At 71.7% G+C, this 112,892-nt stretch carries 112 protein-coding genes and 4 tRNA genes (2 of these 116 cut by a window edge); 72 read left to right on the plus strand and 44 right to left on the minus strand.

What is annotated here, in order from left to right; all coding sequences use genetic code 11:
• The 7 genes from DJ010_RS17845 to DJ010_RS17875 all read left to right on the plus strand — a co-directional run.
• Positions 1-170, plus strand: the 3' end of a protein-coding gene (locus tag DJ010_RS17845) for an energy-coupling factor ABC transporter ATP-binding protein (RefSeq protein ID WP_109696277.1). It extends 619 nt beyond the left edge of the window; the window shows 170 of its 789 coding nt (coding positions 620-789); its start codon lies off the left edge, out of view; the stop codon is at positions 168-170.
• Complete coding sequence (locus DJ010_RS17850) at positions 167-415, plus strand: DUF3618 domain-containing protein (protein ID WP_109696279.1); 249 nt, start codon at positions 167-169, stop codon at positions 413-415. Before DJ010_RS17845 ends, DJ010_RS17850 begins: the two co-directional genes overlap by 4 nt.
• Before the next feature lie 40 nt (positions 416-455).
• Entirely contained in the window at positions 456-761 is a 306-nt protein-coding gene (locus DJ010_RS17855; RefSeq protein WP_109696613.1) for a GroES family chaperonin, read from the plus strand.
• A gap of 51 nt (positions 762-812) precedes the next feature.
• Entirely contained in the window at positions 813-3,233 is a 2,421-nt protein-coding gene (locus tag DJ010_RS17860; protein ID WP_245927666.1) for a penicillin acylase family protein, read from the plus strand.
• Between the two features lie 116 nt (positions 3,234-3,349).
• Positions 3,350-4,315 carry a helix-turn-helix transcriptional regulator gene (locus DJ010_RS17865; protein WP_158283057.1) on the plus strand — a complete coding sequence of 322 codons (966 nt, stop codon included), beginning with the start codon at positions 3,350-3,352 and terminating at the stop codon, positions 4,313-4,315.
• Positions 4,316-4,361: 46 nt separating this feature from the next.
• Entirely contained in the window at positions 4,362-5,309 is a 948-nt protein-coding gene (locus DJ010_RS17870; protein WP_109696283.1) for a helix-turn-helix transcriptional regulator, read from the plus strand.
• A 654-nt stretch (positions 5,310-5,963) separates the two neighbouring features.
• The gene (locus DJ010_RS17875; protein WP_109696285.1) at positions 5,964-6,386 is read left to right on the plus strand and encodes a limonene-1,2-epoxide hydrolase family protein; all 423 of its coding nucleotides are present in this window, start codon (positions 5,964-5,966) and stop codon (positions 6,384-6,386) included.
• 6 nt (positions 6,387-6,392) lie between these two features.
• Here the strand turns inward: DJ010_RS17875 and DJ010_RS17880 are convergent, their stop codons facing one another.
• Both DJ010_RS17880 and DJ010_RS17885 read right to left on the minus strand, forming a co-directional pair.
• Positions 6,393-7,706, minus strand: coding sequence for a DUF2786 domain-containing protein (locus tag DJ010_RS17880; protein WP_109696287.1), 1,314 nt, complete (start codon positions 7,704-7,706; stop codon positions 6,393-6,395).
• Positions 7,707-7,769: 63 nt separating this feature from the next.
• A complete protein-coding gene (locus DJ010_RS17885; protein WP_109696289.1) occupies positions 7,770-10,439 on the minus strand; it encodes a DEAD/DEAH box helicase in 2,670 nt (889 codons plus the stop codon).
• 152 nt (positions 10,440-10,591) lie between these two features.
• Here DJ010_RS17885 and DJ010_RS17890 point away from each other — a divergent pair, with 152 nt between their 5' ends.
• The gene (locus tag DJ010_RS17890; RefSeq protein WP_109696291.1) at positions 10,592-11,299 is read left to right on the plus strand and encodes a hypothetical protein; all 708 of its coding nucleotides are present in this window, start codon (positions 10,592-10,594) and stop codon (positions 11,297-11,299) included.
• A 213-nt stretch (positions 11,300-11,512) separates the two neighbouring features.
• Here the strand turns inward: DJ010_RS17890 and DJ010_RS17895 are convergent.
• Both DJ010_RS17895 and DJ010_RS17900 read right to left on the minus strand, forming a co-directional pair.
• Positions 11,513-11,585: transfer RNA gene (locus DJ010_RS17895), tRNA-Lys, on the minus strand.
• A gap of 86 nt (positions 11,586-11,671) precedes the next feature.
• Positions 11,672-13,252, minus strand: a complete 1,581-nt coding sequence (locus DJ010_RS17900) for a phytoene desaturase family protein (RefSeq protein ID WP_109696293.1) — start codon at positions 13,250-13,252, stop codon at positions 11,672-11,674.
• A gap of 91 nt (positions 13,253-13,343) precedes the next feature.
• Here DJ010_RS17900 and DJ010_RS17905 point away from each other — a divergent pair, with 91 nt between their 5' ends.
• Both DJ010_RS17905 and DJ010_RS17910 read left to right on the plus strand, forming a co-directional pair.
• A complete protein-coding gene (locus DJ010_RS17905; protein WP_109696295.1) occupies positions 13,344-14,291 on the plus strand; it encodes a pirin family protein in 948 nt (315 codons plus the stop codon).
• 16 nt (positions 14,292-14,307) lie between these two features.
• Entirely contained in the window at positions 14,308-16,269 is a 1,962-nt protein-coding gene (locus DJ010_RS17910; protein WP_109696297.1) for a penicillin acylase family protein, read from the plus strand.
• Between the two features lie 9 nt (positions 16,270-16,278).
• On the opposite strand, the gene DJ010_RS17915 is transcribed toward DJ010_RS17910, so the two are convergent.
• The 3 genes from DJ010_RS17915 to orn all read right to left on the minus strand — a co-directional run bounded on the left by DJ010_RS17915 (position 16,279) and on the right by orn (position 18,072).
• A complete protein-coding gene (locus tag DJ010_RS17915) occupies positions 16,279-17,163 on the minus strand; it encodes a helix-turn-helix domain-containing GNAT family N-acetyltransferase (protein WP_109696299.1) in 885 nt (294 codons plus the stop codon).
• 129 nt (positions 17,164-17,292) lie between these two features.
• A tRNA-His gene (locus DJ010_RS17920) sits at positions 17,293-17,368 on the minus strand.
• Between the two features lie 44 nt (positions 17,369-17,412).
• Positions 17,413-18,072, minus strand: a complete 660-nt coding sequence (gene orn / locus DJ010_RS17925; protein WP_109696301.1) for an oligoribonuclease — start codon at positions 18,070-18,072, stop codon at positions 17,413-17,415.
• A 72-nt stretch (positions 18,073-18,144) separates the two neighbouring features.
• On the opposite strand from orn, the gene DJ010_RS17930 reads away from it, so the two are divergent.
• The 4 genes from DJ010_RS17930 to DJ010_RS17945 are packed head-to-tail and all read left to right on the plus strand — an operon-like array spanning position 18,145 to position 21,116.
• A complete protein-coding gene (locus DJ010_RS17930) occupies positions 18,145-18,675 on the plus strand; it encodes a MauE/DoxX family redox-associated membrane protein (RefSeq protein WP_109696303.1) in 531 nt (176 codons plus the stop codon).
• Positions 18,676-19,422, plus strand: coding sequence for a DsbA family protein (locus DJ010_RS17935; RefSeq protein WP_109696305.1), 747 nt, complete (start codon positions 18,676-18,678; stop codon positions 19,420-19,422).
• Positions 19,419-20,453, plus strand: coding sequence for an adenosine deaminase (locus DJ010_RS17940; protein WP_109696307.1), 1,035 nt, complete (start codon positions 19,419-19,421; stop codon positions 20,451-20,453). Before DJ010_RS17935 ends, DJ010_RS17940 begins: the two co-directional genes overlap by 4 nt.
• Before the next feature lie 36 nt (positions 20,454-20,489).
• Positions 20,490-21,116, plus strand: a complete 627-nt coding sequence (locus tag DJ010_RS17945) for a hypothetical protein (protein WP_109696309.1) — start codon at positions 20,490-20,492, stop codon at positions 21,114-21,116.
• Between the two features lie 110 nt (positions 21,117-21,226).
• Here the strand turns inward: DJ010_RS17945 and DJ010_RS17950 are convergent.
• Positions 21,227-21,299: transfer RNA gene (locus tag DJ010_RS17950), tRNA-Arg, on the minus strand.
• A 140-nt stretch (positions 21,300-21,439) separates the two neighbouring features.
• Between DJ010_RS17950 and DJ010_RS17955 the strand changes: the two genes are divergently transcribed.
• Positions 21,440-21,877, plus strand: a complete 438-nt coding sequence (locus DJ010_RS17955; RefSeq protein ID WP_109696311.1) for a group I intron-associated PD-(D/E)XK endonuclease — start codon at positions 21,440-21,442, stop codon at positions 21,875-21,877.
• On the opposite strand, the gene DJ010_RS17960 is transcribed toward DJ010_RS17955, so the two are convergent.
• A complete protein-coding gene (locus tag DJ010_RS17960) occupies positions 21,878-23,290 on the minus strand; it encodes an aminopeptidase P family protein (RefSeq protein ID WP_245927668.1) in 1,413 nt (470 codons plus the stop codon).
• Between the two features lie 71 nt (positions 23,291-23,361).
• Between DJ010_RS17960 and DJ010_RS17965 the strand changes: the two genes are divergently transcribed.
• From DJ010_RS17965 to ettA, 5 genes are all read left to right on the plus strand, one after another.
• Positions 23,362-24,483, plus strand: coding sequence for a PrsW family intramembrane metalloprotease (locus tag DJ010_RS17965; RefSeq protein WP_109696313.1), 1,122 nt, complete (start codon positions 23,362-23,364; stop codon positions 24,481-24,483).
• Complete coding sequence (locus DJ010_RS17970) at positions 24,480-26,237, plus strand: dynamin family protein (protein ID WP_245927670.1); 1,758 nt, start codon at positions 24,480-24,482, stop codon at positions 26,235-26,237. The genes DJ010_RS17965 and DJ010_RS17970 overlap by 4 nt, the downstream gene beginning before the upstream one ends.
• Positions 26,234-27,853, plus strand: coding sequence for a GTPase (locus DJ010_RS17975; RefSeq protein ID WP_245927676.1), 1,620 nt, complete (start codon positions 26,234-26,236; stop codon positions 27,851-27,853). Before DJ010_RS17970 ends, DJ010_RS17975 begins: the two co-directional genes overlap by 4 nt.
• A gap of 169 nt (positions 27,854-28,022) precedes the next feature.
• Positions 28,023-28,508, plus strand: coding sequence for a single-stranded DNA-binding protein (locus tag DJ010_RS17980; protein ID WP_109696317.1), 486 nt, complete (start codon positions 28,023-28,025; stop codon positions 28,506-28,508).
• Positions 28,509-28,589: 81 nt separating this feature from the next.
• Entirely contained in the window at positions 28,590-30,272 is a 1,683-nt protein-coding gene (ettA, locus tag DJ010_RS17985) for an energy-dependent translational throttle protein EttA (protein WP_109696319.1), read from the plus strand.
• A 3-nt stretch (positions 30,273-30,275) separates the two neighbouring features.
• On the opposite strand, the gene DJ010_RS17990 is transcribed toward ettA, so the two are convergent.
• From DJ010_RS17990 to DJ010_RS18000, 3 genes are read right to left on the minus strand one after another with little or no spacing between them, the layout of a single operon-like run.
• Complete coding sequence (locus DJ010_RS17990) at positions 30,276-30,806, minus strand: MarR family winged helix-turn-helix transcriptional regulator (RefSeq protein WP_109696321.1); 531 nt, start codon at positions 30,804-30,806, stop codon at positions 30,276-30,278.
• Between the two features lie 37 nt (positions 30,807-30,843).
• Positions 30,844-31,416 (minus strand): GNAT family N-acetyltransferase, encoded by a 573-nt coding sequence (locus DJ010_RS17995; protein ID WP_109696323.1) that lies wholly within the window; start codon positions 31,414-31,416, stop codon positions 30,844-30,846.
• A gap of 31 nt (positions 31,417-31,447) precedes the next feature.
• Complete coding sequence (locus tag DJ010_RS18000; protein ID WP_109696324.1) at positions 31,448-32,662, minus strand: acetyl-CoA C-acetyltransferase; 1,215 nt, start codon at positions 32,660-32,662, stop codon at positions 31,448-31,450.
• 71 nt (positions 32,663-32,733) lie between these two features.
• Here DJ010_RS18000 and DJ010_RS18005 point away from each other — a divergent pair, with 71 nt between their 5' ends.
• Positions 32,734-33,663: an acyl-CoA thioesterase gene (locus tag DJ010_RS18005; protein WP_245927678.1), complete on the plus strand. Its 930-nt coding sequence runs from the start codon at positions 32,734-32,736 to the stop codon at positions 33,661-33,663.
• Here DJ010_RS18005 and DJ010_RS18010 read toward each other — a convergent pair.
• On the minus strand, positions 33,647-34,030 hold the full coding sequence (locus DJ010_RS18010) for a globin (RefSeq protein WP_342769511.1): 384 nt from the start codon (positions 34,028-34,030) through the stop codon (positions 33,647-33,649). The two genes, DJ010_RS18005 and DJ010_RS18010, sit on opposite strands and share 17 nt — an antisense overlap.
• Positions 34,031-34,038: 8 nt before the next feature.
• The gene (locus DJ010_RS18015; RefSeq protein ID WP_109696329.1) at positions 34,039-35,016 is read right to left on the minus strand and encodes a mechanosensitive ion channel family protein; all 978 of its coding nucleotides are present in this window, start codon (positions 35,014-35,016) and stop codon (positions 34,039-34,041) included.
• Between the two features lie 110 nt (positions 35,017-35,126).
• Between DJ010_RS18015 and DJ010_RS18020 the strand changes: the two genes are divergently transcribed.
• Both DJ010_RS18020 and DJ010_RS18025 read left to right on the plus strand, forming a co-directional pair.
• Positions 35,127-35,483, plus strand: a complete 357-nt coding sequence (locus DJ010_RS18020) for a hypothetical protein (protein WP_109696331.1) — start codon at positions 35,127-35,129, stop codon at positions 35,481-35,483.
• 6 nt (positions 35,484-35,489) lie between these two features.
• Complete coding sequence (locus DJ010_RS18025; protein ID WP_109696333.1) at positions 35,490-35,852, plus strand: DUF5130 family protein; 363 nt, start codon at positions 35,490-35,492, stop codon at positions 35,850-35,852.
• Positions 35,853-35,969: 117 nt separating this feature from the next.
• Here DJ010_RS18025 and pepN read toward each other — a convergent pair whose 3' ends face one another.
• A complete protein-coding gene (pepN, locus tag DJ010_RS18030) occupies positions 35,970-38,549 on the minus strand; it encodes an aminopeptidase N (RefSeq protein ID WP_109696622.1) in 2,580 nt (859 codons plus the stop codon).
• A 190-nt stretch (positions 38,550-38,739) separates the two neighbouring features.
• On the opposite strand from pepN, the gene DJ010_RS18035 reads away from it, so the two are divergent.
• From DJ010_RS18035 to metG, 5 genes are read left to right on the plus strand one after another with little or no spacing between them, the layout of a single operon-like run.
• On the plus strand, positions 38,740-40,395 hold the full coding sequence (locus tag DJ010_RS18035; protein ID WP_109696335.1) for a CHAP domain-containing protein: 1,656 nt from the start codon (positions 38,740-38,742) through the stop codon (positions 40,393-40,395).
• A gap of 49 nt (positions 40,396-40,444) precedes the next feature.
• Positions 40,445-41,086 carry a mycothiol-dependent nitroreductase Rv2466c family protein gene (locus DJ010_RS18040; protein ID WP_109696337.1) on the plus strand — a complete coding sequence of 214 codons (642 nt, stop codon included), beginning with the start codon at positions 40,445-40,447 and terminating at the stop codon, positions 41,084-41,086.
• A 39-nt stretch (positions 41,087-41,125) separates the two neighbouring features.
• Positions 41,126-41,293 (plus strand): hypothetical protein, encoded by a 168-nt coding sequence (locus DJ010_RS22140; protein ID WP_158283058.1) that lies wholly within the window; start codon positions 41,126-41,128, stop codon positions 41,291-41,293.
• A gap of 16 nt (positions 41,294-41,309) precedes the next feature.
• Positions 41,310-42,488 carry an N-acetylmuramoyl-L-alanine amidase gene (locus DJ010_RS18050; protein ID WP_109696340.1) on the plus strand — a complete coding sequence of 393 codons (1,179 nt, stop codon included), beginning with the start codon at positions 41,310-41,312 and terminating at the stop codon, positions 42,486-42,488.
• Positions 42,489-42,529: 41 nt separating this feature from the next.
• Entirely contained in the window at positions 42,530-44,323 is a 1,794-nt protein-coding gene (gene metG, locus DJ010_RS18055) for a methionine--tRNA ligase (RefSeq protein WP_109696342.1), read from the plus strand.
• A 19-nt stretch (positions 44,324-44,342) separates the two neighbouring features.
• Here metG and DJ010_RS18060 read toward each other — a convergent pair whose 3' ends face one another.
• Positions 44,343-44,786 (minus strand): DUF2000 domain-containing protein, encoded by a 444-nt coding sequence (locus tag DJ010_RS18060; protein ID WP_245927680.1) that lies wholly within the window; start codon positions 44,784-44,786, stop codon positions 44,343-44,345.
• 49 nt (positions 44,787-44,835) lie between these two features.
• On the opposite strand from DJ010_RS18060, the gene DJ010_RS18065 reads away from it, so the two are divergent.
• Positions 44,836-45,636, plus strand: coding sequence for a helix-turn-helix transcriptional regulator (locus DJ010_RS18065; RefSeq protein ID WP_109696346.1), 801 nt, complete (start codon positions 44,836-44,838; stop codon positions 45,634-45,636).
• A gap of 15 nt (positions 45,637-45,651) precedes the next feature.
• Here the strand turns inward: DJ010_RS18065 and DJ010_RS18070 are convergent, their stop codons facing one another.
• Positions 45,652-45,879, minus strand: coding sequence for a type II toxin-antitoxin system antitoxin (locus DJ010_RS18070; protein ID WP_109696348.1), 228 nt, complete (start codon positions 45,877-45,879; stop codon positions 45,652-45,654).
• A gap of 8 nt (positions 45,880-45,887) precedes the next feature.
• Complete coding sequence (locus DJ010_RS18075; protein ID WP_109696351.1) at positions 45,888-46,766, minus strand: SPFH domain-containing protein; 879 nt, start codon at positions 46,764-46,766, stop codon at positions 45,888-45,890.
• A 107-nt stretch (positions 46,767-46,873) separates the two neighbouring features.
• Here DJ010_RS18075 and DJ010_RS18080 point away from each other — a divergent pair, with 107 nt between their 5' ends.
• Positions 46,874-47,488, plus strand: coding sequence for a LysE family translocator (locus tag DJ010_RS18080; protein ID WP_109696353.1), 615 nt, complete (start codon positions 46,874-46,876; stop codon positions 47,486-47,488).
• An 8-nt stretch (positions 47,489-47,496) separates the two neighbouring features.
• Here DJ010_RS18080 and DJ010_RS18085 read toward each other — a convergent pair whose 3' ends face one another.
• Complete coding sequence (locus tag DJ010_RS18085) at positions 47,497-49,602, minus strand: AfsR/SARP family transcriptional regulator (protein WP_109696355.1); 2,106 nt, start codon at positions 49,600-49,602, stop codon at positions 47,497-47,499.
• Between the two features lie 113 nt (positions 49,603-49,715).
• On the opposite strand from DJ010_RS18085, the gene DJ010_RS18090 reads away from it, so the two are divergent.
• From DJ010_RS18090 to secA, 4 genes are read left to right on the plus strand one after another with little or no spacing between them, the layout of a single operon-like run.
• Positions 49,716-50,618: a GNAT family N-acetyltransferase gene (locus tag DJ010_RS18090; protein WP_109696623.1), complete on the plus strand. Its 903-nt coding sequence runs from the start codon at positions 49,716-49,718 to the stop codon at positions 50,616-50,618.
• A gap of 13 nt (positions 50,619-50,631) precedes the next feature.
• Entirely contained in the window at positions 50,632-51,984 is a 1,353-nt protein-coding gene (locus DJ010_RS18095; protein ID WP_109696356.1) for a bifunctional folylpolyglutamate synthase/dihydrofolate synthase, read from the plus strand.
• Positions 51,981-52,358: a DUF4233 domain-containing protein gene (locus tag DJ010_RS18100; RefSeq protein WP_245927682.1), complete on the plus strand. Its 378-nt coding sequence runs from the start codon at positions 51,981-51,983 to the stop codon at positions 52,356-52,358. Before DJ010_RS18095 ends, DJ010_RS18100 begins: the two co-directional genes overlap by 4 nt.
• 24 nt (positions 52,359-52,382) lie before the next feature.
• On the plus strand, positions 52,383-55,313 hold the full coding sequence (secA, locus tag DJ010_RS18105) for a preprotein translocase subunit SecA (protein WP_109696358.1): 2,931 nt from the start codon (positions 52,383-52,385) through the stop codon (positions 55,311-55,313).
• 528 nt (positions 55,314-55,841) lie between these two features.
• Here the strand turns inward: secA and DJ010_RS18110 are convergent.
• Both DJ010_RS18110 and DJ010_RS22515 read right to left on the minus strand, forming a co-directional pair.
• The gene (locus DJ010_RS18110) at positions 55,842-56,351 is read right to left on the minus strand and encodes an Rv3235 family protein (protein ID WP_109696360.1); all 510 of its coding nucleotides are present in this window, start codon (positions 56,349-56,351) and stop codon (positions 55,842-55,844) included.
• Between the two features lie 30 nt (positions 56,352-56,381).
• On the minus strand, positions 56,382-56,996 hold the full coding sequence (locus tag DJ010_RS22515; RefSeq protein WP_146207393.1) for a LysM peptidoglycan-binding domain-containing protein: 615 nt from the start codon (positions 56,994-56,996) through the stop codon (positions 56,382-56,384).
• A gap of 103 nt (positions 56,997-57,099) precedes the next feature.
• Between DJ010_RS22515 and DJ010_RS18120 the strand changes: the two genes are divergently transcribed.
• Together DJ010_RS18120 and DJ010_RS18125 are read left to right on the plus strand one after the other, a co-directional pair.
• Complete coding sequence (locus tag DJ010_RS18120) at positions 57,100-57,642, plus strand: hypothetical protein (protein ID WP_109696364.1); 543 nt, start codon at positions 57,100-57,102, stop codon at positions 57,640-57,642.
• A 7-nt stretch (positions 57,643-57,649) separates the two neighbouring features.
• Positions 57,650-58,528, plus strand: a complete 879-nt coding sequence (locus tag DJ010_RS18125) for a phosphotransferase enzyme family protein (protein ID WP_109696366.1) — start codon at positions 57,650-57,652, stop codon at positions 58,526-58,528.
• A gap of 23 nt (positions 58,529-58,551) precedes the next feature.
• On the opposite strand, the gene DJ010_RS18130 is transcribed toward DJ010_RS18125, so the two are convergent.
• From DJ010_RS18130 to DJ010_RS18155, 6 genes are all read right to left on the minus strand, one after another.
• Positions 58,552-58,893 (minus strand): sec-independent translocase, encoded by a 342-nt coding sequence (locus tag DJ010_RS18130; RefSeq protein ID WP_109696368.1) that lies wholly within the window; start codon positions 58,891-58,893, stop codon positions 58,552-58,554.
• 31 nt (positions 58,894-58,924) lie between these two features.
• Complete coding sequence (locus DJ010_RS18135; protein ID WP_211318866.1) at positions 58,925-60,100, minus strand: Mrp/NBP35 family ATP-binding protein; 1,176 nt, start codon at positions 60,098-60,100, stop codon at positions 58,925-58,927.
• 34 nt (positions 60,101-60,134) lie between these two features.
• Positions 60,135-60,671 carry a DUF1003 domain-containing protein gene (locus DJ010_RS18140; RefSeq protein WP_109696372.1) on the minus strand — a complete coding sequence of 179 codons (537 nt, stop codon included), beginning with the start codon at positions 60,669-60,671 and terminating at the stop codon, positions 60,135-60,137.
• A complete protein-coding gene (locus tag DJ010_RS18145; RefSeq protein ID WP_109696373.1) occupies positions 60,664-61,920 on the minus strand; it encodes a magnesium transporter MgtE N-terminal domain-containing protein in 1,257 nt (418 codons plus the stop codon). Before DJ010_RS18145 ends, DJ010_RS18140 begins: the two co-directional genes overlap by 8 nt.
• 76 nt (positions 61,921-61,996) lie before the next feature.
• A complete protein-coding gene (locus tag DJ010_RS18150) occupies positions 61,997-63,196 on the minus strand; it encodes an acyl-CoA dehydrogenase family protein (protein WP_109696375.1) in 1,200 nt (399 codons plus the stop codon).
• Between the two features lie 105 nt (positions 63,197-63,301).
• Positions 63,302-64,348 carry a hypothetical protein gene (locus DJ010_RS18155; RefSeq protein ID WP_109696377.1) on the minus strand — a complete coding sequence of 349 codons (1,047 nt, stop codon included), beginning with the start codon at positions 64,346-64,348 and terminating at the stop codon, positions 63,302-63,304.
• Between the two features lie 62 nt (positions 64,349-64,410).
• Here DJ010_RS18155 and DJ010_RS18160 point away from each other — a divergent pair, with 62 nt between their 5' ends.
• The 4 genes from DJ010_RS18160 to DJ010_RS18175 all read left to right on the plus strand — a co-directional run bounded on the left by DJ010_RS18160 (position 64,411) and on the right by DJ010_RS18175 (position 67,466).
• A complete protein-coding gene (locus DJ010_RS18160) occupies positions 64,411-65,310 on the plus strand; it encodes a glycosyltransferase family protein (RefSeq protein WP_109696379.1) in 900 nt (299 codons plus the stop codon).
• Positions 65,311-65,377: 67 nt separating this feature from the next.
• A complete protein-coding gene (locus DJ010_RS18165; RefSeq protein WP_109696381.1) occupies positions 65,378-66,100 on the plus strand; it encodes a sulfotransferase in 723 nt (240 codons plus the stop codon).
• A 71-nt stretch (positions 66,101-66,171) separates the two neighbouring features.
• Positions 66,172-66,363 carry a DUF5302 domain-containing protein gene (locus DJ010_RS18170; RefSeq protein ID WP_109696383.1) on the plus strand — a complete coding sequence of 64 codons (192 nt, stop codon included), beginning with the start codon at positions 66,172-66,174 and terminating at the stop codon, positions 66,361-66,363.
• A 35-nt stretch (positions 66,364-66,398) separates the two neighbouring features.
• Positions 66,399-67,466, plus strand: coding sequence for a MaoC family dehydratase (locus DJ010_RS18175; RefSeq protein ID WP_109696385.1), 1,068 nt, complete (start codon positions 66,399-66,401; stop codon positions 67,464-67,466).
• Between the two features lie 9 nt (positions 67,467-67,475).
• Here the strand turns inward: DJ010_RS18175 and DJ010_RS18180 are convergent, their stop codons facing one another.
• Positions 67,476-67,982 carry a DUF6174 domain-containing protein gene (locus tag DJ010_RS18180; RefSeq protein ID WP_109696387.1) on the minus strand — a complete coding sequence of 169 codons (507 nt, stop codon included), beginning with the start codon at positions 67,980-67,982 and terminating at the stop codon, positions 67,476-67,478.
• Between the two features lie 52 nt (positions 67,983-68,034).
• Here DJ010_RS18180 and DJ010_RS18185 point away from each other — a divergent pair, with 52 nt between their 5' ends.
• Complete coding sequence (locus DJ010_RS18185) at positions 68,035-68,595, plus strand: histidine phosphatase family protein (protein WP_109696389.1); 561 nt, start codon at positions 68,035-68,037, stop codon at positions 68,593-68,595.
• A gap of 42 nt (positions 68,596-68,637) precedes the next feature.
• Entirely contained in the window at positions 68,638-69,285 is a 648-nt protein-coding gene (locus tag DJ010_RS18190; protein ID WP_109696391.1) for a DUF6758 family protein, read from the plus strand.
• Here DJ010_RS18190 and DJ010_RS18195 read toward each other — a convergent pair whose 3' ends face one another.
• Positions 69,286-70,347 (minus strand): NAD(P)H-dependent amine dehydrogenase family protein, encoded by a 1,062-nt coding sequence (locus DJ010_RS18195; protein WP_109696393.1) that lies wholly within the window; start codon positions 70,345-70,347, stop codon positions 69,286-69,288.
• Between the two features lie 86 nt (positions 70,348-70,433).
• Between DJ010_RS18195 and DJ010_RS18200 the strand changes: the two genes are divergently transcribed.
• Both DJ010_RS18200 and DJ010_RS18205 read left to right on the plus strand, forming a co-directional pair.
• Positions 70,434-71,312 (plus strand): PHP domain-containing protein, encoded by an 879-nt coding sequence (locus DJ010_RS18200; RefSeq protein ID WP_109696395.1) that lies wholly within the window; start codon positions 70,434-70,436, stop codon positions 71,310-71,312.
• Positions 71,309-71,926, plus strand: coding sequence for a MarC family protein (locus tag DJ010_RS18205; protein WP_109696397.1), 618 nt, complete (start codon positions 71,309-71,311; stop codon positions 71,924-71,926). The genes DJ010_RS18200 and DJ010_RS18205 overlap by 4 nt, the downstream gene beginning before the upstream one ends.
• An 11-nt stretch (positions 71,927-71,937) precedes the next feature.
• Here DJ010_RS18205 and DJ010_RS18210 read toward each other — a convergent pair whose 3' ends face one another.
• On the minus strand, positions 71,938-72,699 hold the full coding sequence (locus DJ010_RS18210; RefSeq protein ID WP_109696398.1) for an SDR family NAD(P)-dependent oxidoreductase: 762 nt from the start codon (positions 72,697-72,699) through the stop codon (positions 71,938-71,940).
• Between the two features lie 62 nt (positions 72,700-72,761).
• Between DJ010_RS18210 and DJ010_RS18215 the strand changes: the two genes are divergently transcribed.
• The 5 genes from DJ010_RS18215 (at position 72,762) to DJ010_RS18235 (ending at position 77,601) form a co-directional block, all read left to right on the plus strand.
• Positions 72,762-73,553: a ParA family protein gene (locus tag DJ010_RS18215; protein WP_109696400.1), complete on the plus strand. Its 792-nt coding sequence runs from the start codon at positions 72,762-72,764 to the stop codon at positions 73,551-73,553.
• 2 nt (positions 73,554-73,555) lie between these two features.
• A complete protein-coding gene (locus tag DJ010_RS18220) occupies positions 73,556-74,341 on the plus strand; it encodes a L,D-transpeptidase (RefSeq protein WP_109696402.1) in 786 nt (261 codons plus the stop codon).
• Between the two features lie 72 nt (positions 74,342-74,413).
• Positions 74,414-75,703, plus strand: a complete 1,290-nt coding sequence (locus DJ010_RS18225) for an MFS transporter (protein ID WP_109696404.1) — start codon at positions 74,414-74,416, stop codon at positions 75,701-75,703.
• A 2-nt stretch (positions 75,704-75,705) separates the two neighbouring features.
• Positions 75,706-76,629, plus strand: coding sequence for a phosphotransferase family protein (locus tag DJ010_RS18230; protein WP_109696406.1), 924 nt, complete (start codon positions 75,706-75,708; stop codon positions 76,627-76,629).
• Between the two features lie 105 nt (positions 76,630-76,734).
• A complete protein-coding gene (locus tag DJ010_RS18235) occupies positions 76,735-77,601 on the plus strand; it encodes a hypothetical protein (protein ID WP_109696408.1) in 867 nt (288 codons plus the stop codon).
• A gap of 27 nt (positions 77,602-77,628) precedes the next feature.
• On the opposite strand, the gene DJ010_RS18240 is transcribed toward DJ010_RS18235, so the two are convergent.
• Positions 77,629-79,272, minus strand: a complete 1,644-nt coding sequence (locus tag DJ010_RS18240) for a DEAD/DEAH box helicase (protein ID WP_439331699.1) — start codon at positions 79,270-79,272, stop codon at positions 77,629-77,631.
• Between the two features lie 113 nt (positions 79,273-79,385).
• Here DJ010_RS18240 and DJ010_RS18245 point away from each other — a divergent pair, with 113 nt between their 5' ends.
• Together DJ010_RS18245 and DJ010_RS18250 are read left to right on the plus strand one after the other, a co-directional pair.
• Entirely contained in the window at positions 79,386-80,096 is a 711-nt protein-coding gene (locus DJ010_RS18245; protein ID WP_109696412.1) for a ferritin-like fold-containing protein, read from the plus strand.
• A 4-nt stretch (positions 80,097-80,100) separates the two neighbouring features.
• Positions 80,101-80,550, plus strand: a complete 450-nt coding sequence (locus DJ010_RS18250) for a nuclear transport factor 2 family protein (protein WP_109696414.1) — start codon at positions 80,101-80,103, stop codon at positions 80,548-80,550.
• On the opposite strand, the gene DJ010_RS18255 is transcribed toward DJ010_RS18250, so the two are convergent.
• The gene (locus tag DJ010_RS18255) at positions 80,528-81,421 is read right to left on the minus strand and encodes a sterol desaturase family protein (protein WP_109696416.1); all 894 of its coding nucleotides are present in this window, start codon (positions 81,419-81,421) and stop codon (positions 80,528-80,530) included. The genes DJ010_RS18250 and DJ010_RS18255 overlap by 23 nt on opposite strands.
• Positions 81,422-81,500: 79 nt before the next feature.
• Here DJ010_RS18255 and DJ010_RS18260 point away from each other — a divergent pair, with 79 nt between their 5' ends.
• The 9 genes from DJ010_RS18260 (at position 81,501) to DJ010_RS18300 (ending at position 88,971) form a co-directional block, all read left to right on the plus strand.
• Positions 81,501-82,154, plus strand: a complete 654-nt coding sequence (locus tag DJ010_RS18260) for a TetR/AcrR family transcriptional regulator (RefSeq protein WP_109696418.1) — start codon at positions 81,501-81,503, stop codon at positions 82,152-82,154.
• A 124-nt stretch (positions 82,155-82,278) separates the two neighbouring features.
• Entirely contained in the window at positions 82,279-83,556 is a 1,278-nt protein-coding gene (gene eno, locus DJ010_RS18265; RefSeq protein ID WP_109696420.1) for a phosphopyruvate hydratase, read from the plus strand.
• Positions 83,557-83,615: 59 nt separating this feature from the next.
• Positions 83,616-84,200 (plus strand): FtsB family cell division protein, encoded by a 585-nt coding sequence (locus DJ010_RS18270; RefSeq protein WP_245927684.1) that lies wholly within the window; start codon positions 83,616-83,618, stop codon positions 84,198-84,200.
• 9 nt (positions 84,201-84,209) lie between these two features.
• Positions 84,210-84,707 (plus strand): DUF501 domain-containing protein, encoded by a 498-nt coding sequence (locus DJ010_RS18275; protein ID WP_109696422.1) that lies wholly within the window; start codon positions 84,210-84,212, stop codon positions 84,705-84,707.
• On the plus strand, positions 84,704-85,612 hold the full coding sequence (locus DJ010_RS18280; RefSeq protein WP_109696424.1) for a Ppx/GppA phosphatase family protein: 909 nt from the start codon (positions 84,704-84,706) through the stop codon (positions 85,610-85,612). The genes DJ010_RS18275 and DJ010_RS18280 overlap by 4 nt, the downstream gene beginning before the upstream one ends.
• A gap of 39 nt (positions 85,613-85,651) precedes the next feature.
• Positions 85,652-85,725: transfer RNA gene (locus DJ010_RS18285), tRNA-Leu, on the plus strand.
• Positions 85,726-85,767: 42 nt separating this feature from the next.
• Positions 85,768-86,481 (plus strand): SAM-dependent methyltransferase, encoded by a 714-nt coding sequence (locus DJ010_RS18290; protein ID WP_211318867.1) that lies wholly within the window; start codon positions 85,768-85,770, stop codon positions 86,479-86,481.
• Positions 86,482-86,513: 32 nt separating this feature from the next.
• Positions 86,514-88,034, plus strand: coding sequence for a cellulase family glycosylhydrolase (locus tag DJ010_RS18295; RefSeq protein WP_109696426.1), 1,521 nt, complete (start codon positions 86,514-86,516; stop codon positions 88,032-88,034).
• Positions 88,035-88,125: 91 nt separating this feature from the next.
• Complete coding sequence (locus DJ010_RS18300) at positions 88,126-88,971, plus strand: Bax inhibitor-1/YccA family protein (protein WP_109696428.1); 846 nt, start codon at positions 88,126-88,128, stop codon at positions 88,969-88,971.
• 72 nt (positions 88,972-89,043) lie between these two features.
• Here DJ010_RS18300 and DJ010_RS18305 read toward each other — a convergent pair whose 3' ends face one another.
• The 5 genes from DJ010_RS18305 to DJ010_RS18325 all read right to left on the minus strand — a co-directional run bounded on the left by DJ010_RS18305 (position 89,044) and on the right by DJ010_RS18325 (position 94,177).
• Positions 89,044-89,691 (minus strand): LuxR C-terminal-related transcriptional regulator, encoded by a 648-nt coding sequence (locus DJ010_RS18305; RefSeq protein ID WP_109696630.1) that lies wholly within the window; start codon positions 89,689-89,691, stop codon positions 89,044-89,046.
• Between the two features lie 11 nt (positions 89,692-89,702).
• Entirely contained in the window at positions 89,703-90,938 is a 1,236-nt protein-coding gene (locus tag DJ010_RS18310; RefSeq protein ID WP_109696429.1) for a sensor histidine kinase, read from the minus strand.
• Positions 90,939-90,952: 14 nt separating this feature from the next.
• The gene (locus DJ010_RS18315) at positions 90,953-92,308 is read right to left on the minus strand and encodes an ABC transporter permease (RefSeq protein ID WP_109696431.1); all 1,356 of its coding nucleotides are present in this window, start codon (positions 92,306-92,308) and stop codon (positions 90,953-90,955) included.
• A complete protein-coding gene (locus DJ010_RS18320; protein WP_109696433.1) occupies positions 92,305-93,075 on the minus strand; it encodes an ABC transporter ATP-binding protein in 771 nt (256 codons plus the stop codon). Before DJ010_RS18320 ends, DJ010_RS18315 begins: the two co-directional genes overlap by 4 nt.
• Before the next feature lie 64 nt (positions 93,076-93,139).
• Entirely contained in the window at positions 93,140-94,177 is a 1,038-nt protein-coding gene (locus DJ010_RS18325) for an SGNH/GDSL hydrolase family protein (protein WP_109696435.1), read from the minus strand.
• Between the two features lie 37 nt (positions 94,178-94,214).
• On the opposite strand from DJ010_RS18325, the gene DJ010_RS18330 reads away from it, so the two are divergent.
• From DJ010_RS18330 to DJ010_RS18355, 6 genes are all read left to right on the plus strand, one after another.
• Positions 94,215-95,615: a cystathionine beta-synthase gene (locus DJ010_RS18330; protein ID WP_109696437.1), complete on the plus strand. Its 1,401-nt coding sequence runs from the start codon at positions 94,215-94,217 to the stop codon at positions 95,613-95,615.
• Positions 95,616-95,619: 4 nt separating this feature from the next.
• A complete protein-coding gene (locus tag DJ010_RS18335) occupies positions 95,620-96,099 on the plus strand; it encodes a GNAT family N-acetyltransferase (protein WP_109696439.1) in 480 nt (159 codons plus the stop codon).
• A 100-nt stretch (positions 96,100-96,199) separates the two neighbouring features.
• Entirely contained in the window at positions 96,200-96,853 is a 654-nt protein-coding gene (locus DJ010_RS18340; protein ID WP_245927686.1) for an ABC transporter permease, read from the plus strand.
• On the plus strand, positions 96,850-98,016 hold the full coding sequence (locus DJ010_RS18345; RefSeq protein ID WP_109696442.1) for an ABC transporter ATP-binding protein: 1,167 nt from the start codon (positions 96,850-96,852) through the stop codon (positions 98,014-98,016). The genes DJ010_RS18340 and DJ010_RS18345 overlap by 4 nt, the downstream gene beginning before the upstream one ends.
• Positions 98,009-98,815 (plus strand): ABC transporter permease, encoded by an 807-nt coding sequence (locus DJ010_RS18350; RefSeq protein WP_245927687.1) that lies wholly within the window; start codon positions 98,009-98,011, stop codon positions 98,813-98,815. The genes DJ010_RS18345 and DJ010_RS18350 overlap by 8 nt, the downstream gene beginning before the upstream one ends.
• A 1-nt stretch (position 98,816) precedes the next feature.
• Positions 98,817-99,812: a glycine betaine ABC transporter substrate-binding protein gene (locus DJ010_RS18355; protein WP_245927689.1), complete on the plus strand. Its 996-nt coding sequence runs from the start codon at positions 98,817-98,819 to the stop codon at positions 99,810-99,812.
• A gap of 15 nt (positions 99,813-99,827) precedes the next feature.
• Here DJ010_RS18355 and DJ010_RS18360 read toward each other — a convergent pair whose 3' ends face one another.
• A complete protein-coding gene (locus tag DJ010_RS18360; RefSeq protein ID WP_146207395.1) occupies positions 99,828-100,751 on the minus strand; it encodes a GNAT family N-acetyltransferase in 924 nt (307 codons plus the stop codon).
• Between the two features lie 75 nt (positions 100,752-100,826).
• On the opposite strand from DJ010_RS18360, the gene fdxA reads away from it, so the two are divergent.
• The 3 genes from fdxA to DJ010_RS18375 are packed head-to-tail and all read left to right on the plus strand — an operon-like array spanning position 100,827 to position 103,110.
• Positions 100,827-101,153: a ferredoxin gene (gene fdxA, locus DJ010_RS18365; RefSeq protein WP_109696445.1), complete on the plus strand. Its 327-nt coding sequence runs from the start codon at positions 100,827-100,829 to the stop codon at positions 101,151-101,153.
• 8 nt (positions 101,154-101,161) lie between these two features.
• On the plus strand, positions 101,162-102,277 hold the full coding sequence (dapC, locus tag DJ010_RS18370; protein WP_211318869.1) for a succinyldiaminopimelate transaminase: 1,116 nt from the start codon (positions 101,162-101,164) through the stop codon (positions 102,275-102,277).
• A gap of 17 nt (positions 102,278-102,294) precedes the next feature.
• The gene (locus tag DJ010_RS18375; protein ID WP_109696453.1) at positions 102,295-103,110 is read left to right on the plus strand and encodes a CE1 family esterase; all 816 of its coding nucleotides are present in this window, start codon (positions 102,295-102,297) and stop codon (positions 103,108-103,110) included.
• A gap of 8 nt (positions 103,111-103,118) precedes the next feature.
• On the opposite strand, the gene DJ010_RS18380 is transcribed toward DJ010_RS18375, so the two are convergent.
• Positions 103,119-103,931, minus strand: a complete 813-nt coding sequence (locus DJ010_RS18380; protein ID WP_109696454.1) for an ABC-2 transporter permease — start codon at positions 103,929-103,931, stop codon at positions 103,119-103,121.
• Positions 103,932-104,055: 124 nt separating this feature from the next.
• Here DJ010_RS18380 and DJ010_RS18385 point away from each other — a divergent pair, with 124 nt between their 5' ends.
• Together DJ010_RS18385 and DJ010_RS18390 are read left to right on the plus strand one after the other, a co-directional pair.
• Positions 104,056-104,610, plus strand: a complete 555-nt coding sequence (locus DJ010_RS18385) for a GNAT family N-acetyltransferase (protein WP_109696456.1) — start codon at positions 104,056-104,058, stop codon at positions 104,608-104,610.
• Positions 104,611-104,754: 144 nt separating this feature from the next.
• Positions 104,755-105,111 carry a hypothetical protein gene (locus DJ010_RS18390; protein ID WP_146207396.1) on the plus strand — a complete coding sequence of 119 codons (357 nt, stop codon included), beginning with the start codon at positions 104,755-104,757 and terminating at the stop codon, positions 105,109-105,111.
• Here DJ010_RS18390 and DJ010_RS18395 read toward each other — a convergent pair.
• The 5 genes from DJ010_RS18395 to dapD form a co-directional block, all read right to left on the minus strand.
• Positions 105,108-106,565 (minus strand): HNH endonuclease signature motif containing protein, encoded by a 1,458-nt coding sequence (locus DJ010_RS18395; RefSeq protein WP_109696460.1) that lies wholly within the window; start codon positions 106,563-106,565, stop codon positions 105,108-105,110. The genes DJ010_RS18390 and DJ010_RS18395 overlap by 4 nt on opposite strands.
• A 610-nt stretch (positions 106,566-107,175) precedes the next feature.
• A complete protein-coding gene (locus DJ010_RS18400; RefSeq protein ID WP_146207397.1) occupies positions 107,176-107,547 on the minus strand; it encodes a hypothetical protein in 372 nt (123 codons plus the stop codon).
• Between the two features lie 144 nt (positions 107,548-107,691).
• Complete coding sequence (locus DJ010_RS18405) at positions 107,692-108,069, minus strand: hypothetical protein (protein WP_109696464.1); 378 nt, start codon at positions 108,067-108,069, stop codon at positions 107,692-107,694.
• Positions 108,070-108,180: 111 nt separating this feature from the next.
• Positions 108,181-109,137 carry a VldE C-terminal domain-containing protein gene (locus DJ010_RS18410; protein ID WP_109696465.1) on the minus strand — a complete coding sequence of 319 codons (957 nt, stop codon included), beginning with the start codon at positions 109,135-109,137 and terminating at the stop codon, positions 108,181-108,183.
• Between the two features lie 54 nt (positions 109,138-109,191).
• The gene (gene dapD, locus DJ010_RS18415) at positions 109,192-110,130 is read right to left on the minus strand and encodes a 2,3,4,5-tetrahydropyridine-2,6-dicarboxylate N-succinyltransferase (RefSeq protein WP_109696467.1); all 939 of its coding nucleotides are present in this window, start codon (positions 110,128-110,130) and stop codon (positions 109,192-109,194) included.
• A 283-nt stretch (positions 110,131-110,413) separates the two neighbouring features.
• Between dapD and ileS the strand changes: the two genes are divergently transcribed.
• Positions 110,414-112,892: the 5' portion of an isoleucine--tRNA ligase gene (gene ileS / locus DJ010_RS18420; protein ID WP_109696636.1), read on the plus strand. It continues 755 nt past the right edge of the window; the window shows 2,479 of its 3,234 coding nt (coding positions 1-2,479); the start codon lies at positions 110,414-110,416; its stop codon lies beyond the right edge, outside the window.

Raw genomic sequence — 112,892 nt, forward strand, 5'->3', positions numbered from 1 at the left:
GCCCCCGCGCGCTCGTGCTCAGCGGCGGCCGGGTGGCCGAGGACGGCCCGACCCACGCGCTGCTGACCGACGACGCGCTGATGCGGGCGCACCGGCTCGAGCTGCCCTTCGGCTTCGACCCCCGGACGGTCGCACCGCCCACGAACCCCATTGATAACCTGCCACGGTGAGCCAGCACCCGTCTGACATCGAGCGCGAGATCGAAGAGGCGCGCGAGCGACTCGCCACCACGATCGACCAGCTCCTGTACCGCTCGAGCCCGAAGACGATCGTCGGCCGCGAGATCGCCCAGGTGAAGGCGCACTACGTCGACGCCACGACGGGCGAGCCGCGCACCGACAACATCCTGAAGACGGCCGGGGCGGTCGTCGGCGTGATCGCGCTGATGGTCGTGATCCGCAAGATCACCCGATGACGCTGCGGTGAGCACAGGGTCCGACAAGACCCCGATCAAGATGCTCCACGACCGCATCCTGTGCGAGTCGGACACGGATGCGGGGGAGCGGCGCTCGTCGGGCGGCATCGTCATCCCGGCGACGGCCGCGATGGGAGCCCGCCGGCTGGCCTGGTCGCGGGTCGTCGCCGTCGGTCCGCACGCCCGCGCCATCGAGGCCGGTGACCGGGTCCTCTACGACCCCGAGGACAAGGCCGAGGTCGAGGTCTCGGGCGAGGTCTACGTGGTGATGCGGGAGCGCGACGTGCACGCGGTCGCCGCCGGGCGGCTGGGCGACGACGGCGCGGCTGCGGGTCTCTACCTGTAGCGGTACCTGTAGGTCGCGTGACCCACCCGGGCGCGGCGCGTTACACCCTTCGTGAGACGCGTCACACCGGTCGTTGCTGCCCTCCTGCTCCTGCCGTTCGCGGCCGCCGCGCAAGCCGAGGCCGGCCCGCCGGCGAGCGGCGCGGTGAGCGACCGGGCCGCGCCGTCGTCGTACGACGCGACCGTGCGCATCACCGAGCACGGCATCCCGCACGTCGTGGCCGACGACTGGGGCTCGCTCGGCTACGGCAGCGGTTACGCGGCGGCCGCGGCGTCGGTCTGCACGCTGGCCGACACCCTGCTGACCGCGCGGGGCGAGCGGTCGAAGTACCTCGGTCCGGACGGGCGCTACGACGACCGGGTCAGCCTCGACGCCACCAACCTCGAGGTGGACGCGTTCGTCACCGACCTCCGCAACCGCCAGGTGGTCGAGAAGCTGCTGGACTCTCCGGCCGGTCCGTCCGACCGCGCGAAGGAGATGGTCGAGGGCTACGTCTCCGGCATCAACAAGTGGCTCACCGACAACACGATCACCGACCCCGCCTGTGCCGACGCCCCGTGGATCGCCCCGACCGCGACGCCGCTCGACCTCTGGTACGGCGTCTACCTCGCGAACCTGCTGGCATCCTCCGCGGTCTTCCTCAGCGACATCGTCGGTGCCGACCCCGCCACCCTCGACGACCCCGGCCTGCCGCTGAGCCTGCCGGGGCTCCCGACCACGCGCTCGGAGGCCCGGACCTATGCGAAGAAGGTCGACCGGGACGCACTGCTGAGGGCGCTGGGCCGCGACACCGACTTCGGCTCCAACGCCACCGCGATCGGCGCCACCGACAGCTCGACCGGCCGCGGTCTGCTGCTGGGCAACCCGCACTTCCCGTGGGTGGGGCGCTACAAGTTCACCCAGCAGCACCTCACCATCCCCGGTGAGTACGACGTCGCCGGTGCCTCCCTGATCGGCTCGCCGGCCGTGAACATCGGCTGGAACAAGGACGTCGCCTGGAGCCACACCGTGTCGACGGCGTACCGGTTCACGCCGTACGAGTACTTCACCCCCGGCCCCGGCACGAAGTACCTCACCGCCAGCGGTCTGGTGAAGCAGGCCGAGCGCCGCGTGGTCGAGGTCGAGGTGCGGGAGGACGACGGCTCGATCGGCGTGGTGGAGGAGGACCTCTACCGGACCCCGCAGGGCTACGTGACCGACTCCCCGTCGATGTTCATGGGCTGGACCGCCGCGAGCTTCTGGGCGATCCGCGACGCCAACGCCGAGCACCTGCGCACGATCGACACCTTCCTCGCCATGGGCGAGGCGACCGACGTGCGCGACCTGCTGCGACGCCAGGACGCCGGCGGCGGCATGCCCTGGGTCAACACCACCGCTGCCGACCGCAACGGCGACGCGCTCTACGCCGACCACAGCGTCGTGCCGCACGTGACCAACCAGATGGCGCTGAAGTGCGCGACGCCGGTCGGCCTGGTGCTGCGGCTGGTCGCCGGCCTGCCCGGCCTCAACGGCACCCTCGCCGACGGCCCGTGCAAGTGGGGGACCGACCCCGACGCGCAGCGGCCGGGCATCCTCGGCGACCGCAACCTGCCCGACGTCGTCACCCGCACCTGGGTGATGAACGCCAACGACTCGTTCTGGACCCCGAACGACAAGATCCGGCTCGAGGGCTACCCGGACATCATCGGGTGCGAGAAGTGCGCGCGGACGATGCGCACCCGGATGGTGCAGCAGTACGTCGTCGACCGGCTGAAGGTCGGGAAGGAGACGCCGGAGACGCTGCGCGGTCACCAGCACGAGAACCGGTTGCGCGCCGCCGAGGTGATGCGCGACCGCGGCAAGCTCAACCAGGTCTGCAACAAGACCGGTGAGACCGCGGCCTGCGCCGTGCTCCGGGCCTGGGACGGGCGCTCCGAGGTCGAATCGGTGGGCACACACCTGTTCGAGGCCTTCGTGACCCGCGCCCCGACCGGCACCGGGCTGTGGTCGATCCCGTTCCAGCCGCGCGACCCGCTCAACACGCCGCGCCTGATGAAGACCGGCCCGAAGGTGGTGGCCGCGATGCAGGCCGCCATCGACGCCGTGCGCGCCAGGGGCGTGCGGTTCGATGCGACCTGGGGGAGCCTCCAGGTGGCCGGGGACAGAGGTGCGCCCTCGCTGCCGCTCGGCGGCGGCGAGGGCGACCTCGCCGGCAACGCCAACGCGCTGGCGTCGCGCTCCCCGCAGGACAACTCCGACCGCTACAAGCCGATCACCTACGGGTCCTCGCACATCCAGGCCGTGTCCTACCTCGCCGACGGCACCGTGCAGCCGCACACGATCCTCACCTACAGCCAGTACGAGGACCCCGCCTCGCCGTGGTCGTCCGACCAGACCGCCCTGTTCTCCCAGGAGCAGTGGGTCGAGTTCCCGTGGACGCCGGCTCAGGTCCAGCAGCAGCTGGTGGAGGAGATCAGCCTGAGCGCTCCCTGATCGGGTAGCGCGGTACGGTTTCGCCGGAAGCGGCTCCGGCGATTCCCACGCGAGCCGGATCGCCGCGAGGGAGAATATGCGTGACAGGCGTCGGCGCACTCGGGGAGGTGATGACCGTGGCCAGCACACCGGGGCGGGACCAGCGTGCCCCGATGGAGCGGCTGGTCCGGATAGCCGCCGTCCTCCGCGAGCGCGGCGTCGTCGGGGAGACCGGTGAGCGGCTCGCCGAGATCGCCGGCTTCGACGGCGACCGGTCGATGGACCAGCTGAAGCGCGACATCCGCTCGCTGACCGACCAGGGCTGGCAGATCGACAACCTCGCCGGCCCCGGCGAGCCGGCCCGCTACCGGATGCGCACCGTCGACAACCGGCTCCGCGTGCGGCTCACGCCCCCGCAGCAGCGCGCGTTGCAGCGCGCCGTGCTCCTCGCCGACCGGGACGACCTCGTCGTCCGGCTCGGCCTCGGCGACCCGGGCGGCCCCGCTGGCGACGCCCGCGCCACCCACCGGACCGGCGTCGTGGCCGGCGTCCCCACCACCGGCCACGACGCCCTGCTCGCCACCGTGCTCCGCGCGGTGCGGATGGGCAGCCTGCTGCGGTTCACCTACAAGGGTGTGCCGCGGGTCGTGCACCCGGAGTCGGTGCGCTCGCAGAACGGCACCTGGTACCTGCGCGGCCAGGAGGAGCACGACGACACAGCCGGTGACACCGAACCCGCGCCCGTCAAGGCGTTCGTCGTCGCCCGGATGAGCGACGTCTCGGCCGACCCGCCGCGCACCGCCCGGCCGGTGCGACCGACCCGGCACCCCGAGCTGCACCCGATGAGCTGGGAGATCGACCCGCCGACGGAGGTCACGCTCCGCACCTCGATCGACCACCAGCCCGACGTACGCCGCTGGCTGGGGGAGCCGGCCTCCGAGGAGGTCGTCGACGGGCAGGTCACCATGCGCTACGTCGTGACCAACCGCGCCGCGCTGCGGCAGCGCCTCTACGAGCTCGGCCGACGGGTGGTGCTCCTCGGGCCGGAGGAGATCCGGGCCGAGCTGCTCGCCGAGCTGCGCGAGCTGAAGGGGGGCGACTGACATCGCCACCCCGAAGTACGCCGCCCGGTTCGCGCGGTTGCCGGCCGTGTTCGAGCTCCTGCTCGCCCACCCCGACGGCGTCCCCCTGGCGGTGCTCGCCGAGGAGGTCGGCGTGCCGATCGACGAGCTGCGCGAGGACCTGCTGGCCTTCTACACCGCCGACCCGCTGGAGAGCGACCGGATGCTCGGCCTCTGGCGGCCGCCGGTGATCGAGTTCCTGGGCTCCGACGGTGATCCCGAGGTGGAGCCGGGGGAGGCCGAGATCGTGCGCGCGGTCAACGAGCGCCCGACCGAGGAGCTGGGCGTGGAGTACGTCGACGCCTCCGAGCTCGCGCTCGTCCACACCGCCGCCGTCGCCCTGCACGACGTCGAGCGCGACCCCGACCTGGCCGCCGCCATCGACGTGCTGACCGAGACGATGGTCGGTGCTCCCGCCGGGCAGCCCGAGCCGCCCGCGTGGAACGAGCCGCTCCGCCCGCTCCAGGTGGCGCAGCGCGACCGGCACGCGGTGAAGATCGTCTACTCCCGTACCTGGCAGCACGGTGTCTCGGCGCGCGTCATCCACCCCTACCGGCTGGTGCAGACCCGTCGCGGCTGGGAGGTCGACGCCGGCCCGCCGGACTCCGCGGGCCGCCTCCGCACCTACCTGCTCTCCGGGATCCGCGAGGTCGAGAGCCTCGAGCAGCCCTTCGAGCTCCCCGACGACCTGCCCGCGATGCTCGACGCCCAGCGCGCCACCACCACCGTCCGGATGGTCGTCCCGCACGGCTCTCGCTGGGCCGCCGACATGTACGCCGAGACCGTCACCGTCCTCCGGGCCGACGAGGACGACGCCGAGCTCGAGCTCGAGCTGCTGCCACCGCTCGCCGACCGGGTCGGCATGCTCCTCCTCGCCGCCGGCTCCGGCGCCTTCGTCCTCGAGCCCGCCGACCTCGCCGACGCCGGCGCCGTCCTCGCCGAGGAGCTCCTCATGCACCATTCCGTGTCCCACTGACCGCGAAAAGTGTTCGGTGATGGCGCTGCGCGGGGCTTGGTGGGTTGCGCCGGTCGGTGTGTGTCGGGCGTGGCCTGCCTGGGCTGGGGCCGGAGCGGATCGTGGGCCCCGGTCGGCTTCAAAGCCGGGCCTTTTCCGCCGGCCAGATCCAACAGGGCTCGGTCGCCCGAGTCACACGCAACGCCGGCCGGGCACGCCGAGGCCGACGAGACCGCCTTCGGAGCCGGCGGGGCCCGGACTCGCCCACCGGGGCCCACGCCCCGCACCGGCCAGGGTGGGCAGGCCACGCCCGCGCCACACCCGGCTCCACGACGGGGTGGATGTGGTTGGTCATGTGCCACGTGGCCGGTCACCGGCGAACACGACAGGTGGGAACCCACCCACCCCGAGGGGTCGGTCGTGCTCGCCGGGCGGTGGGGCCGGGAGGTCCAGGTCAAGCGGGAGGGTCGCGCCGGCGGGGCGTGGATGGGTCTGGCTGCGGCGCCCAGCACCGCGGGAGCGAAGCGACCGCGCTGCTGGGGGACGGATGTGGTTGCCCCGCCGGCGCGAGCCCTCCCGCGCAGGCCGACGGCCTCCCGGCACCACCGCCCCACCGACCACGACCCACACATCAAGCCGCGCAGCGCCAACCCCCCGGCGGGCTAAAGTCTGAGCATGACCGCGCCCTCGGAGATCATCACGACCGATCCGGCCACGACGGTGCGAGCGTTCTTCGCGGCGATGGAGGACCGCGCGGTGCGCCAGGCGCTCGAGCTGACCGACCCTGGCATCGTGTGGCGCAACACCTCGCTGCCGACGGTGAAGGGGAAGATGGTCGGGCGGATCCTCAAGGGTCTCGAGAAGGGCGCCTTCGGGATCCGGGCGGACTTCCACGACGTCGTGGCGACGGGCAACGTCGTGCTCACCCGGCGGACCGACTACCTGCGGATGGGTCCGCTGGAGATCGACTTCTGGGTGTGCGGGACGTTCCACCTGAGCCCCGAGGGGCGGATCGTGCTGTGGCACGACTACTTCAGCTGGACCAACGTCCTGGGCGGCACCGTGCGCGGCGCGTTCCGCATGGTGCGCGGGCGCTGACGTCCGTCAGCCCGCCTCGCCGAGCGCCTTCTCGTCGCTGAGGCGTGCCCGGTCGGCGGCGCGGAGGCCCTCCTCCGCCGCCATCGGCGCGTCGTTGACCTTCGTGCGACGGTCCGCCGCCCAGGTGCCGCGGATGTTGTTGCGCCGTAGCGCCTCGGCGAAGAAGTCGTGGACGTCGATCTCCTTCTGCCGCAACGCCAGCGCGGTCTCGCTCGACTGCTCGGGCTCGACCCGGACCGCGGCCAGAGTGGCCTCGCGGGCCTCGTCGAGCCGCTCGCCGATCCGCCAGGCGTAGGCCTCGTAGAACGCCAACCGGGCGGTGATCGTGGCCACCGGTCGGGCGACGTAGCGCCGGCGCCGGGAGTCCCAGACCGTCTGCTCGTCGCGCAGCCCGGACCGGAGGTGGCGCTCGCAGTCGGCCACCATCTGGACGAGCAGCGACTCGTAGATCGCCTTCGTGACCGCGATGTCGGACGGGAAGCCGTGCAGCGTCACCGCGGTCGAGTCGTGGCTGATCGTGCAGCGGATGTCGTTGGCGTGGGCGATGTTGAGCAGCAGCCGGACGTAGCGGGCCAGCCCCTTCTTGCCGCGCTGACCGATCCGGTAGCTCTCCGCCACCGGCTGCTCGCGCCCCTCCTCCTTGGCCGTGTGGGCGCGGGCGACGGCGAGGGCGACGGAGTGCCGGGTGGCCAGCGCCTGCGCCTTGGCGAGGTAGGCCGCCCGCTCGTGCTCGTTGCTCGCGCGCTCGGCCTGCCGCAACAGCTTGGCCAGCCGGGCCAGCGCCCCGTCGTCGACCGAGTGGCCGACCTGCTCGAGCCCCTCCGCGGCGTAGGCGAGCTGCAGCAGCTGGGCGGTCACCGGCAGGCCGGCATCCTCGAGCAGCCGCAGGAAGGTCGCGCGCCACTCCGCGCCGTGCGCGTGCTCCCCGGACAGGTGGTGGGTGAGCTCGTGGAGCACGACCGTCGCCCGCAGCGCCCAGCGTCCGCCCACCTCGAACGGCGGCAGCGCGATCGTGCGCGTCTCCGGCTCGTAGACGGCCATCCGCGCCCCGGCACGGGAACGGACGACGACCTCCTGCTGCTCGCGTCCGTCGTAGTCCTTGCCGGAATCGCGCAGCCGCGCGAGCACCGCGTCGAGGTACGTCGCCGCCGCGGCGGGCTCGGTGAACCGCAGGTCGGGTCCCGGCTCGTAGGTCTGCCCGTCGACCGTCACCGAAGGTCGCTCCGCGGTCGTGGAGTCGAGCCAGGCGGCGAGCCGGTCCTCGGCGGCGTAGACCGCCCGCCGGTCGGGGTCGGCGCTCCTCGGCCTCGCTGTCGTCATGCCGTCGAGTCTGCCCGACGGCCCCGACAGATCCGCGGTGGCCGCGCTGTCCTGTGGAGAGACCTACGCGTCGTCGGGCGCCGGGGCGGCGGGCGGCTGGTAGAGCAACCGCTCCTGCTCCACGGCGACCACCTGGCGCGCGATCTCGGCGTCGGTCGCCTCCGGCGACGCGTCGGCGGTGACGCTCGTCGCGGCGTACTCCTCGAAGAGCTGCCGCTTGTGCGAGAGCAGCTCGGTGATCCGCTCGTCCACGGCGTCCTCCGACAGCAGCCGGTGCACCTGCACCGAGTGCAGCTGCCCCATCCGGTGGGCGCGGGCGACGGCCTGCGCCTCGAGCGCCGGGTTCAGCTGGGGCTCGCAGAGCACGACCACCGACGCGGCCTGGATGTTGAGCCCCACGCCGCCGGTCGTGACCTGCGCGAGCAGCACGGCTCCGCCCTCGGCGGCCGAGAAGTCGTCGATCAGCGACTGCCGCGCCGCCGCCGGCACCGACCCGTCCAGCGGGCCGAAGACGGGCCCCGGGAGCAGCTCCGGCAGCGACCCCAACACGTCGCGGAAGAACGAGTAGACGATCACCCGGCGGCCGTTGTCCTCGGCCTCCTCGACGATCTCGACCAGCCGCCCGACCTTGGGGGACTCGGCCCCGTGGAGCATCGCGACCCGTCGCATCTGCATCAGGTTCCCGGCCGCGACCGCCGCGCGGTAGGCGTCGAGGTCACGCGGGCCGAGCGGCAGCCACTCCTCGACCTCCACCAGCTCGGGCAGCTCGGTGAGCACGTCCTCCTGGCTGCGCCGGAGGTACGCCGGGGCCACCGCCCGCCGGAACGCCCGCGGCGCGACGTCGTCGAGACCGGCGAGCAGCCCGGGCTGGAGGTAGGCGACCAGCGTCCGGAACTCGCCGACGTGGTTCTGCATCGGCGTCCCCGTCAGCAGGATGGCGTGGTCGACCGCCGCCACCAACCGCGCCACCCGCTGGGAGCGCTGGGCCTCCGGGTTCTTCACGTACTGCGCCTCGTCGACCACCACGCACGCGATCCGCGGTCCCTCGGCCCAGGCCTCGGACTCCATCCACGTCGTGTCGTACGTCGTCACCGCGATCCCGCCGTCCGCGACCCACGCCGCGGCGGCCTCCCGCCACTCCTCGCCGTGGACGCGGTGGGCGGTGAGGGTCGACCGCGCCGCTACCTCGCGCAGCCAGTTCACGAGCACCCCCGGCGGGCAGACGACGAGGAAGTGGGTGGCGCCGGTCGCCCACAGGTGGGCGAGCACCGCCAGCGCCTCGATGGTCTTGCCGAGCCCCATCTCGTCGCCGAGCACGACCTTGCGCTGCACGAGCGCGAACCGCGCGCCGAAGCTCTGGTAGCCGCGCAGCGCCACCGTCAGCGCCTCGGTGCGCAGCGCCTGCTCGCGCACCGCCTCGACCAGGCCGGCAGGCAGATCGCCGTGGCCGGCCCGCTGGTCCTCGGTCAGGTAGCCCGCCTCGCCCAGCAGGGCGTAGTAGTCCGCCGGCCGGGCCGTGAAGTCCGCCCACGGGTCGGCGACCGGCCCGCGGCCCGTCGTCACGGCCACCAGGTCGGCCCGCCGGACGACGGTGGCGATCGCGTCGGCGAGCCCGGACGCCGGCAGCTCGCGCTCGGGCCGGACGAGCAACAGCTCGGTGGTGTCGTCGACGACGGCGGCCAGCGGCGCGAGGTCGTCGGCGATCGCGAGGTCCGCTCCGGCCCCCTGCGTACGACGCACGCCGTCCCACCGCGCGAGGGCGGCGACCACCGCACCGGCCGCCGGGTCGGGCGTGCCCGGCAGTCGGACCGGCTGCTCGTCCGCGGTCACCCGGGCGAGGGTCCGTGCGGCGCCGACCAGGTTGTCGCGGAAGACGTTGCCGATGCCGGGCAGCGAGGTGAGCTCGGCCCGCCGGTCGAGGACGGCCTGCACGGTGGTGATCCCGGCCCGCCTCAGCGGCGCGAGCTGGAGCAGCGCAGTGGTGACGTCGGCCAACGCGTCGAGCGGCATCGCCGACAGTGCGGCTCGGACGGCCGGCGCGCGGTAGCCGGCGACGGCCTCGTCGAGGGCGGCGCGGGCCGGCGCCTCCTCGGCCGCGGCGGCGCGCAGGTCGGCCACCGCCCGCGGCAGCTCGCCGAACCAGGCGCCGTCCAGCGTCGCCGGCCGCCCGCCCACCAGCGCCGCGAGGCCGAGCCGCGGGTCGAGCAGGTCGGCCGCCGACAACCCGGTGGGGTCGAGCTCGCCGGTCGGCGCCGCGAGCCGCTCCAGGGTCGACGCCACCCGGGTCCGGGCGCCCCAGGCCGCCAGCTCCACCAGGTAGGTCGCGTGGGGGACGGCGCGCGCACGCCGACCCGGGGTGTTGAACGCCCAGCGCACCGGCGAGAGCACCCGCGCTCCGGCGAGCGCGGCCGGAGCCCGCGTGGTCAGGTCGGTGAGGGCGGCCGACTCCTCCGCGCCGGTCCGGGGGAGGTTGGCGCGCGCCACCAGCGCGTGGACCAGCCCGTCGGCCTCGGCCCGCGACAGCACCGCGACCCGCCAGGTCGGCGCGCCGCGGTGGGGGACCGACACCGACCGGGCGTCGAGGTCGGCGAGGCGTCGTCGTACGTCCTCGTGGACGGCGTCGGTCCACCCGCGCACCCGCGCCGCCTCCTCGGCCCAGACGGCCACGACGCGGGCAGCGTCGCGCGCCTCGCGACGCGCCTGCTTGTCGAGCTTCCCCGGGCCCCGCGGCACGTCGGAACCGTATCCCGGAGGGGGTCCCAACCCGGATGGCCCGTTCTGACTAGCCCGGTGAAACATCCGGCCGGACCCTCCCTTCGACGCGCCACGGGTCGGTCCGGAACGGCTACTTTCATCGACAACAGCGGCGATGGAGGGCACGGCAAGTGGGGACCTGGGGAGAGGCGTACCTCACCCGGCTGCGCGGGTGCGCGGCCCGGATGGGGAGTGAGCTGGCGGAGATCACCGATCGCGATCGGGCGGTGCGGCTGGTCGAACCGGACGCACGGACGGTGGAGGAGGGCTTCGGCGACGGGACGCTGTCGATGCTGTCGGCGGGACGGTTCCGGACCCTGGACCCCCGGCAGTCCACGGTCACGCTCGTGTCGAGCGACCCGGTCCGGCCGCGGTGGGAGGCCCTCCCGCACCTCGCGGCGTACGTCGAGCTCATCCGCGCCGGCTTCCCCGACGAAGCCGTGCGGTTCGCGACCCCCGACAGCGAGCTCGGGCTCGACCTCGCAGCCGTGAACGACGAGGGCCAGGTGCTGCTGCTCGGCGCCGCCCGGGCCGAGCCGCTCGAGCTGGCCAAGCTCGAGGCGCTGGTGCCGACCTTCGAGGGCGACCGGGTGCAGGCCGGACGGCTGGTCCCGGGCCGGGAGGCACAGCTGCTCGCGCACCAGCTCTGGGTCACCCGAGCGCCGTACCTGTGGCTGGTCGCCGCCGGCGCCCGCCGGCTGTTTCGCGTGCGGTACGGCCGGACCATCAAGCTGGCACAGGTGCGGGTGCTGCCCATGCCGGAGGACCTGTGGCCGTTCGGCTTCGGCGGACCGACGCCGCGGATCGCGCTGGCCGAGCCGGAGGCCGTCGCGGGCTAGGCCGGCGGATGTTGACGTCGATCGGTCCGTTGGCAAAATCTTTCCGGAAGAGGGCGACAACGGGCGGACCGTCGGTGCATACTTCTGCCAACGCCCGCAGGTGACCCGAGACGCCTGCGGGCGTTCTCAGTTTTTCGGGCGGAGGTCCTGGGTCGCAGTCGGCGTCCGAAATGACGAGAAGCCCGGGGGTGGACCACCCGGGCTTCCGATCTGTACGCCATCAGGGACTCGAACCCCGAACCCGCTGATTAAGAGTCAGCTGCTCTGCCAATTGAGCTAATGGCGCTCGGCTCTGCAGACTGCGTGAGCGCTGCGAAGCGACACCAAGACTATCGCGTCCGGCCGCCGCCGTGAAATCGCGGCCGGTGCCGGTCAGCGGGACTCGAGCACGGCCTGCGCGGCGTTGTGCCCGGCGATGCCGGAGATGGCGCCGCCGCGACGGGCGCCGGAGCCGCAGAGCAGCACCGACGCGTGGTTGGTCTGCACGCCCCAGCGCTCGGCGGGGGCCTCCAGCCGAGCCCGGTCGGGGGCCCACGGCCATTCCAGGTCGCCGTGGAACATGTGCCCACCGGGCATCGCGAGGTCCCGCTCGACGTCCTGGGGCGTCTTCGCCTCGATGCACGGTCGGCCGTGCTCGTCGCGAGCCAGGCAGGACTCCAGCGGCTCGACCAGGTGGGCGTCCAGGGACGCGATCGCCCGCCGGACCGCCTCCTGCGTGGCGCCCTCCGGGTCGGCCTCGAACAGTGAGCCCGGCGTGTGGAAGCCGAGGTAGGTCAGCGTGTGGGTGCCCGGTGGCTCGTCGTCACCAAGGATGCTCGGGTCGGTGAGCGAGTGGCAGTGGACGTCGCCCGGGAGCGGGTCGGGGAGCGAGCCGGCGGCCGCTGCGCCGTAGGCCGACAGCAGCTCGCCGTAGCCCTGGGCGAGGTGCATCGTCCCGGCGAACGCGACCTCCGGGTCGACGCCGGACCTCAACCGCGGCAGCCGGTCGAGGAGGAAGCTGATCCGCAGCTGCGCGCCGACCGGCTTGGTGGACTCGTCGTGGGCCTCGCCGAGCAGCAGCCCGAGCACCCACGGGGCGACGTTGGCCAGCACCACGTCGGCCTGCAGCCCGTGGTCGGTGTGGCCGTCGTGCCAGCGCACCTCGACGCCGCCGTCGGCGCCCTCCCCGGGACGGATCGCGCTCACGCCGGCACCGGTCACGATCTCCGCGCCGGCGCCGAGCGCTGCCTTGGTCAGCGCGTCGGTGACCGCGCCCATGCCGCCGACCGGCACCCGCCACTCGCCGGTGCCGTTGCCGATGAGGTGGTAGAAGAAGCAGCGGTTCTGGACCAGCGAGGGGTCGTGCAGCGAGGCGAACGTGCCGATGAGCGCGTCGCTCGCGACCACGCCGCGCACGGTGTCGTCGGAGAAGCGGCGCTCGATGGTCTCGCCGAGGGGTGACTCGACGACGTCGCGCCAGGTGGTCGGGTCGACCTGGCTGCGGAGCCGGCCGGCCCGGGGGAGGGGCTGGAGCAGCGTCGGCGCGACGGTCCAGCCCATCCGGGCGACGTCGGTGTAGAAGCGCCGCCACGCGTCGTACTCGTCGTCGGAGCCGGTCAGCCGCCGGAACGAGGTGCGGGTCGCCTCGCCCTCCAGCCGCTCGACGAGCAGGCCGTCGTGGTGACCGTCGCGGGCGACCGGCGTGTAGGACGCGGTGGGCCGCGAGACCAGCTCGACCTCGAGGCCGAGGTCGCGCACGATCCGGTCGGGCATCAGCGAGACCAGCGAGGAGTAGCGCGACAGCCGGGTGGGACGCCCCGCGAACACCTCGGCCGACACAGCGGCGCCGCCGACGTGACCGAGCCGCTCGAGGACGACGACCGACAGGCCTGCCTGCGCCAGGTAGGCCGCCGCGGTGAGGCCGTTGTGGCCGGCGCCGACGACGGCGACGTCGTACGTCGTCCGGGTGGTCACCCGTCGACAGTATCGCCCCCTGCGGGAATGCCTGCGGGCGCGATATAGTTGACTTGGCAACTATCCGTTGCTCAGCCCCTGGGAGGCAGACATGCCCGCGATCACCGTCGACGACCTCACCCTCTTGGAGCGGTTGAAGGAACCCGGCCTCGGCGACCAGCCCCGCCCGGTCTGGGAGGTCACCACCGCACCGACCGGCTACGAGGGGGAGGGCTTCCCGGTCCGCCGCGCGTTCGCGGGCATCGACCTGCGCCGGCTCGACCCGTTCATCATGATGGACCAGATGGGCGAGGTGGAGTACGCGCCCGGCGAGCCCAAGGGCACTCCCTGGCACCCGCACCGCGGCTTCGAGACCGTCACCTACATCATCGACGGCGTCTTCGACCACCAGGACTCCCACGGCGGCGGCGGGACGATCACCAACGGCGACACCCAGTGGATGACGGCCGGCTCCGGGCTGCTCCACATCGAGGCTCCGCCGGAGTGGCTGGTGCAGAAGGGCGGCCTCTTCCACGGCATCCAGCTCTGGGTGAACCTGCCGCGCGACGCCAAGATGAACGACCCTCGCTACCAGGACATCCGGTCCGGCCAGGTCGCGCTGTTGACCACGACCGACGCCGGCGCGCTGGTGCGCGTCATCGCCGGGACGGTCGACGGCCACGCCGGCCCCGGGGCCACCCACACGCCGATGTCGCTGGTGCACGCCACGGTCGAGCCCGGCGCGCGGCTCGACCTGCCGTGGCAGGTCGACTACAACGCACTGGTCTACGTGCTCAACGGGCGCGGCACGGTCGGCGTCGACGGCAGGCCGATCCAGACCGGCCAGTCGGCGGTCCTCGGCGCCGGCGACTACGTCACGATCACCGCGGAGGGCCGGCAGGAGAGCCGCTCGCCGAAGCTGGACGTGATCGTCGTCGGCGGCCTTCCCATCAACGAGCCGATCGCCTGGGCCGGGCCGTTCGTGATGAACACCCGCTCCGAGGTCGTCGAGGCCTACGAGGACTTCCAGAAGGGCCGGTTCGGGCACCTCCCCGCCTGAGACCTAGAGTCCGGGCATGGCCCGTCTCTACCGCGACGCGTTCGGCATCCCGCACCTGAGGGCGGGCTCGGTCCTCGACCTGGCCCACGCCCAGGGACGGGTGACGGTGGCCGACCGCGTGTGGCAGCTGGAGTGGCTGCGCCGCCGCGCGACCGGGACCTCCGCCGAGGTCGTCGGCGAGGCCGCCGTCTCCTGGGACCGGTTCTCCCGCAGGATGCGCACCGTCGAGACAGCGCAGCGGGCGTTCGCGGCGTGCACCGAGGAGACGCAGCGGTTCGTCACGTCGTACGTCGACGGGGTCAACGAAGCGCTCGCCGAGCTGCCGTCAGGAGCGGTGCCGGAGCTCGCCGACCTCGACATCGAGCCAGGCGAGTGGGAGCCGTGGACGCCGCTGGCGACGTTCCTCGCCCAGCACCTGCTCTTCGCCAACCTCGGCGGGGTGCTGTGGAAGCGGCTCGCCTCCGACGTGCTGGGTGATGACGTCCGCTACCTGTCGCACCAGGACCCGACGGCGTCGGGCAGCAACGCGTGGGCGGCCGCCGGCGGCCGGACGGCGAGCGGCCTGCCGCTCATCGGCGGCGACCCGCACCGGATCATCGAGCAGCCCGGCGTCTACCAGCAGGTGCGGCTGGCTTGCGAGGACCCCGAGGACTCCTTCGACGTGCTCGGCTACACGTTCGTCGGGGTCCCGGGGGTGCAGCACTTCGCGCACGCGGGCGAGGTGGCGTGGGCGATCACCAACGCGTGCGCCGACTACCAGGACGTCGTCGACGACGACGGCTCCGACGTGGTCGAGCAGCACACCGAGACCATCGGGGTCCTCGGCGCCGACCCGGTCGAGGTCGACGTCGTGCAGACCTCGCGCGGGTTGGTCTTCGAGGACGGGCTCGCCGTGCGCACCACCTCTTGGGAGCTCGGCGAGCTCGGGTTCGACGCGATCCTCGGGCTGCTCCGCGCCCGGAGCGTCGACGACGTCGACCGCGCGCTGGACGCCTGGGTCGAGCCGGTCAACAACGCGGTGATCGCGGACCGGGCCGGCGCCGTGCGCTACCGGATCGCCGGCCGGGTGCCGGTCCGCGACGAGACCGGAGCCTGGGTCGGTTGGCTCGCCGAGCCGAACCGCGCCGACGTCCCGGCCGACGGCCACGTCGTGACGGCCAACGAGTGGCGGGGGCCGGAGTCCGACGCCATCGGCAGCGTCTTCGCGGCGCCGTACCGCGCCGACCGGCTGCACGCCCTCCTCGACGGACGGACCGACCTGACGTGCGACGACTTCGTCGCGTTCCACAACGACGCGCTGCTGCAGACGGTGCCGATGGTGACCGCGCTGGTGCCGGGTGCCTTCGACGACTTCGACGGCGTCATGGACGCCGGCTCCGAGGAGGCGGCTCGCTACGCGGCGTTTCGCTCCGCGCTCGTGCGCCGGCTCTGCGAGGAGCCGGTCTTCGCCGACCTCTTCGAGCCGCCCGCGGAGCACCGGCACGAGGAGGTCTTCGCGCCGTGGCTCGGGGCGACGTACCGCATCGGCCTGGCCCTGCCCCGCCTCGCCAACGAGACGGTGGCGGGCCACCGGCCCTTCGGCATCGACGTCGCCGCGCACGCGAGGGCGGCGCTCGCCGAGGTCGACGCCGAGGGAGCATCGGCGACCTGGGGCGACACCCACGTGACCGACCCGGTGCACTGGTTCGGGCTGCTGACCGACCGCGACTACGACGAGCTCCCGCGGCTGCCGGTCTCGGGCGACGCCGACTGCGTGCGGTGCTGTGTCTCCTACCCGGCGATGACCGACGAGTGCAGCCGCGGCTCGGTCGCGCGCTACGTGTGGGACCTCGCCGACCGCACCGCCGGCGGCTGGGTGGTGCCGGTCGGCGCCTCCGCGCTCCCGGGCGACCCGCACCACCACGACCAGCTCCCGCTGTGGGCGGCCGGTGAGCTCGCGCCGATCGTCACCGACTGGGACCGGCTCACCGAGGTCTAGTCGATCGGCTCAGCCGACCTGCTTCGCGAAGAAGTGGGTCGCGTGCGGGTCGCTGCCGGGGTAGCGCTCGACCGATCGGTAGCCGGTCCGCTCGTACATCGCGATCGCCTCGGTCAGCACCTCGTTGGTGTCGAGCACGATGCTCGTCGCGCCGCGCTCGGCCGCCAGCTGCTCGAGGTGCCGCAGCATCCGCGACCCGAGGCCGGCGCCGCGCCAGTCGCCGTGCACCCACATCCGCTTGATCTCGAACGCGGCGCCGGGGAGCGCCGGAGCCGGCCGGATGCCGCCGTACGCCACCGGCTCGCCGTCGCTCGTCGCGAGGACGTACGTCGACCCCTGCTCCGCCGCGACCGGGCCGCTGGTCCGGTAGCCGGTGCTGAACCGCTCGTCGATCTCGCGCAGGTAGTTGCCCAGCGCCTCGCGTCCCAGCGGGTCCTCGGGCGGCACCTCACGCAGGTGGATCGTTGCCGCCCGCACCAACAGGTCCGCCGTCGCCAGCGCCTCGGTGAGCCGTTCCCGCTGCCGGTCGGTCAGCGGCGCCACGATCCGCGCGGCCAGCTCCTCGGACCGGTCATCGAGGTCCTGCCGGGCGGCGCGCCCCGCCTCCGTCAGCCGTACGACGCGGCGACGCTGGTCGGCCGGGTCGGCGGCCGTGGCCACCAGCCCGTCGGCCTCCAGCCGCCGCAGCATCCGCGAGAGGTGGCCGCTGTCGAGGTCGAGCCGCTCGCGCAGGTCGCGCACGGTCACCCCGTGCTCCCCGCCCGCCGCGCCGATCTCGAACAGCAGCCGGCTCACCGCGAGCGGCCGCCCGGTGCCGAGGAACGACTCCTCGAGCACCCCGATCCGCTGGGTGTAGGTCCGGTTGAAGCGCCGCAGCACCGCCGTCGTGCTCACAATGTCTGACTCTAGTCAGACATCCGCCGACCCGTCGCAAACTCGCACGGAAAACCCGCCGACCCGTCGCAAACTCGCGCGGAAATGCACGAGAGCCGGACCCTTGCGGATCCGGCTCTCGTGACTGCCTGGGGTGAGTAACGGGACTTGAACCCGCGACATCCGCGACCACAACGCGGCGCTCTACCAGCTGAGCTATACCCACCATGGACCCCGCCGTCGGCCGGGCCGGGGACGAGTGTAGTGGCCTCAGGCCTCCGGCACAGAATCGGTATCGGCCTGCTCCTCGGGCCGCTCCGCGCCGAGACCCGTGATCGAGCCGCCGTGCCGCCCGGCCGCCATCTTCGCCGCCTCGCTGTCGGGGCCGGGGAGCGGCACGAAGACGGTGTCGCGGTAGTAGCGCAGCTCCTCGATGCTCTCCTGGATGTCGGCGAGCGCGCGGTGGTTGCCGCGCTTGGTGGGAGCGGCGAAGTAGGCCCGGGGGTACCACCGGCGGGCCAGCTCCTTGATCGAGCTCACGTCGACGATCCGGTAGTGCAGGAAGGCATCGAGGGCAGGCATGTCCCGTGCTAGGAAGCCGCGGTCGGTGGCGACCGAGTTGCCCGCGAGCGGTGGCCGGCTGTCGCGCGGGCACTGCTCGGCGAGGTAGGCCATCACCTGCTCCTCGGCCTCGGCGAGCGTCACCCCGCCCTCGAGCTCGTCGAGGAGGCCCGACGTTTCGTGCATGGTGCGGACGAAGTCGATCATCTGGTCGAGGGCCTCGGCGGGCGGCTTGATGATGATGTCGATGCCTTCGCCGAGCACGTTGAGGTCGAAGTCGGTGACCAGGGCCGCGACCTCGATCAGCGCGTCGGCGCCCAGGTCGAGCCCGGTCATCTCGCAGTCGATCCAGACCAGTCGATCGTTCACGAGGGGCACCCTACGCCGTACCGACGCCACTCCTCAGGCTCGGTTCAGGACCGTGGCCTACGCTCACGAGACATGGGTGGCAGGGTGCACGCGTGGCTGGGGCTGATCGCCCGTCTGGTCACCGGGGGTGTCTGGATCGTCGCCGGTGCCCTCAAGGTCACCGAGCCCGCGGCCAGCATCGACGCGATCCGCGCCTACGAGCTGCTGCCGTGGCAGGTCGTCGAGCCCTTGGGCTACAGCCTGCCCGCGATCGAGATCGTCGTCGGGCTCGCGCTCGTCCTCGGCGCGTTCACCCGCGGCGCGGCGGTCGTCTCCGCGCTGCTCTTCGTCGCGTTCATCATCGGCATCGCCTCGGTGTGGGCGCGCGGCATCGAGATCGACTGCGGCTGCTTCGGCGGCGGCGGCCCGAAGGAGGACGCCGCGTCGGCGTACCCCTGGGAGATCGCGCGCGACGCCGCCCTGCTGGCTGCCTCGTGCTACCTCGTCGTCGTACGACGCACGCGGCTCGCCTTCGACAACCTGTTGTTCCCGTCCCGGGAGATCGAGCCCCACCCCCACGTCGAACCAGTCGAACCAGTCGAACCAGTCGAGCAAGGAAGCTGAATGTCCTCGAAGTCCTCCAACCCGTCCAAGGCAGCTGCCCGCGCCCAGAAGGCCGCGGAGCTGCGCGCCGAGCAGGAGCGCGCCGAGAAGCGCCGTCGGCTGCTGATGATCGTCGGCGTGGCCACGATCTTCGTGCTCATCGTCGGTGGCGCGATCCTCGTGACGGTGCTGAACCAGGAGAACGTCGAGGCGCCCGACGCCGGCCAGGGCGACTACGGCGTCTCGATCGGCGACGAGGACGCCGACCACACGGTGATCATCTACGAGGACTTCCTGTGCCCGATCTGCGGGCAGCTTGAAAGCGCCAGCAACGAGGGCCTGACCGAGGCGGCCGAGGACGGCAAGGTGTTCGTGGAGTACCGCCCGATCGCGATCCTCACCCGCTTCGGCTCCTACTCCGTCAGGTCGGCCAACGCGTTCAAGGCGGTGCTGGAGGCGAGCGGCCCGGAGGAGGCGAAGAAGTTCCACGACCTGCTCTTCGAGGACCAGCCGGCCGAGGACGACCCCGACTCCCACTACAGCGACGACGAGCTGGTGGAGCTCGCGGTCGAGGCGGGTGCGTCGGAGGACGACGTCCGCGAGGACATCGAGAACCTGACCTACGAGGACTGGGTCGACGACGCCACCCAGGCGGCCATCGACGCCAACGTCCAGGGCACCCCGACGATCGTGCTCGACGGCGAGCAGTTCGCCGAGGGCAGCTCCTACGCCGAGATCGGGGAGAACCTCGTCGAGGCGGTCCAGTGAGCCGGCTGCGCGAGGGGTTCGTGGCAGGCCTGCCCAAGGCCGAGCTGCATGTCCACCACGTCGGGTCCGCCTCGCCGCGGATGGTGAGCGAGCTCGCCGCCCGCCACCCGGGCACCGTGCCGTCGGACCTGGAGGAGCTGCGGAGGTTCTTCGAGTTCCGCGACTTCGCCCACTTCATCGAGGTCTACCTCGCGGTGGTCGACCTGGTGCGGACCCCGGAGGACATCCGCTACCTCACCTACGAGGTCGCCCGGGAGCTCGCCGAGGGCCAGTCGGTGCGGTACGCCGAGCTCACGTGCACGCCGTACACCTCGGTGATGCCGCACGACCCCGACAAGGGGATGGCGATCGAGGCCTACACCGAGGCGATCGAGGACGCGCGGGTCGCGGCCGAGCGCGAATTCGGGCTGGTGCTGCGCTGGATCTACGACATCCCGGGGGAGTTCGGGCTGCCGTCGGCGGAGGCGACCCTCGACTACGCGCTCAACCACCGGCCCGAGGGCCTGGTGGCCTTCGGCCTGGGCGGGCCGGAGGTCGGTGTGGGGCGCCCGCAGTTCAAGGAGGTCTTCGACGCCGCCCGCGCTTCCGGCCTGCACTCGGTGCCGCACGCGGGGGAGACCACCGGCCCCGAGACCATCTGGTCCGCGCTGCGCGACCTCGGCGCGGAGCGGATCGGCCACGGCACCTCCGCGGCGCAGGACCCGGCACTGCTCGCGCACCTGGCCGCCGAGGGCATCCCGCTGGAGGTCTGCCCGTCGTCCAACGTCGCCACCCGTGCCGTCGCCTCGCTGGAGGAGCACCCGCTGCCGGCGTTCGTCGAGGCCGGCGTCGTCGTCACCATCAACTCCGACGACCCGCCGATGTTCGGCACCACCCTCAACCAGGAGTACGACGTCGCCGCCGACCTGCTGGGTCTCGACGAGGCGGGCGTGGCCGACCTCGCGCGGGCTGCCGTCCGCGCCTCGTGGGCCCCGGACGACGTACGCGCCCGCATCCTCGAGGAGATCGACTCCTACACTTCCTCCGTCTAGTCCGGCGCCGGTTCGGGCGACGAGGAGGCTCCCCGGATGCGCACGAACCGTTGGTCCCTGTGGACCCGCTGGACCAGGACGTCGGCGCTGGTCGCCGTCTCGGCACTGCTGCTCGTCACGGCCGGGTGCTCCGACGACTCATCCGGTGACGACGACGCAGACGCTCCCGAGTCGTCCTCGGCGACCACCGACGCGACCGAGGAGTCGGACGCGACCGCCACCGAGGGCCTCACCCTCGGCACCGAGGAGCCGTCCGACGACGAAACCGACGAGACCGACGAGACCGACGAGCTCGAGACCGCGACCGTCTCGGACGACTTCTGCACCAACATCGAGACGATGCTCGCCTCGCTCGACGGCCTCTTCGGCACGTTCGAGGAGGGCGACTACGAGGCGTACGTCGCCTGGGCCCGGTCCTTCGAGGAGCTCGGAGGGGCCATCGTCGAGACCGCGCCCGCCGACCAGGCGGCCAACGTCGACGCCGCGGTGACGCCGCTCGTCGAGCTCGCCGAGGAGGTCGCTGCGCTCGACCCGAGCGACACCGAGGCCATCGACGAGGCCTTCAACAAGGGGTTCACCCAGTCCGGGAAGAAGGCCGACCGCGCCGGCAACCAGATCCTTGAGCACTGCGGGATCGACCCCGAGACGCTCGAGTCGGAGTAGCCCCGAAAAGTCTCTTGGCCCCGGGAGCTCATACCTCCCGGGGCCACCTCAATCCTGACCCGCGGAGAGGCTTCATCCACGGAGGCGCGCCCATGGGCGTGTCGACTCGGTGCCCCCGGCAGGAGTCGAACCCGCAACCATCGGAGTAGAAATCCGCTGCGCTATCCATTGCGCCACGGGGGCTTCTTGCGGTGATGAGTATTCCATCCGACGCCCGAATCGATGGACTCGGAAGACCGTGACAAGCCCTCCGAGATTGATCAGTCGGACGTTGCGGGCACCGTAGACAAACCTAGAATCCGCGGCGCCATACGGGAGGCCCGTTGCATTACCACCACACGAAGGACAAGGGCGACCTCGGCGTTGCCAAGGCCTACGCCGACCTCGTCTCAAAAGGCTACGTTGTCTTGTTCCCTGCCACGGAGCACGCCCCTTTCGACCTGGTCACCTATCGCGGCGGCACATTCCGCCGGGTGCAGGTGAAGTACCGGGCGGCCCGTGACGGCACCGTCACGGTGCCCTTCAAGTCGTTCTGGGCGGATCGTCACGGAACGCACGAACGGAAGATCGACAAGTCTGCGATCGACCTTGTCTGCATCTATTGCCCCGACACCGATGAGTGCTACTACCTCCGCCCACAGGATCACGGGCTGACGGTGACGCTTCGCATCACCCCGAGCCGCAACAACCAGGTGGTCAGGGTGTTGCACGCAGCGGACTTCCGCCTCGTCCCTGAACTCGGGGCGTCGGATCCCGGCTGATCAGCCGCGCAGCCGTGCCATCCACTCCTCGACGGCGTCGGGGTCGCGGGGGAGAGCCGCGGAGAGGTTGCGGACGCCGTCGGCGGTGACGACGACGTCGTCCTCGATCCGGATGCCGATGCCGCGCAGCTCTTCGGGGACGAGCAGGTCGTCCTCCTGGAAGTAGAGGCCGGGCTCGACGGTGAGCACCATGCCCTCGGCGAGGATGCCGTCGCGGTAGGACTCCGGAGCGGCGCGGCCGCAGTCGTGGACGTCCATGCCGAGCATGTGGCTGGTGCCGTGGAGGGTCCACCGGGCGTAGACGCGCGAGTCGGGGTCGAGCGCCTCCTCGACGGAGACCGGCAGCAGGCCCAGGTCGCCGAGGCCGTGCGCGAGCACCGACATCGCGGCGTCGTGGCCGGCGAGGAACGGCACGCCGGGACGGAGCGCGGCGATGCCGGCCTCCTGGGCGCGCAGGACCAGCGTGTAGAGGTCGCGCTGGAGCGGGGTGTAGGTGCCACTCACCGGCAGGGTGCGCGTGACGTCGGCGGTGTAGAGGTTGTGACCCTCCACGCCCATGTCGAGGAGCGCCAGGGTGCCGGGCACGATCGGCCCGGTGTTCTCGATCCAGTGCAGCGTGGTCGCGTGGGGACCTCCGGCGACGATCGAGTCGTAGCCGATGTCGTTGCCCATCGTGCGCGCGCGGCGGAAGAAGGTGCCCTCGAGCCAACGCTCGCCGTACTCGATCACGCGGTCCCACTCGGCGACGGAGTCCTCGAAACCGAGCGTGGTGGCGTCGCAAGCGGCCTGCAGCTCGCCGAGCTCCCACTCGTCCTTGACCAGCCGCATCTCCGAGACAACGCGGGCCAGGTCGTCGTCGAGCGACTCGTCCGCCGGCACCAGCGCGTCGACCTCGGCCGACAGGCCACGGTGGACACGGGTCTTCGCCGACGTCGCCAGCGCGTCCGGGAGCTCGTCGACGTGCCGCACGGGCAGGCCGAGGGAGGCCTCGAGCTCGCCCAGCGACGGCCGCCGACCGGCCCAGAGCGCGCCGTACTGCCGGTCGCGGAAGAACTCGTCGCTGTCCCGACCCGAGCGCGGGCGAGCGTAGAGCGCCGAGGAGCCGTCCGGCTCGACGACGAGGACCGCGTCGGTGGTCTGGTTGCCGGAGAAGTAGGCGTGCGCGGTGTCGGCCCGGAACCGGTAGTCGGTGTCGGCTGCGCGGACCTTGTAGGTCCCGCCGGGCAGCACCAGCCGCTCGCCCGGGAACGCCGCGGCGAGCCGGGCCCGCCGGGCGGCGGCGTACGGCGCGATCGAGTGCGGCCGCACGTCCTGCTCGCGGTCGTCCCAACCGGTCCGCATGAAGGCCGCGTAGGCCTCGGGCACCGACGGGTCGTGGGACTCGGTCTTGGGCTCCTTCTCCGCGTGATTCACGTCTCCACTGTAACTTCCACGGGGAAGCGCGAGATCGGCCGCAGGAGTGCCACCCCGATAGGCTTCCGGTCATGCCCGGAGCCCGCCGCGACAGCCTTGCGTTCACGATCGTCGTGACCGCGGCCGTCGTCGTCGGCGCGCTGCTGATGCTGCTGATCCTCGCCCTCTCGGGCGCGCCCGGCATCATGCTGCTGGCCACCGCGTTGGCCGCGCTACCGGTCGGGCCGGTCGTCGCGGTCTACCTGTGGCTCGACCGCTACGAGCCCGAGCCCAAGCTCTTGCTGGTCCTCGCGCTGCTGTGGGGCGCGTTCGTCGCGACGGTGGCCGCGCTCGTCGTCCAGGGCGTCGGCGGCTTCGTCGTCGGACTCACCGACACCGTGTCGCTGGCCGTCGTGGCGCCGCTCACGGAGGAGGCGAGCAAGGGCCTGTTCCTGCTCCTCCTGCTGTGGTGGCGCCGCGCCGAGCTCGACGGCCTCCTCGACGGCCTCGTCTACGCCGGCCTGGTCGGTGTGGGCTTCGCGTTCACCGAGAACATCCTCTACCTCGCGGCGGCGTACGGCGGCACCGACGGCACCGGTCCCGGCGGCGTCGCCGGCGTGACGACCCTGTTCGTGATCCGCTGCGTGTTCAGCCCGTTCGCGCACCCGCTGTTCACGGCGTTCACCGGTGTCGGCCTCGGCATCGCGGTGATGTCGCGCTCCCGGGGCGTGAGGTTCCTGGCGCCGGTCGGTGGGTACCTCTGCGCCGTGCTCGCCCACGGCCTCTGGAACGGCTCGACCGTGTTCGGGTTCGGCAGCTTCGTGCTCGCTTACGTCGTGCTCATGGTCCCCGCCTTCGTCGGCATGATCTGCCTCGCGGTGTGGGCCCGCTCCCGCGAGCGGCAGATGCTCGCGTTGGCCCTCGACGACGCGGCGACCCGGGGCCTGGTCCCCGCCACCGACATCGGGTGGCTGGTCGACCTCCGGGCCCGTCGGCTGGCCCGCCGACACGCTCGCGCCGAGGGCGGTGACCGCGCCGTGAAGGCGATGCGGGACTATCAGCAGGCCGCGATCGAGCTCGGGTTCCTGCACCACCGCCTGCTGCGCGGCACGGCACCCAAGGACTGGCAGGCGCGTGGTCAGGAGTTCCTGGAGCGCATCGAGGCGACCCGTCCGGGTATCGCCTTCCCCGGACAGGTGGTACCCCAACGATGAGCACGTCCCCGCTGGACGCGACCAACGACGGGATCACCGGCAACCAGATGTTGACCGGCATGATCCGCCTCCGTGGTGCCCTGCAGGCCGCCGCGCTGCCGCTCGACCTCTCGGGCGTGGCCTCCCTGCGCGAGCACCGCCAGGAGGTGATCGACCAGCTCGAGGACTACGTGATCCCGCGGCTGATGTCGCTCGACGCTCCGCTGCTGACGGTGGTCGGCGGCTCGACCGGCGCCGGGAAGTCGACGCTCGTCAACACCATCGTCGGTCACCGAGTGACCGCCTCCGGTGTCCTCCGGCCCACGACCCGCTCGCCCGTGCTCGCGCACCACCCCGACGACGGCCAGTGGTTCGGCCAGGACCGGCTGCTGCCGGACCTCAAGCGGGTCGACCACCCGACCAACGACCACGACTGCATCCAGCTGGTCCCCACGCCCGCGGTGCCCAAGGGCATCGCGATCCTCGACGCGCCCGACGTGGACTCCGTGGAGGAGCGCAACCGCATCCTCGCCGGCCAGCTGCTGTCGGCCGCCGACCTGTGGCTGTTCGTCACCTCGGCCGCGCGCTACAGCGACCAGGTGCCGTGGGAGTACCTCAAGCAGGCCGCCGAGCGCTCCACCGCCGTGGCGATGGTCCTCGACCGCACCCCGCCGGACACCTTCGACACCGTCGCCGGCCACCTGGCCCGGATGATGGCCTCCCGCGGCCTCAAGGACTCCCCGCTGTTCGGCGTCCCTGAGGGCTCGGTCAGCGAGGAGGGGCTGCTGCCGGCCGGTCACGCCGCCGAGATCCGGTCGTGGCTCGAGGCGCTCGCCGCCGACCAGGTGGCCCGCAACGCGATCGTGCACCAGACCGTGGGCGGCTCGATCCGGATCCTGACCAGGCGGGTCTACCCGATCGCCGACGCGGCCGAGGAGCAGGTGCGCGCGATCGCCGACCTCGGCACGCTGGTGAAGCGGCAGTACGACATCGTCGGCACCCAGCTGCTGACCAGCGCCGTCGACGGCACCCTGCTGCGTGGAGACCTGCTCACGCGCTGGCAGGAGTTCGTCGGCAGCGGCGAGCTGATCCGCTCGCTCGAGGCCAAGGTCGGCTTCGTCCGCGAGCGCCTGGTCAACGCGATCAAGGGCAAGCCCCAGCAGGCCGAGCGCGTCGGCGTCGCGATCGAGAGCGCTCTCGAGGCGCTGGTCGTCGAGCACGGCGAGCAGGCAGCAGCGCGGGCAGCCGCAGCCTGGCGGGCGACGCCGTACGGCGCCCAGCTGGTCGACGCCGCGAGCGAGGACCTCGCGCGGGCGACCCGCGACCTGCGTCGTCGTACCGTCGCCGCGACCCAGGCCTGGCAGTCCGACCTCCAGGAGATGGTCCGCAACGAGAGCGGCGACGTCCGCACCTCCGCCCGGTTCCTCGCCGTCGGCGTGCGCGGCCTCGCCGTGACGCTGGCCGTCACCGTCCTCGGCGGCGACCAGCCGCCGGCCGCGGCCACGGAGTCGCTCCGTCTCGGCAACCGGCTGCTCGAGACGGTGGTCGGTCCCGGCACCGCCGGGCTGCTCCGTCACCAGGCCCGGGCGTCGCTCGAGGACCGGATCGGCGCTTTGCTCGCCGGTGAACAGAACCGTTACCTTGCACCGGCGGGTCAGTGGCAGCTGGCCGAGGACGCTGGCGAGCAGCTGCGGGCGGCCGCACGCCGGGTCGACGACCTGCGCTACGCCGCCACGATGCAGAAGGGCTCTGCCCACAACGGAGGACACCTGTGACTCAACCGGATGGGGAGTTGCGCGCGCTGCGCGACCTCGCCACCCGCGGCACCACCATCGGCACGCGTCTGCAGGGACTCGAGCAGGCCGTGGCTGCGGGGCGCGGGGTCCTCGACGACGCGCTGCTCGACGACACGGTCGCGACCGTGGACCGGGCCACCGCGCGGCTGCGGTTGTCGGCCCACCACACCGTGGTGGCGATCGCCGGCGCGACCGGGTCCGGCAAGTCGTCGACCTACAACGCGCTGACCGGGCTCGAGCTCTCCTCCACAGGCGTCCGCCGCCCCACGACCTCCTGGGCGACCGCCTGCGTCTGGGGCAGCGAGGGCGCCGAGGAGGTGCTCGACTGGCTCGGCATCCCGCCGCGTCACCAGACGATGCGCGACTCGATGCTCGACACCCGGCAGGGTGACGAGGCGCTCGCCGGCGTCGTGCTGATGGACCTGCCCGACCACGACTCGACCGAGGTGTCGCACCACCTGGAGGTCAACCGCCTGGTCGACCTCGCCGACCTGCTGGTGTGGGTCGTCGACCCGCAGAAGTACGCCGACGCCGCGCTCCACGACCGCTACCTCGCGCCGTACAAGACGCACGCCGGCATCATGCTCGTCGTCCTCAACCACATCGACACCATCGCGCCGGAGAAGCGCCAGGCGATGGTCGACGACGTGAAGCGCCTGCTCGCCAACGACGGCCTCGGGTCGGTGAAGGTGATCCCGATCAGCGCCCGCGAGGGCATCGGTGTCGACGAGCTGCGCCAGGAGATCGCCTCCCGGGTCGAGCAGAAGCGCAGCACCACCCTCCGCGTCGAGGCCGACGTCGCCGCGGCTGCGGGCCGGCTGGAGCAGGCCGGCGGCATCGTCCCCGCCAGCGAGATCACCCCGCAGCGCACCGAGGCGCTCGTCGACCGGGTCGCCGAGGCGGCCGGCGTGCCGACCGTCGCCGGCGCCGTCGAGCGCTCCGTGCGCAGCCGTGCCACCCGTGCCGTCGCGTGGCCGCCGGTCGCGCTGCTCGGCGCGTTGGGGCGACGCGACCCGGACGAGCTGGCCCAGTTCCGGGCCGGCTCCCGGCCGCAGGCCGTCGCGGTGCAGCGGGCCGCCGTCGACAACGCCGTGCGCGAGCTCGCCGACGAGACGGCAGCACCGCTGGCCGGACCGTGGGCGAGCGCGGTGCACGACGCCGCGACCGGCCGCCTCCAGGAGACCGACGACGCCCTCGACCGCGGGCTGGCCTCGGTGGACCTCCGTGCCGACCGGGTCCCCGGCTGGGTCGGCCTGGTCCGGGTGCTGCAGTGGCTGCTGTTCCTCGCGGCGATCGGCAGCGGGGCCTGGTGGGCGCTCCTCGCCGTCCAGGGCACGCTCGACGACGCCCCCGAGGTCTCCGGCCTCGCCGTGCCGATGCTCGGTCTGGCCGCCGGCCTGGTGCTCGGCGTGCTGCTGTGGCTGGTGGTGCGGCCGATGGCCGGCCGCTCCGCCCGGGAGCGCGGCGACGATGCCGATCACGCGATGCGCGAGGTCGTGGCCGGCGTGCTCTCGCACCAGGTCGTCGAGCCGACCAACCGCGTGCTGGCGTCGTACGCCTCGTTCCGCAGCGGGATCGGCTCGGCCCTCCAGTAACGCTCCCTGAGCGCGGCACCCGGCCGGAGGAGCCACCAACCGTCCACAGGCCGCCGCCCCGCCCGCCCTCTCCACAGGCGCGACACCGGGCGCGGCCCGACCGTCGGCGGTCCCGCGTGGACTCCGAGCCGTCCGGTCGCGAGCGCGGCCGGGGATATCGGAGGCAGAGATGACGAACGACACGATGGTGACCGTGCAGGGCTGGCTGGGGAGCGAGCCGCAGCTGCGGGACGTGGCGGGCACGAGCGTGGCCAACTTCCGCGTCGGCTGCACCCCGCGGCGGTTCCACCGCGGGCGACAGGAGTGGGTCGACGGCCCGACGCAGTGGTACGGCGTGAGCGCGTGGCGGGTGCTGGGGGAGCACTGCAAGCGGTCGCTGCACATGGGCGACCCGGTGATCGTGCACGGCCGGCTCAACCAGCGCAGCTACGACCGGAACGGTGTCGAGGTGACGGCGCTCGAGATCGAAGCGGTGACCGTCGGGCACGACCTCAGCCGCGGGATCGCGGTGTTCACCAAGACCGTCGGCTCGGCCCGTCGCGACGAGCGGCCGCAGGTGAGCGACGCGTCGCCGGCGACCGAGAAGGACCCGTGGGCCGTCTCGACCACAGGGTCGTCGTCCTCGTCCGCCGAGGCGGTGGCCGGCGCCGCCTGACCGTGCGCCGGCGGGCGTCCCGGGACCGGTCGGCGACCCCGCACCGGTCCCGGTCGCCCCGAGCCCGTAGGCTCGGTCAACGTGGCTGAGTACGTCTTCACCCTGCGCAACGTCCGTAAGGCTCACGGCGACAAGGTCGTCCTCGACAACGTGACCCTGTCGTTCCTCCACGGCGCCAAGATCGGCGTCGTCGGACCCAACGGCGCGGGCAAGTCGTCCCTGCTCAAGATCATGGCCGGGCTCGACCGCCCCAACAACGGCGACGCCATCCTCGACCCCGAGGCGACCGTCGGCATGCTCCAGCAGGAGCCGCCGCTGACGGAGGGCAGGACCGTCCTCGAGAACGTCGAGGAGGCCGTCGGCGAGATCAAGGGCAAGCTCGACCGCTTCAACCAGATCTCCGAGGAGCTCGGCGACCCCGACGCCGACTACGACGCGCTGCTGGCCGAGATGGGCGACCTCCAGACCGACCTCGACCACGCCGGCGCGTGGGACCTCGACAGCCGGCTCGACCAGGCGATGGACGCCCTGCGCTGCCCGCCGCCCGACGCGCTCGTCGACAACCTGTCCGGAGGTGAGCGCCGCCGGGTCGCGCTCTGCAAGCTGCTGCTCCAGCAGCCCGACCTGCTCCTCCTCGACGAGCCCACCAACCACCTCGACGCCGAGTCGGTGCAGTGGCTCGAGGGCCACCTCAAGAGCTACCCGGGCGCGGTGCTGGCCGTCACCCACGACCGGTACTTCCTCGACAACGTCGCCGAGTGGATCGCCGAGGTCGACCGCGGCCAGATCCACGGCTACGAGGGCAACTACTCGACCTACCTCGAGACGAAGAAGGAACGGCTCAAGATCGAGGGCCAGAAGGACGCCAAGCGGGCCAAGATGCTCGAGAAGGAGCTGGAGTGGGTCCGCTCCAACCCGAAGGCCCGCCAGGCGAAGAGCAAGTCCCGTCTCGCGCGCTACGAGGAGCTGGCGGCCGAGGCCGACCGCGCCCGCAAGATCGACACCTCCGAGATCAACATCCCGCCGGGCCCGCGCCTCGGTGACGTGGTGCTCGAGGTCAAGGGCCTGACCAAGGGCTTCGAGGGCCGCACCCTGTGGGACGACGTCTCGTTCACGCTCCCGCGCGCCGGCATCGTCGGCATCATCGGCCCGAACGGCGTCGGCAAGACCACGCTGTTCCGGATGATCACCGGCCAGGAGCAGCCCGACGCCGGCGAGCTCAACGTCGGCCAGACCGTGAAGATCTCCTACGTCGACCAGAGCCGCGGCGGGATCGACCCGAACAAGAACGTCTGGGAGGTCGTCTCCGACGGCCTGGACTTCATCAAGGTCGCGAACTTCGAGATGAACTCCCGCGCCTACGTGGCGTCGTTCGGCTTCAAGGGCCCGGACCAGCAGAAGAAGGCCGGCGTGCTCTCCGGTGGCGAGCGCAACCGCCTCAACCTCGCGCTCACGCTCAAGATGGGCGGCAACATGCTGATCCTCGACGAGCCCACCAACGACCTCGACGTCGAGACCCTGTCCTCGCTCGAGGACGCCCTGCTCGACTTCCCCGGCTGCGCCGTGGTGACCTCCCACGACCGCTGGTTCCTCGACCGGGTCGCCACCCACATCCTCGCCTGGGAGGGCGACGCCGAGAACCCGGCCTCGTGGTTCTGGTTCGAGGGCAACTTCGCCGCCTACGAGGAGAACAAGGTCGAGCGTCTCGGCGTCGAGGCGGCCCGCCCGCACCGGGTCACCCACCGCCGCCTCACGCGGGACTGAGACCTATCGGTCGTCGCGGATCTCGCGTTCGGGGTGGTCGGAGATGAGGCGGTCGGCGACGGCGTCCATGACCCGGCCGACCGCCTCGAAGTCGTCGGCGTCGATGAGGTCGACGAGGTAGTCGCGCACGCCGGCGACGTGCGTGGGGGCGACGTTGCGCAGCAGCAGGTCGCCGCGGTCGGTGAGCTGGCAGACGACACCGCGACCGTCCTCCTTGGAGCCGCACCGCTCCACCAGGCCGGCGGCCTCCATCCGCTTGACCGTGTGGGTGACCCGGCTGCGACTGTGGGCGAGCGACTCGGCCAGCCGGGCCATCCGCAGCGAGCGGTCCTCGGCCTCCGAGAGACGAACCAGGATCTCGTACTCCACGAGGGAGAGGTTGTGCTGTTGGCGCAGGTCGTCGTCGAGCCGGTCGAACAGCAGGGTGGTGCCGAGGACCAGGGCGCGCCAGGCGTGCTGCTGGCGGTCGTCGAGCCAACGGGGCTCGCGCCGGCGCCAGGCCTCGCGCTTCGATTCGAGGTCGGACTCGGTCACGTCTGCAGTTTATGTCCGCGACGCCCCGGGCCGCCTCTCACGAGAGGGCGCGCCGCATCAGCAGTCGCGGATGGCGGGCCAGCACCGAGGTCGTCCTCGCTGCCACCTCGAACCCGGCGGCCTCGAAGTTCTTGCGCAACCCTGCGTAGGCCATCGTCAGGTCGACCTTCGCCCCGCGGTTGTCGAGCGGGTAGGCCTCGACGGCAGGCGCTCCACGGCTGCGGGCGAAGTCGACCGCGCCCTCGATGAGCGCGTGCGAGATGCCCTGGCCGCGGTGGCCGGGCCGCACCCGGATGCACCACAGCGACCACACCGCAAGGTCGTCGACGTGCGGGATCTTGCGGTTGCGGGCGAACGAGGTGTCCGCGCGGGGCGCGACCGCCGCCCAGCCCACCGGCTCGTCGCCGTCATAGGCCAGCACACCCGGGGGCGGGTCGGCCCGGACCAGCCCGGCGACGTACTCGCCCCGGGCCGGTCCGCGCAGCTCGTTGTTGAGCTTCGAGGGGATGCGGTAGCTCAGGCACCAGCACACATTGGCGTCGGGCCGCTTCGGTCCCACCAGCGTCCGGACGTCGTCGAAGACCGTCGCCGGTCGGACCTCGATGGTCATCGCACCGACCCGAGCAGCAGGCGGGGTGGCGTCAGCTCATCCGCTCGAGGATCATCGCCATGCCCTGGCCGCCGCCGACGCACATGGTGATGAGACCGGTGGACTTGTCGTGCCAGTCGAGCGAGTTGAGCATCGTGTTCTGGAGGCGGGCGCCGGTCATGCCGAACGGGTGGCCGACCGCGATGGCGCCGCCGTTGACGTTGAGCCGGTCGATGTCGATGCCGAGGTCCTGGTACGACGGCACGACCTGCGCCGCGAACGCCTCGTTGATCTCGACGAGGTCGATGTCACCGATCGACATGCCCGCGTTGGCCAGCGCCTTCTTGGTGGCCTCGACCGGGCCGAGGCCCATGATCTCCGGCGAGAGCCCGCTCACGCCCGTCGAGACGATGCGCGCGAGCGGGGTGAGGCCGAGCTCGGCGGCCTTGGTGTCGGACATGATGACGACCGCCGCCGCGCCGTCGTTGAGCGGGCAGCAGTTGGCCGCGGTGACGACGCCGTCGGGGCGGAAGACCGGGTCGAGCTGCGAGACGGCCTCGTAGGTCACGCCGGCGCGCGGGCCGTCGTCCTTGGTGACGACCGTGCCGTCGGCCAGGGTCACCGGGGTGATCTCGCGCTCCCAGAAGCCGTCGGCGATCGCCTTCTCGGCGAGGTTCTGCGACCGGACACCGAACTCGTCGAGCTCCTTGCGGTCGAGACCGCGGAGCCGGGCGACGTTCTCGGCTGTCTGGCCCATGGCGATGTAGATGTCGGGCAGCTGGCCGTCCTCGCGTGGGTCGTGCCAGTCCTTGCCGCCGGCGGCGTACTCCTCGGTGCGCTGCTGGGCGTCGCCGAAGAGCGGGTTCTTGGTGTTCGGGATGTGGTCGGAGGTGCCGAACTGGTACCGCGAGACGGCCTCGACGCCGGCGGAGACGAACACGTCGCCCTCACCGGCCTTGATGGCGTGGAACGCCATCCGGGAGGTCTGCACCGAGGAGGAGCAGTAGCGGGTGATGGTGGCGCCGGGGATCTCGTAGCCGAGCAGGGTCGTCACGACCCGCGCCATGTTGTTGCCGGCCTCGCCGCCGGGCAGTCCGCAGCCGAGGTAGAAGTCGTCGATGTCGTTGGGGTCGAGGGCCGGGATCTTGTCGAGCGCGGCCCTCGTGATGAGCGCGGTCAGGTCGTCGGGCCGGAAGTCCTTCAACGAGCCCTTGTTGGCGCGGCCGATCGGCGTACGAGCGGCAGAGACGATGACGGCCTCGGGCATGGGTGACTCCTCGGTGAGCGGTGGACGAACCCGTCCAGCCTAGTGGGGGCGGACTGGAACAGGTTGCAGAGGTGACGCGTGACACGATCGCCCCTGTGCGGCACCGCTACGCCTGCCCGATCCGCTGGGCCGACCTCGACCTGCTCGGGCACGTCAACAACGTGCGTTACGTCGACTACCTTCAGGAGGCGCGGGTCGACCTGCTGCGCGCGCACCGCTGGTCGGGTTCGAGCGACGCCGACGCGACCGAGGACCTCGTCGACGCGATCATCGTCAGCCGCCACGAGGTCACCTACCGCGCGCCGCTCCTCTTCGGCCCTCGGCCCGTGCTCATCGAGTGCTGGGTCACCGAGCTGCGGGTCGGCTCGTTCACCCTCGCCTACGAGCTCTTCCACGAGGACGAGGCAGGGGAGCGCACCGTGTACCTCGAGGCCAGCACCGTGCTGGCGCCGTACCGCTTCGACATCGAGAGCCCGCGCCGGCTGACGCCGGAGGAGCGGGCGGCGCTGGAGGTCTACCTCGAGCCCGTCGAGAGGGAGCGCGCGAAGCGGGTGGTCGTCGACCGCGAGCGCGCCGGCCACTACCCGGTCCAGGTCCGCTTCAGCGACGTCGACGTCTACCGTCACGTCAACAACGTCGTCTACTTCGAGTACTTCCAGGAAGCGCGGATCCGGTACTTCACCGAGCTCGGGTACGGCGCGCAGGCCGGCCGTCCGCTCCAGATCGTCGTCGCGCGCTGCGACGTCGACTACCTCGCGCCGATCCTGCTCCGTCAGGACCCCTACGACTGCTGGTCGCAGGTCGCGCACGTCGGCCGGACGTCGCTGGTCATCGAGTCCGAGATCGCCGACCCTTCGACAGGCTCCGGAGGGACCCGCGACCGGGCGTTGGCGAGGGCACGCGTCGTGATCGTCTTCATCGACCCCGAGACGCAGCGGCCGACGGAGCCGCCGGCGGACTACCGGGAACGACTGACGGCGGCGCTCAACCGGGCGTGTTGATCATGAACGTCGCCGCATGGGTGACGTAGGCCCAGAACTGCGCGTCCTGCTCGGGCGTGAGGCCGGCGGCGTCGAGGCCGGCGCGGAAGTGCTTCAGCCAGCGGTCGCGGGCCTCGCTGTCGACCGGGAACGGCGCGTGCCGCATCCGCAGCCGAGGATGGCCGCGGGTCTCGGAGTAGGTCGTCGGGCCGCCCCAGTACTGGACCAGGAACAGCAGGAAGCGCTCCTCGGCCGGACCGAGGTCCTCTTCGGGGTAGAGCGGCCGGAGCACCTCGTCCTCGGCCACGCCCTCGTAGAACGTCGCGACGATCTTGCGGAAGGTCTCGAACCCGCCGATCTCCTCGTAGAACGTCTGCGCTTCGCTCACGCCTCCCATCATCCCGCGTCGGTGGTAGGACCGGCGTCGGGGCCCTGCCCCTCGGCCGCAGTACGACGGTCCTCCCGGTGCCAGACGACCCGCTGGGCGAACGGGATCTCGATGCCCTCGTGGTCGAACCGGGCCTTGATCCGCTGCCGGAGCGCACGGGCGACCCCCCACTGCTCGAGCGGTGCGGTCTTGACCATCACCCGGATCGTCACCGAGTCGGCGGCGAGCATCTCCACACCGGTGACCTCGGGCTCCTCGATGATGATGCCTTGGTAGTCCTCGTCCTCCCACAGGTCATGGGCGATCTCGCGGAGCACCTGCTGCACCCGGGCCAGGTCCTCGCCGTACCCGACGCCGACGTCGACGACCGCGCGCGACCAGTTCTTGCTCATGTTGCCGACGCGCATGATCTCGCCGTTCGGCACGAACCACACCGCGCCGTTGACGTCGCGCAGCCGGGTCATCCGCAGGGTCACGGCCTCGACCGAGCCGGTCGCCTCGCCGAGGTCGACGACGTCGCCGACGCCGTACTGGTCCTCCATGAAGATGAAGATGCCGGCGAGGAAGTCGCGGACCAGCGACTGCGCGCCGAAGCCGAGCGCGATGCCGATGATGCCGGCGCTGGCGATGATCGGTGCGATGTCCACCCCGAGCTCGCTGAGGATCATCGTGCCGACGACGGCGACCACGATGACGGTGATGATGCTCTGGAAGATCCCGGCCATCGTCTCGGCCCGCTGCGCTCGTCGCGCCGCGGTGGCGGCGTCGAGCCGCTCGGGGAGCACCCCCTTCTCGGCGCGCCGGGCGATCCGCTCGACCACCTTGTGCAGGACCCACCGCACGACGAAGCCGAGCAGGAGCAGTCCGAGGACCGCCAACGGCTTGCCGATGAGCACGTCGGCCCAGTCGGCGAAACGTTTGCTACCGGTCCAGTCGTAGACCAGGTCGCACACCTGCTCGCCGTCGGCGCAGGGAGCGGCGGCCATCGGTACAGACAGGGCTGGGGAGACCATTCCCCGAGTGTTCCAGGGTCCGCTGCGTGGATCGAACCGGCGCGGCTGTCAGGTCGAGCACACGAGCCGATATCCTCACGCACGTGACCAGCACAGTCGTACGTCGCCTGCTCCTCGCCGCGGCCCCGCTCGGGATCGCGACGGCCGCCGTCCTCCTCGCCGCCGGGCCCGCCTCGGCCGACACCCCGGAGGGGTGGCCCGAGGAGGAGTCGGTCGACATCGTCGAGGTGCTGCTGCTGTTCGGCGGCATCCCGGTGCTGGTGTTCCTGGTGATCCTCGCCTTCGTCCTCGGGCCGCCGCTGGCCCGCGGCGAGTCGATCCGCCCCGGCGGCACGCCGCTGGAGTCCCAGTGGCTCGGCGGTCCGCGCAAGGCCGCGGGCGAGCTGGCCGCGCCCGACTCGGACGAGTCGAAGGCCGGCGGCGCCGGCGGCAGCTGGTAGCCGCCGATGCCCTCCGCGTCCCTCACCAGCGCCGAGCAGGCCGCCCTCGACGCGACGATCCGGGCGGCCGAGCAGTCCTGCCGCGCCGAGTTCTCGGTGTTCGTCGGCCCGATCGAGGGCGACGACCCGCACGCGTTCGCGACCAGCCTGCACAACACGCTCGTGCTGCCCTCGCGGAGCATCCTGATCATGGTCGACCCGACGATCCGCGCGGTCGAGGTCGTCACCGGCGGGCACGTCCGCCGTACCCTCACCGACGCGGAGGCCGCGCTGGCGGTCGAGGAGATGACCCGCTCGTTCGCCGACGGCGACCTCGCCGGCGGGCTCACGCGCGGGATCCGGCTCCTCGCCGAGCACGCCCGAGCCTAGGTCGTCGAGTAGTCCGAGCCGCTAGGCGAGGGCGTATCGAGACGCCCCCACCCGAGCGCCGACCTTGCGGCCGTGGGTATCTCGCAGCCTCTCGATACGTCGCTCGCTGCGCTCGCTCTACTCCTCGACGACCGGCGCGTCCTTCGCCTGGGCGGCGAGGGCACGCGCCATGTCGGCGCGACCCTCCTTCACGAAGCGCAGCGCACCCGGGTTGACGCCGTCGGCCTCGGTGGCGAGCCACTCGTCGATCGTGGCGAGGGCGGTGTCGGAGGCGAGCACGCGCGGGAAGATGTACTCCAGCGACACCGCGGCGCGGTGCGGCCCGAGCCGGTCCCAGGCGAGCGGGGCGTCGGCGAGGTAGCGCTCGACGTACGGCGCCAGCAGCTCCTCCTGACCCGCGCGCATGAACGACAGCACGACCTGCTTGGCGGTCTCGTTCGGCACCGAACCGTCGACCATCGCCTGTTCCCAGGCGCGCTCCTTGGCCTCTGCCGTCGGCATCGCCGCGCGGGCGGCGGCCGCGTGCTCCTGGCCGGAGATGGTGTTGTCCTCGGCGAGCTCGGCGTCGATCCGTGCCTCGTCGACACGGCCGACCCGGGCCAGGTTGTTGAGCAGCGTCCAGCGCAGGTCCTGGTCGACCTCGAGACCCTCGAAGGTCAGCGACCCGTCGAGCAGCGCCTCGAGGTCGGCGATCGCCTCGTCGCTGTGGGCGGCGCCCGCGAAGCCGCGGGCGAAGGTCAGCTGGTGATCGGTGCCCGGCTCGGCGGCCTCGAGCAGCGCCCGCAGGCCCTGCTCCCACTGCGCGCGCAGCGCCGGCCGGTGGGCCGGGGCGGAGAACTGGTTGACGGCCTGGGCGGCGAAGCCCGGGAACGCGGTGAGGCCCCACGAGTCGGACTCGGCGCCGATGTTGCCGAGCACGAGCGAGACGAAGTCGCGAGCCGTCATCTCCGCGTCGCGGGTCATGTCCCAGGCGGCGCTCCAGATCAGTGCGCGGGTGAGCGAGTCGTCGCAGGCCGAGAGGCTCTCGACCGCGGTGGCGAGCGAGCGCTCGTCGAGGCGCACCTTCGCGAACGTCAGGTCGCCGTCGTTGAGGAGGAGCAGGTCGGGCTGGGTCTTGCCGACCAGCTCGGGGAGCTCGGTCTCGGCGCCCGCGATGTCGACCTCGACGTAGTCGCTGCGGACCAGCGACCCGTCGGCACCGGGGTTGTAGAAGCCGACGCCGATCCGGTGCCGGCGCAGCGTGGGCTGCTCGTCGATCGCTGTCTGGCGCACGGCGAACGTGGCGTAGGTGCCGTCGTCGGCGAGCTCGAAGACGGGGGAGATGGTGTTGACGCCGGCGGTCTGCAGCCATTCCTGCGCCCACCCGGACAGCTCACGCCCCGACGACTTCTCCAGCGCAGTCAGCAGGTCCACGAACTCGGTGTTGCTGTAGGCGTGGTCGCGGAAGTACTCCCGCAGGCCCGACAGGAACGGCTCCAGCCCGACCCAGGCCACCAGCTGCTTCAGCACCGCCGCGCCCTTGGCGTAGGTGATCATGTCGAAATTCACCTCGACCGCGTGCAGGTCGACCATGTCGGTGGCGATCGGGTGGGTGCTGGGCAGCTGGTCGGCGCGGTAGCCGCGCTGCTTGCGCATGTTGGCGAAGCCGGTCCAGGCATCGGTGTACGACGTCGCCTGGGCCTCGGCGTGGTAGCAGGCCCACTCGGCGAACGACTCGTTGAGCCAGAGGTCGTCCCACCAGCGCATCGTCACCAGGTTGCCGAACCACATGTGCGCCATCTCGTGGAGGATCACCGAGGCGCGGAACTCGTAGAAGGAGCGCGGCTGCCGCGACCGCGGGATGTACTCGTCGCGCAGGGTCACGCAGCCGGCGTTCTCCATCGCGCCCATGTTGTACTCGGGAACGTAGAGCTGGTCGTACTTCTCGAACGGGTAGGGGAAGCCGAAGGCCTCCTCGAAGAACTCGAAGCCCTGCCGGGTCAGCAGCACGAGCTCCTCGCGGTCGCGGTCGAGCTCGGCCTTGAGCGACTGGCGCGAGTAGTGGCCCATCGGGATGACGCCGTTCGGGCCCTCGTAGACGTCGTGCACCTCGTAGTAGTCACCGGCCACGACGGCGGTGATGTAGGTCGACATCCGCTTCGTGGTCGGGAACGTCCACAGTGCGACGCCGTCGGTGACCGGCGTCGGCTCGGGGGTCGGGGCGTTGGAGACGACCTTCCAGTGCGAGGGGGCGGTCACCCGGAAGTCGAAGACCGACTTGAGGTCGGGCTGCTCGAAGCACGCGAACACACGGCGGGCGTCCGGGACCTCGAACTGCGAGTAGAGGTAGACCCGGCCGTCGGCCGGGTCGACGAAGTGGTGGAGCCCCTCACCGGTGTGGGAGTAGGTGCAGTCCGCCCGCACCACCAGCGTGTTGTCGGCCTCGAGCCCGGTCAGCGGGATCCGGCTGTCGACGTGCGACGCGGGGTCGATCGCCTTCCCGTTGAGGACGATCTCGTGCACGGTCGCGTCCACCAGGTCGACCCACGTCTCGGCGCCGGGCTCGCGACAGGTGAACGCGATCGTGGAGGTCGACCCGAAGGTCTGGATGCCGCTCTGCTCGGCCTGGGTGAGGTCGAGCTCGACGGTGTACGACGTGACGTCGATCAGCGCTGCACGGGCGGTGGCCTCGTCGCGCGTGAGGTTGGTTCCGGGCATGCCCGCCATCTTCGCACCGGACGACGGATTGTCAGACATCGGGCTCGGCGCCGTACGACCCTGGCGACGGGGAGCGGCGCGAAACAACAAACATGTAATTCAGGAAAGTCAAGCGTGACACGCCTGTGGCTTATGTGTTTTTGCGGGTTTTTGTTGCGTTCTGAGGTTCGAGTGAACGAGAGTGGTCCGCATGCGCCACGGACGATCGCTCTGGCGCGGGGGGACCGCGCTGCTCACGAGCACACTGCTGGCATCCCTGATGTTCGCCGTGGGCGTCCAGCAACGGGCGGCCGACCCGGCCGCCGCCGACGAGCGCGAGCTGGCGTCGGGGTCGACGTACCTCTGCACCGGTTACAGCGGTTGCCGCAACGCCGGCTACTCCGACGCCGGCTACGGCGCCGTCAACAACCGGATGTACTGGCGCATGTACAGCGGCCACAACTGCACCAACTACGCGGCCTACCGGATGATCCAGGCCGGCATGTCGACCGAGCGCCCGTGGAGCGGGTCCGGCATGGCCTACAACTGGGGCCACGCGATGGCGCACCTGACCAACGCACGTCCGTCTGTGGGGGCTGTGGCGTGGTGGGACCGGTACGACCAGGGTGTCGGCTCGAGCGGCCACGTGGCGTACGTCGAGAAGGTGGTCTCGGCCGACGAGATCATCATCAGCGAGGACTCCTGGAGCGGCGACTTCCACTGGCGCCGGATCACCCGCGACAGCGGGCGGTGGCCGACCGGCTTCATCCACTTCGTCGACAAGGCCGTCCAGAACACCGAGCCGCCGGCGATCACCGGCACCCCGCAAGTCGGCGTCGAGCTGACCGCCACCCGCGGCAGCTGGGCCGACGGGAGCAAGCTCACGATCAGCTGGCAGTGGCTCGCCGACGGTGCGCCGGTCGCCGGGGCGACGGAGAAGAGGTTCACCCCGACCGCCGCCGAGAAGGGCAAGCAGATCACGGTCGAGGTCACCGCGAAGCGGGACGGCTACACCTCGAGCACGGTGGGCAGCCAGCCCACGGCCGCCGTCGCCCGCGGTGAGTTCACCATGGTGACGCCGCCCACCATCAGCGGCGACCCGACGGTGGACGAGGTGCTGACCGCCACGCCGGCGACCTGGTCGCCGGAGTCGGAGGACACCCTCTACCGCTGGAAGGCCGACGGGGTCCTCATCGAGGGCGCCACCAGCCCGACGCTCACGCTGACCCGCGACCTGCTCGGCAAGAAGATCGTCGTGGCCACGCACGCCCGGGCGGCCGGCTACAAGAACATGCCGGTCCGCTCGGCCACGGTCGGGCCGGTGGTCAGCGGCCAGATCGTCGCGAGCACGCCGACCACCATCAGCGGCCGGCCGCGGCTGGGCCAGGTCCTGACCGCCCAGCCGGGCACCGTCCAGCCCGCCGACGCCACCGTCGCCTACCAGTGGCTGCGCAACGCTGAGCCGGTCGAGGGCGCCACCGCGGCCACGTACGCCCTCACCTCCGCCGACCTCGGAGCGACGCTGGCGGTGCAGGTGACGCGCTCGCGGAGGAACTATGCCGACCTGGTCGAGACGGCGCGGGTCGACGGCAAGGTCGTCGCGAAGCCGACCGTCACCGTGACGCCCACGGGCAGGTCCCGCAAGGCCGTCGTGCGGGTGCAGGTCACCGTCCCCGACGTCGGCGTCCCCGGCGACGTCACCGTGAAGGTGGGTGGGAGGACGGTCACCGCCACCCTCGTGAGCGGGCAGGCGAAGGCCGTCGTGAAGGGCCTGGAACCCGGCAGCCGCACGGTCCGGGTGCAGTACGCCGGCAGCGGCTCGATCCTGCCCGCCAAGGGCAGCGCGAGCGTCCGCATCCTGCGCTGAGGTCGCGAGACGCGGAATACGGACCGTGGTCCGGGTTATTGAACCCGGTATGACCACGACCTCGGGAACCGTCCGTGACCGCGCCGACTTCTGGTTCGACCCGCTGTGTCCGTTCGCGTGGATCACCTCGCGCTGGATGCTCGAGGTCGAGAAGCTTCGTGACATCGAGGTCGAGTGGCACGTCATGTCGCTGGCCCACCTCAACGAGGACCGCGACATCCCCGACTCCTACCGCGAGATGCTGGCTCCGGCGTGGGGTCCGGTGCGGGTGCTGGTCGCCGCCGAGGAGCGGCACGGCAACGCGGCGCTGCTCCCGCTCTACACCGCGCTGGGCAACCGGATCCACCTCGAGGGCCGCGCGCTGCACGAGCAGGACGACGACGGCCGGGCGCTGGTGACCGAGGCGCTCGCCGAGGCCGGGCTCGACGCCGACCTGATCGAGGCGCTCGACGACGCGTCCTACGACCACGCGGTCGTCAAGTCCCACCACGAGGGCATGGACCAGGTCGGCGACGACGTCGGGACGCCGACCATCGCCTTCAACGGCTCGGCGTTCTTCGGCCCGGTGCTGTCGAAGGTCCCGCGGGGCGAGGACGCCGTCCGGCTCTGGGACGGCTGCGTCGCCGTCGCGTCGTTCCCGTACTTCTACGAGCTCAAGCGTTCCCGCACCGGCGACCTCGACTTCTCCTAGCGGTCCGCCGAGGTCGGCCACGGCTTCATGCGCGCGAACATGACGGCCGACAAGCGCGGCGGCGCGTTCGGCCCCGAGGTCGAGTTCCCCGCCGACGCGGCGCCGTACGACGCGCTCGCGGCCTTCGCCGGTCGTCGGGTCCCTCATCCTGACGGCCTCCCTGACACTCCCGGCCGGGCCGGTTCCGCGGGTTCGGCCGCGGGATGACCCATGCTGAATTGTCATGCGGATCTCGGACCTGGCTCTCCGGCGCCGTGACGTGGCGCGCCTCGCGACCGGACTGACAGCAGCGGCGGGGGTCGTCGCCGCGACCCGCACGGGTCCGGCCGGTGCCGTCGTCGACGGCCGGCACCGGCTGCGCCGGCACCCGGACGGCGTCGACGCGCTCGACCTGCCGCTCGGCACGCTGCCCGGCCTGGCCCGCCGGGCCGACGGCTTCCGGACTCCTGTGGTCGAGACCGACCGGTTCACCGCCCTCGGCGTCACCTGGCGCCGCGGCCGCGGCCGGGTCCGCGCCCGGTGGCGGCTGGAGTCCGGCGGCTGGACCGAGTGGCGCACGCTGCCCCGGCTCACGCACGGCCCGGACCCGCGGTCGCGCGAGGGCGTCCGCGCCCGGGCGGCGACCGACCTGGTGTGGACCGGGCCGAGCACCGCCATCCAGGTCGAGATGAGCGGCGACCAGCGGGGCCCGGTCCTCGCGCTGTTGCGGCCACGACGCCGGGCCGCCGACCGCTCGGTCGGGCAGCACCGATCCGCTGCCCCGGACCTGGTGGTCGCGCGCGAGCGCGGCGAGGTCCCGATGCCGGGGCTGCTCTTCCGCAAGGCATGGAGCCCGAACCCGCGGCTGCGCAACGGCCGCCCCCGCTACAACGAGCGGATCCGGCAGGTGCACGTGCACCACACGGTCAACAGCAACGACTACGGCCGGGCCGACGTGCCGGCGATGATCCGGGCGATGTACCGCTACCACACGGTCAACCTGGGCTGGTCCGACATCGGCTACAACTTCCTCGTCGACAGGTTCGGCCGGCTGTGGGAGGGCCGTGCCGGCGGACCGAGGCGGGCGGTGCGCGGCGCACACACGCTGGGCTTCAACCACGCGTCGGTCGGCGTCGCCGCGATCGGCAACTTCGAGTCGGGCCGGGTGCGCAAGCCGATGATCCGCGCACTGGTCCGGGTCGCCGCCTGGAAGCTCGACGGCGCCGGGGACCCGCGGCGCACGGTCTGGGTCCGGTCCGAGGGCAGCGACCGGTTCCGCGACGGCCGGCTGGTCGAGCTGCCGACGATCGACGGCCACCGCGACACCAACGAGACCGCCTGCCCGGGCGGCGCTCTCTACCGGGCGCTGCCGATGGTGCGGCGTCGCACGGCGAGGAGGATCCGCGAGTTCCGTCGCGGGTAACCGGTTCGTCGGAGCGCCGTCCGCGTCCCTAGGATTCGACCATGAGTCGAGTCCTGTCCTTCACCGCCTGGCCGTACGCCAACGGCCCGCGGCACATCGGTCACGTGGCCGGTGTGTACGTGCCTGCCGACATCTTCAGCCGGTACAACCGGATGGTCGGGCACGACGTGGTGATGGCCTCCGGCTCCGACGAGCACGGCACCCCGATCCTCATCGCGGCCGACGAGGCGGGGCTGAGCCCGCAGGAGCTCGCGGACCAGAACCACCGGCTCATCGTCGAGGACTTCACCGCGCTCGGCATCACCTACGACCTCTACACGCGGACCACCACCCGCAACCACGAGGCCGTCGTCCAGGAGCTGTTCCTCGGCGTCTTCGAGAACGGCTACTTCCTCGAGCAGACCACCTTCGGCGCGATCTCGCCGTCGACCGGTCGCACCCTGCCGGATCGCTACATCGAGGGCACCTGCCCGATCTGCGGCTACGAGGGCGCGCGCGGCGACCAGTGCGACAACTGCGGCAACCAGCTCGACCCGCAGGACCTGAAGAACCCGCGCAGCCGCATCAACGGCGAGACGCCGGAGTTCGTCGAGACCCAGCACTTCTTCCTCGACCTGCCTGCTCTCGCCGAGGCGCTGGGCGAGTGGCTGGACGGACGGGAGGCGAGCGGGCTCTGGCGGACGAACGTGATCCGCTTCTCTAAGAACATCCTGGAGGAGATCCGCCCGCGGGCGATGACGCGCGACATCGACTGGGGCATCACCATCCCGCTCGACGGCTGGCGCGACAACCCGACGAAGAAGCTCTACGTCTGGTTCGACGCCGTCATCGGCTACCTGTCCGCGACCATCGAGTGGGCGCGCCGCACCGGCGATCCCGAGCGCTGGCGGGAGTGGTGGACCGACCCGGAGGCGCTGTCCTACTACTTCATGGGCAAGGACAACATCACCTTCCACTCCCAGATCTGGCCGGCCGAGCTGCTCGCCTACAACGGCAAGGGCGACCGGGGCGGGAGCCCGCGGCAGTACGGCGAGCTCAACCTCCCGACCGAGGTGGTCAGCTCGGAGTACCTCACGATGGAGGGAAGGAAGTTCTCCTCCTCCAAGAAGGTCGTCATCTACGTCCGCGACCTGGTGAGCCGCTACCAGGTCGACGCGTTCCGGTACTTCGTCGCCGCTGCCGGCCCGGAGAACCAGGACAGCGACTTCACCTGGGCCGAGTTCGTGCGGCGCACCAACGACGAGCTGGTCGCGGGCTGGGGCAACCTGGTCAACCGCACCGCGAACCTGATCCACAAGAACTTCGGGGAGATCCCGGCCGCCGGCAAGCTCACCGACGCCGACCGCGCACTGCTGGACGCCACCCAGGACACCTTCACCACCGTCGGCGACCTCATCGGCCGCAACCGGATGCGGCAGGCGATCAACGAGGCGATGCGGGCGGTCGGCGAGGTCAACAAGTACGTCTCCGACCACGAGCCTTGGAAGCTCAAGGGTGAGGACGAGCGCGAACGCCTCGGGACGATCCTGCACGTCGCCGCACAGTGCGTGTCCGACCTCAACCTGGTGCTGTCGCCGTTCCTCCCGTTCTCCGCGAACGAGGTCGACAAGGCGCTGGGCGGGTCGGGCGCGGTCGCCCCGATGCCGCGGATCGAGGAGGTCGACGACCTCGACGGCGGTGCGCCGTACCCGATCATCACGGGCGAGTACTCCGACTTCCCCGCCTGGCGGCGCCACCCGGTCGAGCCGGGGTCCGCCGTCGCCAAGCCGACCCCGATCTTCACCAAGCTCGATCCGTCGGTGGTCGACGAGGAGCTCGCACGCCTCGGAGGTTGAGCCGGCCGAGGCGGGGCGGTCAGGGGTGGAGGGTGGACCCCTTCACGATCTTGTCCACGGCGTTCTTCGGTCCGTGCACGGCGATGCCGACCAGGTCCAGGTCGGCGCCGGGCACGGCGGCCACCGTCGCCCGGTTGGCTGCGTCGTGGCCGGTGCGGAACATGTCGGAGGTGTAGACGGCGAGCGCGAGCTCGCGCCGTACTGCCCGCTCCCGCGCCGCGGTGAGGCTCTCCTTCGTCCCCTGGAACACCAGCACCGGCATCCCGAGCAGGGCGAGGTACGGCGTCCCGTCGGCGTCCGCGTAGGGCTCACCGACGAGCAACGGGTTGCCCGCCGCGATGCCGCTGGCGAGGAACGCGGTCACGTTGAGCCGCTGCCAGGTCTCGAGGTCGTCGCGGACCACGATCGCGATCTTGGTGTCGAACGGCGGCGTGAGTCGGTCGTCGAGGTCGGGGTGCGTCACCTCCCCAGCATCGGGCTCGCGACCCGGTCCGGTCTTGTACGTTCCTGACATGGAGCCGGCAGCGCGGATCCGCGCGTGGCGGCCCGGTGTGCCGGGTGTCGCCGAGGTGCTCCACGCCCGGTTCTCCGAGCACGCCTACCCGAAGCACACCCACGACACCTGGACGGTGCTCGTCGTGGAGTCGGGGACCATCCGCTACGAGCTCGACCACCACGAGCACGGCGTACGACGCCCGCTGGTGACCGTGCTGCCGCCGCACGTCGCGCACGACGGGCGCGCGGCGACGCCGGACGGGTTCGTGAAACGGGTGCTCTACCTCGAGCAGGGCCGGCTCGACGTCGACCTCGTCGGCCGCGCCGTCGACCACCCCGGCTGGGCGGACCCGGCCCTGCGCTCGGAGGTGGACCTGGTGCACCGCGCGCTCGCGCACCCCGGCGACGAGCTCGAGGCGGAGTCCCGCCTGGCGCTGGTGACCGAGCGGCTGGCGCGTCACCTCGCGCGCGACGCGGTCCACGTCGAGACGCCCCGGGCCCCGGCCCTGGTCGCCCGGCTCCGCGAGCTGCTCGACGCGCATGCCGTCGAGGGGATCACGCTCGAGCAGGCCGCGGGGGTGCTCGACGCCAGCCCCACCCACCTGGTGCGGGCGTTCCGCCGCGAGACCGGGATCCCGCCGCACCGCTACCTGGTCGGTCGCCGTCTCGACGCGGCCCGCCGCCGGTTGCTCCGGGGGGACCGGCCGGTCGACGTCGCGGCCGCGACGGGCTTCTACGACCAGGCTCACCTGACCCGGCACTTCCGCCAGCTGCTGGGCGTGACGCCCGGGGAGTACGTCGCCTCGGCCCGCGCCTGACGCCGCACCGGTCCGTCAGGCCTCGTTGCCCTCCTCGTCGTCCGCGGACCGCGCCGGCCGCCCGGGCCGCCGCATGGTCTGCACGACGGCGGGCAGCCGGCCGGCGTCCGCGAGCGCGGCGCGCAGCAGGAACTCGACCTGCGCGTTGGTGCTGCGCAGCTCGTCGGCCGCCCAGCGGGCGAGCGCGTCGTGCACCGCCGGGTCGAGGCGGAGCAGCACCTGCTTGCGTTCGGGTCGGGTCATGACGGGGCTCAGGTGTAGAGCGACCCCGTGTTGACGACCGGTTGGGTGTCGCGGTCGCCGCAGAGCACGACGAGCAGGTTGCTGACCATCGCGGCCTTGCGCTCCTCGTCGAGGTCGACGACGTCCTGCTCGGCGAGGCGCTGCAGCGCCAGCTGCACCATGCCGACGGCGCCCTCGACGATGCGCTGGCGGGCGGCGACGACGGCGCTGGCCTGCTGGCGGCGCAGCATCGCCTGGGCGATCTCGGGGGCGTAGGCCAGGTTGGTCAGCCGCGACTCGATGACCCGGACGCCGGCTGAGGCGACCCGGTTGCCGATCTCGGTCGCGAGCCGCTCGGTGATCTCGTCGGCGTTGTCGCGCAGCGAGAGCTGGTCCTCGCCGTGGGCGTCGTAGGGATAGCTGCTCGCGATGTGGCGGACGGCGGTGTCGGTCTGGATCGACACGAACTCCTCGAAGTCGTCGACCTCGAAGACCGCGGCAGCGGTGTCCTCCACCTGCCACACGACGACCGCGGCCAGGTGGATCGGGTTGCCGTCGGCGTCGTTGACCTTGGTGCCGCCGGTCTCGTGGTTGCGGATCCGGGTGGAGATCCTGCGTCGGGTGGTGAACGGGTTGACCCACTGCAGGCCCGGTTCGCGGATGGTGCCGGTGTAGCGACCGAGGAACTGAAGGACGCGTGCCTGGTTGGGTGCGACGACCGTCAGGCCGCCGAGGCACAGAGCAGCCAGGACGAGGCACGCCACGAGGGCCGGGACGATCAGCCCCGCCTCGGCCTCGTCAGCGGCGCCGAGCACGAGCAGGCCCACGGCGGCGAGTCCTGGGATGAGCGCGAGCCCGAGCATCGTCAGGCCGGGCAGGGTGCGGGCGGGGCGCTCGGTGAGGGGCATGGGGACTCCTTCGTCGGATCTCGGCTCCGCTTGTTCGGGCCTGGTCGGACTCTATCAAAGTGATATCAGTTTTGCGTCACCTCCTTCCGCCCGTAGTCTCCGCAGGCATGACCCTCGCGTTCCTGCTCACCTCGCTGGTGATCGTCGCGACGCCGGGCACGGGCGCGCTCTACACGATCGCGGCCGGTCTCACCCGTGGCACGAGGGCGAGCGTCCTGGCGGCGTTCGCCTGCACGCTCGGCACGGTGCCGCACCTGGTGGCGGCCGTGACCGGCCTCGCCGCCCTGCTGCACGCGAGCGGTGTCGCCTTCGCCCTCCTCAAGTACGCCGGGGTCGCCTACCTGCTCTACATGGCCTGGGCCACCTGGCAGGACCGCGGTGCGCTGACGGTCGACGACGACGCGACAGCCGATCGACGATCGTTCTGGAGCGTGCTCGGTGCCGGCATCACCCTCAACCTGCTCAACCCGAAGCTCACGATCTTCTTCTTCGCCTTCCTCCCGCAGTTCGTCCCGGCCGGTGGCGGCGCGGTGCCCGCCATGCTCGGCCTGAGCGCGGTCTTCATGGCGATGACGTTCGTCGTGTTCGCGGCGTACGGCGTCTTCGCGGCGGCCGTCCGCGACCACGTGCTCCGCCGGCCGCGGGTGGTCGCGGGCATGCGCAAGGTCTTCGCCGTCACCTTCGCCGCACTCGCGGGCCGGCTGGCGGTCGAGTCCCGCTGAGGTCCGGGTCAGCCCACGATCGCGTCGTAGGTCGCCGGCTCGACCTCGAGCTCGGCCATCCGCGCGGTGTAGGCGCGGTAGGCGCGGCGGGCCTCGCCGTGCCGCCGGGCACCGGCGAGCACGCGGACCAGGCCGTGGTGGGACGGCTCGTCGTAGGGGTCGTCGGCGATGACCGACATCAGCCAGCCGACGGCCGGCTCCGTGCTGCCGGCCGCAACCAGCCGGTCCGCGAGCGTGCGCTTCACCTCGACGGCGAGCCGGAGCAGGTCGTCGCGGATCTCGTCGGCCCACTCGTCGGCGGTCTCGTCGGCGAGGAACGGCGCGGGGTGCAGCGAGGCCGCCGCCTGCAGGAGGGGTACGGCGTCCGCCGATCTCTCGCGGGCCGCTTCGAGCGCGGCCTTGGCGAGCCGCTCGAACTCGACGATGTCGATGCTGACGGTCGCCGGGTCGAGGCGCGCGTTGCTCCGGTCCGAGGCCAGGTAGCGGTCGGCGTCGTGCTGGCGGCCGGGGTCGAGCACCGCCCGGGCCGTCGACAGCGCGACCGACAGCCGGCCCGAGGTGTCGCGCACGCCCGGCCACAGCAGCTCGGCGAGGGCTGCCCGGCTCATCGCACGGCCCCGCCGCCCGGCCAGCACCTGCACCAGCTGCCGGCTCTTGCGTGACGGCCACTCCGACGCCGGCACCGGGGACCCGCCGACGGAGACCGCGAACGTCCCGAACGTGCGGATCGCGACCTCGGGCGCGGCGGCCGCGCCCAGCACGTGCAGCGGGCCGGCGATCCGGTCGGCGTCGGCCCGTACCCCGAGCGCCTGGAGCGCCTGCCGCCCGGCTTCCTCCGCCCCTCGGTCCCCGGACAGACGGGCGGTGACGATCCGGTTGACGGCGGTGCGGATCGCGCTGCCGACCTCGCGCCACGCGTCCGCCGCCTCGGCCAGCTGGCCGAGCGGGTCGCGGGTCTCGCCGGTGGCGGCCCAGCGGGTCAACGCACGGAGCTCGATGGCGTCGGCAAGCTCGGCCAGCTGGTCGCGGCGCCCGGCCTCGGACAGCGCCCGCGCCGCCCACATCTCGGCCGCCTCGAGGTCTCCCTGGCCGAGCGCGATCCAGCCGGCCGCGCGCAGGGGGATGACGTCGCCGACCGTGTGCGGCTGGTCGAGCGCCCGCTTGGCATGGGCGTGCGAGGCAGTCGGGTCGTCGGCGACGACGGTCTCGGCGAGGCCGGCCAGCGCCGGACCCAGGACCTGGGCATTGCCCGCGGACTCGGCCCGCTCGAGAGCCTCGAGGTACTTCGCGTGCGCCCGGGTCGCGTTGCCGCGCACCCGGTGGGCGTCGGCCTCCAGCAGCAGGGCGAACGCCAGCAGGTGGGTCGCCTCGGCGGACCGGAACTGGTCGGTCGCGATCGTGATCTCGCCGACCGCCTCCTCGAGCCGGCCCAGCCCGAGCAGCGCCTCGGCCCGGTTGACGCTGACCATCGCGCCGGCCAGGCCGACGGCATGGTCCTCGGCGACCGCGACGGCGTGGTCGAGCTCGTCGAGCGCTTGCTGGAACCGCCCGGCCTCCACGTGCCGCGAGCCGAGGTTGTTGCGCACCCGCACGACGGTGACCACGTCGCCGGCCCGCTCGGCATGTGCGAGCGCGCGCTCGTAGGCGAGCAGGTTCGCCGTACGGTCGCCGGCGTGGGCCTGGACCAGCCCGTTGGCCACCCAGGCCGCGCCGATCGCGCCGTCGTCGCCGCACTCCTGGGCGGCGATCATGGCCTCGTCCGCCACCCGCCGGCCGTCCTCGGCGTTCCCCTGTGCCCACAGCACCGAGGCGTAGCCGCCGAGGAACCGCGCCCGGTCGACCGGGTCGGGGCCTGGATCGGCGAGAGCGGCCTGGAACCACGCCATCGCGTTCGGGTACTCCCCGCGGTAGTGGTGCGCCGCACCGAACCGCCACGCGGCCGCCATCGACAACACGCCACCGCCGGAGAGGACGTCAGCGAGCAAGGCCGCCCCGCGGTCCAACAGGTCGCGCCGGGTCCCGCCCACCAGCTCGTCCCCGTGGGCGTGCGCCAGGGCGACGGCAGCCGCCGCGGCCGCCGCCGAGATCTCGACGCTGGAGCGCTTCTCGGGCACGACAACCCGTCCCGTTCTTCCTGGGGTATCGCCTCGGAGACTAGACCGGTGCGCGGGCCCCTGGGGGCGGAATTGGGTTGCTTCCGTGATCCGGCGCTGTGACGCTCCGGGGCATGGCGAACGGGTACCAGGTCGGCTTCGAGGAGGATCCTGCCCGGTTCCTGGAGCGGGCGGGCGCCCACCTGGCGGCCGACCCGGTGGTCTCCACCGTGGTCGCGAGCATCGCCCAGCGGATGGCGAGGGCCTCCCCGAACATGCTCGCGGCGCCGTACTCGTGGTTCGCGGTCGTGACCGGCCCGGACGGCGCGATCGCGGGTGCGGCGATGCGCACCGCACCGTTCGTGCCTTACCCGCCCTACCTGCTGGCGATGCCGGACGGCGCCGCACGCGCGCTCGCCGACGCGGTGCTCGACCGCGAGGAGGAGGTCCGCGGGGTCAACGGCGCGCTGCCGGCGTCCCGGGTGTTCGCCGACCGGGTCGCGGAGCGGTGCGGGGGATCGGTCGAGGTCACCATGCACACCCGTCTCTTCGAGCTCGGCACGCTCGTCGACCCCCGACCGGTGCGCGGCCGGCTGCGTCCGGCGTACGACGACGAGGCGCCGCTCGCGCTCGAGTGGTTCCGCCGGTTCCACCAGGACGCCGACGAGCAGGCCGGGCACACCGATCATCCCGACCGCGGCGAGACCACCTCGATGGACGACGTCCGCGACCGGATCCGCCGCGGACGGCTCTGGATGTGGGTCGACGAGAGCGACACCCCGCGGCACCTCACCGGCGCCAACCCGCCCGCCTTCGGCGTTGCTCGGATCGGGCCGGTGTTCACGCCCAAGGAGGAACGCGGCCGGGGCTACGCGAGCGCCGCCGTCGCCGAGGTCTCGCGGCTGCTGCAGGCCGAAGGTGCCAGGGTCACGCTGTTCACCGACCAGGCCAACCCGACCTCGAACCGGATCTACACCGCGCTCGGCTTCGAGCCGGTGGTCGACATGGTGGAGCTCTCCATCAGCGCCGGGCCGTAGAGTCGGCCTCGCCATGAGTGAGTCCGACGCCCGCCCAGCCGAGACCTTCGCCGAGGCCGAGGACGCCCTCCTCAGTCGCTGGCCCGAGACCCGCCTCGAACCGTCCCTCGACCGGATCCGGGCGTTCACCGAGCTGTTGGGCGACCCGCAGCGCAGCTACCGCTCGGTCCACCTGACCGGCACCAACGGCAAGACGTCGACGGCGCGGATGGTCGACGCGCTGCTGCGCGCCCACGAGCTGCGGACCGGCCGGTTCACCAGCCCGCACGTCGAGAAGATGAGCGAGCGGATCAGCATCGACGGGGAGCCGCTCGACGACGAGGCGTTCGTGCGGGCGTTCAACGACGTCGCGCCGTACACGCACCTGGTCGACACGGCGGAGCCCTACCCGCTGTCGTTCTTCGAGACGGTCGTCGGCATGGCGTACGCCGCGTTCGCCGACGCCCCGGTCGACGTCGCCGTGGTCGAGGTCGGGATGGGCGGTGCATGGGACGCCACCAACGTGATCGACGCCGACGTCGCGGTCGTCACGCCGATCGCGATCGACCACACCTCCTACCTCGGCACCACTGCCGTCGCGATCGCGCAGGAGAAGGCCGGGATCATCAAGGAGGGCGCGACCGCGGTGCTCGCCGAGCAGACCGTGGAGGTCGCCGAGGTGCTGCTGCGCCGCGCGGCCGAGGTCGGCGCGACGGTGGTCCGCGAGGGCATCGAGTTCGGTGTCCTCAACCGGGTCCCGGCGGTCGGTGGCCAGTCGGTGTCGTTCCGGGGGCTGCGCGGGCAGTACGACGAGGTCTTCCTGCCGCTCTACGGCGCGCACCAGGCGCAGAACGCCGCGACCGCGCTGGCTGCGGTCGAGGCACTCATCGGCGGCGACGGGCCGTTGGCCGACGAGGTGGTCCGCGAGGCGTTCGCCGCTGCCACCTCACCCGGCCGGCTCGAGATCATCCGCCGCAGCCCGACCATCGTGCTCGACGCCGCCCACAACCCGGCCGGCGCCGAGGCCACCGCGGCCGCCCTCGACGACTCCTTCCGTTTCGACCCGCTCATCGGGGTCATCGGCGTGATGGGGGACAAGGACGCGGAGGGGCTGCTCGCGGCCTTCGAGCCGCACCTGGCCCACGTCGTCATCACCCAGAACTCCACCGCGCGCTCGATGTCCGCCGACGAGCTCGCCGCGACCGCGGCCGAGATCTACGGCGAGGAGCGGGTCACCGTCGCACCCCGCCTCGCCGACGCGATCGACATCGCCGCGGGCCTGGCCGAGGCCGACTCCGGCGACGCGCTGTCGTCCGGCGCCGTGATCGTCACCGGCTCGGTCGTCACGGTCGGCGAGGCCCGGCTGCTGCTGGGCGGCCGCAAGTGACCTCCGCCCGCCGGTCGCTGTGCGCGACCGTCCTCCTCTGCGAGGCCATCACCCTCGGGCTGACGACCCCGGTGATGATCACGCTCGGCGACGTGCCCCGGGGCACCGCGCTCGCAGTGGGCCTCGGCCTCGCGCTGGCCTGCCTGCTGACCGCCGGCCTGCTTCGTGCGGCGTGGGCCTACTGGATCGGTCACGCGATCCAGGTCGCCGCGATCGGGCTCGGTTTCGTCGTCGGCTTCATGTTCGTGCTCGGCCCGGTCTTCGCCCTGCTCTGGGGGGTCGCCTTCCGCGTCGGCGGACGGATCGAGCGCGAGCGGGCGGAGGCGTACGCCACGCAGGCGGAGGGGGAGCCTGAGCGCGAATCGGACTCCTGAGGTTCGCTGGGTAGAGTTGCGGCCGTGCCTGTGATCATCGACAAGCTCCTCCGCATCGGCGAGGGCAAGATCCTTCGCCAGCTCGAGACGGTTGCGAAGGCTGTCAACGCCATCGAGGACGACTTCGTGGCGATGTCCGACGACGAGCTCCGCGGGATGACCGACGAGTTCAAGAAGCGGCTCGCGGACGGCGAGACGCTCGACGACATCATGCCGGAGGCGTTCGCCACCGTGCGTGAGGCCGCCAAGCGGGTCATCGGCCAGCGGCACTTCGACGTGCAGATCATGGGTGGCGCCGCGCTCCACATGGGCAACATCGCCGAGATGAAGACCGGTGAGGGCAAGACGCTGGTCGCCACGCTGCCGTCGTACCTCAACGCCCTCGAGGGCAAGGGCGTCCACGTCGTCACGGTCAACGACTACCTGGCCAAGTACCACGCGGAGTGGATGGGCCGTGTCCACCACTTCCTCGGCCTGACGACCGGCGTGATCCTTCCGCAGATGCGGCCCGCGCAGCGGCGCGAGGCCTACGCCTGCGACATCACCTACGGCACCAACAACGAGCTGGGCTTCGACTACCTGCGCGACAACATGGCCGGTTCGATCGAGGACTGCGTCCAGCGCGGCCACAACTTCGCCGTCGTCGACGAGGTCGACTCGATCCTCATCGACGAGGCGCGCACGCCGCTCATCATCAGCGGTCCGACCCAGGACGAGGTGAAGTGGTACGGCGAGTTCGCCAAGATCGCCCAGAAGCTCACTCGTGACGTCGACTACGAGGTCGACGAGAAGAAGCGCACCATCTCCGTCCTCGAGCCGGGCATCACCCGGGTCGAGGACCACCTCGGCATCGAGAACCTCTACGAGGCGGCCAACACCCCGCTGATCTCGTTCCTGCACAACTCCATCAAGGCCAAGGAGCTGTTCCGGAACGACAAGGAGTACGTCGTCATGAACGGCGAGGTGCTCATCGTCGACGAGCACACCGGCCGCATGCTCGCCGGCCGCCGCTACAACGACGGTCTGCACCAGGCGATCGAGGCCAAGGAGGGCGTCAAGGTCCGCGAGGAGTACCAGACCCTCGCCACCGTCACCCTGCAGAACTACTTCCGCCTCTACGAGAAGCTCTCCGGGATGACCGGTACGGCGCTCACCGAGGCGTCCGAGTTCGACAAGATCTACGGCCTGGGCGTGGTGCCGATCCCGACCAACCGGCCGATGCAGCGCATCGACCAGCCCGACCTCGTCTACCGGACCGAGGAGGCCAAGTACGACGCCGTCGTCGACGACATCGTCGAGCGCAACGAGAAGGGCCAGCCGGTCCTCGTCGGCACCGTGTCGGTCGAGAAGTCGGAGTACCTCCACCAGCAGCTGACCAAGCGCGGCGTCCCGCACTCGGTCCTCAACGCGAAGGTGCACGACGAGGAGGCGAAGATCGTCGCTCTCGCCGGTCACAAGGGTGCGGTCACCGTCGCGACCAACATGGCCGGTCGAGGCACCGACATCATGCTCGGTGGCTCGGTGGAGTTCCTCGCCGACCAGGAGCTGCGCAAGCAGGGCCTGGAGCCGACCGGCGACACCGCCGACGAGTACGACGCCGCCTGGCCCGCCATGATCGAGAAGATCAAGGAGCAGGTGGCGGCCGAGCACGACGAGGTCCGCGAGCTCGGCGGCCTCTACGTCATCGGCACCGAGCGCCACGAGTCCCGCCGCATCGACAACCAGCTCCGTGGTCGTTCCGGCCGCCAGGGCGACCCGGGCGAGTCGCGCTTCTACCTGTCGCTGCAGGACGAGCTGATGCGGCTCTTCAAGTCCGACTGGGTCGACCGCGTGCTCCTCATGCTCAAGATCCCGGACGACGTCCCGATCGAGAACAAGCGGGTCACCAACGCGATCGCCAACGCCCAGGGCCAGGTCGAGTCGCAGAACTTCGAGTCCCGCAAGAACGTCCTCAAGTACGACGACGTCATGGACCGGCAGCGCAAGGTCATCTACGCCGAGCGCCGCGAGGTGCTCGAGGGCGTCAACCTCGAGGACCAGATCCGCACGTTCATCGACGACGTGGTCTCCGGCTTCGTCAACGGCTCGGTCGACCAGGCCTCGGAGGCGTGGGACCTCGACCAGCTGTGGACCGACCTCAAGCAGTTCTGGCCGGTCTCGCTGGACGTCGAGGAGGTCAAGGCGGAGGTCGGTGATCACGCCGCGCTGCACCGTGACGACCTCATCGAGCGGCTCAAGGCCGACGCGCACGCCGCCTACGACGCCCGCGAGGAGGAGGTCGGCGAGGAGGTCATGCGCGAGCTCGAGCGCCGCGTGCTCCTCTCCGTGCTCGACCGCAAGTGGCGCGAGCACCTCTACGAGATGGACTACCTCCGCGAGGGCATCTACCTGCGGGCCTACTCGCAGCGCGACCCGCTGGTCGAGTACCAGCGCGAGGGCTACGACATGTTCGCGGCGATGATGGACGGCATCAAGGAGGAGACCGTCGGCTTCCTGTTCAACCTGGAGGTCCAGGTCGACGAGGAGCCGGAGTACCACTACCACGCCGACGGCTCCCGCCACGAGGGTCCGATGCACGAGGGTGCGTTCGCCGAGCCCCCGATCGGTGCCGGCGCCCAGGGTCCTGACCTCGGCCAGATCTCCGCGGCCCTCAAGGCCTCCGGTGGTGGCGAGGACGAGGAGGAGCCGATGCGTCGTACCCTCCCGTCCCAGTCGGCCCCGCAGATCAAGGCGAAGGGTCTCGACGCCCCGAAGCAGCCGCAGTTCCTCTCCTACACCGCGCCGAGCGACGTCACCGGTGAGCCCGAGGTCCGGGGCGCCACCGCGACCAACGCCGACGACGAGTACGCCGAGGTCGGCCGCAACCAGCTCTGCCCCTGTGGCTCCGGCAAGAAGTTCAAGCGCTGCCACGGCGCCCCCGGCGGACCCAGCGGCCTCACCGCCCGGGTCTCGTAGACGCTCGTCGATTGGTCGTCGAGTAGCCCGAGCCGTTCGGTCGTCGAGTAGCCCGAGCGCGCTAGCGCGAGGGCGTATCGAGACGCGGTGAGGTGCCTGCTCGCCGTTGGGCGTTCGTCTTGCGGCGTCTCGTTACGTCGCTCGCTGCGCTCGCTCTACTCCTCGACGACCGGCTGCGGCGTCTCGATACGTCGCTCGCCGGGAGGCCGGGTCGTTCGGTCGTCGATTGGTCGTCGAGTAGCCCGAGCGCGCTAGCGCGAGGGCGTATCGAGACGCGGTGAGGTGCCTGCCCACCGTGGGGCGTTCGTCTTGCGGCGTCTCGATACGTCGCTCGCTGCGCTCGCTCTACTCCTCGACGACCGGGAGTCCGGGGCGTTCGGTCGTCGATTGGTCGTCGAGTAGCCCGAGCGCGCTAGCGCGAGGGCGTATCGAGACGCGGTGAGGTGCCTGCTCGCCGTTGGGCGTTCGTCGTGCGGCGTCTCGATACGTCGCTCGCTGCGCTCGCTCTACTCCTCGACGACCGGCGTGTCAGGAGAAGTCGAGGGCAGCGCACACCCAGCGCTGCTCGATCCGTTCGAACCGGGCGGCGAGGGCGCGGGAGCGCTCGCCGTACTTCACGTGGGCGGACGCCTCGACCGCATCGGGGCGGATGAAGCAGGTGTGGACGCTGAGGACCCGCGGCCGCACCGGCTGCACCCGCGCGAGACCGGGCTGGTGGCCGCCGGCGCGGGCGACGAGCATGGTGCGGCGACGGAGGTCGTCGTAGACGTCGGGCAGCGTCCACCGCAGCAGCTGCGACATCGGACGGTCGCCGCCGACGATCTCGACGGCGGCCTGGACGAAGCGGCGGGTCCACTCCTCGACGACGGCGCGCTGGCGGCGGTCGATCGCGACGACGGTGGCGCCGGCGTGGGCGTCGCCGGTCGGGACGGGCGGCTCGCTGCGGGGCAGCAGCGCGAGCGCGAGGGTGCCCTGGGTCGAGGCGACCGGGACGGGCAGGCGGACGCCCATGAGCGGGTGCAGGGTGGTGGCGGTCATGCTGTCCTCCTCGAGCGGACATCGGACGGGTCAATCGACGGGCGGCAGCTCCAGCAGCTGGCCGGGCAGGATCAGGTCGGGGTCGGGCCCGATGGCGGAGCGGTTGCGGGCGTGGATGCGCTGCCAGTAGGCGGCGACCTCGACGACCGTCGCCCGAGGCCCCAGCCGCTCCTCGGCGATCGCCCAGAGCGAGTCACCGGGGCGGACCCGCACGGACGTCGACGGGGCGGGCGCCGGGACGCTCCGCGGGGCCGGCGCGCCGGTGGCCCGGTCGGGAAGCGGCAGCCCCGACAGCGACGCCGGCACGGACGGGCGGCGGTCGTCGGCGCCGGCCGGCGTCGCGGACGCGCCGATCACGACCGCACCGCAGGCGGCCAGCACGAGCAGCCGCACTGCTCCGGCACGTCGTACGACGGGGGAGCGGCCGCGGAGCAGGCGCACCGCCACGTCCGTGGTGACCACCCAAAGCCAGCCGGCGGCGACGAGCGTGCCTGCCGCCGATCCGGCAACCAGCAGTCCGGTGAATCCCAAGGCGCGGGGGTCCAGTGCCGGGATCGCGGCCAGCGCGAACCCGCCCGTGGCGACGGTCACCGCGCACCACAGCGCCGCAGCCCGGAGCCGGACACACCCATCAGCAGCACCCATGACCCGAGACCTTTGCGTTTGCTTCTGTTTGCTCAAGTCTGCTTCCGTTCAGCGGATGGCGTCAACGTGCTATCCACAGGCCGCTTGTGGTGGGGTGGAACCCATGGGTTGGGAGGACGAGCTCTTCGCGCTCTTCGACGATCTCGAGGGTCAGGCGGGTGCGCTCGCGGCTGCCGAACGCGGTGCCGAGCACGCCGACCGGAGCCGGGCGGAGTACCAGGCGGTCACCCTCGCCAGTCGGATGATGGCGTCGGCCGGGACCGAGGTGACGCTCGGGATCCTGGGCGTCGGCACGGTGACGGGCACCGTCGACCGGGTCGCCGCCGACTGGCTGCTCCTCGGGTCGGGCCAGCACGACTGGGTCGTCAACGCCGACGCCGTGACGACGGTCGAGGGGGCCTCTGTCCGGTCCATCCCCGAGGTCGCCTGGTCGCCGCTGACCCGGCTCGGCCTCGGCTCCGCGCTGCGCCGGATCGCCGAGGCCGGCGAGCGCTGCCTGCTCCACCTCCGCGACGGCGCCCGCCACGAGGGCACGGTGCGCCGCGTGGGTGGCGACTTCTGCGAGCTGGTCGTCGGCGAGGACCGGCGGATGATCCTGGTGCCGTTCTCGGCGCTGGCGGCTGCGCAGTCGCGCGCAGAAGCCTGAGGGTCCGATGCTGCCGATCGAGGAGCTGGTGCGGTTCGGCCAGGGCCTCGACAAGGACTACCGGCACCCGGTCGCGAACGCCCTCGGGGAGCAGTGGGCCACCAGCCCACCACTGTTCGTGAGGTCGAGCGCGACTCACGTGTTCGTGGCCGGCCGCGAGGGGGACCGGGTCGTGCTGCGGATCCGCCCGGACGACCACGCCGCAGCGCTCGAGCGGGCCGCCTCAGCCGCTTCGGCGTGGAGCGCGGCGGGCGCACCGATGGTCGCGGCCGCCCCGTCGCTCGAGGGCCGGCACGTCGAGCTGGGGGACGGGTACGCCGCCATGGCGCTCGAGGTCGTGGAGGGGCCCACGCTCGACGAGCTCGGCGACGACCTCGTCGACCACGCCGCCGACTGGGGCGAGGCGCTCGCCGGGCTGCACGCCGTCGGACCCGCGGGCCGAGAGCTGCCCGTCATCGCAGATCTGCCGCTGCCGCGGACCCCGGACGTCTTCGGGGTCGTGCACGGCGACCCCGAGTCCGACAACGTCGTGCTCGGCGACCGTGGGCTGTGCTTCGTCGACCCCGACGAGGTCCATCAGGGCTGGTTCGCCGCGGACATCGCCTTCGCCCTCCGCGACTGGGCACCGCCGGGAGGCCCGCCCGACCTGTCGGCCGAGGTTCCGCGCCGGTTCGTGGAGGGCTACCGCCGGGTGCGGTCCCTCACCGAGGACGAGCTGTCCTGGATGCCGCAGCTGGCGCGTTCCTCGGCACGCCGCGAGCTGGCAGCGCATGAACGGCACCTCGCTCCGGGGACGAGCGAGGACTGGCCGGAGTGGGCGGTCCGGCTCCAGCGGCGGATCGCCGAGCGCGCCGACGCGCTGCGCGCCAACCTCGCCGAGCGCTGACCGCGTCAGGGCAGTCGGACCGGTCAGGTCGCCTCGAGGTCGTACGGCGGCCGCTCGCCCGCCCCGAGGCGGGGCCGGGTCGGCATCGTGCCGGCGCCGGGGCCGGGCACCTCGTCCTCGTCGGCGAGCGCCTCGGCGATGTGCTTGCGCACGATCGTGCGCGGGTCGAGGTCGCGCAGCTCGAGGTCGGCGTACTCCGGGCCGAGCTCGGAGCGCAGCTCGTCGCGAGCGTTGTTGGCGAAGGTGCGGATTTTGCGGACGAACTGGCCGGCCTGCTTCGCCAGCTCGGGGAGCTTGTCGGGGCCGAAGACGAGGATGGCCAGGAACGCGATCACGACGAGCTCGCCGAACCCGATCCCGAACATGGCGTCCTCGTCCCGGTCCCGCGCTACCCGGTCAGAACTTGTTGCTCGGGGTGAGGCCCAGCTGCATCCCCGCGAGCCCGCGACCGCGGCCGTCGAGCCGCTCCGCGATCGCCGTCAGCGCCGCCGCGGCGGGCGACGTCGGGTCGGCCTCCACGACCGGCTTGCCGGTGTCGCCGCCCTCGCGGAGCGAGGTGTCGAGCGGGATGCTGCCCAGCACGGGCACGTCGTAGCCGAACCGCTGGGAGAGCGTGGCTGCGACTCGTTCACCGCCGCCCGAGCCGAAGATGTCGAGCCGGTGATCCTTGCCCTCGGCGGTGCAGTGCGGGCAGGGAAGGTAGCTCATGTTCTCGATGACGCCCACGACCCGCTGGTGCATCATCGAGGCCATCGTCCCGGCCCGCTCGGCGACCTCGGCCGCCGCCTCCTGCGGCGTGGTCACGACGACCACCTCCGCGTTGGGCAGGTGCTGGCCGAGCGAGATCGCGACGTCGCCGGTGCCCGGCGGCAGGTCGAGGAGCAGCACGTCGAGGTCGCCCCAGTAGACGTCGGAGAGCATCTGCACCAGCGCCCGGTCGAGCATCGGGCCGCGCCACGCGACGACCTGGTCGCGCTTGGGCTTGAGCATGCCGATCGAGATCGCCGAGACGCCGCTGGGCGTCGGGACCGGCATGATCAGGTCCTCGACCTGGGTCGGCCGGGCGTCGGCCGCACCGAGCATGGCCGGCACCGAGTGGCCGTAGATGTCGGCGTCGACGATGCCGACCTTGCGGCCGGTCTTGGCGAGGGCGATCGCGAGGTTGACGGTCACCGAGGACTTGCCGACACCGCCCTTGCCGCTGGCGATCGCGTAGACCTTGGTCAGCGAGCCGGGCTTCGCGAACGGGATCTCGCGCTGGGCCTGGCCGCCGCGGAGCGTCTCGTGCAGGTTGCCGCGCTGCTCGGAGGTCATCACGCCGAGGTCGAGGTCGACCCGGCTGACGCCGTCGAGCGCGCTGACGGCCGCGGTCACGTCACGGTTGATGGTGTCCTTGAGCGGGCAGCCGGCAACGGTCAACAGCACCCGCACCTTGACCACGCCGTCCGCTTCGACGGAGACGCTGTCGACCATGCCCAGGTCGGTGATCGGGCGCTTGATCTCGGGGTCGTTGACGGTCGCCAGGGCGGCGTTCACCTGGTCGAGGCTGGGAAGGGTCGGCGTCGTACTCATCATCACGAGTCTACGGAGCGGGGCGCGCCGTCCGTTACTCGCGGCCCCCGTGAGACGCCCCACCCTTCGCGTCGTCGGCATCGCTGTCGCGCTCCTCGAGGTCGGACAGCAGCGCGCGCAGCTCCGAGCGCAGGTAGTCGCGGGTGGCGACCTCGCCCATCGCCATCCGCAGCGAGGCGACCTCGCGGGCGAGGAACTCCATGTCGGCGTGCGCCCGGGTGGCCGCCTCCCGGTCCTGGGTGGCGATCACCCGGTCGCGGTCCTCCTGCCGGTTCTGCGCGAGCAGGATCAGCGGCGCGGCGTACGACGCCTGCAGGCTCAACATCAAGGTCAGGAAGATCAGCGGGTACTCGTCGAACGTCAGCTCCTCGGGGCCGACCGTGTTCCAGAGGACCCAGGCGATGACGAAGACCGTCATCCACATCAGGAACTTCGCGGTGCCCATGAACCGCGCGAAGCGCTCGGCGAAGACGCCGAACGCGTCGGTGTCGTAGGACGGGCGCCAGCTGATCTGGCGCCGGACCGACCGCGGCGTGTCGAGCCGGTCCCCGGGGCGGCGGGAGTCACTCATGGTGGATCACCGTGGACGCCGCGCGGTCCCGCCAGTTGGCGGGGAGCATGTGGTCGAGCAGGTCGTCCACGGTGACCGCGCCGAGCAGGCGCCGGTTCTCGTCGACGACCGGGGCGGCCACCAGGTTGTAGGTGGCCAGGTGCGCCGCGACCTGGTCGATGGTCGCGTCCGGCCGCAGCACCTCGAGCTCGTCGTCGAGGGCGCCCGCGACCAGCGTGGACGGCGGCTCGCGGAGCAGCCGCTGGATGTGGGCAACGCCGAGCAGCTTGCCGGTCGGGCACTCGAGCGGCTGTCGGCAGACGTAGACCAGCGACGCCAGCGCCGGCGTGAGGTCGGGGTTGCGCACGTGCGCGAGCGCGTCGGCGACGGTGGCGTCCGGGCCGAGGATCACCGGCTCCGGCGTCATCATGGCGCCGGCGGTGTTCTCGACGTACTTCATCAGCCGGCGGACGTCCTCGGCCTCCTCCGGCTCCATCAGGTCGAGCAGGATCTCGGCGGTCTCGGGCGGCAGCTCGGCGATCAGGTCGGCGGCGTCGTCGGCCGACATCTCCTCCAGCACGTCGGCGGCGCGTTCGGAGCCGAGCCGCTCGAGGATGCCGACCTGGTCGTCCTCGGGGAGCTCCTCGAGGACGTCGGCGAGCCGCTCGTCGGTGAGCGCCATCGCGACCGCCGTACGACGCTCCGCGGGCAGGTCGTGCAGCATGCTGGCCGCGTCGGCGGGGCGCATCTCGTTGATCGCGGCGACCAGGTGGGTCGCGCCCTGCCCCTCGTCGTGGCGGGTCAGCCCGGTGACGTCGTCCCACTCGGCGATGTGGGTCTGGCCGCGGCGGCGCAGGCCCTTGGCCGGCTCCTGGACCGCCACCCGGCTCAGCACCCAGTCACGGGTGCGGGAGCGCTCCATCGCGACGTCGAAGACGGTGCCGGTGACACCCGTGCTCTTGATCGTGACGGTGCGGTCGAGCATCTGGCCCATCACCAGCGTCTCGGTCGAGCGCTGCTCGAACCGGCGCATGTTGAGCAGCCCGGTCGTGTAGACCTGCCCACTGTCGATGGTGGTGACCCGGGTCATCGGCAGGAACACCCGGCGCCGGCCGAACACCTCGGCCACCATCCCGAGCACCCGCGGCTGGGTGGCCTCGGTGCGCATCGCGACCACCAGGTCCCGGACCTTGGCGACCTGCTCGCCCTGGGGGTCGAAGATCGGCAGTCCCACCAGCCGGGCGGCGTAGACGCGGGACGGGGTGCTCACGCCCCGAGGTTATCGGCTGGAAAGCACCGAGCCGGTGACCCTCGCGGGTCACCGGCTCGTCGAGTGCGTGGGCGGGTCAGCCCTTGAGCTTGTAGTCCGCCAGCATCGCGCGGCCGATGATCATCTTCTGGATGTCGGTCGTGCCCTCACCGATGAGCATGAACGCGACCTCGCGGTAGAGCCGCTCGATCTCGTACTCCTTGGAGTAGCCGTAGCCGCCGTGGATGCGGAAGGAGGCCTCCACGACCTCGTGGGCGTACTCGGAGGCGACCATCTTGGCCATGCCGGCCTCGACGTCCATCCGCTGGCCGCTGTCCTTCATCCGGGCGGCCTTGACCATCATCGTGTGGGCGACCTCGACCTTGGTGGCCATCTCCGCGATGCGGAAGAGGATCGCCTGGTGCTGGGCGATGGGCTTGCCGAACGTCTGCCGCTGCTGGGCGTAGGCCACGCCGAGCTCGAAGCCCCGCCAGGCCAGGCCGCAGGCACGGGCGGCGACGTTGACGCGACCGACCTCGACGCCGTCCATCATCTGGTAGAAGCCCTTGCCGGTCTCGCCGCCGAGGATCTGGTCGGCGCCGACCACGTGGTTCTCGAGCACCATCTCGGTGGTCTCGACGCCCTTGTAGCCCATCTTGTCGATCTTGCCGGGGATGGTGAGGCCGGGAGCGGTCTCGCCGAAGCCGGCCTCCTTCTCGATGAGGAAGGTCGTCATGTTGCGGTAGACCGAGTCGGCGCCCTCGTCGGTCTTGCAGAGGGTGGCCACCAGGCGCGACTCGGCGCCGTTGGTCAGCCACATCTTGGAGCCGGTGATCGCGTACGAGCCGTCGTCCTGCTTGACCGCCTTGGTCGAGACGGCGGAGACGTCGGACCCGAGACCCGGCTCGGACATCGAGAACGCGCCGCGCATCTCGCCGGTGGCCATCTGGGGCAGGTACTTCTGCTTCTGCTCCTCGGTGCCGTGCTGCATGACCATGTAGGCCACGATGAAGTGGGTGTTGATGACGCCGGAGACGCTCATCCAGCCGCGGGCGATCTCCTCGACGCACAGCGCGTAGGTGAGGAGCGACTCGCCGAGACCGCCGTACTCCTCGGGGATCATCAGGCCGAAGACGCCGAGCTCCTTGAGGCCCTCGACGATGTCGGTGGGGTACTCGTCGGCGTGCTCGAGCTCCTGGGCGACGGGGATGATCTGCTCGTCCACGAACACCCGGACGGCCTTGAGGATCTCGGTCTGGTCCTCGGTCAGGCCATCGGTCTCACACAGGCGGGGCATCGCTACCTCTTTCGCTCCGGCAGGGCCGCAGTCGCGGCCACGGCAACCCCTCGGACTCTACCGGCGAGTAGCCTGCCCCTCCGCGCTCAGGCCGAGTGCGAGACGTCACACGGACCGGCTGCGTCCCACGTGCGCCGCGTAGTTGGCCAGGGCTGTGATCGACGCCTCAGCGACGGCGGCCTCGTCGTACGACGGCAGCGGGCGGGCCTTGCTCTCGTCGGGCACCAGCGCGTCGAGGTCACCGTGGACCCGGTAGCCGCGCTCCCGGATCGTGGCGACGGTCCGGCCGGCGAGGTCCTGCACCCAGCCGAGGTGCTCGGGCGGCAGCGTGAGCCTGGGACTGGCGCTGCGGGCCAGGACGCCGTGGGCGAACGGCTTGCGGACCGCCTCGGTGTAGTCGCGCTTGTAGTCGGGCAGCCGGTCGCCGAGCGCGAGGTTGAGCCGGCGGAACACCTCCGACTCCACGACGCCGAACGACGCGTTGACCGAGCCCTTCGGCCGGGTGACCGCGGCGCTGTCGAAGCCGACGACCGAGCCCATCAGGGTGAAGACGCCGTCCGGGTCCTGGGAGTACGACGGCACGACGACCAGGTGCGTGCGCGACGGGTCCGCGGCCCGGCCCCAGCGGTCGAGGATGTCGACCGGGTCCTGGCGGCGCCAGAACTGCTCGGCCCACTCACCGCGACGGTCGCGCACGTTGTCGAGGAAGTCGGGGTAGCTCTCGGCGAGCCGGTGCTTGAGGAACTGCTGGTAGTCCGACGGCAGCTGCTGGGCCCAGTCCCGGACCGTCAGCACGACGTGCAGGTCGACGCCGGCCTCGTCCAGCAGGCCGGCGACGGCGGCGACGTCCTCGGGCCGCACCTCGGCCAGGTCCTCGTTGCTGGCGAGCAGGACCGCGCCCGCGGTGTCGCGGATCGTCGCCGGCACCTGGCGCAGCGCCTTCGGCCGGTGCTCGCCGGCGAACCCGGCCACCGGTCGCCAGCCCAGGGGCCGCAGCAGCCCGCCGATGTGGGCGGGCCGGCCGACGAACGGCAGCCCGATGCCCTCGGCCGCGAGCGCCTCGACCGACATCCACAGCCCCGCCTGGAGCGACGACGTGCCGGTCTTGCTGCAGCCGACGTGGAGGTAGAGCGGTCGGCGTTGATCGGTCACGCGGGCTAGCGTGCCAGACTCTCGTCCGCGGGCAGGCACGCGAGGCGCGAGAGGAGTCGGGGATGGGCGCGGCAGGGACGACGGGCGGTCGGCCGGAGGTCGCGGTGATCACGATGGCGCGCGACGAGGGCGAGCTGCTCCCGGTCTGGGTGTCGCACTACGCGAAGCACGTCGGCATCGACAACCTCATCGTGCTCGACGACAGCTCCGTCGACGGCTCGACCGACGACCTCGGCTGCACCGTCCACCGGGTGCCGCCGCTGAAGGGTGGGCTCGACTTCGAGCCGGTGCGGATGCGCCTGATGAACGGGATCGCCAACGGGCTGCTCGCCGTCTACGACTACGTCGTCTTCGTCGACGTCGACGAGTTCCTCGTGACCGACCCGGCGGTCCACCCGACGCTGCCCGACCTGCTCGAGGACCGCGGGCGCCCCGAGACGCTCGGGGTGATGGGCCTCAACGTGGTCCACGTCCCCGGTGCCGAGCCGACGCCCCTGGACCTGGGCCGGCCGGTGCTGGAGCAGCGCAGCTTCGCGAAGTTCACGCCACTGATGTGCAAGCCGTCGGTGAAGCGGATCAACGCCGGCTGGGCGATCTCCTCGCACGCGCTGAAGGCGCCGTACACCATCGACCCGGAGCTGTTCATGCTCCACCTCAAGTTCGCCGACCGCGACCGGCTGGCCGAGGTGGCGCGGCTGCGCAACGAGGTCAGCAAGGCCGACGGCCGCGCCGAGGACGCCAGCTGGGGCAAGGAGGCCGACCAGGTGCTGGCTATCTTCGACGAGGTCGTCGCCGACGTCGACGTGGACTCGATCCCGGAGTTCGACCCGGCCGAGGCGAACCTGGAGGAGATGGTGATCTTCCACAACGGCCGGCACCGCACGCCGAAGCAGGGCCAGATCGCCGCGCTGCGCCGGCAGCCCTTCACCCGCATCCCGCGCCGGCTCGCCGGCACCTTGTAGTCATCTCGCTCGCGAGGTCCGCGCCCTCGCCAGCTCGGGCGCGCGGCGCTCGTGCGAGGATCGCCGGGTGGAGTACGTCTTCGTCGTCACCTACGGCCGATCCGGCTCGACCCTGGTGCAGGGGATGCTCAACGCGATGCCGCGGACGCTGGTGCGAGGGGAGAACGGGCTCTACGTCCAGCACCTGTTCCGCGCTTGGCAGGCGGCCGACGAGATCCGCGAGCAGCGCAAGGGAGCGCCGGCCAACAAGCCGACGAACGCGTTCTACGGCATCAACGCGCTGACGCGGAAGCGGTTCGTCCGCAACGCCCACCGGCTGGTCAAGGGTGGGCTCCTCGGCGCCGAGGACGAGCAGGACTATGACCGGCTCGGCTTCAAGGAGGTCGAGTGGCACCACCTCGAGCCCCAGGAGACCGCGCCGTTCTTCGACTGGTTCGACGAGGTCTGCCCCGATGCGAAGTACGTCCTCAACACCCGGGACGTCGAGCAGGTGATGGGCTCCGGCTTCTGGCAGCGCCGCGACGCCGAGGAGTCGGCGGCCGCCATCGACCGGGTGCTCGCGATCCAGGAGCACCTGCGCACGACGCGGCCGGACCGGGTCCTCGACACCCGCTACGAGGTCATCACCGGCGAGGACCGAGCCGCCTCCGACGCCGCCCTGACCCAGCTCGCGGAGTTCGTCCTCGGCCGGTGCGACGAGACCCAGCTCGACGCGCTGCGCGCGACGCTCGAGGTCGGCCATGGGCCGAACCCGTTCGGCAAGAGCCGCCGCGACCAGCAGGGCGCTTAACCGGTCGCGCTCCTCAGGCCAGCGTGCCAGGGTGGCACCACCACTCCGAACGACGAGCGAGGAGAGCACCCATGGCTGCACCGGCGGACCAGGACCCCAACCAGGACCTGAAGGCGAAGATGCGCGAAGCGCTCGACCGCAAGAACCACCAGGAGAAGGGCGTCCACCAGGACGGTCCGACCAAGGAGAAGGCTCACGGCTCGGAGGTCGTCGGCGGAGCCCCGAAGATGCATCGCCGCAAGGCCGGCGGCGGAGGCGCCTGACCTCGCCGCCCCCGGGGCGGGCAGAATGACCGCCCGTGAGCGAGACGACTGAGTCAAAGACCAACGGGGGCAACTTCTTCGAGGACTTCACCGTCGGCCAGGTGATCGAGCACGCGACGCCGCGCACGGTGACCGAGGGTGACCGAGCGCTGTACGGGGCGCTCTACCCGACCCGGTTCGCCGTGCCGTCGTCAGCGGCGTTCGCGGCCTCGGTGGGCCTCGACCCGCACCCGGTCGAGGAGCTGATCGCGTTCCACATCGCGTTCGGCAAGACGGTCCCGGACATCTCGCTCAACGCGGTCGCCAACCTCGGTTACGCCGAGCTGCGCTTCCACCGGTCGGTACGCCCCGGGGACACCCTCGCGACCCGCTCCGAGGTCATCGGCCTCAAGCAGAACTCCAACGGGAAGTCCGGCGTCGTCTACGTCCGCTCGACCGCGACCAACCAGCACGGCGAGGTCGTGCTGGACTGGTGCCGCTGGGTGATGGTGCACAAGCGCGACCCCGAGGCGCCCGCGCCCGAGACCGTGCTGCCCGAGCTCAAGAAGGCGCTGGAGCCCGGCGACCTGGTCGTGCCCGAGGGGCTCGACTTCTCGTCGTACGACTTCACGGCGGCGGGGGAGCCGCACCGCTTCGACGACTACGCGGTCGGCGAGCTGATCGACCACGTCGACGGCGTCACCTTCACCGACGCCGAGCACATGATGGCCACCCGGCTCTGGCAGAACACCGCCAAGGTGCACTTCAACACCGAGGCCCGCCCCGACGGCAACCGGCTGATCTACGGCGGCCACGTGATCTCGATGGCGCGCGCCCTGTCGTTCAACGGCCTCGCCAACGCCCAGCTGATCGTCGCGATCAACGGCGGCTCCCACGTGGCCCCGGCGTTCGCCGGTGACACGGTCTACGCCTGGTCCGAGGTGCTCGACAAGGCCGAGATCAGCGACAGCATCGGCGCCCTGCGGCTGCGCCTGGTCGCGACCAAGGGCCGCGACGAGACCACCACGCTGCGCACGGAAGACCCTTCGACAGGCTCAGGGGCCGGTCGCTACAAGGACGGCGTGCTGCTCGACCTCGACTACTGGGCGCTCGTCCCTCGCTGACAGCTCGGGCTACTGCACCTCGACGTCGTGGACCGTGTAGTAGACCTCCTCGTCGACGGCGTTCTCCATGCGGTCGACGGAGACGCTGTCGGGCCAATCCTGGCCCTCGGGCCACGCGACGTCGACCTTGAACGCCTCGGTGTCGTTGGCCTCGTCGATGACCTCGTTGAGGGTCTTCCAGAGGTACTCCGGGGCGTCGTCGCCCTTCTTGAGGCCGCCGCGCATGCCCTTGAGGACGACGGCCGAGGTGACCTCGCCGTCCTCGACGGTGATCTCGACCGGGCCGGCGAGGGGGCAGAAGCAGGTCTGCTCGAGCACGTAGGTGTAGTCCGGCTCGGCGAACTCCGGGTAGGTGCCGACGGTCGGCTCCTCCGACGGAGTCGTCGACCCCGACTCCGACTCGGAGGACGCCCCGGCGGGGTCGTTCGCGGTCGGGCTGTCGTCGTCGTCACCGCTGCAACCGGCGAGGACGGAGAGGGCGAGGGCCGTGGTGGCCGCGCTGAGCAGGATCTTCATGGTGGGTACGACGTTAGCGGCGTGGTCACGGTTCCACTGGCACGCTGGGGGCATGGACTCCGAGCTCTGGCTGGTGCGGCACGGTGCGACCGAGTGGAGCGCGGCCAGCCGGCACACCTCGGTCACGGACCTCCCGCTGCTGCCGGAGGGGGAGCAGACGGCGCTGGGGCTGCGTGAGCGGCTCGCCGGAGTCGACTTCCGGCTGGTGCTGACCAGCCCGCGGCAGCGCGCACGGCGCACCGCGGACCTCGCCGGGTTCCCCGACGCCGAGGTGACCGACGACCTCGTCGAGTGGGCCTACGGCGACTACGAGGGCCTGACCACGGCCCAGATCAGGGAGTCCGTGGCGGGGTGGACCGTCTGGACCCACCCCTCGCCCGGCGGCGAGACCGGGTCTGCCGTCGCTGCGCGGTGCGACCGCGTCGTGACCCGGGCGCGCGAGGCCGAGGGGCGCACGCTGGCGTTCGCGCACGGCCACTCGCTGCGGGTGCTCGCGGCCCGCTGGCTCGGTCTGCCACCCGAGGACGGGCGGCTGCTGCGCCTCGACACCGCGACCGTCTCGGTGCTCGGGTTCGAGCGCGAGACGCCGGTTGTCCTGCGCTGGAACGCGTGAGTCGCCTTGACGTCCGGCCCCGACCGAAGCACGGTGTGACCCATGTCTCTCCGCGTCGGCTGCCCCCGCTGCCCGGCGCCGGTGGCCGAGACCGGTGACGGTGGCTGGAGCTGCCCCGAGCACGGCGTCGTCGTGCCGCTCTGGCGTCCGGACGCGGCGTCGTACGACGACTTCGCGGCCCATCTCGGGCACGCCGGCTCGTTCCCGACCTACCTGCCGTGGCCGCTCGGTCCGGGCTGGACGGTGACCGACTTCGCGACGGTCGCCGCGGAGGAACGCGGGCCCCGCGCCACGATGACGTGCGTCTCGGGCACCAGTGCCCTCGACGGCCCGGTCGACGTGATCGTGGTCAGCGAGGAGCCCGGCACCGGGCTCGGCGCGCGGATCGCCGGCGTCTCGCCGGCCGGGCGGGTCGATCCCGGCGACGAGGTCGGCGAGGGTCCGCCCTCGGTCAAGGTCCGGATCGGCAGCTTCCCGGTCGGGCTGTGGCCGGTGTCCGTCAGCTCCGCCGCCGGCGAGTGGGACCGTTCCGTGGTCGCCGGAGAGGCCGAGGGCCGCTGGCTCTGGCTGGTCCTCCGTCCCGCGTCGGCCGTCCTGCTGCTGCGTGACGACTGGATCCTGCGCGACGTCTCCGAGACCGGCCCCCAGCTGGTCGCCCTGCCGTTCGGCGGCCCCGCACCCTCCTGGTGACTAGCGGTGCCCGCGGGGCCGCGCGGTGATGACCGGGAGGTCGGCGAGCGTGACGATGCCGGGCGGCGCGGCGACGACGCTCGGCACGGCGTTGGTGACCGGCATCGCGGTGTAGATCATCCCGAGACCCATGAAGCCCTCCTCGTCCCAGCCGTCGTGGGGGAGGCAGTGGATGACCGTGCGCATGTTCGGTTCGCCGAACACCTGGATGTCGTGGCCGTGCTTGAGCGGCTTGGGCGGGGTGACGTGGTCGCCCATCACCCAGTTGAAGCCGACGCTGATGAGGTTGTCCTCGCCCACCCAGCCGCGGTGGTAGCCGTAGACGCCGCCCACCGTGCCCGCCGGGATCTGCATGAACCCCAGGTCGGTGTCGCCGGTCGCGGCGGTGAACGTGACGTCGAAGTCGATCCGGTCGAGCGTCACCTTCATCGCGTCGGCCATCATCGCCACCGACTCGGCGAACACCTCGCACTCGCGCCGGACCGACTCGGCCAGGCCGGGCGTGGCCGGGTCCTTCCCGAAGCCCATCGCGCTCTGCGTCTCGGCGGAGGCGTAGGTCGAGCAGTCGACGGACTCGGTGATCCGGACGTGGTCGATGCTGGCGCAGCTCGCGGTGAGGGCCAGCGCGACGATGTTGGTCATGCCCGGGTGGGCGCCGCTGCCGAAGATCGACGACTCGCCGCGCTTGCAGGCGTCCTCGACCCGCGCTCGCTCGGCCGGGTCGAGCTTGGTGCCGTTGATCCAGCCCGCGGTCGTGCAGACGTTGATCCCCGACTCGAGCAGGCGCACCAGCTCGTCGGTCGACGACCAGAGCGGGTTGTAGACGCACGCGTCCGGACGGAGCGCGACGAGCGCGTCGACGTCGTCGGTGGCCAGCACTCCGGACGGCTCGGGGTGGCCGGCGAGCTCGGCTGCGTCGACGCCGACCTTGTCGGGACCGTGGGCGTAGACCCCGACCAGCTCGAGGTCGGGCCGCGACAGGATCGCGTGGAGGGACCGGCGGCCCACGTTGCCGGTGGTCCACTGGATCACGCGGAGGGGAGCGGCGGCGTCGTACGTCATGCGGCTGATCGAACCACCGCCCCGAGCCAGAAACAAGAACGTGTTCTAAAAATGCGACGCGGTGGTGTCGGCACTAGATTGCTGCGGTGCGGATCGACCTCCATACCCACTCCCGGGTCAGCGACGGGACGCAGGCGCCGGGCGACCTGGTGCGGGCTGCCGCCGAGGCCGGGCTGGACGTGGTCGCCCTCACCGACCACGACATCACCGCGGGATGGGACGAGGCCGCGGCAGCGGCCGAGGAGGCCGGGATCGGTCTGGTGCGCGGCATCGAGATCAGCACCAAGTTCCGGAGCCACGGCGTGCACCTGCTGGCCTACCTGCCCGACCCGGCCAACGAGGCGCTGGTCGCCGAGCTGCAGAAGATCCTCGACGGCCGCGACGCGCGGGTGCCGACGATGCTCGCGCTGCTGCGCGGTCTCGGGATCGACGGGGCGACCGAGGAGGCGCTCGCCGAGATCACCGTCAACGCCGGCGCGACCGGACGACCGCACGTCGCCGACCTGCTGGTGCGGCTCGGGGTGGTGGCCGACCGCGACCAGGCGTTCGCGGAGTACCTCTCGCTGGGTCGGCCCGCCTACGTCAACCGGTACGCCTCCGACCTGCTGACGATGATCGGCATCGTGACCGCGGCCCGCGGCGTGCCGGTCATCGCCCACCCGTGGGGCCGGGGGAGCGCCGGCGTGCTCGACGAGCCGGCGCTGACCCGCCTGGCCGCCGCCGGCCTGGTGGGGATCGAGGTCGACCACCTCGACCACGACACCGAGCAGCGGGCCCGTCTCCGCGCCATCGCCGAGCGGCTCGAGCTGGTCGTCACCGGCTCCAGCGACCACCACGGCACCGGCAAGGTCGACCACCCGCTCGGCGTCGAGACGACCGCGCCCGACCAGCTCGAGCGGATCCTGGCCCGCGCCGCCGAGCTCCAGTCCCCGACGACGATCATCGGCGCGGTGAGCGCGTCATGAGCTCGGTGGTCGACGGCGTCCTCCTCGTCGAGGTCTTCGTGACGCTCTTCGTGATCATGGACCCGGTCGGCACCGTGCCGATCTTCCTCACGCTGACCAGCGGCCGCAGCCCGGCGACGTCGCGGCGGTACGCGTGGCAGGCGGTGGCCGTCTCGTTCCTCGTGATCACGGCGTTCGCCTTCTTCGGCCAGCAGATCCTCAGCTACCTGCACATCTCCCTGCCCGCCCTGCAGTGCGCCGGCGGGCTGCTCCTGCTGCTGGTCGCCCTCGAGCTGCTGACCGGCAACGAGCAGGAGCCGAAGGCCAACCAGGACGCCAACGTCGCCCTGGTGCCGCTCGGCACCCCGCTCCTCGCCGGGCCCGGCGCGATCGTCGCCACCATGCTGTTCGTCGAGGGGATCGACAGCGGCCCGGAGCTCTCCGCCGTCGCGGTCGGCATCGTCGGCGTCCACGTCGCCCTCTGGGCCGCGATGCGCTACTCGCTGCCGATCCTCAAGGTGATCCGCGACGGCGGCGTCATGCTCGTCACCCGCATCGCCGGTCTGCTGCTCTCCGCGATCGCGGTCCAGCTGGTCGCCGACGCCGTCCGTGCCTTCATCGCCGGCGAGGGCTGAGCCCTCCCGACCTACTTCCGCCCCAGCCCCTGGAACTTCTGCAGGACGGGACCGGGGATGACGCGGGTGGTGGTGACGATCGCCTTGTAGCGCTTGCTCGGGATCGACATCGCCTTGCCGCTGTCGAAGTCGGCCAGGGCGTCCCGGACCAGCCGGTCGGGCTCGAGCCACAGCGCCCTCGGCGCGCTCGCGTCGCGGTCGACGCCGAGCCGCTCGTGGAACTCGGTCTTCACGAACCCGGGGCACAGCGCCATCACGGTGACCCCGCGGTCGCCGTACTCGTTGTGCGCCCAGGCGCTGAAGCTGTTGACCCACGCCTTCGCGGCGCTGTAGGTCCCGCGGGGGAGGAACGCCGCGACGCTCGAGACGTTGATGACGCCACCGCGGCCGCGCGCGACCATCCCGCCCAGCGCTGCGTGGCTGAGACGGAGGACGGCGCGCACGAGCACGTCCTGCTGCGCCTGCTCGGTGTCGATGTCGTTGTCGAGGAAGCCGTTCTTCAAGCCGAACCCGGCGTTGTTGACGAGCAGGTCGACCGGCCGCTCGCGGTCGGCCAGGCGGGCCTCGACGTCGGCGAGCTGCGCGGGGTCGGTGAGGTCGGCGGTCAGCACCTCCGTCGCGACGCCGTACGACGACGCGAGCTCGGCTGCCACCTCCTCCAGCCGCGCGGTGTCGCGGGCGACCAGGACCAGGTCGTCACCGCGAGCGGCGAGCTGACGGGCGAACTCGTGACCGATCCCGGCGGTCGCGCCGGTGACGAGGGACGTCGACATGCGGTCCAGTGTCACAGGTCGGTGACACACCGGCACCCGTCGGTCCGGCATGATGTCCCCTGATGAGCGCCGAGGCCCCCCGTCCCACCGTCCTCGCCGTCGCCAACCAGAAGGGTGGCGTGGCGAAGACGACGACCGTCGCGTCGATCGGTGCTGCGCTCGCGGAGCTCGGGCACAAGGTGCTGCTCGTCGACCTCGACCCCCAGTCGTGCCTGACGTTCTCGCTCGGCATCGACCCCGAGGACCTCGAGATCTCGATCCACCACGTGCTCACCAAGGGTGTCGACGCGAGCGAGGTGATCCTAGCGACCGACGACGGCGTCGACCTGCTGCCGGCGACCATCGAGCTCGCTCGCGCGGAGGCGGACCTGCTGACCCGCACCGGCCGTGAGCACGTGCTCCGCGGCGTGGTCGAGGACCTGGCCGCCGCCGACACGCACTACGACTGGATCCTGCTCGACTGCCCGCCCTCGCTGGGCGTCCTCACCGTCGCCGCGCTCACCGCCGCCGACGGCGTGCTGGTGCCGCTGCAGTGCGAGACGCTCTCCCACCGCGGCGTGGGCCAGCTGCTCGACACCGTCCACGACGTGCGCCGGTTCACGAACCGTGACCTCGACGTGTGGGGCGTGCTCCCCACGCTGTACGACGGCCGTACCAACCACGCCCGCGCGGTGCTCGACACGATCGCCGAGACCTACGACCTCGAGGTCGTGGAGCCGCCGATCCCGAAGACGATCAAGTTCGCCGAGGCGCCGGCCGCGGGCCGGTCGATCCTGGCGACCAGCCGCAGCAGCAAGGGCGCCCAGGCCTACCGCGAGGTCGCGGGCAACCTGGTCGAGCGGGCGGCCCGCTGACCGTGAAGCACGTCAAGGGCACCGGGCAGCACCGGGCGCAGCCGGGACGGCGCCGCGCCGCGCCCCGGGGCAAGCGCCGGGCGGAGGTGCGGCCGCGGTACGGCCGGATCGCCGTCTTCTCCGCCGCCGCAGTCGTCACGTTGGTCGCGGTCGTGGGTGGCTTCGGTCTGCTGCCGTCGGGGCCCGAGAACGCCAGCGCCGCGTCCGGCGCCCTCCGGCAGTCGGTGGTCGACAGCCAGCAGGCCCACGGCCGGTCCGAGGGCGAGAACCGGGAGAAGCAGGCCGAGGAGCGGGGCAAGGCAACGAGCGAGAAGCCGGGCAAGAAGCTGCGGGTCGTCGCGGCGACGACCGTCAGCCGGCAGAACACCGACGGCCGCCGTACGACGGCGCTCCCGGCGGACTCCGGCACCGGCCGCCGGGTCGTCTTCAGCGAGAGCGAGCAGCGGGTCTGGCTGGTCGACGACGGCGAGGTCCTGCGCAGCTACCTGGTCTCCGGGAGCGTGTACGACAACCTCGAGCCCGGCACCTACGCGGTCTACTCGCGCTCGCGCTGGGCGGTCGGCATCGACGACTCCGGGACCATGCAGTACTTCGTCCGGTTCACCCAGGGCGATCAGGGCGCGGCGATCGGGTTCCACACCATCCCCGTCGACGACGGCGAGCCCGTGCAGACCCTCGGCCAGCTCGGCACCCCGCTGTCGCACGGGTGCATCCGGCAGCGCACTCCCGACGCCATCGCGCTGTGGGACTTCGCGCCGATCGGCACGACCGTCGTGGTCACCGCCTGACCGTGCCGAGCGCGGGTAAATCGGTCGTGCGAGGACCGACCGGATGTCATCCTTGCCCGTTGTGATCACACGATGAGCTGGGCCGATCGGCTGCGCGCGCTGCGCATGGACCTGACCCCTTGGCGCGCCTCCCGGGACTTCCGCCTGCTGCTCACCGCGGGTGCGGTCTTCTACTTCGGCGCGATGGTCAGCTACGTCGCGATCCCCTACCAGGTCTACACGCTGACCGGCTCGAACTTCGCCGTCGGCGCGATCGGCCTGGTGGAGCTGGTGCCGCTGGTGGTCTTCGGCCTGTACGGCGGCGCGCTGGCCGACCACGTCGACCGGCGCAAGCTGCTTGTCGGGCTCGGCGTCGCCCAGGCCGTCCTGACCGGCATCCTCGGCTGGAACGCGTTCCGCGACGAACCGAGCGTGTGGGTGATCTTCGTCGTCGCGGCGTTCCTGGTGAGCGCCTCGGCCATGCAGCGGCCGTCCCGCGAAGCGCTGCTGCCGCGCACGGTCGCCCACGACCAGCTCACCGCTGCCAACGCCCTCGGCAGCTTCAGCATCCAGATCGGCGTGCTCGTGGGACCGATGATCGGCGGACTCCTCGTGGCCTACGTCGGCATCGGCTGGTGCTTCGTCGTCGACGTCGTCGGGCTCCTCATCGCCACGCTGATGTACCGGCTGATGAGCCACTACCCCCACCGTGCCGAGACGACGCCACCGAGCCTCGAGGCGATCGGCGAGGGCATGCGCTACGCCTTCGGCCGGCGCGACCTGCTCGGCACCTACTTCGTCGACATCGCCTGCATGCTGATGGCGTTGCCGGTCGTGCTGTTCCCCGCGCTCGCCGAGGAGGTGTTCGAGCGACCCGAGCTGCTCGGGCTGCTCTACTCGGCCGAGACCATCGGGGCGGTGCTGGCGACCGCGCTTTCCGGCTGGACCTCTCATTTCCACCACCACGGCCGGGCGATCGTGGTCGCCGCAGCGTCCTACGGCGTCTTCGTCGCGCTCGCGGGCCTGATGCCGTCGTTCTGGTTGGTGGTCGTGATGCTCGCGTTCGCGGGCGCCTCCGACATGATCTCGGGCGTCTTCCGCGGGACCGTGTGGAGCCAGACGATCCCCGAGGCCATGCGTGGCCGGCTCGCCGGCATCGAGATGCTGTCGTACTCGCTCGGGCCGCTCGGTGGCCAGGTCCGGGCCGGCGTCACCGCCGACCTGTGGACCGTGCGCGGCGCGATCACCAGTGGCGGCATCGGCTGCGTCGCCGCGGTCTCGATCACCGCGCTGTGGCTGCGCGACTTCTGGTCCTACGACGACCGCACCGACGAGCACGCGATCGCCGAGCGTGCGACCCGTGCCGCCGCGGGCGAGGCCTGAGCGTGGACCCCGCGCACTGGACGGACCCGTCCTTCCTGCAGCCCGCCCGGGACTGGGTCGACGAGCAGCTGGCCGGGCTCGGGCTCTCCGTCACCGGTGAGGTCGAGCAGACGCACGTCACGAAGTGGTCGACCGTGCTCCGGGTCCCGACGGCGACCGGCCCGGTGTGGTTGAAGGCCACCGAGGATTCGCTGAAGCACGAGGCCGGGGTGACCGCCTTCGTCGCCGCCCGGCGACCGGCAGACGTGCCGCCGCTGCTCGCGGCCGACCTCGGCCGGGGCTGGATGCTGATGGCGGACGCGGGTCGCCGGCTGACCGAGGTGCTGCCCGAGGACGGCTCGCTCGACCGCTGGCTGCCGGTGCTGCGCACGGTCGCGGAGATCCAGCTCGCCTGCGAGGACGCCGTCGACGAGCTGCTGGCCCTCGGTGTGCCCGACCTGAGGCTCGCCACGCTCGCCGAGGCCTACGACCGGCTGGCGCACGAGCTCGACCTCGAGCCGCGGTTCCGCGCGGCGACGTCGTACGTCCAGGAGCTGTGCGACCGGCTCGCCGGCTTCGGCATCCGGGAGACCCTGCAGCACGACGACCTCCACGACGGCCAGGTCTACGTGCACGGCGACCGGCAGCTGGTCATGGACTGGGGCGACGCCTGCGTCTCGCACCCGTTCTTCACGCTCTCGGTCACCCTCGAGGGCGTGATCGCCTGGGGCCTCGACGACGAGGAGGACTCGATCGACACCGGCCCGTTCCGCGACGCCTACCTCGAGCCGTACGCCGCCGCCTACCCCGACCTCACCCGCACCGACCTGCTCGGCGCCGTCGACGCCGCGCTCCGGCTCGGCTGGGCCTGCCGGTTCGTCAACGGCTACGTCCCGGGCGACGACCCCGGCCCACGGCTGCGGATGTTCCTCGACGGGCGGGCCTGACCCGGGCGGCTCGGCGCCGACCCTGCTGAGCCGGGCGGTGACGCGGTCGAGGACGAGGGAGTCGAGGTCGCGCTCGAGGTCTCGGTCGCGGGCGCGCACCGAGGTGTGGAGCAGGCGGCCGTCCAGCTCGACGACGGCGCCGATCGAGGCGTAGAGAACGTCTCGGTACAGCGGGCCCTTCGGCGACTCGCGCACCTGGCGCTCGGCGCACGGCAGACCGTGCGGGCGCTCGACCCGGTCCAGGTAGCCGTGCTCGAGCGTCGAGCAGGTGCCCGCCGCGACGTCGGCGATGACGCCCTCCAGGAACGCCCGGCGTGGGATCCGCGGCCGGCTCGCCAGTGCCTCGGCGAGCCGGTCGCCGGTCGTGCGGCGGGCGCGCACTGCGTCGGCGAGGTGGGCGACGGCATCGATCTCACGCGCAGCCACCGACGCCAGGTCGATCGCTGCCTGCTCAATCCGCTGCCGGGGCGGGGAGGTGTGCCACAGGACCTTCGCGTCGAGGCCGGCGAGGCGGTGGGGGACCACCCCCGCCGGCGGCTCGAGCGACCGGTTGGCCGCGACAGCGACGTGGATCGGCCGGCCGTCGTCGTGGTCGCGGCGGCCGGGTCCGTCCGCCGCCCGGACGGCGGAGTCGAGGCACAGCGCGGCGGGCTCGCAGACGAGGACCGCCGCCCACGCGCGCTGGAGCCAGGTCAGCGGACCGGTGTGGTCGGCGTACACGCCGGGATGGACGAGCCTCAGCTCGCGCCGGCGCCGCATCCGCCTCAGGCCGTGGTCGGCGAGACCGAGCTCGAGCACCTGCCGGCGGTTGACGACGCCTGCCTGGATCGCGAGCAGCTCGTGGAGGACGCGGTCGGGTCGTTCCATGCGGGAAAGCGTGGGGCGGAGGCCGGTCGGCCGGAACCCACCCCGCCGCGGCCTGTGGAGGGCCGCCCGAAAAGCACAGTGCGTCCGATCGCAGTCACCTGGTGACCGCGATCGGACGCACTGTCCGTCAGATCAGCTGGCCGCGGTGGAGGCCTGCGCCGAGCCGCCCGAGCCCCCCGAACCGCCCGAGCCGCCCCGGCGGCGGCGACGACGGTTGCGGTTGCCGGTGCCGGCCGCCTTCTCGCCACCCTCGGCCGGTGCGGACACGGTGGCGGCAGGCTTCTCCGTGGCGGAGCCGTCGGCCGGCTTGCCGCCTCGCGTGCGGGTCCGGTTGCGGTTGCGGCTGCCCGACCGGTCGCCCGATCGCTCGCCACGGTCGCGACGGTCGCCACGGTCCTCGCGCGGCTTCCGCTCGACCGGGGCGGGGTCGACGATGCGGCCCTTGGTGCCCGGCGGGATGCCCTGGTCGTGGAAGAGGTGCTCGGAGGTCGAGTAGGTCTCGAGCGGCTCGTCGAACGGCAGGTCGAGAGCCTTGTTGATCATCTTCCAGCGGTGCACGTCGGTCGCGTCGACCAGCGTGATCGCGATGCCGGAGGCGCCGGCGCGGCCGGTGCGGCCGATCCGGTGGACGTAGGTCTTGTCGTCCTCGGGGCAGGTGTAGTTGATGACGTGGCTGACGCCGGAGACGTCGATGCCGCGCGCGGCGACGTCGGTGGCGACGAGCACCTTGATCTTGTCCTCGCGGAACTTCGTCAGCGCCTTCTCGCGCGACACCTGCGCCATGTCGCCGTGCAGCGGGCTGGCCTTGAAGCCGCGCTCGACGAGGTCCTCGGCGATCCGCTGGGCCTGGCGCTTGGTGCGGGTGAAGACGATCATCTTGTCGGCGTCCTCGGCCTGCAGGATGCGGCCGATGATCTCCGGCTTGTCGAGGTCGTGGGCCTGGTAGATGAACTGCGCGGTGGCCGGCACCGTCGCGTTCTCGTACGACGACTCGGCGCGGATGTTCATCGGGTGCCGCATGTAGGTGCGGGCCAGCGCCACGATCGGGGCCGGCATCGTGGCCGAGAACAGCATCGTCTGGCGCGTCTCCGGCGTCATCCGGATCAGCTTCTGGATGTCGTCGAGGAAGCCGAGGTCGAGCATCTCGTCGGCCTCGTCGAGCACGAGCGCGTGCACGTGCGAGAGGTCGAGCGCCTTGCGGTTGGCGAGGTCGAGGAGCCGGCCGGGCGTGCCGACGACGATGTCGACGCCCGCCTCGAGCGCCTCGAGCTGCGGCTCGTAGCCGACGCCGCCGTAGATGGTCAGCACGCGCATGCCGCGACCGCGCGAGGCGATCTCGAGGTCGTTGGAGACCTGGATCGCGAGCTCACGGGTCGGTGCCACGACGAGCGCCTGCGGCTTGCCGTCCGGGATCTCGGCGTAGTCGGGGTCGCCCGGCGCCACGCTGCGCTGGATGACCGGGATGCCGAAGGCGAGGGTCTTGCCGGTGCCGGTGCGGGCCTGGCCGATGAGGTCGGTGCCCATGAGCGCGACGGAGAGGGTCATCTCCTGGATCGCGAAGGGGTGGACGATGCCGGCCTCCGCGAGCGAGTCGCAGATCGCGGGCAGCACGCCGAGGTTACGGAAGGTGACCTTGGGGTCGGTCGCCTCGGCGGTTTCGGTCGTGCTCGTCTCAGGGGTGGTGTCGCTGGTCAGTGTTCTGTCGCTTTCGTGAGTGATTTCAGCCTGGGCCGAGTTCATGTCGGATGCGGCTGATTCACACTCAGCCGCGCACATACGTGGGCGATGTCGCCCGGAGCTCCCGAGGGCCTCCCGCGAGCCACCCCGAGGGGGCCTGCCCGTGGTCGGGCAGCGGCTCGTTCACTCCATGGTATCGGTACCCTGCCCGCATGGCTGAATCCGACGCGGCGGCGCCCGCCGAGCTCACCGGCGCCCTGGCCGACCGGGACTACCGCGAGGCCGTGGTCGACCTGCTCGCCGTCGTCGCGTACGGCGAGCTCTCGGCCTTCGAGCGGCTCGTCGAGGACGCCAAGCTCGCGCCCACGCTGGAGGACAAGCTGGCGCTCGCGCAGATGGCCGGCGCGGAGCTGGCGAAGGTGCAGCCGCTCATCGACCGGATCTCCAAGCTCGGCGGCGACCCGTTCGCGGCGATGGCTCCCTTCCACGAGGCGCTCGACGAGTTCCACGCCCACACCGCCCCGGCCGACTGGCACGAGGGCCTGGTCAAGGCGTTCGTCGGCGACAGCCTGGCGCGCGACTTCTACCGCGAGATCGCGGCGTTCCTCGACCCCGACACCCGCGATCTGGTCGTCTCGTCGGTCGTCGAGGGCCAGCACTCCGCGTTCGCGGTCGACCGGCTGCGCCAGGCGATCGCCGACGACCCGCCGCTCGGCGGGCGCCTCGCGCTCTGGGGCCGCCGGCTGATGGGGGAGGCCCTGATCCAGGCGCAGCGGGTCGCGGCCGACCGCGACGCGCTGACCGCGCTGCTCGTCGGGGGCGTCGACCGCCCCGGCCTCGACCTGGCTGCGCTCGGCCGGATGTTCACCCGGCTGACCGAGCGGCACTCCGAGCGGATGGCCGAGCTCGGCCTCGACCCGTGACGGCATGACCGAGGCCCGGGAGGTCGAGAACCTCCTCTACCGCTACGCCGAGGCCATCGACGCCGGCGACTTCTCCGCGGTCGGCGAGCTGTTTCGCCACGGTCGGATCTGCGCGGCGCCCGACAGCCCCGACCAGGGTCCGGTCACGGTCGCCGAGGGTGCCGACGCGGTCGCGGAGCTCTACCGCTCGCTGGTGATCCTGTACGACGACGGCACACCCCGGACCCAGCACGTCGTCACCAACGCGATCGTCGACGTCGACGAGGCTCGTGGGTCGGCGACCTCGCGCTCGTCGTTCACGGTGTTCCAGGCGACCGACGACCTGCCGCTGCAGCCGATCGTGCTCGGCAGCTACCAGGACACCTTCCACCGCCTCGGGGGCACCTGGTGGTTCGCCACCCGGACGATGGTGCTCGGCCCGACCGGCGACGTCAGTCGACACCTGCGGGGTTGAGCGACTCCGGGCGCTGCGGCTCCCACCCCGGCGGGCCGAACAGGTAGCCGGCGCGCTCCCGCCAGCTCCGCGCGGCACGCACGTTGCGGACGATCTGCGCATAGTCGCCGTACTGCAGCTTGACGAGGTTGTAGGTGTTCACCGGCTTGGTGAGGCCGTACTTCGGGCGCTTCTGCTCCTCCACGAAGCTGCCGAACATGCGGTCCCAGATGATGAAGATCCCGGCGTAGTTCTTGTCGAGGTACTCCGGGTCCGAGCCGTGGTGCACCCGGTGGTGCGAGGGGGTGTTCATCACGAGCTCGACCGGGCGCCACAGCTTGTCGACCAGCTCGGTGTGCACGAAGAACTGGTAGATGAGGTTGAACCCGAACGCCACGTAGAGCGTCCACGGCGCGAACCCCAGCAGGGGCAGCGGGATCCAGAAGACCAGCTCCCACCAGGGGTTCCACTTCTGCCGCAGGGCTGTCGCGAAGTTCATGTACTCGCTGGAGTGGTGGGCCTGGTGCGCCGCCCACCCGACGTTGACGCGGTGCACGAACCGGTGCTGCCAGTAGTAGAAGAAGTCGACGCCGAGGATGACGGCCGGCCAGTACCACCAGGCGTCGGTGTCGAGGTGGACCGGCGCGACGTACTCGTAGAGCGCGACGTAGCCGAAGAACCCGATCAGCTTGAGCACCGTCAGCGACACGATCGAGCCCAGTCCCATGAACAGGCTGGTCCGGGCGTCCTGGCGGTGGTAGCCGGTCCGGGGCACCGGGTTGTCGTCGTGGTCGAGCCACTTCAGAGCGGCCAGCTCGATCGCGATGGTCAGCAGGAAGAACGGGATCGCGTAGGTGACCGGGTTCTTCATCGGGTCGAGCAGGTCCTGCATGGATCTGGAGCTCCTGATCGGGTGATATGACTTCGGGGTAAGTTACCACGAGGTCATATCCGTTGGTAGGGTCGGTCCCGTGCCATCCTCCACCGCCAGCGCCGGCTCCGCGCGCCGTTCCGGCACGAAGGGGGTCGCCCGCGCCGATCGCGAGGAGCAGATCGTCGAGGTGGCCGGACAGGTCTTCGCCGAGCGCGGCTTCGCGCTCGCCTCGGTGAGCGAGATCGCCGAGCGGGCTGGCATCTCCAAGCCGCTCATCTACAACTACTTCGGCTCGAAGGAAGGCCTGCTCGTCGCCTGCCTGCGGCGCGGCGGCCAGGTGCTGGCCGAGGAGATGGAGCGTACGGCGGCGCTCGGCGAGGTCGGCATCGCCCGCGCCCTGGTGACCCTGGACGGGGTGTTCCGGGTGCTCGAACCGCAGCCCTGGATCTGGCGCCTCCTCAACGACCCGACCCTCGCCCGCACCAGCGAGGTGGCCGCGATCATCGACGTCTACCAGGATCGGGTGGCAGCCCTCGCCCGCGACGGGGTCGGGGAGCTCATGCACCTGGCAGGCGACGACGACCCCGTCGACATCGACGCCATGACCCACGTTTGGTCGAACGTCTTCGACTCGCTCGTCACCTGGTGGGTCGACCACCCCGACGAGACGCCCGCGTCGATGACCGCCCGGTCCTCCCGGCTCTTCGCCGCCGTGTTCGGGGCTGATCGGGTCGGGCTGCGGGGCCGGTGAGTCGGGGTCGGTGACTTGCGTGGGACGTGCCCGCCCCGTGGCTGTCGACCAGGGCCGGCCCGGGCAGGACTAGGCTCAGCCGTCGTACCGAATCCCGTCACTCGGACTACCCAGGAGCAAGCACGTGGCAGCGATCGAAGCCGTCGGAGCCCGCGAGATCCTCGACTCGCGCGGCAACCCCACCGTCGAGGTCGAGGTGCTCCTCGACGACGGGTCCTTCGCCCGGGCGGCCGTGCCCAGCGGCGCCTCCACCGGTGCGTTCGAGGCCGTGGAGCTGCGCGACGGCGGCGACCGCTACCTCGGCAAGGGTGTGCAGAACGCCGTCAGCGCCGTGATCAACACCCTGGGCCCCGCGATCGAGGGCCTGGACGCCGCCGACCAGCGGCTCGTCGACCAGACCATGATCGACGCGGACGCCACGCCCAACAAGGCGAAGGTCGGCGCCAACGCGATCCTCGGGGTGTCACTCGCGGTGGCCCGCGCGGCTGCCGACTCCGCGGACCTCCCGCTCTACCGCTACGTCGGCGGCCCGAACGCCCACCTGCTGCCGGTGCCGATGATGAACATCCTCAACGGCGGCGCGCACGCGGACACCAACGTCGACATCCAGGAGTTCATGATCGCGCCGATCGGCGCGGCGACCTTCCGCGACGCGCTTCGCATGGGCGCGGAGGTCTACCACGCGCTCAAGTCGGTGCTGAAGAGCCGCGGACTGGCGACCGGGGTGGGCGACGAGGGCGGCTTCGCCCCGGACCTGGAGTCCAACCGCGCCGCGCTCGACCTGATCGCCGAGGCGGTCGGCAAGGCCGGCTACCGGCTCGGGGAGGACATCGTGCTCGCGCTCGACGTCGCGGCGTCGGAGTTCTACGAGGACGGCTCCTACACCTTCGAGGGCACCAAGAAGTCGGCCGACGAGATGATCGCCTACTACAGCGAGCTGGTCGCGGCCTACCCGATCGTCAGCATCGAGGACCCGCTCAACGAGGACGACTGGGACGGTTGGAAGGCCATCACCGACGCGCTCGGCGCCAAGACCCAGCTGGTCGGCGACGACCTGTTCGTCACCAACGTCGAGCGGCTGCAGCGCGGCATCTCCGGCGGCCAGGCCAACGCGCTGCTGGTGAAGGTCAACCAGATCGGCTCCCTGACCGAGACCCTCGACTCCGTCGACCTCGCGCACCGCAGCGGCTTCCGCTGCATGATGAGCCACCGCTCGGGCGAGACCGAGGACACCACGATCGCCGACCTCGCCGTCGCGACGAACTGCGGCCAGATCAAGACCGGCGCCCCCGCCCGGTCGGAGCGGGTGGCGAAGTACAACCAGCTGCTCCGCATCGAGGACGAGCTCGGTGACGCGGCGCGCTACGCCGGTGCGGGCGCGTTCCCGCGTTATCAGGCCTGATTCGGGTTGACTAGGAACCGTCAGCGCTAGGAGACCGAGAGACACCGAAGGAGGGACGCGTGCCTGCCGCACCCGGCGACCGTCGTACCTCCCGTGGACCCGGCCAGCCGCGCCGGTCCAGCCCGGGCTCGGGCGGCCGACCGCAGCGCAAGCGCGCCGAGCGGGACCGGGTCGCGACCGTGGCCCGGGTCCGGGCCGAGGAGCGGCGACGGTCCCGGCTGACCGGGCGTGCCGCGATCCTGGTGCTGGTGCTCGCCGTGCTGGCGGTCTCCTACGCCTCCTCGCTGCGCGCCTACCTCGAGCAGCGCAACCAGATCGAGGCGCTGGAGGAGCAGATCGCCGAGCGGGAGGCCTCCATCAGCGACCTCGAGCGCGAGAAGGACCGCTGGGAGGACCCGGCGTTCGTCATGCAGGAGGCAAGGAAGCGCGGCTACGTGATGCCGGGCGAGACGCCGTACGTCGTCGTCGACGCCAACGGCGACCCGCTGACCGAGTCCGAGCTCGACGACCGGTCGGCGGCCGACGACGCCGAGGGACCGGCGTGGTACGACGGCGTCTGGTCGTCGGTCAAGGTCGCCGGCCACCCGCCGACGAAGATCCAGCCGCAGCCGCCCAAGCGGATCGTCGGGTCCGAGGACGAGTGAGCGGCGCGGATGAGTGACGAGGACGTCGTCGCAGCGCAGCTCGGCCGGCCGCCCCGCGGCATCCACGCGATCGGCCACCGCTGCCCCTGCGGCAATCCCGACGTCGTCATCACCGAGCCTCGGCTCCCCAACGGCACGCCGTTCCCGACGACGTACTACCTGACCTGTCCGCGGGTGAACTCCCGCATCGGCACCCTCGAGGCCTCGGGCCTGATGAAGGAGATGCAGGACCGGCTCGGCACCGACCCCGACCTGGCCGAGGCCTATCGGCGCGCGCACGAGAGCTACCTCGCCGACCGTGCCGCGGTGGGGGAGGCGGCCGGCCTCGACGTCCCCGAGATCGAAGGGATCTCGGCCGGCGGCATGCCGGAGCGGGTCAAGTGCCTCCACGTGCTCGCCGCCCACGCGCTGGTCGCCGGTCCGGGCGTGAACCCGTTCGGCGACGAGGTGCTGGAGGCGCTCGGCGAGTGGTGGGCCCCGGGACCCTGCGTGGAGCCGACCGAGTGACCACCGTCGCCGCGATCGACTGCGGCACCAACACCATCAAGCTGCTCGTCGGCGACCTCCCGGACGTGGCTGTGCGGGAGAGCCGGATGGTGCGGCTCGGCCAGGGGGTCGACGCCACCGGCCGGCTCGCTCCCGAAGCGCTGGAGCGCGCGTTCGGGGCGATCGACGAGTACGCCGCGCTCGTCGCCGAGCACGGCGCCGAGCGGATCCGGTTCTGCGCGACGTCGGCGACCCGCGACGCCGAGAACTCCGCGGAGTTCACCGCGGGCGTCCGGGAGCGGCTCGGCATCGACCCGGAGGTGCTGTCGGGCGAGGAGGAGGCGCGGCTGGCGTTCGCCGGCGCGGTCCGCGGCACCGGTGGCTCCGGTCCCGAGCCGCTCCTCGTCATCGACATCGGCGGCGGCTCCACGGAGCTGATCCTCGGCACCCGCGCGGGTGGACCGGAGGCGGCGTGCTCGATGGACATCGGGTCGGTCCGGCTGCACGAGCGGGAGCTGGGCGGTGACCCCCCGACCGCGGAACAGGTCGCGGCCTGCGTCGCCGCGATCGACGCCGCGCTGGACGACTGCCCGGTCGACCCGGCCGAGGCGGCCGCCGTCATCGGCGTCGCCGGCACGATCACCACCGTCGCGGCCGGGACGCTCGGCCTGCCGGCGTACGACCGTGACCTGATCCACGGGCAGGTGCTCGAGGTCGACGCGGTCGACCGCACCGTGCAGACGCTCGTCGACGCCACCCGCGAGGAACGCCTGGCGCTGGGCTACGTGCACCCCGGCCGGGCCGACGTCATCGACGCCGGTGCGCTGATCCTGTCCCGCGTGCTGCGGCGTACGACGGTGCCGGCGATCACCGTGGCGGAGACCGACATCCTCGACGGCATCGCCTGGTCGCTGCTGGAGGCCTAGCACGATCCCGTCCGACGGCTGGGAGGATGGCGACCGTACGCCCCCGTATCCCAACCGGCAGAGGAAGGCGCCTTAAAAGCGCCGCAGTCTGGGTTCGAGTCCCAGCGGGGGCACCGCTTGCCTTCAGGTCGACATGAAGCGGCAGAGTGGTGGTCATGACGCCGTCCCACCACCATCGCCACCATCGCCACCATGACGACCTGACGCTCGAGGAGATGCGGGAGGCGCTCACCCGGGAGTTCTGGGACGAACGGTACTCCGGCAGCGAGCGGGTGTGGAGCGGCCGGCCCAACCAGCGCCTCGTCGAGCAGACCGCCGACCTCACGCCGGGCAGCGCCTGCGACATCGGGTGCGGCGAGGGCGCGGACGCGATCTGGCTGGCGGAGCAGGGCTGGGACGTCACTGCCCTGGACGTGTCGCTGGTGGCGCTGGACCGCACGGCCCGGCACGCCATCGAGCGCGGGGTCGACGACCGCGTCAAGGTCGGGGAGTACGACGTGCTCGGCTCCCACCCGCCGCGCAAGCCCCGCCGGAGCAAGGGGTTCGACCTGGTGTCGGCCCACTTCATGCACGTGCCGCGCGAGGACTTCGACGACGTCTACCGACGGATCGCCGCTGCGGTCGCGCCCGGCGGGCGGTTGCTCGTGGTCGCCCACCACCCCGACGACGTCGAGTCCGGCGCCCGTCAGTCTCACGGTCCGGGCCTGATGTTCCCGCCCGAGCAGCTGCTCGCCGCGCTCGGTGTGGCCGGCGGCTCGTCCGACGAGTGGGAGGTCGAGGTCGCCGACGACCCCGTCCGGGAGCAGCAGATGGAGGACGGGCCGATGCAGGTGCGGGACACCGTCGTGCGGCTCCGCCGCCGCTCCTAGTCACCTTCGGCCGCCCCCGTCGTTGAGAGGGCGTGAGCCGCCGTAGAACGTGTTCTATCGCTCTGGTCGCTGCCGCGCTGACCTTCGTCGGGATCGGCAGCGTCCCCGGTGCCGGTGCGAGTCCGGACCACGAGCAACGACCGGCGCTGGACCGCACGGCGCTCCGTGCCGCCGACGCCGACGCACCCCAGCTGCGGCGGAAGGGTCGCTGGCTGGTCGACCAGCACGGCCGGGTGGTGATCGTGCACGGCTTCAACCTGGTGTGGAAGCGGGCGCCGTACGCACCACCGGACACGGCGGCCGGGTTCACCGAGGCCGACGCGGACTGGCTGGCGGAGCACGGGTTCAACGGCGTCCGGCTCGGCACCCTCTGGGCCGGGATCACGCCCGAGAGCCCCGGGGTCGGCGACCCGACCTATCGCGACCGGTGGCAGCGGGTGATGGACCTGATGGCCGAGCGCGGCATCTGGATGCAGCTCGACGCGCACCAGGACATGTGGCACGAGACGTACGGCGGGGAGGGCGTGCCGGACTGGGCGATGATCCGGCCTGCGCCGTTCAACCTCCTCCCGCCGGTCAACCTGCCGTTCCCGCTGGGCTACTGGACGCCCGAGACGTCGCTGGTGTTCGACCGGTTCTGGGCCAACAAGCACGGCCTGCTCGACGGGTGGGTCGAGGCCTGGGAGGTCGCCGCGCAGTGGTGGCGGGACCAGCCCTACCTGATGGGCTACGACCTCATCAACGAGCCGTGGATGGGGCTGGAGTGGGCGGCGTGCCTGCGCGCGGGCTGCAAGGCGTCGTACACGAAGGAGCTGCAGCCGGCGTACGAGAAGGCGACCCGTGCCATCCGCGCGATCGACGGCGAGAACGTCGTGTGGTGGGAGCCGCAGCAGTTCTCCGGCGGCCAGAAGATCCCGACCTACCTCGAGCCGATGGCCGGGGAGACCGGGCTCGGCCTGTCCTGGCACAACTACTGCCAGGACGTCTTCCTGGAGTCGCAGGGCATCCCCGGCGGCAACGTCGAGAACTGCTGGGCGTTCGCCCGCAACCGCAACCAGCACGCGCTCAAGCAGGCCGCGACGATGAGGGCGGTGCCGCTGATGAGCGAGTGGGGCGCCACCGACAACGTGCGTGCCGTCGAGATCGACGCCGCCGTCGCCGACGAGCACCTGATGGGCTGGCTGCACTGGGCCTACAAGCGCTGGGACGACCCGACGACCGCCGACGACGCGCAAGGCATGTTCGCCGACGACGCCGACCTCTCGACGGTGAAGACCGAGAAGATCCGCCGGCTGGTCCGCACCTACCCGCAGGCGGTGGCCGGTGTGCCGACGGCGCTGTCGTTCGACGTCCGCACCGGGGCGTTCCGCTTCCGCTACCGACCGGACCGGACCATCACCGAGCCGACCGAGATCTTCGTCTCCCCGCTGCACTACCCGGACGGCTACGCGGTCCAGGTCACCGGCGGCACGGCGGAGGAGCGCCCGGACGGCGCGCTGGACGTCCGGCCGACCGGTGTCGGTGCGGTGACCGTCACCATCTCGGCGCAGTGAACCGGGAACGTACGGGGCTCTCTGCGCGTTCCCTGGGTATGTGACTGCCTAGACTGGCCGTCACCAACCAGGAATCCCTTCGGAGGAGACCATGCAGAGCAACAACCCCGTGTTCCGTCGGTCGGAGGAGTTCAACAGCTCCTCGCCGTACGGCCAGACGTCGTACCCGGGCTACGCACCGTCGCCGCAGGGCTACGGCGGCGAGCCGGGCTACGCCCCGCCCACCGCCCCGCCGACCACCGACCGGATGACGATCGACACCGTCGTCCAGTCGACCGCGATGACCCTCGGGGTCGTCCTGGTGGCGGCCTTCGCGACCTGGGTCCTGACGCCCGCGATCGAGAGTGACGCTGCCGTCGGGACCCTGACGGCCGCACTGGTCATCGGTTCGTTGGGTGCCTTCGTGCTCTCGATGGTCAACTCCTTCAAGCGCGTGGTCAGCCCGCCGCTGGTGCTCGCGTTCGCCGCCCTCGAGGGTGTGGCGCTGGGCGCACTGAGCAAGTTCTACGACGCGATGTTCCCGAGCGAGGACTACGGCGGCATCGTCGTCCAGGCTGTCCTCGGCACGTTCGCCGCGTTCGCCGGCACGCTGGCGGCGTACAAGTTCTTCGAGATCAAGGTCGGCCAGAAGTTCCGCACCTTCGTCATCGCCGCGATGTTCGGGATGATCGCCCTGAGCATGATGGAGCTCGTGCTCGGCCTCTTCGGTAGCCAGCTCGGTCTGTTCGGCTTCGGCGGTATCGGCCTGCTGTTCTCCGTCGTCGGCCTGGTCCTCGGCATCTTCATGCTGATCCTCGACTTCGACTTCATCGAGCAGGGCGTCCGCAACGGCCTACCGGCACGTGAGTCGTGGCGCGCGTCGTTCGCGCTGACGGTGAGCCTGGTCTGGATCTACACCAACCTGCTCCGGATCCTGGCGATCCTCCAGCAGGACTGACACGACTGACGCACCGGGGATTTTCGTCGCGGTTTCGCACCGGGAACGACGAAAATCCCCGGTGCGTCGCATTTACGAGCCGTCGAGCCAGGCCAGCACCGCGAGCACGCGCCGGTTGTCGTCGGGCGCGACGGGAAGGTCGAGCTTCGTGAAGATGCTGTTCGTGTGCTTGCCGACGGCCTTCTCGGTGATGAACAGCCGGGCCGCGATCGCTGCGTTGGAGCGGCCTTCGGCCATCAGCGCGAGCACCTCCTGCTCGCGGCCGGTGAGCCGGGCCAGCGGGCGCGGCCGGGCGGCGCCGCTGACCAGCGCGGCGACGACCTCGGGGTCCAGCACGGTGCCGCCGCCGGCCACCCGTGCCACGGCCTCGAGGAAGGCGTCGACGTCGGCCACCCGGTCCTTGAGCAGGTAGCCGACCGCGCCCTCGCCGCTGGCGAGCAGGTCACGGGCGTACAGCGCCTCCACGAACTGGCTGAGCACGAGGACCGGCAGGCCGGGGCGGTCGGCGCGGGCGGCGACGGCCGCCTCGAGGCCCTCGGTCGTGAACGTGGGCGGCAGCCGTACGTCGACCACCGCGACGTCGATGTCGTCGCGTCCGAGCGCTCGGGCCAGGCCCGGTGCGTTGTCGACCGCCTCGACCACCTCGACGCCCCCGGCTTCGAGGATCCGGGTGAGGCCGGCCCGCAGCAACGCCTGGTCCTCCGCGAGCACCGCGCGCAGCCGCGCGGTCGTCACGCCGTCGGGCACGGCACCTCCATCCGGACCACGGTCGGTCCACCGTCGGGGCTCGCCACCGCCATGGTGCCGTCGAAGGCCGCGAGCCGGCGCGCGACCCCGGCCAGCCCGCCTCCGTCGACCGCCGCCGCGCCGCCACGGCCGTCGTCGCCGACGGCGAGCAGCAGCCGCTCCCCGTCGTGGCGGGCGGTGACCCACGCGCGCGTCGCGTCGGCGTGCTTGACGACGTTGGCGAGGCACTCGGCGACCGCGAAGTACGCGGCCGACTCGACCGGAGGCGGCACCGCCGGCAGGGACATCGACACCGTGACCGGGATCGGGATCGGCAGCGCCAGCGCCTCCACCGCACCGACCAGGCCGCGGTCGGCCAGTGCCGGCGGATGGATCCCGCGGACGACGGAGCGTAGGTCCTCCAGCGCCGACAGCGTCGTCTCCCGCGCCTCCCGGAGCAGCGCGGCCGCCGCGTCGGGGTCCTGGCCGATGAGCTTCTCCGCCAGGCCGACGTTCATGCCGACCGCGGCGATCCGCGCCTGCGCGCCGTCGTGGAGGTCGCGCTCGATCCGGCGGATCTCGGCGGCCTGGTGGTCGAGCGACTCCGCGCGTGTCTCCTCGACCGTGACGACCCGCTGCTCGAGGTGGGCGAGCCGGGAGTGGCCGAGGATCGTGCGGTCGGCGTGCGCGCGACCGCGCAGCAGGTGCGGGGTCACCAGCCACCAGGTCAGCAGCATCGGCCCGTCGAGGAACACCAGCAGCAGCCAGACGGTCCCGGGGTCGACGAGCAGCCCCACCACGTGCACGACCGGCGCCACCAGCAGCAAGGTGGGCAGACCGGACAGCACGAAGCCGCCGGTGGCCGAGAACCACAGGTGGGCGAAGTCGCGCCACCGGGCGGGGTCGCGGACCCAGAGCAGCGGGCGCCCGAGCACGCTCCGGCCGTCGTCCGGCAGGTAGCCGCTCTCGACGTCGTCGTCGAGGAGGGAGCCGGCGAACCTGCGGTGCACGTCGGCGAGCGCCCGGCCGGTCGGCACGACGAGGAGGGCCAGCAGCAGGCCGACGACGGCCAGGGTGAGCGGCACCGCGAGCAGCCACAGGATGCCGATCGCGAGCCCGACCGGCAGGCCGAGCAGCGCCTGCCCGGTCCCGACGAGCGTCAGCCGGAGGCGGCCGACCGCGGTCGCGCGGTCGACCGGCGTCGGGCCGAGCGTCGGGATCGGGGCGAGCAGGCTGCTCATGACCGCCGAGTCTGTCACCGCCCCGACGCTCCCGCCGGGACCGCGCGACGCAGCGCCGGACGCACGGCGCCGCGTGCGGCTGCCAGCGTGAGCGCGACGACACCGGCGACGAGGAGCGGCGGCAGCCAGAGCTGGCCGTCCGGAACCAGGCCCTCGTCGCGAGCGAGCGCGAACGGCACGACGGTCGTCAGCGATGCCAACGAGCCGAACAGGACGCCGACCGCGGCCACGATCCCCGCCTCGGCCAGGACCGAGCCCTCGACCTCGGCCGGGGTGGCGCCGACCAGCCACAGCCGGCGCAGCTCGGCCCGCCGGTGGCTGATCACCGCCGCGAACGCGTTGACGACCATGATCGCCGCGAACAGGGCGATCATCCCGACCACCACGTTGTTGAGGAGCGTGATGATGTCGGCGTCCTCGGCGCCGGCGAGGCCCTCGTCGAGCGTCCGCCCGTCGATCGCGACGAGCATCAGCGTGCCGATCGTCGACGACGTGAGCACGATGACGGGCGCGAGCACGCCGGCCAGCAGGTGCGAGCGCCGCGTGACGTTGTACGACGCGAGGTGGCCGGTCGCCGTCCGGCCCAGGGCGGACCGGGCCGGCAACGCCGTCACTCGGAGCAGCACCGGGGCGAAGAGGGCGAGACCCACGCCGACCAGGATCGAGCTGGAACCGGCGGTCTGCATGGCCGCGTAGGGGTCGTCGGAGTCTGCGGTCACGGTGACCGTGATGACCGCCATCGCCACGCCGTAGCCGATCAGCCCCACGCCGCCGGCGATCCGCCACCAGCGCATCCGGCCGCTGTCGGCGTCGGACTCGCGCAGCACCACGGTGACCGACCCTCGGGTCGCGCGTCGCGCCGTGACCGCGGCGGCCAGCGTCGCGGTCAGGACCACGAGGGCCGCGGCCGCGCCGAGGGAGGCCGCTCCGCCGCCGTACGCCACGTCGTCGGCGACGATGTCGCCGCTCCGCAGCATCGCCAGCAGCGCCCGGCCGGTGACCGAGGCGACCAGTGCTCCGCCGAGGGCCGCAGCCACCGTGACGACCAGGGCCTCGGCGCGGATCAGCCGACCGGCCTGTCGCGGACTGGCGCCGATGGCGCGCAGCAGCCCGACCTCCGTGACCCGCTGCCGCACGGTGACGGCCAGCGTCGAGGCGACCGAGAACAGCACGATGGCCGATCCCCAGCCGCCCACGACGGCGCCCATGATCGTGAGCGCCTCCTCGTCGGCGGTCGACACCGGGCCGGACGCGGTCTCGACCAGGGTCGCGAAGGACCCGATCATCGCGGTGCCGAGCAGGACGGCCAGGAAGGTCGCGGTGAACGCGGTGGGGCGGTGCCGCAGCGACGCCCAGGCGAGGGACGTCATGACGCCGCCTCCAGCTCGTCGAGGTGGGCGAGCTGCCCGGCAACGGCGTCCGCGGTGGGCGCGTCCATCCAGCCCGCGACGCGGCCGTCGACGAGGAAGGCCACCCGGTCGGCGTAGGCCGCCGCGACCGGGTCGTGGGTCACCATCACCACGGTCTGTCCGAGCTCGTCGACGCAGGTGCGGAGCAGGGCGAGGACCTCACCCGCGGTGCGGGAGTCGAGCGCCCCGGTCGGCTCGTCGGCGAGGACGACGGCGGGGGAGGTGACCAGGGCTCGGGCGATGGCGACCCGTTGCTGCTGACCCCCGGACAGCTCGGACGGCAGCCGGTCGTGACGACCGGCGAGGCCGACCGTGTCGAGCAGGGCAGCCACGCTGGCGCGGTGCCGGCCTCCGCCCCAGCGGCTCGCGAGCCGGAGCGGGAGCGCGACGTTCTGGGCCGCGGTGAGGTAGGGGAGCAGGTGGAAGGACTGGAAGACGAAGCCGATGCGTTCCCGGCGCAGCCGGGTCCGGGCGTCCTCGTCCAGCTCGGTCACGTCCTGGCCGGCGACGAGCACGGAGCCCGCAGTGGGCCGCTCGAGCGCGCCGGCACAGGTCAGGAACGTCGACTTGCCGGAGCCCGACGGGCCCATCACGGCGGTGAAGGTGCCCGGCGCGAAGGCGAGGTCGACGTGGTCGAGCGCGCGGACCGCGGTGGGCCCGTCGCCGTACTGGTGACCCAGGCCGACGACGGCGAGGGCAGGAGTGGTGGTTGCGGTGTCGGTGTGCATGGCGACGACGCTAGGAAGCGCCGGCGCCGCTATCGATGGTGCTGGACCTCCGACCGGGGTAGGCCTAGACCCCCTCTTGCGAGGCGTCCTCGAGCACCTCGTGGTCCTCCGGGGCCTCGGCGAGGGTCTGCGGACGACGGCGGCGGTGGCGGAGCTCGACGAGCAGCCCGCGGACGCCGACCCGCTTGGCGCCGTCCTCGCCGCCGTCCAGCTCGGTGCCGGGCTGCTTGACGGCGCGGATGGCCGCCTGCGAGATGGGCAGCACGCCCTCGCCGCGATAGGACTCGAGGGCGGTCTCCTCGTCGGGCGCCTGGTCGAGGGCGGCGAGCACCGACGGCAGCAGCACGTTGGCGAGCGCGCGGTAGCCCTCGGCCGACGGGTGGAACTGGTCGGGTCCGAACAGCACCGCGGGTGCGGCCGCGAAGTCGGGGCCGAGGATCGAGCCGAGCGAGACCGTTCGACCACCCTCCTCCAGGGTCGCGATCGTCTGGGCCGCGGCGATCCGGCGCGACCAGGTGCGCGCGACCTGGCGCAGCGGCGGTGCGATCGGCTGCACGGTGCCGAGGTCGGGGCAGGTGCCGACGACGACCTCCGCGCCGGCCTTGCGGAGCCGACGGACCGCCTCGGAGAGGTAGCGCACCGACTGCCGCGGCAGCACCGTGCCGACGACGTCGTTGCCGCCGATGAGGATCACGGCGACGTCGGGCTCGATCAGCAGCGCGCGGTCGACCTGCTCCTTGAGGTCGGAGGACCGGGCGCCCACCACGCACAGGCCCTTGAGGTAGACCCGGCGGTCCGCGTGCCGGCTCACCCCGCTGGCCAGCAGTGCGCCCGGGGTCTCCTCGACCCGGTCCACGCCGTACCCCGCGGCGCTCGAGTCGCCGAGCAGCGCGATCCGGATCGCCGGCCCGGGCCGGCCACGGCCGTACCAGCCACTGCACTCCGGCGGCATGTCCTTGGCCTCGCCGATGATCCGTCGCGCGAGCTTCGCCTCGGCGACCATCACGCCGTAGAGCCCCGCTCCGACCGCCGAGACACCACCGCCGCCGTAGAGGGCGGCGGAGGCCAGCTTCCTGGCGGCGGCGGCTTTGGTCACAGCCATCACTCTACGGATCGGCCCGGGAAGTTAGGTTGGGGCCATGGAGTACGTCGAGTCCCTGCTGGACCTCATCGGCAACACACCCCTCGTACGGCTGGACCGCTCGCTGGACGGCGCCGGCGGTCGCGAGGGCAGCGGCCCCCTCGTCCTGGCCAAGGTCGAGTACCTCAACCCCGGCGGCTCGGTGAAGGACCGCATCGCCGCTCGGATGATCGAGGCGGCCGAGGAGTCGGGCGCGCTGCAGCCCGGAGGCACGATCGTCGAGCCGACCTCCGGCAACACCGGGGTGGGGCTGGCGATGGTGGCGCAGCAGAAGGGCTACAAGTGCGTCTTCGTCTGCCCCGACAAGGTCAGCGAGGACAAGCGCAACGTGCTCAAGGCCTACGGCGCCGAGGTGGTCGTCTGCCCGACGGCGGTGGCCCCCGAGCACCCCGACTCCTACTACAACGTGTCCGACCGGCTCGCCTCGCAGCCCGGCGCGTGGAAGCCCGACCAGTACTCCAACCCGCACAACCCGCGCTCCCACTACGAGGAGACCGGGCCCGAGATCTGGCGCCAGACCGAGGGGCGGATCACGCACTTCGTCACCGGCATGGGCACCGGCGGCACCATCAGCGGCGTCGGCCGCTACCTCAAGGAGCAGAACCCCGACATCAAGGTGATCGGCGCCGACCCGGCCGGGTCGGTCTACTCCGGCGGCACCGGCCGGCCCTACCTGGTCGAGGGCGTGGGCGAGGACTTCTGGCCCGACACCTACGACCGGTCGGTGGCCGACCGCGTCATCGAGGTCTCCGACGCCGACTCGTTCGCGTTCACGCGGCGGCTGGCCCGTGAGGAGGCGATGCTCGTCGGCGGGTCGTCGGGGATGGCGGCGTTCGCCGCCGCACAGCTGGCCAAGGAGATCGCGGGCACTCCCGAGGGCGACGACGCCGTCATCGTCGTACTGCTGCCGGACTCGGGACGCGGCTACCTGACCAAGGTCTTCAACGACGACTGGCTCGCGCAGTACGGCTTCAGCACCGGCCAGGCCCCGACCACCCGCACCGTCGGCGAGGTGCTGCGGCAGAAGACCGGCGGCCTGCCGGCGCTCGTGCACACGCACCCCAACGAGACGATCGCGGAGGCGGTCGCGATCCTGCAGGAGTACGGCGTCTCGCAGATGCCCGTCGTGCGGGCGGAGCCGCCGATCGTGGCGGCCGAGGTCGCCGGCTCGGTGTCGGACCGGGCGCTGATGGACGCGCTCTTCACCGGGCACGCGCGGCTCACCGACTCCGTCGAGCAGCACATGTCCCCGCCGCTGCCGACGGTGGGCTCGACCGAGGACGCGACCGACGCCGTCCGGCTGCTCGAGGCCGCCGACGCCGTGCTGGTGCAGGAGGACGGCAAGCCGGTGGGCGTGCTGACCCGGCAGGACCTGCTGACCTTCCTGGCGATCGGCTGACCCGATGATCCGGGAAGCGACCGCGGCCGACGCCGCGGACATCGTCCGGCTGGTCCGGGAGCTCGCGACCTACGAGCGCGAGCCGGATGCCGTGGCGAACACGCCTGAGCTCGTCGAGCGATGGCTGTTCGGCGAGGACGCCGTGGCCTCCGCGCTGGTCGCGGAGGTCGAGGGCGAGGTGGTCGGCGTCGCCGTCTGGTACCGCAGCTACTCCACCTGGACCGGTGTCCCCGGCATCCACCTCGAGGACCTGTTCGTCGACCCGGCGCACCGGGGGAGCGGGTTCGGCCGTCGTTTCCTCGAGGCCCTCGCCCGGATCGCGGTCGAGCGCGGCTACGCGCGGTTCGAGTGGGTGGTGCTCGACTGGAACACCCCGGCCATCGAGTTCTACGAGGCGCTCGGCGCGTGGCCCGTGAAGCAGTGGACGACCTATCGGGTCGACGGCGAGCAGCTCGCGGTGCTGGCGCGACACGCGGACGGCTAGCCGCCTCCGCACCGGTTGTGGTTGGGTTTGGAGCGGACCGCGTCACCTGCATCAGTTTCATGGGGAACGTGACGGGGCGTTCTCGGCCGGTCCTCAGGAGGTGTCCTCCCAGGTGTGGGAGTTCATCAGTGAACGGCGCGCCAGCTTGGCGTTCGACGCCTACCAGCACGCCAGTCTCGTGCTCCAGTGCGTGCTGCTGGCGACCATCATCGCGGTCGTCGTCGCCGCGCTGATCACCCGGGCGCGGCAGCTGGAGCCTGTGGCCAACGCGGTCTCCGCCATCGGCCTGACGATGCCCTCGCTGGCCCTGATCGGCCTGCTGATCCCGCTCTCGGGACTGGGCACGACGACCGCAGTGATCGCGGTGACCTTCTACGCCGTCATGCCGATCCTCCGCAACGCCGTCGTCGGGTTCGCCCAGGTCGACGCCACCCTGCTCGAGTCCGCGCGCGGCATGGGGATGTCGGAGCTGCGGACCTTGACCCGCATCCGGCTGCCGCTCGCGTGGCCGGTGATCCTGGCGGGAGTGCGGATCTCGACCCAGATGTCGATGGGGGTGGCCGCGATCGCGGCGTACGTCATCGGGCCCGGGATGGGCAAGTACATCTTCACCGGGCTCGCCACCGACGGTGGCGCGAACTCGGTCAACAACGCCGTCGTCGGCACGTTCGGCATCGTGCTGATCGCGCTGCTGGCCGACGGGCTCCTGCTGCTCCTGGGACGCCTGACGATCTCGAAGGGAATCCGCGCATGACGACCACCGAGGGTGCGCCCGAGGGCACCGACCGCGAGATCAGCGGTGCCGAGCTGGTGCTGACCGACGTCGTGAAGAAGTACCCGGGCCAGAAGACGCCCGCCGTCGAGTCGCTCTCGCTCACGGTCCCCGCCGGCGAGATCGTGATGTTCATCGGCCCGTCCGGGTGCGGGAAGACGACGTCGTTGAAGATGATCAACCGGCTGATCGAACCGACCTCCGGGTCGATCACCATCGACGGCAAGGACATCCGCCAGCAGGACGAGAACGAGCTGCGACGCCACATCGGCTACGTGATCCAGGGCGGCAGCCTGTTCCCCCACATGACGGTGGAGAAGAACATCGGGATCGTCCCCAAGCTGCTCGGGTGGGACGCCGACCGGATCTCCGCCCGGGTGACCGACCTCCTCGACCTGGTCGGCCTCGAGCCCGGCCGCTACCGAGGTCGCTACCCGCGCGAGCTGTCGGGCGGCCAGCAGCAGCGGGTCGGTGTCGCCCGCGGTCTCGCCGCCGACCCACCGGTGATCCTGATGGACGAGCCGTTCGGCGCGGTCGACCCGATCACCCGGCAGCGCCTCCAGGACGAGCTGCTCAGCATCCAGCGCGAGCTGCGCAAGACGATCATCTGCGTCACCCACGACATCGACGAGGCGATCAAGCTCGGTGACCGGATCCTGATCCTGAAGGAGGGCGCCCGGATCGCCCAGTACGACACCCCGGAGGCCATCCTCGGTGCGCCCGCCGACGACTTCGTCGCCGACTTCGTCGGAGCTGGCTCCTCCCTCAAGGCACTGAGCCTCGCCCGGGTGTCCGACCTGGAGCTCCGGCAGCCCACCACCGCGCGGGTCGGCGAGTCGACCGCGGAGGTGCGGGAGCGGGCCGAGGCCAACGGCGACACCGCGGTCGTCGTGATCGACGAGCGCGGCCGGCCCCGCGGCTGGCCCTGGGTGCGGCAGCTCAAGGGCGAGACGATCGTCGTACCCGACCTCGAGCTCAACGACGTCGACGAGCGGTCCACGCTCAACGACGCGCTCGACACGATGCTGTCGAGCAACCACGGCGCGGCCATCGTCACCGGCGACCGGGGCCAGTACCTCGGCATCGTCGACTTCGCAGCCGTCACCGAGCAGATCCGCGCGATGGAGGAGCAGGCCGGTGGCTGAGCCCGCGGTGACACCTCAGGCCGACGTCCCGACCACCGACGCCCCGACCGAGGGGCGCCGGCTCGGCCGGGAGGCGCTGCTGATGCTGGTGGTGCCGCCGGTCGTCGTGCTGGTGGTCTTCGGCGCGTGGGTGTGGTGGTGGCAGACGGCCGAGCTGGACGTCATCGAGTCCAACCAGCTGCGTTGGTCGGAGGTCAGCACGCTGATCGTCCAGCACATGAAGCTGACGGTGGTGACGGCGGTCATCGTGGTGGTCATCGCGGTGCCGCTGGGCGTCATCCTGACCCGCAGGGCGTTCCGGGCCGCTGCCCCGGTGGTCGTCGGCATCGCGAACGCCGGGCAGGCGGCGCCGTCGGTCGGCCTCATCGTGCTGCTGTTCCTCTGGCTCAACGACTGGCTGAGCGGCTTCTGGATCGCGGTCGTCGCGCTCAGCCTGTACGGGATCCTGCCGGTCCTGCGCAACACCATCACCGGCATCGACGGGGTCGACCCCACCCTGGTCGAAGCCGGTCGCGGGGTCGGCATGACCACGATGGGGACGCTGTTCCGCATCGAGCTCCAGCTGGCGCTGCCGGTGATCATGGCCGGCGTGCGGACCTCGCTGGTGCTGGTCGTCGGCACGGCGTCCCTGGCGTGCTTCATCAACGCCGGCGGACTGGGCGAGATGATCGTCACCGGCATCACGCTCTTCAAGTACTCACTGATGATCTCCGGTGCGCTGCTCGTCGCCCTGCTCGCGCTGGTCTTCGAGTGGTTGGGCCGCGTGCTGGAGCAGCTGACCCGGCCGAGGGGCGTCTGACGTGCGGCACCTGCGAACGGCGTTCGGCGCGACGCTGACGACGATCTGCCTGCTGGTCGCGGTCAGCGGGTGCGGCCTCGGGACCGCCGGCGGCCGGGTCCTCTCGGGCTCGCTCGCGGGCCCGGTGGCCGACGTCGAGTCGCTCGACGGTCTGGACATCACCATCGGCTCGAAGAACTTCACCGAGAGCATCCTGCTCGGCAAGATGGCGATCAGCCTGCTGGCGTCGGCCGGCGCCGACGTCACCGACCTCACGAACATCCCGGGCAGCGCCTCCTCGCGCGAGGCACACCTCCAGGGCCAGATCGACGCGATGTGGGAGTACACCGGCACCGGGTGGATCGCCTACCTCGGCGAGACGAAGCCGATCCCGGACGAGCAGAAGCAGTACCGGGCCGTCCGCGACCGGGACCTGGAGGAGAACGACCTGGTCTGGCTGCCGCCGGCGCCGATGAACAACACCTACGGGTTCGCGATGACCCAGGAGACGAAGAAGCGGCTCGGCATCACGAAGCTGTCGCAGATCAAGGACGTTCCCGTCGAGGACCGCACGTTCTGCGTCGAGTCCGAGTTCACCAACCGACCCGATGGGCTGCCCGGGATGCTCAAGACCTACGGCATCCCGCAGGGCAAGCCGAACGGCGTGCCGGACGAGAACCTCGAGACCTTCCAGACCGGCGCCATCTACAGCGCCACCGACGCCGGCAAGTGCAGCTTCGGCGAGGTCTTCACCACCGACGGCCGGATCAAGGCGCTGGACCTCTTCGTGCTGGAGGACGACAAGGAGTACTTCCCCAAGTACAACGTGTCGCTCGTCGTGCGCGAGGAGGTGATCGAGGAGCACCCGCAGATCGCGGACCTGTTCGCCCCGGTCACCAAGGCGCTCACCGACGAGGTGCTGCTCGAGCTCAACGCGCGGGTGGACGTCGACGGCGAGGAGGCGGTCGACGTGGCCTTCGACTGGCTGGTGGACGAGGGGTTCCTGACCGAGGACTGATCCCAGCCGAGCGGCTCACGACCCCGGCGGCGTGAAGTAGCGGCACTCGTGGTGCGGCGCCAGCGCGAGCGCGTCGTACCACTGCAGGGCGGGGGTGTTGTCGCTCTCGACGTGCAGCCAGACCGTGGTCACGCCCTGCTCGGCACCCCACTCGAGCAGCTCGGCGAGGACGGTGGTGCCCAGGCCCTGCCGGCGGTGGGCTGGGGCGACCTCGATGCCGTGCACGCCGATCCAGTCGTCGTCGACGCCGGCCTCGCCGCGGGCGACGTCGTCGATGGTGACGAGGGCGCGGGGGCCGTCGACGGTGAGGTGTGCCCGGTCGCCGGTCCCGGGGAGCCGGCGGCGGACCTGGGAGAGCGACGCGAGCCGGAGCTCGCTGTCGCCGGTGGGGTCGTGGGTCCAGCCGAGGTCGCGGAAGGCCGCCTCCGCCTCGGAGCCCACCTCGACCTGGACGTACGACGGCCGCCCGCGCTCGTCGTAGAACGCACGAACCGCAGCGGCCGCCTCGTCGTACGGCAGGCGGGGGTCGCCCATCGCCAGGCAGGAGTTGGCGCGACGCCGTAGCCGGCCCACGGGCGCGGTGTCGGTGCGCAGCACCCACTCGCCGAGCGGGGTGGACTCGACCGAGCCCCAGAGTGCCGCGGTGTGCAGCTCGGCGTCCCGCGCGGAGACCCGCATCCGCACCGACGGACGGGGCGGCACCGGCTTGCCGGAGACGATGTCACGGATCGCGATCTCGACCGGTTCGCCGTCCTCGGGCTGCACCACGCACCGGCCCTCGCCCCACGCGACGCAGATCCCGAGCAGGTCGGTCATCGCCGGCCCGCCCGACGGGCCGGTCTCGCCACGGAGCAGCCGGCGGACCACGATCCGCTTGCCCACGACGTGCGGGCCGAGCAGGTGGTGTCCCGAATCACGTGGGTCGTGCGCCGTCGTCACCCCGGGGATACTAGGCTGGCCGCCGGCACGAACATGTTTCGTGTTCGCATCCGCTCTGCAGCTCAGGAGGAACCGGTGACCTACGTCATCTCCCAGCCCTGCGTCGACCTCAAGGACCGCGCTTGTGTCGACGAGTGCCCCGTCGACTGCATCTACGAGGGCAAGCGGATGCTCTACATCCACCCCGACGAGTGCGTGGACTGCGGCGCCTGCGAGCCGGTGTGCCCGGTCGAGGCGATCTTCTACGAGGACGACGTCCCGGAGGAGTGGAAGGACTACTACGACGCCAACGTCGGGTTCTTCGACGACCTCGGCTCGCCGGGTGGCGCGGCCAAGATGGGTGAGATCGACAAGGACCACCCGTTCGTCGCGGCGCTCGAGCCGCAGAACCAGGACCACTGATCACCTCGGTGGTCCCACCCGTCTCGCGCCGGCTGCCCGACTTCCCCTGGGACAAGCTGACGTCGTACGCCGCCACGGCGCGCGCACACCCGGACGACATCGTCGACCTCTCCGTCGGCACCCCGGTCGACCCCACGCCCGAGGTCGCCCAGGCTGCACTGCGCGCTGCGGCCGACTCCCCGGGCTACCCGCTGACGATCGGCCTGCCGGAGGCCCGGCAGGCGGTCGTCGACTGGTTCGCGCGCGCTCACGGCGTCCCCGGCCTGGAGATCGACCAGGTGCTGCCGGTCATCGGCTCCAAGGAGCTGATCGCCTCGCTGCCGACCCACCTCGGCGTCGGCCCGGGCGACCTGGTCGTCTTCCCGCAGCTCGCCTACCCGACCTACGAGGTCGGCGCGGCGCTCGTGGGTGCACGGACGATGGCCACCGACTCGCTGACCTCGATCGGCCCCGAGACCCCGCGCCTGCTCTGGCTGAACTCGCCCTCCAACCCCACCGGCCGAGTGCTCCCGAAGGAGCACCTCAAGAAGGTCGTCGACTGGTGCCGTGAGCGGCGCGTGCTGCTCGTCTCCGACGAGTGCTACATCGAGTGCAGCTGGGAGGCTCCGGCGTACTCCGTCCTCCACCCGGACGTCTGCGGCGGCAGCCACGACGGCATCCTCGCCGTCCACTCGCTGTCGAAGCGGTCCAACCTCGCGGGCTACCGGTGCGCGTTCGTCGCCGGCGACCGCTCGGTGGTCGCCGAGCTGCTCGCCGTCCGCAAGAACCTCGGCCTCCAGATGCCGGGCCCCCAGCAGCGCGTCCTCGCCGCCGTGCTCGACGACGACGAGCACAGCAAGGAGCAGCACGCGCGGTACGCCGCCCGCCGGGCCACGCTCCGCGCCGCCCTCGAGGGTGCCGGCTTCACGATCGACCACTCGGAGGCCTCGCTCTACCTGTGGGCCACCCGCGGTCCGGACGGACCCGACTGCTGGGCCACCGTGGCCGAGCTGGCCGAGCTCGGCATCCTCGTCGCCCCCGGCGAGTTCTACGGCCGCGCCGGCTCGCACCACGTGCGGGTCGCCTTCACCGCGACCGACGAGCGGGTCGCAGCCGCCGCGGAGCGGCTCGCCACCCTGGCTTGACGGGTTAACGTCGGTCCATGCGTCGACTGGCGGTGCTCGGGACCCTCCTGCTGCTCGTCGCCGGCTGCGGTGGGCAGGACGACCAGGACGACCCCGCGTCGTCCGCCACCGAACAGACGGCGCCGGAGACGTCGCAGGCGGTCTCGGTCGACGGCAACGAGATCGTCCCGCTGGCTCGGGCGGACGGGAGCGAAGGGCGTTACCTGCTGCACCTCCCGCCGGAGCCGGCCTCGGACGACGGCTTCCCACTGGTCCTCGTCCTGCACGGTGCTCCTGGCACCCCGGAGGAGATGGTCGAGGTGACCGGGTTCGACGACCTCGCCGACGAGGAAGGGTTCGTCGTCGCCTACCCCGATTCCTTCGATGCCGCCGAGGACGTCGCCGTCCTGCTCGACGACGTCGAGGCCCGCGCGCCGATCGACCCGGAGCGCATCTACGCCACCGGCTTCTCCCGAGGCGCCTCGGCGACCTACCTGCTCACCTCGGAGCTCACCGACCGGATCGCCGCGTTCGCCCCCGTGAGCGGGGTGCCCTACGAGGTCCCGCCGGAAGGTCCCGCCTCGGTGCTCGCCATCCAGGGCCTGGCGGACGAGACGGTCACCGGGTCGGACGGGTTCGTCGAGGGCTGGCGGGAAGCGGCTGCGTGCGCCCCGCCGACGGTGACCAGGGAACGGCTCGGGAACCGGCCGGCCCGCCGCGCGACGAGCAGCTGTGCCGGCGGGGCAGACTTCGTCGTGATCGACGTGCAGCGGATGGGCCACGAGTGGCCACGAGGTGCAACGCCGCTGGTCTGGGAGTTCTTCGAGGACCACCCGCTGTCGGGCGCGAGGTAACCGCCGGGCTACTTCACCTCGGAGCGGCGCAGGAACAGGAGGCCGACCGTGAGCGGCAACACGATCCAGATCGCGGTGGTCGAGGCGAGCATCGCCCATTCCTCGGCCGTGTCCGTCGCGCCCTCGAACAACGCGACCTGGGTCGCGTTCCAGTCGACCCACGGCTGCAGGTCGCTGAACCAGTCGCGGACCTCGGCGAGCAGGACGAGGATCCCCGAGAGGACGAGGGACACCACGAAGTAGCCGACGATGGCGGCCGCCGAGCTGCGCAGCACGACGCCCAGCGTGAAGCCGATCGCCATGCCGACGAGGTTGCCGAGGACGATCTGCGGCACCTCCGACAACGGGATGTTCCAGACAGGATCGACACCCGCGAGCGCGGAGCCCGCCAGGTTGCCGAGGGCGCCGACGGCGAAGGCGACGGCCATCGAGCCGATGCCGACCAGGAAGGTCGCGATCGCCTTGGCTCCGATCACGCGGCCGCGGTGGGGGACCAGGGCGAACGTCGTGAGCCCGCTGCGCTGGCTCCACTCGCTGGTGACGCCCAGGATCGCGATCATCGGCAGGATCACCGACATGGGGAAGCCGATCGCGGTCGCGAAGCTCTCGTAGGTCACCGAGTCGTCAGGCGCGAAGACGATGACGGCCGCGGTGGCGACGACCGAGAGGACGCCGATGCTGATGAGCATCCACCAGCCCGACCGGGTGTCGAACATCTTGCGCAGCTCGACCTCGACCAGCCGAGCAGTAGGGATCGTGTGGATCGGTAGCCGAGCCGGGGCTGCTGTCGTCGCGTCGTGGGGTGTGGCCGTGGTGGTCATGGCCTGACGATCTCGGCAGGGCGGCGTACGGCGCGTCGGGGGCGACCCTCATGCTCCCCGTACCCGACCCCTGCCCCACCCTGAGCGCGGCTGCGTCGATCGCCGGCGATGAGACGATCAGGTCGTGGTTCCTGAGTCTCTGCGCTACCCCGATCCTCCGCTGTGCGACGGACGGATCGGACTCCGCAAGTGGGATGAAGGCGACCTCGACTGTGTTCGACTTGCAGGGACGGACCCAGCCATACCGGCGGGCACGACCGTCCCCGCCACGTACACGGCGGCCGAAGGACTCGCCTTCATCCAGCGTCAGTGGAGCCGTGCGGATCGGGGTGAGGGACTGTCTCTGGCGATCGTCGATGTGAGCGACGACCGCGCGATCGGCCTGGTATCCATCGCGATGAGACCGCAGCAGCATGTCGCGGGACTTGGCTACTGGGTAGTCCCGAGTGAACGCGGCAAGGGCGTGGCGACGGCCGCCGTTCGCCTGGTGTCGCCCTGGGCACTGAACGCGCTGGGCTTGCAGCGGTTGGAGGCATGGACGGAGCCCGAGAATCTGCGATCTCAGGCCGTCCTACGAAGCGCTGGGTTCGAGCACGAGGGGCGTCTTCGGAACTTCCTCAGGGTCGACGAGCACCCCGTCGACGCGATGGTGTTCGCCGTGCTTGGCTCTGGAGTGTGAAATGCGCCGCCGGCTGTCGGCTGTCGGTTGCGGCGTGTGCGAACCGGCCGGTGTGGACTCGCCGGCCTTAGGCTCAGCATTGTGTTTCGAAGGCGTCTGACATTCAGTGCGGCGCTGGTCGTGGTCGCGGCCGCCGCGTGTGACGTGAGCGTGGACGATGAGTCCTCGACCCGGTCGTCGCCTGCGGCCAGCGCGTCCACGGGTCAGGGCTCGGTCACCGACGATCCGGTCAACGGCCTGGCCGACGACGCCAGCGAGGCGGCCGACGTCGTCGACTCTGCTCCGCTGCTGCGCATCAGGAACGCGACGTCGCAGGAGCTGGTGCTGACGAGTGAGGGTGAGCGGACCACGGTGACGGTCGCGGCCGGCGAGTCCGTGCGATTGATGACCGAGCGGGTCTGCCGATGGATCCCGCTGACGGCCACCACGGTCGACGGGCGGTTCGTGGATGCGTTCACCGAGCCGTGCCAGGGCCAGACGTGGATCATCACCGAGAACTAGAGGCCGGGGGCGTCCCCAAGGAGACTCCGGGCATGCCGATGGCCCCGCCGGTGGTGTTGTGGTGGCGGGGTTCGGGGCGTGGGAGCTAGTGGTCGGGTGGTGAGGGGGTGGGTGCCGGTGGGGTCGACGAGGTAGGTGCCGGAGTCGAGGGTCCAGGTGTAGGTGCCGGGGTGGAGCATCCGGTAGGACGCTCGGCCGGCGGTCTTCATCCGGTGGTGGCCTCGACACAAGGGGGCGAGGTTGCACGGGCAGGTGACGCCGCCCTCGGCGTGGGATTCGAGGTGGTCGAGGTCGCAGCGTCCTGGTCTGATGGTCGAGCCTGTCGAGACCGTGCAGTGGGGGAAGACGCAGTGGTGGTCGCGTTCGGTGACCTGACGCCGGTGGCGGTCGGGGGTCTCGTAGGAGTCGACCGGCTGGTGACCGGCGAGATCCACGACTGGCCTGACGAGGACCGTCGTGCCGGGGAGGCCGAGCCAGGTCTTGATCTGCTCCGGTGAGATCGGGGTCTGGGTGTTGCCGAACCGGCCGACGGTCGTGTCGTCGGCGGACAGGTGGAGCACCAGCTCAGTCTTCCGTCCCGGGACGGTGCGGGTGATCTCCCCGGTCTCGGGGTCGACGACGTGCAGGTCGAGCATCAGGTCCTCCCGCGCTATTTCGCCGAGCGCCTTGGAGCGGCGGATGTCGAGGGAGTCCTCGTCGCCGAGCTGACCCAGCAGCTTCGCGCGGCGGCTGATGGCGTTCTCCAGGTCGAGGGCGTCGGCAGCGTCGAGGGTGGCGGAGAGGTTGGCGGTGCCGTTGAACCCGACCGCATCCAGACCGGTGTTCACGTGCCGGTGCTCGTGCGCCTGGCGGCGGCGTTCCTCGGCGGCCGCGGGGTCGTACCGGACGAGGGCTTCTTCGACGAGGCGGTCGACCTGGGGCCAGGTGCAGCCTTGGGCGCTGATGGCGAGCTGCCGGTCGACGTAGGCGGCGGCGTCCTCGGACAGCAACCTGGTGTGATCGGCGATCCGCAGTGCTTTCCAGACCGGCACGTGTCCGTCGAGGGTCCGCTGCCACAGCTGGGGGAGGCGGTGGGAGAGCTCGAGGACCTGGCCGACGTAGTTGCGGCCGGAGTCCAGGGAGCGGCCGAGGAGGGCGTTGAGCTCCATGACGGCGAAGTCGCTGATCAGGGGTGCGCCGGGGCCGGCGAGTGGGAGGCCGGTGTCCAGGCCGCGTTCGGTGAGGGTGGCGGCGTCGGCCTCGTCGTCGACGACGTGCTCGAGCGCCCACTCCGCGATCTCCCGAAGAACGGCGATCTCCTGGTCGACGATCACGGTGCGGCGCTCACGGATGCTGGCGAGCAGCTCCTGGGATCGGGTCACCACGACCCGCTCGGCTTCGGGTGCGACCGGCTCGACGGCCACCGCGCCCAAGGGGGCGGGGAGGTCGAAGAGCGGGGCGGTCCCGAGTTCCATGAGGCGTATTCAACATGGGACCACCGACAGTTCGACGCGGCCGGAACGCGCCTGTGGACAGGGGGTTCCCTGCACATGGATTGTGGACGACAGGTGGCTCGAACCGCTTCTGCAACGACCCACGGCCCGACGGTCGCGGGCAGCTTGCGGCGTCTCGATACGCCCTCGCCTAGCGGCTCGGGCTACTCGACGACCACCACGAGGGTTACTCGACGACCGGCGGGCGAGGGCTACTCGACGACCGGGAGGCTCGGACTACTCGCGACCAACGACCGACGACCGACGCACCCGCAAGCAGACCGCGACCACCTGTCCTCCTGACGCGGCCGCAAGCACAGCGAGTACCTCAGGCCTCCCGTCACCGGCGCAGGGCTCGGGGGAACAGTCACGTGACCAACGACGGCGCTCGGCCATGTAATTCGTCTGTAGCGGCTACCAACTCACAACCCGACGGCCGTAGGCAGCTTGCGGCGTCTCGATACGCCCTCGCCTAGCGGCTCGGGCTACTCGACGACCAGGCCGGGCTACTCGACGACCAGGCCGGGCTACTCGACGACCAGGCCGGGCTACTCGACGACCGGACGGCCGGGGTGCTCGACGACCGCGAAGGTCAGCGGGTGGCGCGGATGGTGGGGCTGACGTCGGCCTTGCAGCGGTCGGTCTTCTTCACCTTGGCGTAGAACCGGCCCTCGGTGCCGGTGTTGCCGGTGTTCCAGTCGCCGTCGTCGTCGGTGGTGTCGGAGGCGAAGCGGCGGTCGTTGCCGCCGCCACGCGAGCCGATCTGCTTGTAGACGACGACCTCGCGGTTCTTCTCGCAGCGGTCGCGGGGGCTGTCGACCTCGCCGAAGAGGTCGGTGCCGTCGGCCTCGATGGTGACGGTGGAGGCGGCCGGGGCGGCGGCCTCGGCGCCAGCGGGGACGAGAAGGGCGAGGCTGCCGACGGCGGCGAGCGTGCGGACGGAGGTGCGGGTGAGGGTGTTCATGGGATCCAGGGTCCGCCAAAAGCCGCCGTACGTCTGGTCCTGGATCGTGACCTCGACCCGTCGCGGCGGAAAACGCACGAGACCCCCGAGGCCGGAGGGCATCGGGGGTCTCGCTCGCTGCGAGGGAGAACGCTCAGGTGGTGATCAGCGGCGGGCGGTGATCGTGGGGCTGAAGTCGGCCTTGCACACGTTGGTCTTCTTGACCTTGGCGTAGAACTTGCCCTCGGTGCCGGTGTTGCCGGTGTTCCACTCGCCGTCGTCGTCGGTGGTGTCGGAGGCGAAGTTGATGTCGTTGCCGCCGCCGCGCGCGCCGACCTGCTTGTAGACGACGACCTTGCGGTCGGCCTCGCAGGCCGAGCTCGAGCTGACCGAGCCGAACAGGTCGGTGCCCTCGGTCTGGATGGTGACCGTGGAGGGGACCGTCGGCGCGGCCGACGCGGTGGCGGCGTTGCCGATCATGACGCCGGCGGCCGAGGCCAGGCCCAGGAACGAGACAGCAGCGGTACGGGTGATGATGTTCATCGGAGTTTCCTTCTGGTGTGGGGGACGTGCGATCGGGTTGATCGCGGTTCTGGGGTGTGGATGCACCCCCGGCCCCCGGAAGTTCCAGAAGTTCCGAGATTTCTTTTCCGGCTACTCGAACACGTCGACGTGGACGTGGTCGCGGTGCTCGAGGATGGCCCGGTCGCCGGACCGGCTCGGCGGGTCGTAGTCGCGCCAGCCCTCGCGGCCGGCGGTCCAGATCCGGTCGTCGAAGATGACGGTGCGGATGTCGAGCCGCGCGGCGTTGCCGACGAGGTAGTGGGCGACGGCCCAGCCCCGCGTCTGGTTGGCGTCGTTGATCGGCCGGAAGAAGATGTCGACCGCCCGGCCCTCGTAGTGCGCGGAGCCCTCCATGTGACCCGTCGACACGCCGCCGGGGGCGAAGCCGCCGAGGTCCAGCTTGCCGAAGCGGTCGAGGACGTCCTTGCGTACGGCGTCCGCCCGGCCGGTCAGACCCGACGGGACCAGCTCCTCGTCGGCCGAGGGCGCGCCGCCGTCGAGGTCGCAGCTGAACGCCGCGGGGGAGTAGCCGGTCAGCGCCGAGGCGAGCGCGCGGGCGTCCTCCTCGTGGTCCGCGTAGGCGCTGGGGTAGGCCGAGCGCTGGACCATCTGTGCGGCCTCGGTGATCGCCATGTCCTCGTAGCCGTCGACCTCGACCAGGGCGTCGTAGAAGGCGTTGGTGGAGTACACCGGGTCGAGGATCTGCTCCTCCGTGCCCCATCCCTGCGAGGGCCGCTGCTGGAACAGCCCGAGCGAGTCGCGGTCGCCGTAGTCGATGTTGGTGAGCTTCGACTCCTGGAACGCCGTGGCGAGGGCGATCGACACGGCGCGGGCGGGGAGGCCGCGCTCGATCGCGATCGAGGCGATGAGGGCGGCGTTCTCGGCCTGCTCGCCCGAGATCTCGACCTCGTGCCCACCGACCGCGGCCGAGCAGTCGCCGTCGGGCCCGGTGAAGTGGTCGACGGCGGTGAGGATCGCGACGCCGACCGCAGCGACGATCGCGATGGCCACCAGGCCGACCACGACGACTGCGGCACGCCCCTTCATGCTCCCCGCTTCATGCACTCAGTGTCCGGGAGAGGTGGTTGCGCGACCGCAACGTCAGTTCGCGTGCAGCGCGGCGTTGAGGGCGATGCCCTCGCCCTGCCACGGCACCGCCTCGACCGCACCGGTCTGGCTGTTGCGCCGGAAGAGCACGTTGGCGGCCCCCGACAGGTCGCGCGCCTTCATCACTCGCGGCTCGGCGCCGGGCAGGTGGACCAGCACCTTGGTGCCGGCAGTGACGTAGCAACCGGCCTCGACCACGCAGTCGTCACCGAGGGAGATGCCGATGCCGGCGTTGGCGCCGATGAGGCAGCGCCGGCCGATCGAGATGACCTCCTTGCCGCCGCCCGACAGGGTGCCCATGATCGAAGCGCCGCCGCCGACGTCCGAGCCGTCGCCGACGACGACCCCGGCCGAGATCCGGCCCTCGACCATCGAGGCGCCCAGCGTGCCGGCGTTGTAGTTGACGAAGCCCTCGTGCATCACGGTCGTGCCCGGAGCCAGGTGGGCACCGAGCCGCACCCGGTCGGCGTCGGCGATGCGGACGCCGGCGGGCATCACGTAGTCGACCATCCGCGGGAACTTGTCGACGCCGTACACCGCGACGGTCTCGCCGGCGGCGCGCAGCCGGGCCCGGGTCAGCTCGAAGCCGTCGACGGCGCAGGGCCCGGCGCTGGTCCACACCACGTTGGTGAGGTGGCCGAAGATGCCGTCCAGGTTGATGGTGCGCGGAGCGACCAGCCGGTGCGAGAGCAGGTGCAGGCGCAGCCACGCGTCGGCCGTGCTCGCCGGCGGGCTGTCGAGGTCGGCGATCTCGACCAGGCCGACCTGGAGCTCCACCGCGCGCACCTTGTCGCTGCCCTCGAGAGCGACCAGCTCCGCCGAGGCGACCGCGTCCTCCGGCTTCGCGCCGAGCGCGGGGGTCGGGAACCAGGTGTCGAGCACCGAGTCGTCGGAGGCGTACGTCGTCAGGCCGAATCCCCAAGCAGCAGTCACGTGGGGTGATTCTAGTGGGGGCACAACCGATTACCCGCCGGGCCCGCGCTCGCCGTACGCTGTGACCACAGGCGTTCGAGCCGTCATCAGCGGCGAGCCCCGGGAAGAACGGGTTTCGACAAGCTCAACCACCGAGACCTCAGTAGAACCCGGCGGGTAGGCCCGTCACAGCCGAGAACGAGTGGTGGTCTCGACGAGCTCGACCGACGAGACCGCAAACGAGGTGGTACCGCGGCGCAAGTCGTCCTCGTACGACGACAAACCACCGCAGGAGATGCCACTCATGACCTATCCGAAGGTCAACACCGACAACAGCGCAGGCGTCCCGTCCTCGCCACGCTTCCCGGAGATCGAGGAGCGGGTCCTGGCCTACTGGGCCGAGGACGACACGTTCCGGGCCAGCGTCGAGCAGCGCGACGCCGGGGACGACGGCGCCAACGAGTTCGTCTTCTACGACGGGCCGCCGTTCGCCAACGGGCTGCCGCACTACGGCCACCTGCTGACCGGCTACGTCAAGGACATCGTGCCGCGCTACGAGACCATGCGGGGCAAGCGCGTCGAGCGCCGGTTCGGGTGGGACACCCACGGGCTCCCCGCGGAGCTCGAGGCGATGCGGCTCAACGGCATCAAGACGACCGACGAGATCGTCGAGATGGGCATCGACAAGTTCAACGACGCCTGCCGGGCGTCGGTGCTGAAGTACACCGGGGAGTGGCGCGACTACGTCACCCGCCAGGCGCGCTGGGTCGACTTCGACAACGACTACCGCACGATGAACCCGGAGTTCATGGAGTCGGTGCTCTGGGCGTTCAAGAGCCTCTACGACAAGGGCCTGGTCTACGAAGGCTTCCGCGTCCTGCCGTACTGCTGGAACGACGAGACGCCGCTGTCCAACCACGAGCTGCGGATGGACGACGACGTCTACCAGGACCGCCAGGACCCGGCGGTCACCGTGGGCTTCGAGATCACGAGCGAGGGCGAGCTCCAGGGCGCCAAGCTGCTGATCTGGACGACGACCCCGTGGACGCTGCCGAGCAACCTCGCGGTGATGGTGGGCTCCGACATCGACTACGTCGTGGTGGACGAGTACGGCGTCGACCGGTACGTCATCGCCGAGGCCCGCCTCTCGGCGTACTCCCGCGAGCTCGGCGAGGAGCCCAACGTCGTGTGGCGCGGCAAGGGCTCGGACCTGGTGGGCCTGTCGTACACGCCGCCGTTCCGCTACTTCGAGGGTCACGCCAACGCGTTCCGCGTGGTGCCCGCCGACGAGGCCGTCACGACCACCGACGGCACCGGCCTGGTGCACAGCGCAGGCGCGTTCGGTGAGGTCGACAAGGAGGTCACCGACCGGGAGAAGATCGAGCCGGTGATGCCGGTCGGCAAGGACGGGCGGTTCATCGCACCGGTCGACGAGTACGCCGGCATGCTGGTCTTCGACGCCAACCTGCACATCATCGACCACCTCAAGACCCGGACCGGCGCGGTCACCCCCGGCACGGTGCTGCTGCGGCGTGAGACCTACAACCACTCCTACCCGCACTGCTGGCGGTGCCGGGAGCCGCTGATCTACAAGGGCGTGGAGTCCTGGTTCGTCGAGGTCACCAAGTTCAAGCAGCGGATGCTGGAGCTCAACGAGCAGATTCGCTGGGTGCCCGAGCACATCAAGCACGGGCAGTTCGGCAAGTGGCTGGAGAACGCCCGCGACTGGTCGATCACCCGCAACCGGTTCTGGGGCAGCCCGGTGCCGGTGTGGAAGAGCGACGACCCGGCGTACCCCCGGATCGACGTCTACGGCTCGTTCGAGGAGCTCGAGCGCGACTTCGGCCGGCTGCCGCTCAACAAGGACGGCGAGCGCGACCTGCACCGGCCGTGGGTGGACGAGCTGACCCGTCCCAACCCCGACGACCCGACCGGGAGGTCGACGATGCGCCGGGTCGCCGACGTGCTCGACGTGTGGTTCGACTCCGGCTCGATGTCCTTCGCCCAGGTCCACTACCCGTTCGAGAACCAAGACTGGTTCGACGGTGCTCAGGACGGCTCCGCCGTGGGGCACTTCCCGGCCGACTTCATCGTCGAGTACATCGGCCAGACCCGGGGCTGGTTCTACACGCTGCACATCCTGGCGACCGCGCTGTTCGACCGGCCGGCGTTCTCGTCCTGCATCAGCCACGGCATCGTGCTCGGCTCCGACGGCAACAAGATGTCGAAGTCGCTGCGCAACTACCCGGACGTGCGCGAGGTCTTCGACCGCGACGGTGCGGACGCGATGCGGTGGTTCCTGATGGCGAGCCCGATCCTGCGCGGCGGCAACCTGGTCGTCACCGAGCAGGGGATCCGCGACTCGGTGCGCCAGGTGATGATCCCGCTCTGGAACACCTGGTACTTCTTCTCGCTCTACGCCAACGCCGAGAGCTACGACGCGCAGGGCCGCACCGACTCGACCGACCCGCTCGACCGCTACCTGCTGGCCAAGACCAGGCAGTACGTCGAGCAGCTGACCGCAGAGCTCGACGACTACGCGATCGCCGACGCGTGCGAGACGACCCGCGGGTTCCTCGACGTACTGACGAACTGGTACGTCCGCCGCTCCCGCGAGCGGTTCTGGGAGGGCCGGGCCGAGGCCTTCGAGACCCTGGCTGCGGTGCTGGACGTCGTGTGCCGCGCCGTCGCGCCGCTGCTGCCGCTGACGACCGAGGAGGTCTGGCGCGGCCTGACCGGCGGTCGTTCGGTCCACCTCACCGACTGGCCCGACGCCGCGGCGC

This window comes from Nocardioides silvaticus, assembly GCF_003160695.1.
GTDB lineage: Bacteria > Actinomycetota > Actinomycetes > Propionibacteriales > Nocardioidaceae > Nocardioides > Nocardioides silvaticus.

Coding starts and splice junctions, on each gene's coding strand:
- DJ010_RS18345 (WP_109696442.1), top strand. CDS start 96,850: ATGACGACCACCGAGGGTGCGCCCGAGGGCACCGACCGCGAGATCAGC.
- DJ010_RS18090 (WP_109696623.1), top strand. CDS start 49,716: ATGGCGAACGGGTACCAGGTCGGCTTCGAGGAGGATCCTGCCCGGTTC.
- DJ010_RS18040 (WP_109696337.1), top strand. CDS start 40,445: ATGACCACGACCTCGGGAACCGTCCGTGACCGCGCCGACTTCTGGTTC.
- DJ010_RS18320 (WP_109696433.1), bottom strand. CDS start 93,075: ATGCACACCGACACCGCAACCACCACTCCTGCCCTCGCCGTCGTCGGC.
- DJ010_RS18205 (WP_109696397.1), top strand. CDS start 71,309: ATGAGCTCGGTGGTCGACGGCGTCCTCCTCGTCGAGGTCTTCGTGACG.
- DJ010_RS18310 (WP_109696429.1), bottom strand. CDS start 90,938: ATGAGCAGCCTGCTCGCCCCGATCCCGACGCTCGGCCCGACGCCGGTC.
- DJ010_RS18125 (WP_109696366.1), top strand. CDS start 57,650: ATGCTGCCGATCGAGGAGCTGGTGCGGTTCGGCCAGGGCCTCGACAAG.
- DJ010_RS18250 (WP_109696414.1), top strand. CDS start 80,101: ATGACCGAGGCCCGGGAGGTCGAGAACCTCCTCTACCGCTACGCCGAG.
- DJ010_RS18080 (WP_109696353.1), top strand. CDS start 46,874: ATGACCCTCGCGTTCCTGCTCACCTCGCTGGTGATCGTCGCGACGCCG.
- pepN (WP_109696622.1), bottom strand. CDS start 38,549: ATGCCCGGAACCAACCTCACGCGCGACGAGGCCACCGCCCGTGCAGCG.
- DJ010_RS18150 (WP_109696375.1), bottom strand. CDS start 63,196: ATGCCCCGCCTGTGTGAGACCGATGGCCTGACCGAGGACCAGACCGAG.
- DJ010_RS18410 (WP_109696465.1), bottom strand. CDS start 109,137: ATGAAGGGGCGTGCCGCAGTCGTCGTGGTCGGCCTGGTGGCCATCGCG.
- DJ010_RS18375 (WP_109696453.1), top strand. CDS start 102,295: ATGCGTCGACTGGCGGTGCTCGGGACCCTCCTGCTGCTCGTCGCCGGC.
- DJ010_RS17995 (WP_109696323.1), bottom strand. CDS start 31,416: ATGACCATCGAGGTCCGACCGGCGACGGTCTTCGACGACGTCCGGACG.
- DJ010_RS22515 (WP_146207393.1), bottom strand. CDS start 56,996: ATGGGTGCTGCTGATGGGTGTGTCCGGCTCCGGGCTGCGGCGCTGTGG.
- DJ010_RS18210 (WP_109696398.1), bottom strand. CDS start 72,699: ATGTCGACGTCCCTCGTCACCGGCGCGACCGCCGGGATCGGTCACGAG.
- DJ010_RS18070 (WP_109696348.1), bottom strand. CDS start 45,879: ATGACCCGACCCGAACGCAAGCAGGTGCTGCTCCGCCTCGACCCGGCG.
- DJ010_RS17905 (WP_109696295.1), top strand. CDS start 13,344: ATGCCCGCGATCACCGTCGACGACCTCACCCTCTTGGAGCGGTTGAAG.
- DJ010_RS22140 (WP_158283058.1), top strand. CDS start 41,126: ATGACGGCCGACAAGCGCGGCGGCGCGTTCGGCCCCGAGGTCGAGTTC.
- DJ010_RS18170 (WP_109696383.1), top strand. CDS start 66,172: ATGGCTGCACCGGCGGACCAGGACCCCAACCAGGACCTGAAGGCGAAG.
- DJ010_RS18180 (WP_109696387.1), bottom strand. CDS start 67,982: ATGAAGATCCTGCTCAGCGCGGCCACCACGGCCCTCGCCCTCTCCGTC.
- DJ010_RS18315 (WP_109696431.1), bottom strand. CDS start 92,308: ATGACGTCCCTCGCCTGGGCGTCGCTGCGGCACCGCCCCACCGCGTTC.
- DJ010_RS17880 (WP_109696287.1), bottom strand. CDS start 7,706: ATGACGACAGCGAGGCCGAGGAGCGCCGACCCCGACCGGCGGGCGGTC.
- DJ010_RS18140 (WP_109696372.1), bottom strand. CDS start 60,671: ATGAGTGACTCCCGCCGCCCCGGGGACCGGCTCGACACGCCGCGGTCG.
- DJ010_RS18275 (WP_109696422.1), top strand. CDS start 84,210: ATGAGTGACGAGGACGTCGTCGCAGCGCAGCTCGGCCGGCCGCCCCGC.
- DJ010_RS18330 (WP_109696437.1), top strand. CDS start 94,215: ATGGAGTACGTCGAGTCCCTGCTGGACCTCATCGGCAACACACCCCTC.
- DJ010_RS17910 (WP_109696297.1), top strand. CDS start 14,308: ATGGCCCGTCTCTACCGCGACGCGTTCGGCATCCCGCACCTGAGGGCG.
- DJ010_RS18000 (WP_109696324.1), bottom strand. CDS start 32,662: ATGCCCGAGGCCGTCATCGTCTCTGCCGCTCGTACGCCGATCGGCCGC.
- DJ010_RS18300 (WP_109696428.1), top strand. CDS start 88,126: ATGCAGAGCAACAACCCCGTGTTCCGTCGGTCGGAGGAGTTCAACAGC.
- DJ010_RS18255 (WP_109696416.1), bottom strand. CDS start 81,421: ATGCAGGACCTGCTCGACCCGATGAAGAACCCGGTCACCTACGCGATC.
- DJ010_RS18240 (WP_439331699.1), bottom strand. CDS start 79,272: ATGTGCGCGGCTGAGTGTGAATCAGCCGCATCCGACATGAACTCGGCC.
- DJ010_RS17945 (WP_109696309.1), top strand. CDS start 20,490: ATGCGCACGAACCGTTGGTCCCTGTGGACCCGCTGGACCAGGACGTCG.
- DJ010_RS18160 (WP_109696379.1), top strand. CDS start 64,411: ATGGGCGCGGCAGGGACGACGGGCGGTCGGCCGGAGGTCGCGGTGATC.
- DJ010_RS17935 (WP_109696305.1), top strand. CDS start 18,676: ATGTCCTCGAAGTCCTCCAACCCGTCCAAGGCAGCTGCCCGCGCCCAG.
- DJ010_RS18400 (WP_146207397.1), bottom strand. CDS start 107,547: ATGAACACCCTCACCCGCACCTCCGTCCGCACGCTCGCCGCCGTCGGC.
- DJ010_RS18095 (WP_109696356.1), top strand. CDS start 50,632: ATGAGTGAGTCCGACGCCCGCCCAGCCGAGACCTTCGCCGAGGCCGAG.
- DJ010_RS18215 (WP_109696400.1), top strand. CDS start 72,762: ATGAGCGCCGAGGCCCCCCGTCCCACCGTCCTCGCCGTCGCCAACCAG.
- DJ010_RS18325 (WP_109696435.1), bottom strand. CDS start 94,177: ATGGCTGTGACCAAAGCCGCCGCCGCCAGGAAGCTGGCCTCCGCCGCC.
- DJ010_RS18120 (WP_109696364.1), top strand. CDS start 57,100: ATGGGTTGGGAGGACGAGCTCTTCGCGCTCTTCGACGATCTCGAGGGT.
- DJ010_RS18110 (WP_109696360.1), bottom strand. CDS start 56,351: ATGACCGCCACCACCCTGCACCCGCTCATGGGCGTCCGCCTGCCCGTC.
- DJ010_RS18075 (WP_109696351.1), bottom strand. CDS start 46,766: ATGCCCCTCACCGAGCGCCCCGCCCGCACCCTGCCCGGCCTGACGATG.
- DJ010_RS18245 (WP_109696412.1), top strand. CDS start 79,386: ATGGCTGAATCCGACGCGGCGGCGCCCGCCGAGCTCACCGGCGCCCTG.
- DJ010_RS18185 (WP_109696389.1), top strand. CDS start 68,035: ATGGACTCCGAGCTCTGGCTGGTGCGGCACGGTGCGACCGAGTGGAGC.
- DJ010_RS18015 (WP_109696329.1), bottom strand. CDS start 35,016: ATGGCCGCCGCTCCCTGCGCCGACGGCGAGCAGGTGTGCGACCTGGTC.
- DJ010_RS18130 (WP_109696368.1), bottom strand. CDS start 58,893: ATGTTCGGGATCGGGTTCGGCGAGCTCGTCGTGATCGCGTTCCTGGCC.
- DJ010_RS18050 (WP_109696340.1), top strand. CDS start 41,310: ATGCGGATCTCGGACCTGGCTCTCCGGCGCCGTGACGTGGCGCGCCTC.
- DJ010_RS18395 (WP_109696460.1), bottom strand. CDS start 106,565: ATGGAACTCGGGACCGCCCCGCTCTTCGACCTCCCCGCCCCCTTGGGC.
- DJ010_RS17970 (WP_245927670.1), top strand. CDS start 24,480: ATGAGCACGTCCCCGCTGGACGCGACCAACGACGGGATCACCGGCAAC.
- DJ010_RS17875 (WP_109696285.1), top strand. CDS start 5,964: ATGACCGCGCCCTCGGAGATCATCACGACCGATCCGGCCACGACGGTG.
- DJ010_RS18380 (WP_109696454.1), bottom strand. CDS start 103,931: ATGACCACCACGGCCACACCCCACGACGCGACGACAGCAGCCCCGGCT.
- DJ010_RS18195 (WP_109696393.1), bottom strand. CDS start 70,347: ATGACGTACGACGCCGCCGCTCCCCTCCGCGTGATCCAGTGGACCACC.
- DJ010_RS18025 (WP_109696333.1), top strand. CDS start 35,490: ATGCCCTCCGCGTCCCTCACCAGCGCCGAGCAGGCCGCCCTCGACGCG.
- metG (WP_109696342.1), top strand. CDS start 42,530: ATGAGTCGAGTCCTGTCCTTCACCGCCTGGCCGTACGCCAACGGCCCG.
- DJ010_RS18405 (WP_109696464.1), bottom strand. CDS start 108,069: ATGAACATCATCACCCGTACCGCTGCTGTCTCGTTCCTGGGCCTGGCC.
- DJ010_RS17855 (WP_109696613.1), top strand. CDS start 456: ATGCTCCACGACCGCATCCTGTGCGAGTCGGACACGGATGCGGGGGAG.
- DJ010_RS18335 (WP_109696439.1), top strand. CDS start 95,620: ATGATCCGGGAAGCGACCGCGGCCGACGCCGCGGACATCGTCCGGCTG.
- DJ010_RS17965 (WP_109696313.1), top strand. CDS start 23,362: ATGCCCGGAGCCCGCCGCGACAGCCTTGCGTTCACGATCGTCGTGACC.
- DJ010_RS18290 (WP_211318867.1), top strand. CDS start 85,768: ATGACGCCGTCCCACCACCATCGCCACCATCGCCACCATGACGACCTG.
- DJ010_RS18135 (WP_211318866.1), bottom strand. CDS start 60,100: ATGAGTACGACGCCGACCCTTCCCAGCCTCGACCAGGTGAACGCCGCC.
- DJ010_RS18190 (WP_109696391.1), top strand. CDS start 68,638: ATGTCTCTCCGCGTCGGCTGCCCCCGCTGCCCGGCGCCGGTGGCCGAG.
- DJ010_RS17930 (WP_109696303.1), top strand. CDS start 18,145: ATGGGTGGCAGGGTGCACGCGTGGCTGGGGCTGATCGCCCGTCTGGTC.
- DJ010_RS18065 (WP_109696346.1), top strand. CDS start 44,836: ATGGAGCCGGCAGCGCGGATCCGCGCGTGGCGGCCCGGTGTGCCGGGT.
- DJ010_RS18035 (WP_109696335.1), top strand. CDS start 38,740: ATGCGCCACGGACGATCGCTCTGGCGCGGGGGGACCGCGCTGCTCACG.
- DJ010_RS17980 (WP_109696317.1), top strand. CDS start 28,023: ATGACGAACGACACGATGGTGACCGTGCAGGGCTGGCTGGGGAGCGAG.
- DJ010_RS18225 (WP_109696404.1), top strand. CDS start 74,414: ATGAGCTGGGCCGATCGGCTGCGCGCGCTGCGCATGGACCTGACCCCT.